General features: G+C 68.1%; 90 protein-coding genes and 1 tRNA gene. 45 read left to right on the top strand and 46 right to left on the bottom strand.

Going from position 1 to position 90,063, the window contains the following annotated elements:
• The first annotated feature begins 106 nt into the window (after window positions 1-106).
• Window positions 107-790, top strand: coding sequence for a response regulator transcription factor (locus F6Q13_RS01095; protein ID WP_293050974.1), 684 nt, complete (start codon window positions 107-109; stop codon window positions 788-790).
• Window positions 791-821: 31 nt separating this feature from the next.
• Here the strand turns inward: F6Q13_RS01095 and F6Q13_RS01090 are convergent, their stop codons facing one another.
• Genes F6Q13_RS01090 through F6Q13_RS01080 form a run of 3 tightly spaced genes read right to left on the bottom strand, consistent with a single transcriptional unit; the run spans window position 822 to window position 3,984 of the window.
• On the bottom strand, window positions 822-2,693 hold the full coding sequence (locus F6Q13_RS01090) for a GMC family oxidoreductase (RefSeq protein ID WP_293050972.1): 1,872 nt from the start codon (window positions 2,691-2,693) through the stop codon (window positions 822-824).
• The gene (locus tag F6Q13_RS01085; protein ID WP_293050970.1) at window positions 2,690-3,022 is read right to left on the bottom strand and encodes a hypothetical protein; all 333 of its coding nucleotides are present in this window, start codon (window positions 3,020-3,022) and stop codon (window positions 2,690-2,692) included. Before F6Q13_RS01085 ends, F6Q13_RS01090 begins: the two co-directional genes overlap by 4 nt.
• Window positions 3,019-3,984 carry a hypothetical protein gene (locus F6Q13_RS01080; protein ID WP_293050967.1) on the bottom strand — a complete coding sequence of 322 codons (966 nt, stop codon included), beginning with the start codon at window positions 3,982-3,984 and terminating at the stop codon, window positions 3,019-3,021. The genes F6Q13_RS01085 and F6Q13_RS01080 overlap by 4 nt, the downstream gene beginning before the upstream one ends.
• A gap of 43 nt (window positions 3,985-4,027) precedes the next feature.
• On the opposite strand from F6Q13_RS01080, the gene F6Q13_RS01075 reads away from it, so the two are divergent.
• A complete protein-coding gene (locus F6Q13_RS01075) occupies window positions 4,028-4,753 on the top strand; it encodes a GntR family transcriptional regulator (protein WP_293050965.1) in 726 nt (241 codons plus the stop codon).
• A 4-nt stretch (window positions 4,754-4,757) separates the two neighbouring features.
• Here the strand turns inward: F6Q13_RS01075 and F6Q13_RS01070 are convergent, their stop codons facing one another.
• From F6Q13_RS01070 to F6Q13_RS01025, 10 genes are all read right to left on the bottom strand, one after another.
• Window positions 4,758-6,305: an MlaD family protein gene (locus F6Q13_RS01070; protein WP_293050963.1), complete on the bottom strand. Its 1,548-nt coding sequence runs from the start codon at window positions 6,303-6,305 to the stop codon at window positions 4,758-4,760.
• Between the two features lie 3 nt (window positions 6,306-6,308).
• Entirely contained in the window at window positions 6,309-7,454 is a 1,146-nt protein-coding gene (locus F6Q13_RS01065) for a virulence factor Mce family protein (protein WP_293050961.1), read from the bottom strand.
• Complete coding sequence (locus F6Q13_RS01060; RefSeq protein WP_293050959.1) at window positions 7,451-8,998, bottom strand: virulence factor Mce family protein; 1,548 nt, start codon at window positions 8,996-8,998, stop codon at window positions 7,451-7,453. The genes F6Q13_RS01065 and F6Q13_RS01060 overlap by 4 nt, the downstream gene beginning before the upstream one ends.
• Window positions 8,995-10,542: a virulence factor Mce family protein gene (locus tag F6Q13_RS01055; protein WP_293050957.1), complete on the bottom strand. Its 1,548-nt coding sequence runs from the start codon at window positions 10,540-10,542 to the stop codon at window positions 8,995-8,997. The genes F6Q13_RS01060 and F6Q13_RS01055 overlap by 4 nt, the downstream gene beginning before the upstream one ends.
• Complete coding sequence (locus tag F6Q13_RS01050; protein ID WP_293050954.1) at window positions 10,539-11,570, bottom strand: MlaD family protein; 1,032 nt, start codon at window positions 11,568-11,570, stop codon at window positions 10,539-10,541. Before F6Q13_RS01050 ends, F6Q13_RS01055 begins: the two co-directional genes overlap by 4 nt.
• A gap of 10 nt (window positions 11,571-11,580) precedes the next feature.
• Window positions 11,581-12,792, bottom strand: a complete 1,212-nt coding sequence (locus tag F6Q13_RS01045; RefSeq protein WP_293050952.1) for an MCE family protein — start codon at window positions 12,790-12,792, stop codon at window positions 11,581-11,583.
• 6 nt (window positions 12,793-12,798) lie between these two features.
• The gene (locus F6Q13_RS01040; protein ID WP_293050950.1) at window positions 12,799-13,668 is read right to left on the bottom strand and encodes an ABC transporter permease; all 870 of its coding nucleotides are present in this window, start codon (window positions 13,666-13,668) and stop codon (window positions 12,799-12,801) included.
• A 10-nt stretch (window positions 13,669-13,678) separates the two neighbouring features.
• Window positions 13,679-14,488 carry an ABC transporter permease gene (locus F6Q13_RS01035; protein WP_293050948.1) on the bottom strand — a complete coding sequence of 270 codons (810 nt, stop codon included), beginning with the start codon at window positions 14,486-14,488 and terminating at the stop codon, window positions 13,679-13,681.
• Window positions 14,485-15,207 carry a FadR/GntR family transcriptional regulator gene (locus F6Q13_RS01030; RefSeq protein WP_293050946.1) on the bottom strand — a complete coding sequence of 241 codons (723 nt, stop codon included), beginning with the start codon at window positions 15,205-15,207 and terminating at the stop codon, window positions 14,485-14,487. The genes F6Q13_RS01035 and F6Q13_RS01030 overlap by 4 nt, the downstream gene beginning before the upstream one ends.
• A gap of 86 nt (window positions 15,208-15,293) precedes the next feature.
• A complete protein-coding gene (locus F6Q13_RS01025) occupies window positions 15,294-16,079 on the bottom strand; it encodes a hypothetical protein (protein ID WP_293050944.1) in 786 nt (261 codons plus the stop codon).
• A gap of 101 nt (window positions 16,080-16,180) precedes the next feature.
• On the opposite strand from F6Q13_RS01025, the gene F6Q13_RS01020 reads away from it, so the two are divergent.
• From F6Q13_RS01020 to F6Q13_RS00980, 9 genes are all read left to right on the top strand, one after another.
• Window positions 16,181-17,200, top strand: a complete 1,020-nt coding sequence (locus F6Q13_RS01020; RefSeq protein WP_293050941.1) for a Ppx/GppA phosphatase family protein — start codon at window positions 16,181-16,183, stop codon at window positions 17,198-17,200.
• A complete protein-coding gene (locus F6Q13_RS01015) occupies window positions 17,197-18,198 on the top strand; it encodes a hypothetical protein (protein WP_293050939.1) in 1,002 nt (333 codons plus the stop codon). Before F6Q13_RS01020 ends, F6Q13_RS01015 begins: the two co-directional genes overlap by 4 nt.
• A gap of 7 nt (window positions 18,199-18,205) precedes the next feature.
• The gene (locus tag F6Q13_RS01010) at window positions 18,206-19,048 is read left to right on the top strand and encodes a sugar phosphate isomerase/epimerase (protein ID WP_293050937.1); all 843 of its coding nucleotides are present in this window, start codon (window positions 18,206-18,208) and stop codon (window positions 19,046-19,048) included.
• A gap of 35 nt (window positions 19,049-19,083) precedes the next feature.
• A complete protein-coding gene (locus F6Q13_RS01005; protein WP_293050934.1) occupies window positions 19,084-19,926 on the top strand; it encodes a thioesterase family protein in 843 nt (280 codons plus the stop codon).
• Between the two features lie 70 nt (window positions 19,927-19,996).
• The gene (gene proC, locus F6Q13_RS01000; protein ID WP_293050931.1) at window positions 19,997-20,860 is read left to right on the top strand and encodes a pyrroline-5-carboxylate reductase; all 864 of its coding nucleotides are present in this window, start codon (window positions 19,997-19,999) and stop codon (window positions 20,858-20,860) included.
• Window positions 20,861-20,999: 139 nt separating this feature from the next.
• Window positions 21,000-21,260: a cell division/environmental response transcriptional regulator gene (locus F6Q13_RS00995; RefSeq protein WP_293050928.1), complete on the top strand. Its 261-nt coding sequence runs from the start codon at window positions 21,000-21,002 to the stop codon at window positions 21,258-21,260.
• 208 nt (window positions 21,261-21,468) lie between these two features.
• Entirely contained in the window at window positions 21,469-21,570 is a 102-nt protein-coding gene (locus F6Q13_RS00990; RefSeq protein ID WP_003402602.1) for an AURKAIP1/COX24 domain-containing protein, read from the top strand.
• Window positions 21,571-21,638: 68 nt separating this feature from the next.
• Window positions 21,639-22,751, top strand: a complete 1,113-nt coding sequence (locus F6Q13_RS00985) for an SDR family oxidoreductase (protein WP_293050925.1) — start codon at window positions 21,639-21,641, stop codon at window positions 22,749-22,751.
• A gap of 20 nt (window positions 22,752-22,771) precedes the next feature.
• On the top strand, window positions 22,772-23,839 hold the full coding sequence (locus tag F6Q13_RS00980) for a lysophospholipid acyltransferase family protein (RefSeq protein ID WP_293050922.1): 1,068 nt from the start codon (window positions 22,772-22,774) through the stop codon (window positions 23,837-23,839).
• 35 nt (window positions 23,840-23,874) lie between these two features.
• On the opposite strand, the gene F6Q13_RS00975 is transcribed toward F6Q13_RS00980, so the two are convergent.
• The 5 genes from F6Q13_RS00975 to F6Q13_RS00955 all read right to left on the bottom strand — a co-directional run bounded on the left by F6Q13_RS00975 (window position 23,875) and on the right by F6Q13_RS00955 (window position 28,366).
• A complete protein-coding gene (locus F6Q13_RS00975; RefSeq protein ID WP_293050919.1) occupies window positions 23,875-24,747 on the bottom strand; it encodes a cyclopropane mycolic acid synthase family methyltransferase in 873 nt (290 codons plus the stop codon).
• A 31-nt stretch (window positions 24,748-24,778) separates the two neighbouring features.
• The gene (locus F6Q13_RS00970; RefSeq protein WP_293050916.1) at window positions 24,779-25,294 is read right to left on the bottom strand and encodes a MaoC family dehydratase N-terminal domain-containing protein; all 516 of its coding nucleotides are present in this window, start codon (window positions 25,292-25,294) and stop codon (window positions 24,779-24,781) included.
• A gap of 153 nt (window positions 25,295-25,447) precedes the next feature.
• Complete coding sequence (locus tag F6Q13_RS00965; RefSeq protein WP_293050913.1) at window positions 25,448-26,344, bottom strand: HAD family phosphatase; 897 nt, start codon at window positions 26,342-26,344, stop codon at window positions 25,448-25,450.
• 149 nt (window positions 26,345-26,493) lie between these two features.
• Entirely contained in the window at window positions 26,494-27,456 is a 963-nt protein-coding gene (locus tag F6Q13_RS00960) for a LysR family transcriptional regulator (RefSeq protein ID WP_293051018.1), read from the bottom strand.
• Window positions 27,457-27,511: 55 nt separating this feature from the next.
• Window positions 27,512-28,366, bottom strand: a complete 855-nt coding sequence (locus F6Q13_RS00955) for a hypothetical protein (RefSeq protein WP_293050910.1) — start codon at window positions 28,364-28,366, stop codon at window positions 27,512-27,514.
• Between the two features lie 172 nt (window positions 28,367-28,538).
• Between F6Q13_RS00955 and F6Q13_RS00950 the strand changes: the two genes are divergently transcribed.
• The 9 genes from F6Q13_RS00950 (at window position 28,539) to F6Q13_RS00910 (ending at window position 37,351) form a co-directional block, all read left to right on the top strand.
• Window positions 28,539-28,793 (top strand): glutaredoxin family protein, encoded by a 255-nt coding sequence (locus tag F6Q13_RS00950; RefSeq protein ID WP_293050907.1) that lies wholly within the window; start codon window positions 28,539-28,541, stop codon window positions 28,791-28,793.
• A 107-nt stretch (window positions 28,794-28,900) separates the two neighbouring features.
• Window positions 28,901-30,274, top strand: coding sequence for a glutamyl-tRNA reductase (locus tag F6Q13_RS00945; protein WP_293050905.1), 1,374 nt, complete (start codon window positions 28,901-28,903; stop codon window positions 30,272-30,274).
• 13 nt (window positions 30,275-30,287) lie between these two features.
• Window positions 30,288-31,214, top strand: a complete 927-nt coding sequence (gene hemC / locus F6Q13_RS00940; protein ID WP_293051017.1) for a hydroxymethylbilane synthase — start codon at window positions 30,288-30,290, stop codon at window positions 31,212-31,214.
• 27 nt (window positions 31,215-31,241) lie between these two features.
• Entirely contained in the window at window positions 31,242-32,924 is a 1,683-nt protein-coding gene (locus F6Q13_RS00935; RefSeq protein ID WP_293050903.1) for a bifunctional uroporphyrinogen-III C-methyltransferase/uroporphyrinogen-III synthase, read from the top strand.
• On the top strand, window positions 32,925-33,905 hold the full coding sequence (gene hemB, locus F6Q13_RS00930) for a porphobilinogen synthase (RefSeq protein WP_293050901.1): 981 nt from the start codon (window positions 32,925-32,927) through the stop codon (window positions 33,903-33,905). It begins immediately after the preceding gene.
• Window positions 33,902-34,357 carry a hypothetical protein gene (locus tag F6Q13_RS00925; RefSeq protein WP_367140766.1) on the top strand — a complete coding sequence of 152 codons (456 nt, stop codon included), beginning with the start codon at window positions 33,902-33,904 and terminating at the stop codon, window positions 34,355-34,357. The genes hemB and F6Q13_RS00925 overlap by 4 nt, the downstream gene beginning before the upstream one ends.
• Before the next feature lie 93 nt (window positions 34,358-34,450).
• On the top strand, window positions 34,451-34,981 hold the full coding sequence (locus F6Q13_RS00920) for a DUF3093 domain-containing protein (RefSeq protein WP_293050899.1): 531 nt from the start codon (window positions 34,451-34,453) through the stop codon (window positions 34,979-34,981).
• Complete coding sequence (locus F6Q13_RS00915) at window positions 34,978-35,238, top strand: hypothetical protein (RefSeq protein ID WP_293050897.1); 261 nt, start codon at window positions 34,978-34,980, stop codon at window positions 35,236-35,238. Before F6Q13_RS00920 ends, F6Q13_RS00915 begins: the two co-directional genes overlap by 4 nt.
• 16 nt (window positions 35,239-35,254) lie before the next feature.
• Window positions 35,255-37,351 carry a cation-translocating P-type ATPase gene (locus F6Q13_RS00910; RefSeq protein WP_293050895.1) on the top strand — a complete coding sequence of 699 codons (2,097 nt, stop codon included), beginning with the start codon at window positions 35,255-35,257 and terminating at the stop codon, window positions 37,349-37,351.
• Between the two features lie 19 nt (window positions 37,352-37,370).
• Here the strand turns inward: F6Q13_RS00910 and F6Q13_RS00905 are convergent, their stop codons facing one another.
• On the bottom strand, window positions 37,371-38,216 hold the full coding sequence (locus F6Q13_RS00905) for an alpha/beta hydrolase-fold protein (protein ID WP_293050892.1): 846 nt from the start codon (window positions 38,214-38,216) through the stop codon (window positions 37,371-37,373).
• A 111-nt stretch (window positions 38,217-38,327) separates the two neighbouring features.
• The gene (locus tag F6Q13_RS00900; protein WP_293050889.1) at window positions 38,328-38,723 is read right to left on the bottom strand and encodes a nitroreductase family deazaflavin-dependent oxidoreductase; all 396 of its coding nucleotides are present in this window, start codon (window positions 38,721-38,723) and stop codon (window positions 38,328-38,330) included.
• Window positions 38,724-38,817: 94 nt separating this feature from the next.
• Between F6Q13_RS00900 and hemL the strand changes: the two genes are divergently transcribed.
• The 7 genes from hemL to F6Q13_RS00865 all read left to right on the top strand — a co-directional run bounded on the left by hemL (window position 38,818) and on the right by F6Q13_RS00865 (window position 46,011).
• The gene (hemL, locus tag F6Q13_RS00895) at window positions 38,818-40,140 is read left to right on the top strand and encodes a glutamate-1-semialdehyde 2,1-aminomutase (RefSeq protein ID WP_293050886.1); all 1,323 of its coding nucleotides are present in this window, start codon (window positions 38,818-38,820) and stop codon (window positions 40,138-40,140) included.
• The gene (locus tag F6Q13_RS00890) at window positions 40,140-40,748 is read left to right on the top strand and encodes a histidine phosphatase family protein (protein ID WP_293050884.1); all 609 of its coding nucleotides are present in this window, start codon (window positions 40,140-40,142) and stop codon (window positions 40,746-40,748) included. Before hemL ends, F6Q13_RS00890 begins: the two co-directional genes overlap by 1 nt.
• A gap of 2 nt (window positions 40,749-40,750) precedes the next feature.
• Window positions 40,751-41,368, top strand: coding sequence for a TlpA disulfide reductase family protein (locus F6Q13_RS00885; RefSeq protein WP_293050882.1), 618 nt, complete (start codon window positions 40,751-40,753; stop codon window positions 41,366-41,368).
• Window positions 41,365-42,138 (top strand): cytochrome c biogenesis CcdA family protein, encoded by a 774-nt coding sequence (locus F6Q13_RS00880; protein ID WP_293050880.1) that lies wholly within the window; start codon window positions 41,365-41,367, stop codon window positions 42,136-42,138. Before F6Q13_RS00885 ends, F6Q13_RS00880 begins: the two co-directional genes overlap by 4 nt.
• Window positions 42,139-42,185: 47 nt before the next feature.
• Window positions 42,186-43,739: a cytochrome c biogenesis protein ResB gene (locus tag F6Q13_RS00875; protein WP_293051013.1), complete on the top strand. Its 1,554-nt coding sequence runs from the start codon at window positions 42,186-42,188 to the stop codon at window positions 43,737-43,739.
• Window positions 43,736-44,710, top strand: a complete 975-nt coding sequence (ccsB, locus tag F6Q13_RS00870; protein WP_293050878.1) for a c-type cytochrome biogenesis protein CcsB — start codon at window positions 43,736-43,738, stop codon at window positions 44,708-44,710. The genes F6Q13_RS00875 and ccsB overlap by 4 nt, the downstream gene beginning before the upstream one ends.
• Window positions 44,711-44,793: 83 nt before the next feature.
• Window positions 44,794-46,011, top strand: a complete 1,218-nt coding sequence (locus tag F6Q13_RS00865; RefSeq protein WP_293050876.1) for a MinD/ParA family protein — start codon at window positions 44,794-44,796, stop codon at window positions 46,009-46,011.
• Window positions 46,012-46,017: 6 nt separating this feature from the next.
• On the opposite strand, the gene F6Q13_RS00860 is transcribed toward F6Q13_RS00865, so the two are convergent.
• Window positions 46,018-46,179: a hypothetical protein gene (locus F6Q13_RS00860; protein WP_293050874.1), complete on the bottom strand. Its 162-nt coding sequence runs from the start codon at window positions 46,177-46,179 to the stop codon at window positions 46,018-46,020.
• Window positions 46,180-46,225: 46 nt separating this feature from the next.
• Here F6Q13_RS00860 and F6Q13_RS00855 point away from each other — a divergent pair, with 46 nt between their 5' ends.
• Window positions 46,226-46,540 (top strand): DUF4229 domain-containing protein, encoded by a 315-nt coding sequence (locus F6Q13_RS00855; RefSeq protein WP_293050872.1) that lies wholly within the window; start codon window positions 46,226-46,228, stop codon window positions 46,538-46,540.
• A gap of 55 nt (window positions 46,541-46,595) precedes the next feature.
• On the opposite strand, the gene F6Q13_RS00850 is transcribed toward F6Q13_RS00855, so the two are convergent.
• On the bottom strand, window positions 46,596-47,474 hold the full coding sequence (locus F6Q13_RS00850; RefSeq protein ID WP_293050870.1) for a 1,4-dihydroxy-2-naphthoate polyprenyltransferase: 879 nt from the start codon (window positions 47,472-47,474) through the stop codon (window positions 46,596-46,598).
• 116 nt (window positions 47,475-47,590) lie between these two features.
• On the opposite strand from F6Q13_RS00850, the gene F6Q13_RS00845 reads away from it, so the two are divergent.
• Window positions 47,591-48,367: an S-methyl-5'-thioadenosine phosphorylase gene (locus F6Q13_RS00845; protein ID WP_293050868.1), complete on the top strand. Its 777-nt coding sequence runs from the start codon at window positions 47,591-47,593 to the stop codon at window positions 48,365-48,367.
• A 99-nt stretch (window positions 48,368-48,466) separates the two neighbouring features.
• On the opposite strand, the gene F6Q13_RS00840 is transcribed toward F6Q13_RS00845, so the two are convergent.
• The 7 genes from F6Q13_RS00840 to F6Q13_RS00810 all read right to left on the bottom strand — a co-directional run bounded on the left by F6Q13_RS00840 (window position 48,467) and on the right by F6Q13_RS00810 (window position 54,411).
• A complete protein-coding gene (locus F6Q13_RS00840) occupies window positions 48,467-50,164 on the bottom strand; it encodes a thiamine pyrophosphate-requiring protein (protein ID WP_293050866.1) in 1,698 nt (565 codons plus the stop codon).
• Between the two features lie 96 nt (window positions 50,165-50,260).
• Window positions 50,261-51,313, bottom strand: coding sequence for an o-succinylbenzoate--CoA ligase (menE, locus tag F6Q13_RS00835; RefSeq protein WP_293051011.1), 1,053 nt, complete (start codon window positions 51,311-51,313; stop codon window positions 50,261-50,263).
• A gap of 95 nt (window positions 51,314-51,408) precedes the next feature.
• On the bottom strand, window positions 51,409-51,702 hold the full coding sequence (locus F6Q13_RS00830) for a DUF3349 domain-containing protein (RefSeq protein WP_293050864.1): 294 nt from the start codon (window positions 51,700-51,702) through the stop codon (window positions 51,409-51,411).
• A gap of 21 nt (window positions 51,703-51,723) precedes the next feature.
• The gene (locus tag F6Q13_RS00825; RefSeq protein ID WP_293050862.1) at window positions 51,724-52,002 is read right to left on the bottom strand and encodes a hypothetical protein; all 279 of its coding nucleotides are present in this window, start codon (window positions 52,000-52,002) and stop codon (window positions 51,724-51,726) included.
• A 98-nt stretch (window positions 52,003-52,100) separates the two neighbouring features.
• A complete protein-coding gene (locus F6Q13_RS00820; RefSeq protein ID WP_293050860.1) occupies window positions 52,101-52,502 on the bottom strand; it encodes a VOC family protein in 402 nt (133 codons plus the stop codon).
• 25 nt (window positions 52,503-52,527) lie between these two features.
• The gene (locus F6Q13_RS00815) at window positions 52,528-53,397 is read right to left on the bottom strand and encodes an SDR family oxidoreductase (protein WP_293050858.1); all 870 of its coding nucleotides are present in this window, start codon (window positions 53,395-53,397) and stop codon (window positions 52,528-52,530) included.
• A 111-nt stretch (window positions 53,398-53,508) separates the two neighbouring features.
• Window positions 53,509-54,411 (bottom strand): 1,4-dihydroxy-2-naphthoyl-CoA synthase, encoded by a 903-nt coding sequence (locus F6Q13_RS00810; RefSeq protein ID WP_293051009.1) that lies wholly within the window; start codon window positions 54,409-54,411, stop codon window positions 53,509-53,511.
• A gap of 115 nt (window positions 54,412-54,526) precedes the next feature.
• On the opposite strand from F6Q13_RS00810, the gene F6Q13_RS00805 reads away from it, so the two are divergent.
• Entirely contained in the window at window positions 54,527-55,240 is a 714-nt protein-coding gene (locus F6Q13_RS00805; RefSeq protein WP_293050856.1) for a VIT family protein, read from the top strand.
• Here F6Q13_RS00805 and fadD8 read toward each other — a convergent pair.
• Complete coding sequence (gene fadD8 / locus F6Q13_RS00800; protein ID WP_293050854.1) at window positions 55,237-56,838, bottom strand: fatty-acid--CoA ligase FadD8; 1,602 nt, start codon at window positions 56,836-56,838, stop codon at window positions 55,237-55,239. The two genes, F6Q13_RS00805 and fadD8, sit on opposite strands and share 4 nt — an antisense overlap.
• A gap of 78 nt (window positions 56,839-56,916) precedes the next feature.
• On the opposite strand from fadD8, the gene F6Q13_RS00795 reads away from it, so the two are divergent.
• From F6Q13_RS00795 to F6Q13_RS00755, 9 genes are all read left to right on the top strand, one after another.
• Complete coding sequence (locus tag F6Q13_RS00795) at window positions 56,917-58,518, top strand: amidohydrolase (protein ID WP_293050852.1); 1,602 nt, start codon at window positions 56,917-56,919, stop codon at window positions 58,516-58,518.
• Between the two features lie 11 nt (window positions 58,519-58,529).
• Window positions 58,530-59,513, top strand: coding sequence for an o-succinylbenzoate synthase (locus F6Q13_RS00790; RefSeq protein ID WP_293051007.1), 984 nt, complete (start codon window positions 58,530-58,532; stop codon window positions 59,511-59,513).
• Window positions 59,514-59,538: 25 nt separating this feature from the next.
• Window positions 59,539-60,624 (top strand): class I SAM-dependent methyltransferase, encoded by a 1,086-nt coding sequence (locus tag F6Q13_RS00785; protein WP_293050850.1) that lies wholly within the window; start codon window positions 59,539-59,541, stop codon window positions 60,622-60,624.
• 130 nt (window positions 60,625-60,754) lie between these two features.
• Entirely contained in the window at window positions 60,755-62,290 is a 1,536-nt protein-coding gene (locus F6Q13_RS00780) for a PE-PPE domain-containing protein (protein WP_293050848.1), read from the top strand.
• Window positions 62,291-62,372: 82 nt separating this feature from the next.
• Window positions 62,373-63,161, top strand: a complete 789-nt coding sequence (locus tag F6Q13_RS00775) for an alpha/beta hydrolase (protein WP_293050846.1) — start codon at window positions 62,373-62,375, stop codon at window positions 63,159-63,161.
• Between the two features lie 13 nt (window positions 63,162-63,174).
• Window positions 63,175-64,818, top strand: a complete 1,644-nt coding sequence (gene menD / locus F6Q13_RS00770) for a 2-succinyl-5-enolpyruvyl-6-hydroxy-3-cyclohexene-1-carboxylic-acid synthase (protein ID WP_293050844.1) — start codon at window positions 63,175-63,177, stop codon at window positions 64,816-64,818.
• Window positions 64,815-65,336 (top strand): DUF3592 domain-containing protein, encoded by a 522-nt coding sequence (locus tag F6Q13_RS00765; RefSeq protein ID WP_293050842.1) that lies wholly within the window; start codon window positions 64,815-64,817, stop codon window positions 65,334-65,336. The genes menD and F6Q13_RS00765 overlap by 4 nt, the downstream gene beginning before the upstream one ends.
• Window positions 65,337-65,412: 76 nt before the next feature.
• On the top strand, window positions 65,413-66,540 hold the full coding sequence (locus F6Q13_RS00760) for a glycosyltransferase family 1 protein (protein WP_293050840.1): 1,128 nt from the start codon (window positions 65,413-65,415) through the stop codon (window positions 66,538-66,540).
• A gap of 19 nt (window positions 66,541-66,559) precedes the next feature.
• A complete protein-coding gene (locus tag F6Q13_RS00755; RefSeq protein ID WP_293050838.1) occupies window positions 66,560-67,252 on the top strand; it encodes a demethylmenaquinone methyltransferase in 693 nt (230 codons plus the stop codon).
• Here F6Q13_RS00755 and menJ read toward each other — a convergent pair.
• Entirely contained in the window at window positions 67,245-68,471 is a 1,227-nt protein-coding gene (menJ, locus tag F6Q13_RS00750) for a menaquinone reductase (RefSeq protein ID WP_293050836.1), read from the bottom strand. The two genes, F6Q13_RS00755 and menJ, sit on opposite strands and share 8 nt — an antisense overlap.
• A 15-nt stretch (window positions 68,472-68,486) precedes the next feature.
• Here menJ and grcC1 point away from each other — a divergent pair, with 15 nt between their 5' ends.
• Together grcC1 and htpX are read left to right on the top strand one after the other, a co-directional pair.
• Window positions 68,487-69,491, top strand: a complete 1,005-nt coding sequence (gene grcC1 / locus F6Q13_RS00745; protein WP_293050834.1) for a nonaprenyl/(2E,6E)-farnesyl/geranylgeranyl diphosphat synthase — start codon at window positions 68,487-68,489, stop codon at window positions 69,489-69,491.
• 72 nt (window positions 69,492-69,563) lie between these two features.
• Window positions 69,564-70,424, top strand: a complete 861-nt coding sequence (gene htpX / locus F6Q13_RS00740) for a zinc metalloprotease HtpX (protein ID WP_293050832.1) — start codon at window positions 69,564-69,566, stop codon at window positions 70,422-70,424.
• 8 nt (window positions 70,425-70,432) lie between these two features.
• Here the strand turns inward: htpX and F6Q13_RS00735 are convergent, their stop codons facing one another.
• The 3 genes from F6Q13_RS00735 to F6Q13_RS00725 form a co-directional block, all read right to left on the bottom strand.
• Entirely contained in the window at window positions 70,433-71,455 is a 1,023-nt protein-coding gene (locus tag F6Q13_RS00735) for an NAD(P)H-dependent glycerol-3-phosphate dehydrogenase (RefSeq protein ID WP_293050829.1), read from the bottom strand.
• A gap of 60 nt (window positions 71,456-71,515) precedes the next feature.
• Entirely contained in the window at window positions 71,516-73,006 is a 1,491-nt protein-coding gene (locus F6Q13_RS00730) for an NAD(P)/FAD-dependent oxidoreductase (protein WP_293050826.1), read from the bottom strand.
• 74 nt (window positions 73,007-73,080) lie between these two features.
• Window positions 73,081-73,572 carry a YajQ family cyclic di-GMP-binding protein gene (locus tag F6Q13_RS00725; protein ID WP_293050824.1) on the bottom strand — a complete coding sequence of 164 codons (492 nt, stop codon included), beginning with the start codon at window positions 73,570-73,572 and terminating at the stop codon, window positions 73,081-73,083.
• Between the two features lie 78 nt (window positions 73,573-73,650).
• On the opposite strand from F6Q13_RS00725, the gene F6Q13_RS00720 reads away from it, so the two are divergent.
• Window positions 73,651-73,733 (top strand) — tRNA-Tyr (locus F6Q13_RS00720).
• 95 nt (window positions 73,734-73,828) lie between these two features.
• On the opposite strand, the gene F6Q13_RS00715 is transcribed toward F6Q13_RS00720, so the two are convergent.
• Complete coding sequence (locus tag F6Q13_RS00715) at window positions 73,829-74,554, bottom strand: peroxiredoxin (RefSeq protein WP_293050822.1); 726 nt, start codon at window positions 74,552-74,554, stop codon at window positions 73,829-73,831.
• A gap of 49 nt (window positions 74,555-74,603) precedes the next feature.
• The gene (gene ctaD, locus F6Q13_RS00710; protein WP_293050820.1) at window positions 74,604-76,334 is read right to left on the bottom strand and encodes a cytochrome c oxidase subunit I; all 1,731 of its coding nucleotides are present in this window, start codon (window positions 76,332-76,334) and stop codon (window positions 74,604-74,606) included.
• 170 nt (window positions 76,335-76,504) lie between these two features.
• Between ctaD and F6Q13_RS00705 the strand changes: the two genes are divergently transcribed.
• Both F6Q13_RS00705 and F6Q13_RS00700 read left to right on the top strand, forming a co-directional pair.
• The gene (locus F6Q13_RS00705; RefSeq protein ID WP_293051005.1) at window positions 76,505-77,557 is read left to right on the top strand and encodes an iron-siderophore ABC transporter substrate-binding protein; all 1,053 of its coding nucleotides are present in this window, start codon (window positions 76,505-76,507) and stop codon (window positions 77,555-77,557) included.
• Between the two features lie 101 nt (window positions 77,558-77,658).
• Window positions 77,659-78,702: an NAD(P)-dependent alcohol dehydrogenase gene (locus tag F6Q13_RS00700; RefSeq protein ID WP_293050818.1), complete on the top strand. Its 1,044-nt coding sequence runs from the start codon at window positions 77,659-77,661 to the stop codon at window positions 78,700-78,702.
• 23 nt (window positions 78,703-78,725) lie between these two features.
• Here the strand turns inward: F6Q13_RS00700 and nrdF are convergent, their stop codons facing one another.
• From nrdF to F6Q13_RS00655, 9 genes are all read right to left on the bottom strand, one after another.
• The gene (gene nrdF, locus F6Q13_RS00695) at window positions 78,726-79,700 is read right to left on the bottom strand and encodes a class 1b ribonucleoside-diphosphate reductase subunit beta (protein ID WP_293050816.1); all 975 of its coding nucleotides are present in this window, start codon (window positions 79,698-79,700) and stop codon (window positions 78,726-78,728) included.
• Window positions 79,701-79,789: 89 nt separating this feature from the next.
• Complete coding sequence (locus F6Q13_RS00690) at window positions 79,790-81,340, bottom strand: NAD(P)/FAD-dependent oxidoreductase (protein ID WP_293050814.1); 1,551 nt, start codon at window positions 81,338-81,340, stop codon at window positions 79,790-79,792.
• A gap of 56 nt (window positions 81,341-81,396) precedes the next feature.
• Entirely contained in the window at window positions 81,397-82,125 is a 729-nt protein-coding gene (locus F6Q13_RS00685) for a TetR/AcrR family transcriptional regulator (RefSeq protein WP_293050812.1), read from the bottom strand.
• Window positions 82,126-82,176: 51 nt separating this feature from the next.
• Window positions 82,177-84,258, bottom strand: coding sequence for a class 1b ribonucleoside-diphosphate reductase subunit alpha (gene nrdE / locus F6Q13_RS00680; protein ID WP_293051003.1), 2,082 nt, complete (start codon window positions 84,256-84,258; stop codon window positions 82,177-82,179).
• Between the two features lie 65 nt (window positions 84,259-84,323).
• Complete coding sequence (gene nrdI, locus F6Q13_RS00675; RefSeq protein WP_293050810.1) at window positions 84,324-84,782, bottom strand: class Ib ribonucleoside-diphosphate reductase assembly flavoprotein NrdI; 459 nt, start codon at window positions 84,780-84,782, stop codon at window positions 84,324-84,326.
• Window positions 84,783-84,791: 9 nt separating this feature from the next.
• Window positions 84,792-85,031: a redoxin NrdH gene (locus tag F6Q13_RS00670; RefSeq protein WP_293051001.1), complete on the bottom strand. Its 240-nt coding sequence runs from the start codon at window positions 85,029-85,031 to the stop codon at window positions 84,792-84,794.
• A 411-nt stretch (window positions 85,032-85,442) separates the two neighbouring features.
• Window positions 85,443-85,997 (bottom strand): NAD(P)H-dependent oxidoreductase, encoded by a 555-nt coding sequence (locus F6Q13_RS00665; RefSeq protein ID WP_293050808.1) that lies wholly within the window; start codon window positions 85,995-85,997, stop codon window positions 85,443-85,445.
• 176 nt (window positions 85,998-86,173) lie between these two features.
• On the bottom strand, window positions 86,174-87,040 hold the full coding sequence (locus F6Q13_RS00660; RefSeq protein ID WP_293050999.1) for an SDR family oxidoreductase: 867 nt from the start codon (window positions 87,038-87,040) through the stop codon (window positions 86,174-86,176).
• A gap of 23 nt (window positions 87,041-87,063) precedes the next feature.
• Window positions 87,064-87,720, bottom strand: coding sequence for a TetR/AcrR family transcriptional regulator (locus F6Q13_RS00655; RefSeq protein ID WP_293050806.1), 657 nt, complete (start codon window positions 87,718-87,720; stop codon window positions 87,064-87,066).
• A gap of 115 nt (window positions 87,721-87,835) precedes the next feature.
• Between F6Q13_RS00655 and F6Q13_RS00650 the strand changes: the two genes are divergently transcribed.
• Entirely contained in the window at window positions 87,836-89,314 is a 1,479-nt protein-coding gene (locus tag F6Q13_RS00650) for a cytochrome P450 (RefSeq protein WP_293050804.1), read from the top strand.
• On the opposite strand, the gene F6Q13_RS00645 is transcribed toward F6Q13_RS00650, so the two are convergent.
• Complete coding sequence (locus F6Q13_RS00645) at window positions 89,311-89,835, bottom strand: homocitrate synthase (RefSeq protein ID WP_293050801.1); 525 nt, start codon at window positions 89,833-89,835, stop codon at window positions 89,311-89,313. The two genes, F6Q13_RS00650 and F6Q13_RS00645, sit on opposite strands and share 4 nt — an antisense overlap.
• Between the last annotated feature and the right edge of the window lie 228 nt (window positions 89,836-90,063).

The following is a 90,063-nucleotide window of genomic DNA, read 5'->3' as shown; positions in this document are numbered from 1 at the left end:
GCGACCCGCGCTGGTGACGATGCAGAGCGAAGCGATGAGGAGGAACAGCGCCGATGACCCGCGCTGGTGACGATGCAGAGCGAAGCGATGAGGAGGAACAGCGCCGATGACCACCGTGCTGATCGTGGAGGATGAGGAGTCCCTGGCCGATCCGCTGGCGTTCCTGCTGCGCAAGGAGGGTTTCGAAGCCACCGTGGTAACCGACGGCCCCTCGGCGCTGGCGGAGTTCGACCGGGCCGGGGCTGACATCGTGCTGCTCGACCTCATGCTGCCGGGTATGTCGGGCACCGACGTGTGCAAGCGCCTGCGTGCCCGCTCGAGCGTGCCCGTGATCATGGTCACCGCCCGTGACAGCGAAATCGATAAGGTCGTCGGCTTGGAGCTGGGCGCCGACGACTACGTCACCAAGCCCTACTCCTCGCGTGAGCTGATCGCCCGAATTCGGGCGGTGCTGCGCCGGGGCGGGGACGACGAGTTCGAAGTCACCGACGGGATCCTGGAATCCGGACCGGTCCGCATGGACGTCGAACGCCATGTCGTCTCGGTGAACGGCCGGCCGATCACGTTGCCGCTCAAGGAATTCGACTTGCTGGAGTATTTGATGCGCAACACCGGCCGAGTGCTGACCCGCGCGCAACTGATCGACCGGGTGTGGGGTGCGGACTACGTCGGTGACACCAAGACCCTTGACGTGCACGTCAAGCGGCTTCGTTCCAAGATCGAGGCCGATCCGGCCAACCCGCTGCACTTGGTGACGGTGCGCGGTCTGGGCTACAAGCTGGAAAGCTGACTGCTCGCGCCTGCCCGGCGGTAACGCGCTGCTATCCCTGCCGGTCTGCCACGATTTCGTCGGCGACAGCGAGTGCCAGCGCCATGATCGATACCTGGGGGTTGACCTCGGGACAGCTGGGCAGCAGTGACGCGTCGGCGACCCAGACCCCGTCGACCCCGCGCAGCCGGCCGTGCGGATCCACCGGGCAGCGCTGCGCGTCGAAGCCGGCGGCCGCCGTGCCGGTCGGGTGAAAAGCCGCCAGGTGCAGGCTTTTCGGGCTGGTCCGAGACAGTACATCGTGCAGCTCGGGCAGTGATCTCACGGTCGGGGCGGCGGGCAGACCGGTGAGCACCTCGACGGCGCCGGCCGCGAACAGCAGCTTGCCCATGGCCTCCAGCGCGATGATCAGCTTGGCGGCGTCGCCGCGGGCGATGTTGTAACGCAGCACGGTCTGACCAGCGACCGAAAAAACCCGGCCGACACCACGGTCGGCTACCATCGCGCCGAACGTCGCGACACGGGCGGCCCGGTCGAGCCAGCCGAGCAGCTCGGAGCCGTAGCCCGGAAACACCATCGAGCCCATCCCAGGCGGGGTCGACGTCGCTTCGATCAGCACGCCGTGCGAGGCGTGCAGTTGGTCGACCGCCGCGCTTTGCAGCACGCCACGCCAGGCCGTCACATCATGATCGAAGCGCCCGGCCAGCGCGGCAGCCGGGTGCAGCGCCAGGTTACGGCCCAGCCTCGGGTGACTGCCCAGACCGCTGCGCCGCAGCAGTCCCGGTGTCTCCGGGGCACCGGCCGCCACCACCACGGTGTCGGCCAGCACGTCGATCGCGGTGCCGTCCGGTCGGCGTGCCCGTACTCCGTGTGCCCGCCCGTTTGCATGCAGCAGGCGCTCGGCGCGGGCGTGCGACACGATCCGCGCGCCGTGCGCGCACGCCTGCGGCAGCGCGTTGAGGTGCACCCCGAACTTGGCGTTGCGCGGACATCCGATCGCACACTGACAGCAGGCGTCGCAGCCCGGCGCGTTGCGCGGGATCGGCGCCGCCTGCCAGCCCAGCGCCGCGGCGCCGTCGAGCAGCAGCCGCCCGTTTCGGCCCATGATCTCCAGCGGCACCGGCGCCACCTGCAAGGTCTGTTCGACGTCGTCGAGATACCCGGCCAGCCGGTCGGGTTCGGCCAGCGTCAGGCCGAACTCCCGGTGCCAACGCTGTTGCACCGATAGCGGCGGCCGGTAGCAGGTGCCGGAGTTGACGACCGTGCTGCCGCCGACGGCCCGGCCGATCGGCAGCACCACCGCCGGGCGTCCCAGCGCCATGGTGGCCCCGGCGCCGCGGTACAGCCCGGCGTAGCGGTCGATCGGGTGCGTGCTGCGGAACTCCTCGACGGTCCAGCGCCGACCCTCCTCGAGGATGACGGTGGACCAACCGGCGCGGGCCAGGGTGCGGGCCGCCATCGCACCGCCGGCGCCCGAGCCGACGACCACCGCGTCGGCGTGGATGACCGAGGGGCTATCCAGCGCCGAGGTGACATCCAGGGCGGCGTCCGGGCGGGCGACGTCGTGTTCGGCGGCCCGGTCGAGCAGCTCGGCGGCGTAGGTATCGGCGCCATTGGCCAGCAGCACGATCGCCTTGAGTCCCTCGATCGCTGCGGCGGCGTCCGGGCCGAGCGCAGCGATCCGGCGCAGCACCTGCTCGCGGGCGTCCGGGCTGAGCCGCGTCAGCGATCGGCCCGTGGTGAGATAGCTTGCGGCGGTGGTCGATAGCAGCCCAGCACGGAGTGCCATCCGGGTTGTCGCCGGCAGCCGAGCGACGTAGCGCTCGACTCGCCCGACGAGTTCGGCCGACGACGGGCCGCCGCGCTCGGCCGGCAGTAGCGCCGAACCGAACGACGCGGTCGCCTGCTGCGCCAGCAGGGTCATCGTCCCAGGCGCCCGAGTCGGCGGCCGAGCTTGAGGAAGAACGGGTACGTCGCAAAGACGGCGCCGGCCAGCGCGTGCATGGGCCAGCGCAGCTGATCGGTCCGCACACCGAAAACGCCGCTGTTCCACATGAAGTCGCGTCCGTTTTGGGACCGAAACGGGCGCCACAGCAGTCCCAGCCCCGGCACGTTGTGGTACAGCCCGAACGAGGTGCCGAAAAACACCCCCAGGGTGGCGGCCTCGGCGACGTCGCGCTGCTCGGGAGGCAAGCCGCGTTCGATCAGCACCCCGGAGACGACCAGCATCGGTGGGTCCAGCAGGAAACTCATGACACAATCCTCTCGTTGACGCCAGGCGCCTCGCCGCCACGCAGGCCGACTTCGGCGTGGCCGGTGCCCAGCACCGACCACCGGCGGTCGCCGACCTCGACGTGGATGTCGGCCTGTTCGGTGTTGGTGCAGACCGCGGTGGCACCGTCCGGATCGGTGTAGCCCATGCTGACGCAGCGCTGCGCGGGCATGTCGACCCGGATCAGCGCAGCGCGACCGCCGACGCGCCCCTCCAGCTGCCAGTGCTGCAGCCCGAGTCTGGTCCGCATCCGCAGTGACGGTAAACCCCCTGCCGGCCAATCTTTTCCGTCGATACGGAACCGGACGAACGCGATCGGCGGCAGTGCGCGCATCCCGGGTGTGTGCGACACCGCGGTCACCACCTCGACCACGTCGCTGTCACCGAGGTCGGCATGCAGCCAGCCCCAGCGCCTGGCGTTGCCGCGACCGTAGATGTGGGCGACCCCGCCGCGCCACCCCTCGATCCGATGCTGGGCGCCGCCGATGCCGAACGAGCCGCTGAATTGCGCGGTCGGCGCGAGCACCACCTGCGCGCCGGGCAGCAGCCCGCGCTCCCACGCCGGGCGCCCGAAGGTCCACAACGGGGGAGCGGTGTCCGTCCAGCGCAGGTCCCACGCCGCCGATCCGGCATGTCCGGCCAGTTCTTCGAAGCGGACGTGCGTGTCGTCGACGCGGAACCAGTCGGCGCCGGCGGCCGGTTCGACCGGTCGCGGACCGAAGCGCTGCGTGCACGGCGGGCCGTCGGCGGGAAACCAGGTCACCCAACCGTGCCCGTAAGCCGGGTGCTCCGACTGCGGCCCGCGCGTGGGGGCCACCGTTTCGCAATGTATCCACAGCCCGGCCCGTGTGACCGGGTCCGAGAGGGTGGCATACCAGACTTCCAGTCGGCCGGGCTCGCCGCGCCAGCGCGGGGTGGCAGCCGAACGCAACGCGTCGTCCACGGGCCCACCTCCCAATCTCTGGGCCACTATATTGGTTGAACCAATGAACCAGTCAAGCCCGCTTGCCCTGCCGCAGCGCCACCGTCTCGACGAGCAGATCGCCGCGTCGATCGCCGAGGCGATCCTCGACGGTGCCTTTCCGCCCGGCACAACGCTGCCGCCGGAGCGGGAACTGGCCGAGCAACTCGGTGTCAATCGCACGTCGCTGCGCCAAGGGTTGGCCAGGGTGGCGCAGATGGGTCTCATCGAAGCCCGTCACGGCAGCGGCAACGTGGTCCGCGACCCCGGCGGTCTCACCCACCCCGCGGTGGTCGAGGCATTGGTGCGCAAACTTGGGTCGAGCTTTTTGGTCGAGTTGCTCGAAGTCCGTGCGGCGTTCGGCACGATCGTCGGCCGGCTGGCCGCCGAACGTGCCACCGACGACGATGTCGCCGCGTTGCGCGCCGCGTGGGACGCCGTGCGAACGACCCCGACAGCGGCGGCGCGCCAAGAAGCGGACCTGGCCTTTTTCCGGGTGCTCATCCACGCCACCGGAAACCGGGCGCTGGGGTTGCTCTACCGCTGGGTCGAGCATGCCTTCGGTGGCCGTGAACACGAGCTCACCGGCGCCTACGACGACGCCGACACCGTGGTGGCCGAGCTGCGTGCGATCACCGAGGCGGTAGCTGCGCGCGAGGCGACGACCGCCGCCGCGAAGGTCGAGGGCTACCTGCGGGCCAGCGCGCTGCGCATGGTCGAGTCCTATCAGCAGGCCGCCCGCCGCGACTGAGCGATCAGCCCGGCGCCAGCATCTGTTTCCAGCCGTCGTCGCCGACCTCGGCGGAATTATTCACCGAATACCTCGATCCGTCGGGTCCGGTGACGACTCCGTTCTGCACGTCATAGATCGCGCTGGCGGTCGCCGCCGGAATGTAGATGCACGGATTGGGCTGCTGTCCGTTGCAGCGCACGGTGCCCGACCCGGGTCGCTGCAGCGGATCGCTGACCGGAGGCGGCGTCCCCGGCAGCTGGTCGGCGGGCAACGGGTTGAGATTGTTGTTGAGCGACGGCGCCGGGATCACTTCGCCGGGATTCACCGGTTGGTCACACCGGGCGCCCGGGGCGGGACAGTTGCGGATCTGATTGGGGTCGCCGTACCACGGGTTGGTGCCCAACGGGACATAAGGCGCCTTGCTGTGGCACTCCCGCGGGGTCGCCGCCCGCTTGCCCGGCACGTCCACGCACAGGGCGTTGCGGGCCCCGCGCACCACATTCGCCGGAGTGTCCTGGGGAATCTTGCAGTAGGTGCCGCTGGGCAGCGGCGCCACGCTGGTGTCTGCCGGAGCACGCCACTGCGACGCCGGGAGAAAGCCGGTCAAGCACGGCGGTGGTTGGTTGATGTCGAACGCGACGTCCACCGATGCATGGTCGGGATAGGCCGACAGCGACGCCTGGGCGATCGCACCGGACTGCGGCAAGAACACCAGCGCCTGTTCGACACCATTGTGGTAGCGCTTGAGCATCTCGAGGACGACCTCGAGGTTGGCCAGCGTCTGCGGTAACGAGTCGCGCACGTCGGCAAACGTCGCAGTGACCTGATCCGCGGTCGGCGGAGCGTTGGCCAGGATGGCCCGCACCGACTGATCCCGCTGCGCCGTCTGGGCGGCCAGGATGTTGAGGTTGGCGGCCCAGGTCGCGATCGCATCACCGGAATTCACCTGGCTGTCGATGATGGGCGCCGAATGCGCGATGATGTCGTCGACATCGCCGAGGCTGCCCGTGAAATCATGCGCGATCGCGCCGGTGGCGTCGACCAGGCGCTGCAGCGACGGTCCCAGCCCGCCCACCGCCTGCGACGTCTCGCCCAGCAGCGCCGCGATCTTTCCCTTGGGCAGCACGGCCAGTCCCCGGTTGGCGGCATCCAACGCGGGCCCGATCAGGCCGGGAATCGTGCTTTTGGTGATTGTCTGGCCGTTGTGCAGATACGGGCCGCGGTTACTGGTCGACACCAGATCCAGGTACTGTTCGCCGACCGCCGACACCGAGTGCACGTTGGCTGATGCGTCGGCCGGGATCCGGTAGCGGTTGTCGATGCTCATCGTCGCCCGTGCACCCCGCTTGGTGGGTTCGACGGCGGTGACTTTCCCGATCGTGATGCCGCGGTAAGTCACGTTGGCGGTTCGGTACAAGCCGCCCGACCCGGGCAGATCGGCGTAGAGCCGGTAGCGGTCGACGCCGAGCAGACTGGGCACCCGCAAGTAGTACCAGCCCAACACCGCCACTGCGGCAACCGCCAGCCCTGCCAATATCACCAGCTGGGTTTTGACCAGGCGCGTCAGCATCGGCTACTCACCCCTTTCCACCAGCGGGCCGCCGGGCACGTTATTGGGGTTCGGGGTGAACCGGACGTCGGGGATCATGTCTTCGGGATTTCGTCCCCACGACTGTTCCAGGGCCCGCAACATCCCGGAGAATCCCGTCCCGCTCAACAGCGCGTTGTCCAGCGTGCTCAGCGTCAGATCACCCGCCCCGGACACGTTGACGTAATCTCCGCGGACCACCTTGGACACATTGTCGATGTTGAACGGCGCGGTCAGGCCCAACTTCAGCGCACCGACCACGTACGGCGCGGCCCGGCCGAGCTGCTTGAGCCCCCGCTGCAGCGACTTCAAGTCCTGGTGCAGGTTGGGCCGGGTGTCCGACAGCGTCCGGTCGGCGACGTCGCTGAACCGCCCCAGCGATTCGACGGCGTCGGCAAACAGCTCACGGGTATCAGCGAAATGCTGGACCAGCGGCGGAGTTTCGGTGAGCACGCGATTCAGCGTGGCGTCGCGGTCGGCGACGATCGTCAGCAGTTGGTTGGTCGAGTCGATGGCTCGGGTGAGATCGTCACGCTGGCGGTTCAGTTCGGCGGTGAAGGTTCCCAGCCTGGTGAGGAATTCGCGGATCTGGTCAACGCGGCCGTCCAGAGCCTTGACCACCTCGGTCTCGATCACGTCGAGGTTCGGAATGCCGCCGCCGTTGAGGATGACCGCGATGCTGGCTAATGTCCGCTCCACGGTGGGGTAGGCCGAGGCGTGTTTGAGCGGGATGGTGTCGCCACTGCGCAGCAGCTGCGGCGATGGGTGCGGTGGCACGGCCAACTCGACGTGCTGAGTGCCCAGCAGGCTGGTTTGGCCGATCCTGGCGGTCGCGTTGGCCGGCAGCCGCACGGTCGGGTCCAAATCCAACGTCAGCGTCGCCACCCAATTCCGCAGCCTGATGTCGCGCACAACCCCGACCCACACATCGGCGACCCGCACCCGGCTGTTGGTGTTCAACGCCAAGGTATCGGGCATCTGCACATAGATCGTCAGGTGGTGGGGACCGGTGCCCTGGCCGAACGGCAGCGGCACATTGGCGATCCCGCGCCAGGCGCACGAACTGAGCACCGCAGCCGTCAAGAGCAGCAACAGTCCGCGGCGGGCGATGCCGACCAGGGCGCGCCTCATCGGCTCGACCCGTTCTGCGCGGGCGCCGGTCCGGGAACCACTCCCGGGGCCGGCGCCTGGGGCGGCGCGGGCTGCGGATACCACGGCGGCGGCAACGGACTGGACTCGTCGTAAGCATCCGGTGAGCCCGGCATAGTGGTCCCCGGCGGCGGCGGTGCGATGTCGGGCCCGCCCATCAGCTCGGCCAGCGACTCAGGCGTGAGCATCTTCGCGGTGAGCGGCTGCACCTGGGTTCCCTGCATCCCGGGAGCGACGACCCAGCCCGGTTCGGAATTGCGATGGGAAAAAGGCGTGTCCGGCGAGAAGATCCCCGGGACAGTGGTGTCCTTGTATCCGGAGGGCGGGCGCAGCCGCTCCTCGGAGTACGCCACCTCTTTGGGCAGCGCGGACGCAGTGCTGAACAAGTTCATGCCGAACGGCAGGTAGTTGAACTTGACCGCGTCCAGGATCGGCGCCAGATATTGCGCGCACAGCTCCGCCGACTCCTGGTAGCCCAGCCGGCTGGCGGCCTGGATGGCGCTGCAGATCGCCTGCAGCGGGTTGGCGAAGTTCGGAAAGACCCCCATGCCCACCAGGGCCCCGTGCACCGGGTGGTAGAGGTTGTTGAAATTGCCGGCATAGGTGGGCAGTAGGTGCAACGCGGTCTCCAGGCCGTCCCGCGGTTCGGGTTGCAGCAGCGCCGTGGTCGCCTCGGAAAGGTTGCCGACGTCGTGGGTCAGCACTGATCCGTTGTCGGCGACGAATTGTCGGGCGGTGCCCAGAACCTCGTCGACCCGCGTGATCGTATCGGCCAGTTGACGATCGGATGTGGCGAACCAACCCGTGACTTGGGCGAGATTGCGGTTGAGCGCCGCGAACTGCTGATCGTTCTGGTACAGCGCGGTGACAAACAGCGCCAGGCTTCGGACTACCGCGAAGAAGTCGCTCCGGCCTTCGTTCAGCGCGGTCAGCGCGTCAGACAGACTGCTCAGCGTTTGGTTGACTTCCTTGCCCTTGGCCGCCAAGTTGTCCGCCGCTGATTCGATGAGGTCGCCGAACGGTCCCCTCGGTTGCTGTACGGTGGGACCCAGTTGCCGCAGGATCGCGTTGAGCGATTCGCGCAGTTGATCCCACTCGACCGGCACCTGGGTGCGTTCGATCGGGATCACCGCGCCGTTGTGCATCACCGGCCCGCCGGTGTAGGGCGGTGACAGCTGGATGGTGCGGGATGCCACCAGGCTGGGGTTGAGGATCGACGCGGTCGCATTCGCCGGCACCTTGTACTTGTTGTTGTAGTGCAGCGTGATTCGCATCTCGTCACCGGCCGGCTCGATTTTGTCGACGGCACCGACCCGCACACCCATGATCTGGACCCGGTCACCGGGGTAGAGGGCAAGGGTTTCGGGGAAGTATGCGATGACCGTGGTGTTCGTCAGTTTCCGGTAGAGTTGCACGCCGGCGCCGATCGTGACGACGGCGACAATCACCGCCAGTGAGCCGAGGATCACCGTTTTACGCGACAGCTTCGGCAGCCGGAGACTGCGGATGTCGAAGATGGTGCTCACTGATTGCTCCCTCCGGTGCCGCCGGGTGTGATGAACGGGGCGGGCAGCTGCGGCCCGGGTCCCGGTGGCGCCGGGGGCGCCGGTGGCAGCGGCGGTGCAGGTGTCGCCGGCGGCGGCGTCGGTCCGGCCGGTCCGAGCGGCTCACTGCGCGCCCCGGGCGGTCCGGGCGCGATCGGCACCGGTGTGCCCGGAACGTCGGGTGGTATCTCGCCGGGTCGGCCGGCGATCGGAATGCCCGGTGTCGGGGGTAGCCCGTCGGGGTTCGGCGGTGACGTCACGACGTCCACCGGCGCCGGAAAACCGCCCGGGATCGGGCCGAAGGGGCCTTGCTCGAGACTTGCGCACGGCAGCGGATTGCCCGGCCGCGGCAAGGTTTCCGGCGTCGGGGTATACGAGCAGGGTGATCCGGGTGCAACGGCCGGACCCGGATGGTCGGGGGTGCCCTCCAACACCGGTGGCGCCGCCGGCGGTGCGCCGTTGGCGAATCGGGTGCCGTTGGGGTCGGGGAACCGGAACGCCGGCAGCCCGGCGCTGCGCCAGAATTCCTCGACGTCGATGCCGCGCTTCTTGAACGCGGCGTCAACCCACGGCTGCAGAATCTGAGCGGGCAGCAGGTTGACCACCATCGCCTTGAAATACGGGCCGGAACTGACGGCCTCGCTCAGCGAAGCGGTGTATCTGCTGAGCATGACCAACGCATCGGCCAGCTCGTTTTTGCGGTGGACCAATTCGTCGCTGACCGTGCGCAGCTGGCCCAGCACCCGGTTGAGGTTCGGATTGTCCTTGATCAGAGCCGACACCTGGGCCGACACCGCTGAAACATTGCTCAGCAGAACGGTCATCGCCTGGCTGCGTTGCTTGACGGCCCTCAGCAGTGTTTCGGTGTTGACCAGCAGCGTGTTGATCTGCGTGCTGCGGTCGCCGAACACATGGGCGACTTTGGTGGCATTCGACAACAGCTGCTTGATTTGCTGGTCGCGGCGGCCGATGGAATCGGCGAATCCCCTGACCCCCTCGAGCGCGGCACCCAGGTGCGGCGAGGTCTGATCGAGCGTCTCCGACAACACCTTCAGCGAGCGCTTGACCGTGTCGATATCCCATCCGGTTGCCGCGTTGGTGACGTCGACGAACGCGTCGTAAATCTGGTACGGGGTGCTGGTCTGCCCGAACGGGAGTACTCCGTTGGCCCGCAGCGGTTCCGAGCCGCGAGCGTCGATCGCGATGTTTTTGCGACCGAGAATGGTGTCGGTGCGGATCGCGGCGCGGCTCTTTGTCCCGATTGTCCGACCGGGCGCTGAAAATCCCACCAGGACCTTGTCGCCCTGGATCGCCAGCGAGCGCACCAGGCCGACGTCCACCCCGGCGATTTGGACCTTGTCGCCCTCGCTCAACCCACCCGTGTCGGCGAATTGCGCGTAGTAGGTCGGACTGGCTGACAGCATCGGCAAACTGGTGAAACTTTGCCCCACGCCGACGACGAGCATCGTGACCACGATGCCCATCACCCCGACCCGGCCGCGGTTGAATTCCGTCAGCACTCTCATTGCGGCATGCACCGTCCCGTCGGCTGAGTGAGAAGCTTGACCGTTCGGACCGGTCCACCCGGCTGCAAACCGTTGACCTTCAGCGACAGATCGCAAAGGTAGAAGTTGAAGAAATCGCCGTAGGTGCCGGCGGCGCGGCCGATACGGCGGTAGGCGTCGGGCAACTTCGCCAACTCGTCGTCGAGAGTGGACAGATCGTGGATGAGTGGCTGCTGGACGCCTTCCAGGTAGCCGACGGTGCTGTGCAGCAATGGCCTGTCCTCGCCGAGCAAATCGGCCAGAGTTCCTGCCGCACTGCTGATATAGGCCGTGGCCGCGGCCAGCGGATCTGCCCGGTTTTTCAACCCGGTGATCAGCTTCTCGAAATTGTCGACGGTTTGGTCGAACTGCTTCTGGTGTTTGACGGTAGTGGCCAGCACGGTGTTGAGATTGGTGATCACCTCGCCGATCGCCCGGTCGTGATCGGACAAAGTTGTTGTCAGAGAGGCAGTCTGGTCGAGGATGTCATTGATGGTGCCGCCCTGACCCTGGAATACCGTGATGATCGCGGAAGCGATGCTGTTGACCTTGTCGGGGTCGAGTGTCTTGAAGAGCGGCCGGAATCCGCCGATCAGGGCATCGAGATCCAGAGCCGGCCGGGTGTGCTCGAGCGGGATGGTTGCCCCCGGAGCGAGCTGCTGGTCACTGGCACCCCGCTCGAGCTCCAGATAGCGTTCCCCGACGAGGTTGAGATAGCGGATCGAGGCCGTGGTGTCGCGATCCAGGCGCAGCGAGCGGTCCACACTGAACTCGACCCATACCCGGGTGTCGCGGTCGATCAGCGTCACCTTGGAGACCTTGCCGATCTCCACCCCCGACGCACGGACAAACTGCCCCGCACGTAATCCACTGGCGTTGGTGAACAGCGCGGAATAACCAATGGTCCGGTTGAACCGCACGTGTCCGAAGACCACGATGATCATCACGGTAAACATCAGCAGCACCAACCAATAGACGCCGAGCTTGACTGCGGTACCGGTGATTTTCATGGACGCCTCGTCATGGGTTGATCGTGTACTCCCCGTATTGACGACCCCAGACGTACTCGGTGAACATCGGCTGGCCGAGCTCGAAGTGGTTGTACGGCGCGATGCTGGCCCCGGTGTCCATGACCAGATACGGCGCCGGCCACAGGTCGTGGGTGATCGTCTGCCAGCAGCCGGGTGCGCCGCCGGGCCCGCCGCGAGCGTTCACCCTGGGAAGATTGTCCGGGTAGACATACGGGTTGGGCGCGGCTGTGAGCGTTCCCGCACCTGCCAGCGAATAGCCATTTCCACCAACTGCGTTCGCGACTTTCGGAGCGAGATCGTGAAAGTTGCGGATCATGCAGAACACTTCCGGGCTGTAGGTGTCGAGCAGCTGGGCGGTGGGCAGCAGGTCGGCGGCACCGCGCGACAGGTAGGGTCCGCCGCGCCGCAAGATGTCCTCACCGAGGTTGCCGGCACCCACTGCTGCGAGCAACGCGGCATCGAGGTCGTCCTGTTGCCGGTTGAGGGTGCCCACGGTAGTCAACGCGTTCTGCAGAAACTGCCACAAGTCCGGTGACGCGTTGACATAGACATCGGCCAGATCCGCCACCCGCCGCACATCGTGATGGATCTCGGGCATCCGCTGGTTGAGCCGCGCCACGATGGTATTGCCTTGTGACAGCGACTCGCCGAACCGGCTGCCCAGCCCGTCCAACGCCTGCGCCAACGCCGACAGTGTCGCGTTGAGGTCGATCGGATCGACTTTTTCAGCCAGCGAGGTGATCGTCTCGAACAACGTGTTGAACTCGGTGGTCACTGATCGCACATCGATAACATCGCGTGATGAAATCGACTGCGGTGAAGGATTTTTTGGTGAAGTAAGGGCAACGTACTTATTGCCGAACACAGTAGCTGCCTCGACATCGGCACTGACATTTGCCGGAATCAGCTTGATGTACTTCGGATCCACGTCCAGCAGCAGTTTGGCAGCGGGCTTCCCGTCGTGCTCGATCTCAGAGATTCTGGCAACCCGGCCGATGGCGACCCCGTTGTAGGTGACCTTCGCGCCGGTCTCCATCACCAACCCCGCCCGCGAAGCGATCATCGTCAGCGGGGTTTTCGGGGTGAAGTCACCGCGGAACTGCATGTAGACCAGCATCAGGACCACTGCGCATGCCAACAGTAGGGCCAGTCCTTCCAGGTACAGCAGAAAGGGTGAGCTTCTCCGCCTTGCCATCGTCATGTCGAATCACACCGTGAGGTTGAAGTTGGGGTCGACGCCGTAGAGTGCCAGCTCGGCCAGCAAGACCACGACGACCACCGAGACCAGCGAGAACCGCATCGAACGGCCGACCGCCTTGCCGACGCCCACCGGCCCGCCGCTGGCGGTGTAGCCGTAGTAGCAGTGGGTGAGCATCACGACCACCGCGATGACGACGACCTGCACGACCGACCAGCCGACGTCCTCGGGGCGCAGGAATGTCCGGAAGTAGTGCTCGTAGGTGCCGTTGGACTGCCCGTAGAACACCGTCGTGACGACCTGTCCGGACGTGAACGCCATGTCCAGTGCCAGTGCGTACAACGGCACGATCACTGCCAGCCCGCCCAGGACCCGGGTCGATACCAAAAACGCGATGGACTTGATGCCCATCACTTCCAGGGCGTCGATCTCCTCGCTGATCCGCATGGCGCCCAGCTGGGCGGTGGCCCCCGCCCCGACCGTGGCCGCCAGCGCGACGCCGGCCACGATGGGTGCAGCGACCCGGGTGTTGGCCAGCGCGGCGAAGAAGCCGGTGAATGCTTCCACACCGATGTTGCCCAGCGAGGCGAATCCTTGGATGGCGATGAGCGATCCACCCGACAGCGTGACGAAGCCGATGATGGCGACGGTGCCACCGACGACGGCCATCGCACCGGTGCCCATTCCGATTTCGGCGATCAGCCGCAGTGTTTCCCGGCGGTAGCGGCGCAGCGCCCACCAGATCTGGCCGATGCTGATCCGGGTGAACCGCGCGAAAGTGCCGATCTCTGCCAGCGTTCGGGCCGCGGCGCCGCCGTAGCGGCTGAGGGTGGCTGCTGTTCGCGGGTAGCGAGCGCGCAGGACGGCGGCGGTGGACACGGTGGCCACCTCAGCGCCCCGTCCCGAACCGCACGCCGATCGTGGTCAGCACGACGTTGACCGCGAACAGCGCGAGCACGCACAACACCAGCGTCTCGTTGACCGCAGTGCCGACGCCCTTGGCCCCGCCCTTGGTGGTGAGCCCCCGGTAACAGCCGACCAACCCGGCGATCAGCCCGAAAATAGCCGATTTGATCACCGAGATGACCACCTCGGGAAGGCCGGTGATCAAAGTCAGCGTCCCGACGTAGGCCCCGGCCGAGATGTGCTGGATGAAAACGCCGAACACGAATCCGCCGACCAGGCCGATGGTGATCACCGCGCCGTTGAGCAATGTTCCGACGCAGGTCGAGGCGACCACCCGGGGAACCACCAGCCGGTGGATCGGATCGATCCCGAGCACCTCCATCGCATCGATTTCCTCACGAATGGTGCGGGCGCCCAGGTCGGCGCAGATGGCCGTCGACCCGGCGCCGGCCACCACGAGCACCGTGGTCATCGGGCCGAGCTGGGTCACCACGCCCAGCGCGGCACCCGCCCCGGAGATGTCGGCGGCACCGAACTCGGCCAGCAGGAGGTTGAGCGTAAACACGATCAGCACGGTCAGCGGAATCGAGACCGCCAGCGTCGGCAGCAACGAGACGCTCGTGATGAACCAGCCCTGCAGGATGGTTTCGCGCCACTGAAAGCGCGGCTTGATTAAGGCTTTTCCGGCCAGCACGCACATCCGGTAGAACCCACCGACGGCCTCGGCGCCGGGCCGCAACTGGTCGCGAATATAGTCGGTGAGCGCGCCATCAGTCGCCGTCGATGTCGTCATTGCTGCTCCCCTTGGGTCCGCAGTGCCGTTTCCATCGTGGTGTTCGCGAGTTCGAGCAAGTCGTGGGCAAGCTTTTTCGCTTCGCCGGGATCACCGGCACACAACGCTTCGGCTAATTTCCGGTAGGCCTCCGGGTGAGCAGCCTCGGCGGTCATCGCAGTGGCCAATACCGGTAACGCCGGCTCGTAGGCGTCGCGAAAAGCATTGAACATCAATCGGAAAACGATCGAATCAGCACCGTCGACCACGTGCTCCCAGAATTCGAGCGCTTGGCGGTGCCATTGGAGGGGATCGGTCTCGGTCTCCAGCGCGCGCACCGAATCGGCCAGTAACGCCGCCAATTCGGGTTTATGCCGTTCGGCTGCCAGCTCAGCGACCTTCGGGCCGGTGCGCAGCCGGGCCTCCAAAATGCTGTGGACGACCGAAACGTCGAGCTTGCCGTCGCGAAAGAGCAGCCGCGGCAACAGGTCCAGGCCGGCGTGTCGGCGAAAGTCACGCACGGTGGTGGCGTCGCCCTGGCGCACCTCGATCAGGCCGACGGCGGACAGGCGCTTGAGCGCTTCGCGCACCGCGGGACGAGACACCCCCAGCAACTCCGCCAGCCGGCGCTCGCTGGGCAGCACCTCACCGGGCTGCATCTCGCCGCTGAGCACCTCGGTGACGATCTGCTCGAAGACTGCTTCGGTCACCGATCGGCGGTGCACCGGCTGCAGTGCCATGTCCAGCAGTATGATGGGTAAGAGGTCAGAGGTCAAGTGGTCAGACCAATCTTCCCGCGAATAGCGGTGAGATCGCGTTGAGCAGGCTATCCGGCGGCGCGCGTCGCGGGGTGCACCGCGACCAGCCCCAACTTGCTGCGCCGCTTACACGTCGCCGCCAACTCCGCGTAGGCCTTCTCGCCGAGCAGCTCGGTCAGCTCGGTGGCCAGGCTTTCCCACACCTGCTTGGCGCCGACGTGCGCCGCCGGATCGCCGGTGCAGTACCAGTGCAGACCGGCACCGCCGGCACCCCAGCCACGGCGGTCGTATTCGGTGACCGTGGTCTTGAGGATCTCGCTGCCGTCCGGGCGGGTCACCCATTCCTGGCTGCGCCGGATCGGTAGCTGCCAGCACACGTCGGGTTTCATCGTGAGTGGGTGCACGCCGAGGCGGCGCGCCGCGACATGCAGGGCGCAGCCGGGCCCGGCTTTGAATCCGGGCCGGTTCAAGAAGATGCACGCGCCCTTGTGTTTGCGGGTGCGCCACTGCGGTGCACCGTCGTGCTCGTCGAGCTCCAGGTAGCCCTTGCGGCCGCGGCCTTTCTCGCGGAACTGCCAGTCGTCCTCGGTCAGTTTGCGCACGGCGCGGTCGAGTCGGGCGCGGTCTTCGTCGTCGCACAAAAACGCCCCGTGCGAACAACATCCGTCGTGGGGCCGTCCGGCCACCGTCCCCTGGCAGGCCGGGGTGCCGAAAACGCACGTCCAGCGCGATAACAGCCAGGTCAAGTCGGCTGCGATCAGATGCTCGGGATTGTCCGGGTCGTAAAACTCCACCCATTCGCGCGCGAAGTCTAATTCGACCTCGCCAGGGTGGTCGGACCGTGAACGTGTCACGAGCCTACGGTAGACCAAAGCCCGGCCCACCCGGGGCTGAGCGGAAACATCGGCCGCTGCGCGTTACGCGGTCTGCGCCGGCACCAGTTAGGTTGTGTTTCGTGCGATTGGGCGTGCTGGACGTGGGCAGTAACACGGTGCATCTGCTGGTTGTCGACGCCCACCGCGGCGGGCATCCGACACCGATGAGTTCGACGAAGGCGGCACTGCGGCTGGCCGAAGCCACCGACGGCTCGGGCAAGATCACCCGCCGCGGTGCCGACGAGCTGGTCGCCACGATCGCCGAATTCAGCAAGATCGCGGTCAGTTCCGGTTGCGTCGAACTGATGGCGTTTGCCACCTCGGCGATCCGCGACGCCAAGAACGTCGAAGACGTGCTGGCCCGGGTGCGCGCCGAGACCGGAGTCGAGCTGCAGGTGCTGCGCGGCGTCGACGAGTCGCGGCTGACCTTCTTGGCGGTGCGCCGCTGGTACGGGTGGAGCGCCGGGCGGATTGTCAACATCGACATCGGCGGTGGCTCGCTGGAGCTGTCCAACGGCGTCGACGAGGAACCCGAGGTGGCATTGTCGCTGCCGTTGGGCGCCGGCCGGCTGACCCGGGAATGGCTCAAAGAGGATCCGCCCGGCCGACGTCGGGTCGAAATGTTGCGTGATTGGCTCGACGCCGAATTGGCCGGCGCCGCGGTGACAGTCCTGGACGCGGGCTCCCCCGACCTCGCCGTGGCAACGTCGAAGACCTTCCGCTCGCTGGCGAGGCTCACTGGCGCTGCGCCGTCGGCTGCAGGGCCGCGGGTAAAGCGGACACTTACCTCCAGCGGTCTTCGACAGGTCATAGCATTCATCTCTAGGATGACGACCGCTGACCGAGCTGAGCTGGAAGGAGTAAGTGCCGAACGGGCGCCCCAAATCGTTGCGGGAGCTTTGGTGGCGGAGGCGAGTATGCGAGCGCTGTCGATCGAAACCGTGGACATCTGCCCGTGGGCGCTGCGGGAGGGCCTGATCTTGCGCAAGCTCGACAGCGAAGCCGACGGGACCGCACTCGTCGAGACGCCGGTGCGTGACGCTCGCGGCCGGCTGGGCGACCCGACGTCGGTTGGCCGATCGAGAGGCGGCCTGTCATGACCGGACCGCAGGACAGCTCGAGCACCCGCCCGATCTCGGTGTCCGAACTGCTGGCCAGAAACGGCAGTATCGGTGCCCCGCCGCCCGTTACGGGTCGCCGTCGCCGTCGGCGCGGTAACAGCGACGCGGTAACGGTTGCCGAGCTGACCGGGGAGATTCCGGTTGTTCGCGCCGACGCCGAGCCTTCGGAGACGCCGCACCGCCGACCGGGTACCCACGCTCGCCGTGCCAACCGCACCGCGACGAACGACCTGACTGTCGCGGCCACCGACGACGCGGTCCGCGAGGCGTCACACTGGTCCGGACCGGAGCCGCGCTGGCCCGAATCTCCGCCGCAGCGGCCCGCTGCGTCAGGGCCCGAGCGCAGCGCCTTTCCGTTGCCGTTGCGCAGGTCTGCTCGGGTTGACACCGACCGTTCCGACCGTTTGGAGACGCAACCCGGCGCCGAGGGGATGAGCCCGGACCCGCTGGAGAGCTACACCGCGATGCCGGTCGATGTGATGGACACCGAGGTGCGAGAAGCCGTTCCGGCAACCGAGGACTCTGCGTACGTGCGCTCGTACCTGGGTCCGTCGGCGGGCCTGTTCTTCGGCGGGAACACCGCCGCCGAGGTCGTCGACGCCAGTGCCGACGAAAACGTGGCGCCCGGCCACGTCGGCGACGACGCCGCTGACGCGGCAGCGGACCAGCCGGATCTCGCCGCGGATGTCGACAGCCACCCGCGGCCGGGCCGCGCCGAAACCATCCTGCGCGGCGGATTGGTGGTCGTGCAGTCGAGCCTGGCGGCGGGCTTCGGCGCGGCACTGTTCATCGCGTTCGATCAGCTGTGGAGGTGGAACAACATCGTGGCGTTGGTGCTGTCAGTGCTGGTCATTCTCGGGCTGGTGGTGGCGGTGCGGGTGGTCCGCAGGACCGAGGACATTGTCAGCACGCTGATCGCGGTCGCGGTGGGAGCATTCGTCACGCTCGGGCCGCTGGCTATGTTGCAATCCGGCTAGCCCCTCGGTGCGCCCAGCCATCAAGGTCGGTCTGTCCACGGCCTCGGTCTACCCGATGAAGACCGAGGCCGCCTTCGAGTATGCCGCCGAGCTCGGCTACGACGGCGTCGAGCTGATGGTGTGGGGCGAATCGGTCAGTCAGGACATCGCCGCGGTCGAAAGGCTCTCTCGCCGGTATCGGGTGCCGGTGCTGTCGTTGCATGCTCCGTGTCTGCTGATCTCGCAACGGGTCTGGGGAGCCAACCCGATTCTCAAGCTGGCACGCAGCGTACGGGCCGCTGAACGGCTTGGCGCTCAAACCGTCGTCGTGCATCCGCCGTTTCGCTGGCAGCGCCGTTACGCCGACGGATTCAGCGAGCAGGTCGCCGAGCTGGAGAAATCCAGCGAGGTGCAGGTGGCGGTGGAGAACATGTTCCCGTTCCGGGCGGACCGGTTGTTCGGGGCCGGTCAGGCAGAAGAGCGGATGCGCAGACGCGGTGGCGGACCCGGTCCGGGGTTTTCGGCGTTTGCGCCCTCGTATGATCCGCTGGACGGCAACCATGCGCACTACACGCTGGACCTGTCGCACACCGCGACCGCAGGAACCGACGCGGTCGAGATGGCGCGGCGGATGGGTTCTGGTCTGGCGCATCTGCATCTGTGCGACGGCAGCGGGTTGCCCGCAGACGAGCATCTCGTGCCGGGGCGCGGCACCCAGCCGGTGGTCGAGGTATGCCAGATGCTGGCCGCCGGTGACTTCGCCGGCCATGTCGTTCTGGAGGTGTCCACCTCGAGCGTGCGGTCGACTCACGAGCGCGAAGCCATGCTCGCCGAATCGTTGCAGTTCGCCCGGACGCACCTGTTGCGGTGAGGCCGCAGGAAAACCACGACACCACAAGGATATCGATGAGCCCGCTGTTCACCTCCGCGATGCAACTGCGTGAGGCCGAATCCGATAGTGCCCAACGTGTCTTCGACGCCGAGTTAGACAAGCACTGGACCATCGGGCCCAAGGTGCACGGCGGGGCGATGCTGGCGTTATGCGCCAACGCCGCTCGTACCGCTTATGATCACGCGGCGCCCGGCGACGACGCCACGCGGAGCGCGGTTCAGCCGGTCTCGGTATCGGGCAGCTTCCTGTGGGCGCCCGACCCCGGTCCGATGCGGCTGATCACCGCGATCCGCAAGCGGGGGCGGCGCATCGGCGTCGTCGACGTCGAGCTCAGCCAGGGGGATCGCACTGCTGTGCACGCGGTGGTCACGCTCGGCGAGCCGGAGCATGCGGTCCCGCCGCTGTTGTCGGCCAACCCCGTTGTCGACCTGATGGCACCCGAACCGCCTGACGACGTCGCGCCGGTCGGTCCGGGCCATCCGATGGCCGGGCTGGTGAATTTGGCCGAGGGCTGCGATGTGCGGCCGGTGGTTTCGACGCTGGCGCCCACCGACGGGCGGCCGCCGCTGATCCAGCTGTGGGTGAGGCCGCGCGGCGTGGCACCCGACGTGCTGTTCGCGCTGATGTGCGGGGACGTCTCGGCCCCGGTGAGTTTCGCCGTCGGCCGCACCGGCTGGGCGCCCACTGTGCAGCTCACCGCCTACGTGCGGGGGCTGCCGGCCGACGGTTGGCTGCGCGTCGTATCCACCTGCACCGAAATCGGGCAGGACTGGTTTGACGAGGACCACGTCGTGGTCGACTGCGATGACCGCATTGTGGTGCAGACCCGCCAGCTCGCGATGGTGCCCGCCCGGTAACGGGGGACCCGCTGCGCGCGGCTGCGCCGCGCTTGCGATCGCCCGGGGCTGGTCTGCCATGCTTGCCAGCATGGCCAGAATCGCGATTGTCGGCGGCGGGAACATGGGGGAGGCGTTGCTGTCGGGTCTGCTGCGCGCGGGACGGCAGGTGAAAGACCTGGTGGTGGCCGAACGACTGCCCGACCGCGCCAAATACCTGGCTGATACCTACTCGGTGCTGGTGACGTCGCTGGCCGACGCGGTGGAGAACGCCACATTCGTCATCATCGCCGTCAAACCCTCCGACGTGGTGCCGGTCGTCGACGAGATCGCCCATCTTGTGGCCCGGGCCGAGGAAAACAGCCCCGAGCAGGTGTTCATCACCGTGGCGGCCGGCGTTACCACCGCGTACCTGGAATCCAGGCTGCCGGCTGGGTGTTCGGTGGTTCGGGTCATGCCCAACGCCCCGGCCTTGGTCGGTGCGGGAGTCAGCGCGCTGGCCTCGGGTCGCTTCGCGACTCCCGAAGAGCTCAAAGAGGTCGCCGCCCTGTTCGACTCCGTCGGCGGCGTGCTGACGGTTCCGGAGGCGCAGCTGGACGCGGTGACCGCGGTCTCCGGTTCGGGTCCGGCATATTTCTTCCTGATGGTCGAGGCGCTGGTGGATGCTGCCGTCGCGGTCGGGCTGAGCCGCCCGGTCGCCAGCGAACTCGTCGTGCAGACCATGGCGGGATCGGCGGCAATGCTGCTGGAGCGGATGGAACAAGAGCGGGAACCCGGTGGCGCGCCCGCCGACACGTCGATTGCGGCCCGGCTGCGGGCGACCGTCACCTCGCCGGGCGGCACGACCGCGGCTGGGCTGCGTGAACTTGAGCGCGGCGGTTTTCGCGCGGCGGTCGACAATGCGGTACAGGCCGCAAAAACTCGATCTGAACAGCTACGAATCACATCAGAGTGATTAATTAGGTTTTTAAGGATTTTCCCACACCCGTCGCAATAACCCCACTGGTCCCGCTATTCTCCTTTGTGTATGCGCATGTGGGTGCCAGCGGAGGGGAAGCCGCTGGGACTGCATGTGCCTGACTGATTGGGTTGCGATGACGTCTACGAACGGGCCATCTGCACGGGATTCGGCTGGCAAATCGACAAGAGACAGCAGTTCCGCCGACGGCCAGCAGCCGAGGACGCAATTTCTCACGGTGGCTGAAGTGGCGGCGCTGATGCGGGTAAGCAAGATGACGGTCTACCGGTTGGTCCACAACGGTGAGCTGCCCGCGGTTCGCGTCGGGCGATCCTTCCGGGTGCATGCCAAGGCCGTGCACGACATGCTGGAGAGCTCGTACTTCGACGCGGGTTAACGACTCCACGGCCCCGGCAGCATACGGGACAGCGGTGGGAGTGAGCCTGCGGTGTGCGCTGTGCCCGGCGGGCGGTGCCCGTCGGGACGCTTCACGCTGCTCGCACGCCGGACGGTTTTCCGTTCGTTAGCCCCGCCCGGTACAGTATGCGGGTCGTTTCATCGGCCGCCACGGCCGCACTCGGAAGGGCCACACGGATAGCGGAGTTATGGGTTCAGTAATCAAAAAGCGGCGTAAGAGGATGTCGAAAAAAAAGCACCGCAAGCTGCTTCGCCGTACCCGGGTGCAGCGCAGAAAACTCGGGAAGTAGCGCGCGACCTGCGGCGACGGCCATTCGCCGGTGATGCCGCTGCTGCCGGCGGTGGTTAGGCTGTCGAGGTGGATCCGTCGAAGAGTCAGCCGGGTGTCGGCTCGGACAAGGTTGGCGATACCGTTCATTACCCCAAGGTCGTGTTGGTCACCGGTGCGTGCCGGTTTCTGGGCGGGTATCTGACCGCCCGGCTTGCGCAGAACCCGTTTGTCAACCGCGTCATCGCGGTGGACGCCATCGCTCCGAGCAAGGACATGCTGCGCCGCATGGGTCGAGCCGAGTTCGTTCGTGCCGACATTCGCAACCCCTTTATCGCCAAGGTGATTCGAAATGGCGATGTCGACACAGTGGTACACGCGTCAGCCGCGTCCTACGCGCCGCGTTCGGGCGGTGGCGCGACGTTGAAAGAAATCAACGTGATGGGTGCGATGCAACTATTCGCGGCTTGCCAAAAAGCGCCGTCGGTGCGCCGGGTCGTGCTGAAGTCCACCTCCGAGGTCTACGGGTCGAGCTCTCGCGATCCGGTGATGTTCACCGAAGACAGCATCAGCCGCCGGCCATTCCGTGAAGGGTTCCCGAAGGACAGCCTCGACATCGAGGGCTACGTGCGTGGCCTGGGGCGGCGCCGACCCGACATCGCGGTGACCATTCTGCGGCTGGCCAACATGATCGGCCCGGCGATGGACACCACGCTGTCGCGCTATCTGGCCGGGCCGCTGGTCCCCGTGGTCGTCGGTCGCGACGCCCGGCTGCAGTTGCTGCACGAACAGGACGCACTGGGTGCTCTGGAGCGCGCCGCGATGGCCGGCAAGCCAGGCACCTTCAACATCGGCGGCGACGGCATCATCATGTTGTCGCAGGCGATCCGGCGAGCGGGCCGGATCCCACTGCCGGTGCCGGGGTTCGGGCTGTGGGCGCTCGATTCGCTGCGGCGGGCCAATCGCTACACCGAACTCAACCGCGAGCAACTGGACTACCTCAGTTACGGGCGCGTGATGGACACCACCAGGATGCGCGCAGAGCTCGGCTACCACCCCAAGTGGACGACGGCCGAAGCGTTTGACGATTACGTCCGCGGCCGAGGTTTGACTCCCATTATCGATCCGCAGTGGGTACGCTCCATTGAAGGTCGAGCCGTGGCAGCAGCGCAGCGCTTAGGCAGCCGAACCGGAATCAGCTAAGGCGTGGAGAGGCTAAACATATGGCGGGCGACTCCAGAGCAAAAGTCATTCCGCTGCATGCAAGTTCGAATCGTGCGGCCGCCCAGCGGCGAGCCAGTCAACGCTCTCAGACAGCGCGTCGGCATCCGTCGCTGCTGTCCGATCCCGGCGCGCAGGCTTCCTCCGAGCAGATCGCTGCGGTCGTCCGGGAGATCGATCGGCGCCATCGCAACGCCGATGGCAAAACCCTGGCCGAAGCCCCCGACACCGACCTTGCACAGCGGGTCGCCGCAGCTGCCGAGTTTCTGCGCCGGCGACTGACCGGCGACTACACCGTCGACGAGTTCGGGTTCGATCCGCATTTCAACGACGCGATCGTGCGTCCTTTGCTGAGGTTCTTTTTCAAGTCCTGGTTCCGGGTCGAGGTCAGCGGTGTCGAGCACCTGCCGGCCACCGGCGCCGCTTTGGTTGTCGCCAACCATGCCGGGGTCCTTCCTTTCGACGGGCTGATGGCATCGGTGGCGGTGCACGACCAGCATCCGGCCCACCGGGATCTGCGCTTGTTGGCCGCCGACATGGTGTTCGACCTGCCGGTGATCGGAGTGACCGCGCGCAAGGCCGGCCACACGATAGCCTGCACCACCGACGCACACCGGCTCCTGACCGCCGGCGAGCTGACCGCGGTATTCCCGGAGGGCTACAAGGGGCTGGGCAAGCGATTCAAGGACCGCTACAAGCTCCAGCGGTTCGGCCGCGGCGGCTTCGTGTCGGTGGCGTTGCGCACCAAAGCACCGATCGTGCCGTGTTCGATTGTCGGATCCGAAGAGATCTATCCGATGCTGGCCGACGTTAAACTGCTGGCCCGGCTGTGGGGCCTGCCCTACTTCCCGATCACACCGCTGTTTCCGGCGGCGGGCCTGGCCGGTCTGGTGCCGCTCCCGTCAAAATGGCACATCGCCTTCGGCGAGCCGATCGCCACCGCTGACTACGACACCGCCGACGCCGACGACCCGATGGTCACCTTCGAGCTGACCGATCACGTGCGCGAGACCATCCAGCAGACCCTGTACCGTCTGCTGGCCGGGCGGCGCAACATGTTCCTTGGCTGATTGCCGCCGATGGTTGCCGCACCCTTCCGGGCCATTCAGGCTGCCGGCTTGATCAAGGTGAACTGGCAAACGTCGGTGTAGCCTTGACGGAACAGGTCGGCGCACCCGGTCAGGTATTTCATGTAGCGGTCATAGACCTCTTCGGACTGGATGGCGATCGCCTCGTCTTTGTGCTGCTGCAGCGCCGCCGCCCAGGTATCCAGCGTCCTGGCGTAGTGCAACCGTAGCGGCTGGATGCGAGTGATCGCGAAACCGGCCTTGGTGGCATGGTCTTCGACCTGCACGACCTTGGGCAGGTTACCGCCGGGGAAGATCTCGTCCATGATGAATTTGACGAAGTGCAGCAGGCGCATCGTCAGCGGGAGGCCACGCTGTGCGATTTCGTCGTCACTTGGCCGCACGATGGTGTGCAGCAGCATCACCCCGTCGGGCGGCAGCGCCCGATAGGCCATGGTGAAAAAGTCGGCGTACCGGTCGAAGCCGAAGTGTTCGAACGCGCCGATCGACACGATCCGGTCGACCGGCTCGTCGAACTCCTCCCAGCCCTTCAAAAGGATCCTGGTGCTGCGGGGCGTGTGCATCGTCTCGAACATCCGCTGCACGTGGGCGGCCTGGTTCTTGCTCAAGGTCAGCCCGATCACGTTGACGTCGTAGCGCTCGACGGCGCGGCGCATCGTGGCGCCCCAGCCGCAGCCGACGTCGAGCAGCGTCATGCCCGGCTGCAGGCCCAGCTTGCCCAGCGCCAGGTCGATCTTGGCGATCTGGGCTTCTTCCAGCGTCATGTCGTCGCGCTCGAAGTACGCGCAGCTGTAGGTCTGCGTCGGGTCGAGGAACAGTCGGAAGAAATCGTCGGAGAGATCGTAGTGCGCCTGCACGTTGTCGAAACGCGGCGTCAGTTTCGCGGCCATCGACTCACCCCCTGCTTGATATGTGCCGACTTTAGGCTCCGGCTCGGATGGCTGCGATTGCCGCCACCGTCGCGCTGGCAGTCGCGGCGTCCTGGCGGGAGGACTCACCGAGCATGGTGACGACACTGGTGATCACCGGACGGCCTTCGGAGTCGGTGACCTCGCTGCGGATCTCGCTCACGACCGTGCCGTGAGATTCGATGACCCCGTCGAGGTACGTGTCGAAGTACAGTCGGTCACCGGCCACGACTGGCCGATGGAATGTGAATTTCTGGTCGCGGTGGAACACCCGGGCGATGTTGATCGGGATGTCGAACTTGGTAAAGACCTCCAGCTGGACCCGTCGTCCGGCGATTGCCAGGAAGGTCAGTGGCGCGACCAGCGCCGGATAACCGCCCTCGGCGGCGGCTTCCTCGCTGAAATGCATGGGGTGGTCATCCTTGACCGCCATCGCGAACTCCCGGATTTTTTCCCGGCCCACCTCGAAGTGGTCCGGGAACCGATAGTGGGTCCCGATGAGTTCTTGGGTTCCTTCGGGAACTGGCATGGCCTGCTGCTTTCCACGTGTAAGGCTGATTGGCGCAGCTTATCAGCGCGATCGACGGCGAGCCTACGTTCGACCTGCCGGCGCCCCTCGCGCGTTATGCGCGCTCGTGGCGACGCGACACGGGTTCGATGCGGTCGGTGCGCCCCTCGCGCGTTATGCGCGCTCGTGGCGACGCGACACGGCCGCAGCCAGCGCTCCTCCGGCGGCACCCAGCGCCAGCGCCGACGGCACCCCGATCCGGGCCGCCTTGCGTGCGGTCCGGTAGTCGCGGATCTCCCAGCCCCGCTCGCGGGCCAGGCTGCGCAGCTGGGAGTCGGGATTGATAGCTACCGCCGTGCCTACCAGCGAGAGCAGGGGGACATCGTTGTAGCTATCCGAATAGGCGGTGCAGCGCTTGAGATTGAGGCCTTCCCGGATGGCCAGCGAGCGCACCGCGTGTGCTTTGCCGGCACCGTGCAGAATCTCGCCGACGAGCCTGCCGGTGAAGACACCGTCGATCGACTCGGCGACCGTGCCCAGTGCCCCGGTCAACCCGAGCCGGCGGGCGATGGTGACCGCGAGTTCATACGGGGTCGCGGTGACCAGCCACACCTGTTGGCCGGCGTCGAGGTGCATCTGAGCCAGCTCCCGGGTGCCGGCCCAGATCTTGTCGGCGATGACCTCGTCGTAGATCTCCTCGCCCAAGGCTTGCAGCTCAGCGGTGGATCGGCCTTCGATGAACGCTAGCGCTTTGCGCCGGCCGGCGGCGACGTCGTTGCTGTTCTCTCGGCCGCGCAGCCGAAACTTTGCTTGCGCGTAGATGAATCCGAGCACGTCACGATAGGTGAAGTAGTTGCGGCTGGCCAGGCCCCTGCCGAAATGCAACAGCGACGAGCCTTGCACCAAGGTGTTATCCACGTCGAAAAACGCCGCCGCGGTCAGATCGACCGGCGGCTGCTTGGGACCAGCGCGTAGACCGTCCAGCGCCCGTTCGGCACTGGCGCCGCCGGCCAGTGCCTCGAGGTCGGGGCGACCGGGATCCGCCCTGCCCGCGTCGGGGGACGCCGTCACGGAATCAACCCTATCCGCCGCTAAAGCGGCAGTGCGCGCGGTGATGGCGGAGGTAGGCCGCGCCCTGCGAACAGCGTCGGCATCGCGCTGATTGCGTGCCGCACCACGCGTCCGCCGCCTGGTGCGGCCCGACGACTCGGTGAGACGGCTCACACGCGGTTGATGTGTCGGATATGGCCAAGCAAGTCTCGGATTGCTCCCGCCGGCGGAGTGTGTCCGCCGGCCCAGATGGCGACAAGCTGCCGGTGCAGATTCAGGTCAGGGATACTGACGGTGCGTAGGCGGTCGCTTGCCAGGTCGTCGGCAACTGCGAGTCGACTCACGACCGCCGGCCCCGCGCCGGCGAGGACCGCGCAGCGCACCGCGGCCGTCGAAGGCAATTCCAAGGCCGGCGGTGCCTGCTGCACGTCATCGCCGAGGGCGCGGCGCAGCGCATTAGTGAGGGACTCGCGAGTGCCGGATCCTGGTTCGCGGGTGACCAGGGGTGTCTGGGCCAGTTCGGCGGCGCTGACCACGCGCGACGTTCGAGTCCACTTGTGATCCGGAGGTACGACGACCACCAGCTCGTCGTGCGCTACCGCACGACTGCCCAATCCCTCAGGGGGACGGGGGCTTTCGATGAACCCAAGGTCAGCCTCGCCCGTGCGGACGGTCGTGATGGCGCCTTCGCTGTTGGTCGCGGTCACAATCACTTTGGGTGCTTTCCGACCGAGTCGGCCGGCGGCGGCGGCTAACGAGATCAGCCACCGGGGCAAAAGCTGTTCCGCGATCGTTTGACTGGCCGCCACCTTGATGCGATCGCGGCTTTCGGTGCGCAGTGAGTCCAGGCCGGCATCGATGTGATGGGCAATCTCGAGTAGCCGCGCCGCCCACTCGGCAACGGCGACACCGGCGGGTGTGAGCTGGGTGCCGCGTCGGGTGCGGACAGCCAGCCGCACCCCGGTCAGAGCCTCCATCGCTGCCAAGCGTGACGACACAGCCTGCTGGGTCAGGCCGAATTCGTTGGCAGCCGCACCGATGCTGCCGGTGCGGGCTACCGCCAGCAGCGTCTCAAACGAGATGAGGTCAGGCATGCGGGGGCTAAGCACCGTTTGTCCGTGACTTGTCGGCATTGGCCCGATACCGCTGATCTGGGCAGCAATGTGGTCTTTGTCACTGGCGCCGTAACTAACGTCCGTCATGTCGGCGAGAGGTCCTCCTGTTAAGGATCTTGGCCGCCAAGGTTTGCGGTGTAGTGCTGTTGTGCGTCGCGTCCGAGTAAGGCTTGCCGTCCGGCGCTGTCCGCACGGGGATGAACGTGTGCGCTGTCTCAGGTTGACGCGGGCCCGGGCTGCCGGTGCTCAGGGTGCTGCTCGAGCTGCCATGAAGCGGTAGTACGGAGCGCAGGACGTCGATGGACCAGGCAAGGGGTTTTCCGCAGGTAAGGCAGCGCAACTCCCGCCCCTGTGAAACCAACCGATCGATATGTATGTCGATCGTGATTTGCAAGAAAGCCAGACAGTTGCGGCAGACAATCTCGACGAGATTGCCCAGTGCGTTGGTTCCGTCGTCCAAACAATGATCGATCGCGTGGTACTCCACAATATAGTCTGCGGGACGGTCGCAGCCTGCGTTGTTCTGGCAATCGATCGATGTCCAATCCAACGCAGCCAGCTCGGACGGGCGTGTGATAGTCGCGGCAGCGGTCGGTGACTGGCGATCGGCGGAAGTGTCGGTATTACCTCTGGACCTGGCCGCCGGCAGCACGCGGGGGACGTGCGCCGCAGTCGGGGCTGAATCCCGGGTGGTGTCGCGGTCCATCGTAGGCAATGGCATCGGCGTGGTGGCACGATGCACGGCGGCCTTCCCCGCGACTGGGTGTAATTTGCAGATCAGCACGATTTTGACCGCCACAAGATAGCCGAGAGCGCAGATCACAAGGACGGTCGACCAGCCGATGGAATCGAGCCAGTCGGCGCAGTATTTCAATAGTTGAAGCGGAATTGCGAACACTTCTGCCTCCAGATTTGATATCTGACGCATGAATTGATTATTCGTGGCGCACTAATAGTGCGCTAGACGAGAGTTATTGGTGACGACACAAAGCACCGTTGTTCTGTCGGATCCCGCTGACGTTTCCGCGGGCCGGCCTGCATCCACCATCCCCGCGTGGTGGGCGCGGTGCGCCCGCCGCGGCCGGTGCGACACTGACACCGTGAACCGCCGCCACGTACGGTTGCTGACCCGCGATGGCTGCGCGATCTGCACGCGGGTGTACGACCGGCTCGTCGAGCTGGCCGCCGAACTGGACTTCGAGCTGTCGGTCACCGATGTCGACGCGGCGGCGGCCACCGGCGATCCGGGCCTGCGCGCCGAATTCGGCGACCGGCTGCCGGTGGTGCTGCTCGACGGCCGTGAGCACAGCTATTGGGAGGTCGACGAGGCCCGGTTGCGGGCAGATCTGGCGTAACAGCCGGTGACACCCAAGCGAATTTGGTGGCGCACCGGGTTACGGACTACCGTGGGTAGCAGTTTGTTCACCGGTGACGTCAAGGGAGCAGACCAGGTGATCCAACCGTGAGTGTTCTGCTCTTCGGTGTGTCTCATCGCAGCGCACCGGTCTCGGTCCTCGAACAGCTATCCGCCGATGAAGGCGGCCAGATCAAAATTCTCGACGGCGTGTTGCAGTCTCCGCTGGTCACCGAGGCCATGATGTTGTCGACCTGCAACCGGGTCGAGTGCTACGCCGTCGTCGAGGCGTTCCACGGCGGCCTGTCGGTGATCGGACAGGTGCTTTCCGAGCATTCAGGGTTGTCGCTGGGGGATCTGACCAAGTACGCCTACGTGCGCTACAGCGAGGCCGCCGTCGAGCATTTGTTCGCCGTCGCCAGCGGCTTGGACTCGGCGGTGCTCGGCGAGCAGCAGGTGCTCGGGCAGGTCCGTCGCGCCTACGCCGCCGCCGAGGCCAACCGCGCCGTCGGGCGGGTGCTGCACGAGCTGGCCCAGCGCGCGCTGGCGGTCGGTAAGCGCGTGCACACCGAGACCGCGATCGACGCCGCCGGTGCGTCGGTGGTGTCGGTGGCCCTCGGCATGGCCCAAGCCCGGTTGGGTGGGCTGGCGGGCAAGACCGCCGCGGTGATCGGAGCCGGGGCGATGGGGGCGCTGTCAGCGTCCCACCTGGCCCGCGCCAACGTCCGGCACGTTCACGTCGTCAACCGGTCGCTGACCCGGGCGCAGCGGCTGGCCCGCAAGGTCCGCGACTCCGGGGTCTCGGCCGACGCGTTGGCCCTCGACCGGTTGTCGGCCGCGCTCAGTGGTGTCGACGTGGTGATCAGCTGCACCGGCGCGGTGCGCCCGGTGGTATCGCTGGCCGACGTGCATCACGCGCTGGCGGCCGCCCGCCGTGACGAAGCGGCCCAACCGCTGGTGTTGTGTGATCTGGGCATGCCGCGCGATGTCGATCCTGCCGTGGCCGGGCTGCCGGGCGTGTGGCTCGTCGACATGGATCGCATCCAGCGGGAGCCCTCGGCGCGAGCCGCGGGCGCCGACGCCGACGCCGCCCGTCACATCGTCGCCGCCGAGGTTGCCCGCTACCTTGCCGAACAACGTATGGCCGAGGTGACGCCAACGGTCACCGCGCTGCGGCGGCGGGCTGCCGACGTCGTCGAGGCCGAGTTGCTGCGCCTGGAGAACCGGCTGCCGGGACTGGATCCCGTCCAGCGCGACGAAGTTGCCCGCACGGTGCGGCGCGTGGTGGACAAGCTGCTGCACGCACCGACAGTGCGCATCAAGCAATTAGCCAGCGCGCCCGGCGGCGACAGCTACGCCGAAGCACTGCGCGAACTGTTCGAACTCGACCAGAACGCCGTCGACGCCGTCGCCACCGCCGGGGAATTGCCGGCGATCGGCGGTTATGACGGGTCCCTGCGCACCCGACCGACCGCCGAGTAGCCGCTTGGCCGACGTGATCCGGATAGGCACCCGGCGCAGCCTCTTGGCCCGCACCCAGGCCGGCGGCATCCGCGATGCGCTGATCGCCCGCGGTCATCCCGCGGTACTGGTGCCGATCAGCACCGAGGGCGACCGGTCGACGGCGCCGATCGCCACCCTCGGCGTGGGTGTCTTCACCGCGGCGTTGCGGCAGGCCATCGACGACGGCCGCGTCGACGTGGCGGTGCACTCGCACAAAGACCTGCCCACCGCCGAAGACCCGCGGTTAGTGGTCGCGGCGGTACCACCCCGCGAGGACCCCCGCGATGCGGTGGTCGCCCGCGACGGGCTGGCGCTGGGACAGTTGCCGACCGGCTCGGTGGTGGGCACCTCGTCCCCGCGGCGGGCCGCACAGCTTAGAGCATTGGGTCTCGGTTTGGAAATCCGCCCCCTAAGAGGCAACCTAGATACCAGGTTGAACAGGGTGAGCAGGGGTGAACTCGACGCGATCGTGGTGGCCCGAGCGGGTCTGGCCCGGCTGGGTCGACTCGACGACGTCACCGAGACGCTGGAGCCGGTCGTGCTATTGCCGGCGCCGGCTCAAGGCGCGCTCGCGGTGGAGTGCCGCGCTGGGGACAGCGCCCTCGCGGCACTATTGGCCGAGCTCGACGACGCCGACACCCGCGCCGCGGTCACCGCTGAACGTGCCCTGCTCGCCGAACTGGGGGCGGGTTGCTCCGCGCCGGTGGGCGCGATCGCCGAAGTGGTCGAGTCCCTCGACGAGGACGGCCGGGTCTTCGAGGAGTTGTCGCTGCGCGGCTGCGTGGCGGCGCTGGACGGATCCGATGTGGTCCGTGCGTCCGGCATCGGCAGTCCGAGTCGGGCACGGGAGCTGGGACTCTCGGTGGCCGCGGAGCTGTTCGCAGCGGGTGCGCGGGAACTCATGTCGATCGGGCGGTGAGACTACCGTGCGAGGAGGAATAACAGGATGACTCGTCAAGTAGCCGGGCGTGGGCGCAAGCCCAGGCCTGGCCGCATCGTGTTTGTCGGCTCTGGTCCGGGAGACCCCAGCCTGCTGACGACGCGGGCCGCAGCGGCGCTGGCGAATGCCGCCCTGGTGTTCACCGACCCCGATGTGCCCGAGCCGGTGCTGGCGCTGATCGGCAAGGATCTGCCCCCGGTGTCCGGGCCGGCCGAACCGGCCGCGGTAGCCCCCGCGATAGCCACCGAGGGCGTCACCGACAATCCGGGCGCTGCTGTGGTGGTGTCGCCGGGACCCGACATTCGCCCCGCGCTGGGCGATCCGGCCGAGGTGGCCAAAACGCTGACCAGCGAAGCCCGTTCGGGCACCGATGTGGTGCGGTTGGTGGCCGGCGACCCGCTGTCGGTTGACGCGGTCATCACCGAGGTCAACGCCGTCGCGCGCAGCCACCTCAATTTCGAGATCGTGCCCGGCTTGGCGCCGAGCTCGGTGGTACCGACGTACGCCGGGCTGCCGCTGGGCTCCTCGCACACCGTTGCCGATGTGCGCGCAGACCTCAAAGACGACGACTGGGCGGCGCTGGCGGCCGGTCCGGGTCCGCTGATCCTGCTGGCCACCGCACCGCGGGTGGCCGACACGGCGCGCACGCTGGTCGAGTACGGATTGGCCGACACGACCCCGTGCGTGGTCACCGCCAACGGAACGACGTGCGCGCAACGCTCGGTTTTGTCGACGTTGGGCGGGCTGGCCGATTCGGACGTGCCGGGCGGCAACGACCCGGCCGGACCGTTGACCGGTCCGGTGGTGATGACCATCGGCAAGACGGTAGCCCATCGGGCCAGGCTGAATTGGTGGGAGAGCCGCCCCCTGTACGGCTGGACCGTCCTGGTTCCGCGCACCAAGGACCAGGCCGGCGACATGAGTCAACGGCTGGCCGGCTACGGTGCGCTGCCGATCGAGGTGCCGACCATTGCCGTCGAGCCGCCGCGCAGCCCCGCGCAGATGGAGCGTGCCGTCAAAGGACTCGTCGACGGCCGCTACCAGTGGGTGGTGTTCACCTCGACCAACGCGGTGCGCGCGGTGTGGGAGAAGTTCAACGAGTTCGGTCTGGATGCCCGCGCGTTCTCGGGGGTGAAGATCGCCTGCGTCGGCGAAGCGACCGCTGATCGGGTGCGCGCGTTTGGCGTCAGCCCGGAGCTGGTGCCGTCGGGCGAGCAGTCCTCGCTGGGCCTGTTGGACGAATTCCCGTTCTATGACCGTATTTTCGATCCGGTAAACCGGGTGCTGCTGCCCCGCGCCGACATCGCCACCGAGACGTTGGCCGAGGGCCTGCGGGAACGCGGCTGGGAGATCGAAGACGTCACCGCTTACCGCACGGTACGGGCCGCGCCGCCGCCGGCGGAAACCCGCGAAATGATCAAGACCGGCGGGTTCGACGCCGTGTGCTTCACCTCGAGCTCCACGGTGCGCAATCTGGTCGGTATCGCCGGCAAGCCGCACGCGCGCACCATCGTGGCCTGCATCGGCCCCAAGACCGCCGAGACCGCGGCAGAGTTCGGCTTGCGCGTCGACGTTCAGCCCGACACGGCGGCGGTGGGCCCCCTCGTCGACGCACTGGCCGAGCACGCCGCACGACTTCGCGCCGAGGGTGCGCTGCCACCGCCGCGTAAGAAGAGCCGCAGGCGCTAGATGGCCTACCCTCGGCAGCGCCCGCGTCGGATTCGCTCGAGCTCGGCCATGCGCCGCTTGGTGGCGCAGACATCCTTGGAGCCAAGGCATCTGGTGTTACCTATGTTCGTCGCCGACGGCATCGACGAACCGCGGCCCATCGCGTCGATGCCCGGCGTGGTGCAACACACCCGCGACTCGCTGCGGCGCGCCGCCGCCGACGCGGTGAGCGCCGGAGTCGGCGGACTGATGCTGTTCGGAGTGCCCCGCGACGAAGACAAGGATGCCGCCGGTTCGGCCGGCACCGATCGCGACGGTATCCTCAACGTCGCGCTGCGTGATCTGGCCAAGGACCTCGGTGACGCGACTGTGCTGATGGCCGACACCTGTCTCGACGAGTTCACCGACCACGGGCACTGCGGCGTACTCGACGGCCGAGGTCGGGTCGACAACGACGCTACCCTGAAGCGCTATGTGGATTTAGCTGTGGCACAAGCAGATTCGGGCGCTCACGTGGTCGCGCCGAGTGGGATGATGGACGGCCAGGTCGGCGCGATCCGGGACGGCCTGGATGCGGCCGGGCACCTCGACGTGGTGATCCTGGCCTACGCCGCGAAGTTCGCATCGGCGTTTTACGGTCCATTCCGGGCGGCGGTGAACTCCAGCCTGTCCGGCGACCGTCGCACCTATCAGCAGGAGCCCGGCAATGCCCGCGAGGCCGTGCGCGAAATCGAGTTGGACCTCGACGAGGGTGCCGACATCGTGATGGTCAAACCTGCCCTGGGTTACCTCGACGTGGTGGCCGCTGCGGCCGATCTGTCGCCGGTGCCGGTGGCTGCCTACCAGGTGTCGGGGGAATACGCGATGATTTCCGCCGCGGCGGCTCACGGCTGGATCGACGAGCGTGCGGGCGCGCTGGAGTCGTTGACCAGCATCCGTCGCGCGGGCGCCGACATCGTGCTGACCTACTGGGCCGCCGAGGCGGCGGGCTGGCTGTCGTGAGTCGGCCGCCGAGCTGGCCGAGCACGCCGCCGGGTCCGTCCGCGCCGCCACAGCCGCCGACCCGGCCGGTGGACGTCGACACCGGGTTTTGGCTGTGGATGGCGGCGCTGCCATTGATGGTCATCGGCTACGTCGCCGACCTGGTCGGCTCCGGTGCCGGACGCGGCTCGGTTCTCGTCTACGCGGCCTCGGGGCTCTTCGCCGCGGTGGTGTGCGCGATCGTGGTGACCTTCCTGATCCTGATGCGGGCCGGTTACCGATGGGCTCGAACCGTCTTGACCGGCGGGGGCCTGGCCACGATCAGCTACGTGATGCTGCGGTTGTTCAGCGTGGACTGGCCGCCGCTGGCAGCGATCACCTGTGCTGTCACCGGCATCGTCGGGTCGGTGCTCATCGCCGGGGCGATCTTTTTGCTGCACCGCCGCGATGCCCACGCCTACTTCACGCGTTGAGCTTTCCCCGTTGAGACCGTGGTGTGCTGCTACATTTCGGTTAGGTTGACCCGGGGCGGTGGTGTGGCGGGCAACTCGAAGGATGCGATGTCAGTGACCGCACGGACGAATACCGGTCCGGCCCGGCTGTTTTACGAGGCCGGCGCCAGCTGGTATTGGGTGCTGACCGGCCCGCTGTCGGCCCTGGCGATGCTGATGATCGAGAAATCCAGCGGCAACGGCTGGCAATGGCCGGTCCCACTGGTGTTTTTGGTGCTGGTATCCGGGTTTGTCGGGCTGCAGGTGAAAGCGGCCCGGATCCACACCTCGGTCGAACTGACCCCCGAAACCCTGCGCCAGGGCACCGAAACGATCAAGGTGTCCGAGATCGTGGGGATCTACCCCGAGGCCGACAGTCCGGTGGTGACCGCGAAGGACCTGCAGCGCTGGCAATCCGCCCGCGCGCTCGGCGAACTGGTCGGGGTGCCGCGCGGCCGGGTGGGCATCGGGCTGCGGCTCACCCACGGGCGCACTGCTCAAGCCTGGGCGCGCCGGCACCGCCACCTGCGCGCCGCGCTGACCCCGCTGGTCGAGCAGCGAATCGGGCCGGCCACCCCCGGCGTCGACGACGGGTCGGACCGGTGACGGCGCGCAGCCGCGCCGTCGTCGAGCTCGGGGTGGCCGGTCTTGCCGTGCTCGGTTGCGGGTTGGCCTGGTCGGGGGTGCGCTCCACGGTGGCGGTCGCACCCGTCACCGACGGTCAGCCGGCCACCACATCGGTGGCCTATGACCCCCAGCTGTTGCTGTTGACGCTGATGCTGGCGACGGCCGCCGGCGTGCTGGCCGTGGTCGGGGGTGCCCGGCTGCGCCGGGCTGTGACCGAGAACACAGATATCCCATAGGGATACCGTAGGTGTTATGACCTCCACCGACTTAGACCTGAGCGGATTGAGCTGCGCCTCGTGCGCGGCGCGAGTGGAGCGTGGTCTTAACCAGCTCGCCGGGGTCCGGGCCACGGTGAACTTCGCCGTCGAACGCGCCCATGTCGAGCACGACCCCACGGTGTCAGCGGCCGATCTGATCCGCGCCGTGGAAATGGCTGGGTATCGGGCCGCGGTGCACCGCGACGGCGCGCGCCCGGACGAGACCGCGCAGCAGCCGGGAGATCAGCTGCTGCCTCGGTTGCTCGGCTCGGCCGTGCTGGCGCTGCCGATCGTCGCACTGTCGATGATGGCGTCGTGGCGGTTCGCCGGGTGGCAATGGCTGGTGTTCGCGCTGGCCACCCCGATCGTGGCGTGGGGCGGCTACCCTTTTCACCGGGCGGCGCTGGACCGCGCACGCCACGGCGCGTCGACCATGGACACCCTGGTGTCGCTGGGCACGCTGGCCGCCTACCTGTGGTCGGCAGTGGCCGTGCTGCGCGGCTCCGGACCGGTGTATTTCGAGGTCGCGGCCGTCGTCACGGTCTTTCTGCTGGCCGGTCGCTACGCCGAGTCGCGGGCCAAACGTTCGGCCGGTGCGGCGCTGCGGGCGTTGCTGACCCTGGGCGCCAAGGACGCCGTCGTGCTGCGGGACGGCGGTGAAGTGGCGATCCCGGTCTCCGACTTGCATGTCGACGACGTCGTCGTGGTCCGCCCCGGCGAGCGCGTGGCCACCGATGGCGTGGTGGTCGACGGTGTCTCGGCGCTGGACGTCTCGGCGCTGACCGGCGAACCGATGCCGGTCGACGTCGGCCCTGGTGCCGAGGTACTCGGCGGGTCGCTGAACACCTACGGCCGGGTCCTGGTGCGGGCCGTGCGGGTGGGGGCCGACACCCAACTGGCCAGGATGGCCAAGGCGGTCACCGACGCCCAGAACGGCAAGGCGTCCATCCAGCGGCTGGCCGACCGGATCTCGGCGGTGTTCGTGCCCGCGGTGCTGGTGCTGGCCGCGGCGACCCTGGCGGGCTGGTTGCTGGCCGGGCAGCCGAGCGGTCCGGCGTTCACCGCGGCGGTCGCCGTCCTGATCATCGCCTGCCCGTGCGCGCTCGGGTTGGCCACCCCGACCGCGATCTTGGTCGGCATCGGACGCGGTGCGCAGCTGGGCATCCTGATCAAAGACCCACAAGCGCTGGAGAACGTGCCGACCATCGACACGGTCGTGCTGGACAAGACCGGAACGGTGACTACCGGAGTCATGACCGTCGAAGCCGTCGAACCCGCCGCGGGTGAGCACCCCGACGTTGTGCTGGCCCGGGCTGCGGCGGTCGAAGCGGCCTCCGAGCACCCGGCCGCAGCGGCCATCGTGGCGGCGGCCCGAGGCCGCGGTCTGCGCCTGGAGCCGGTCAGCGGCTTCGTCAACGATGCCGGCGTCGGGGTCTGCGGTGCCGTCGATGGCGTCACGGTCACCGTGCGCAAGGCCGCGGTGTCCGACGGGCGCACCAGCGTCGAGGTGGTTTGGGGCGATCGGCCGCGCGGCAGCATCCGGCTGGCCGACAGCGTCAAACCCACCAGTGCGCAGGCGATCTCAGAGTTGCGCAGTATGGGTATCCGGCCGGTCCTGCTGACCGGGGACAGCGCCGAGGTAGCGCAGCGGGTTGCCGCCGAGGTCGGTATCGACCCCGCCGACGTGATCGCCGGCGTGCTGCCGACCGGCAAGGCCGACGCGGTCAAGCGGTTGCAGGCCCACGGTGCCCGGGTGGCGATGGTCGGCGACGGCTTCAACGATTCGCCTGCCCTGGCCGCTGCCGACATTGGCATGGCGATGGGCACCGGCACCGACGCCGCGATCGAGGCCGGCGACCTGACGCTGGTGCGTGGTGATCTGCGCACCGTGCCGACGGCGCTGCGGCTGTCGGCTCGCACCATGCGCACGATTCGGACGAATCTGTTCTGGGCGTTCGCCTACAACCTGGCCGCCATCCCGCTGGCCATGGCGGGCCTGCTCAACCCGATGATCGCCGGTGCCGCGATGGCCTGTTCCTCGCTGCTGGTCGTCGGCAACAGCTTGCGATTGCGCCGATTCGGCCGCGGGTGAACGGCGGGGCCGACCGCGCTCACGACCCCAGCCAGGCCAGCTCGGCGGGCAGCTGCGCGCGCCAATACGACACGGTGTGGCCTCCCGGCGCGAACCCGCCGGAGACCGGTGTGCGCAGTTGTGCCACGAATTGGCGGGTGGCCGAATAAAAGCGGTCACCGGTGCCGCAATCCACCCGCAGCGGAATCGACGAGAGCGCGGCAAGCCCGAACACCGAGTTGCGCATCCAATCCTCGTAGCTGTCGAACGCGCCGGGCGCGGCGGCGGCGTACGAGGTGAACAGCGCGGGGCTGACCGCACAGATCCCGGCGGTCCGCTGCGGACCGAGCCGGGAGCCCAGCAACAGCGCCCCGTAGCCTCCCATCGACCAGCCCAGAAACGCCACCCGCGAGGTGTCCAATCCCATGGCGTGCAGCCTCGGCAACAGCTCGGTGAGCACCATGGCTCCGGAGTCCTGCCCGGAAGCGCGCCGATGCCAGTAGGTGTCGCCGCCGTCGACGCCGACCACGGCGAACGGGGGTCGACCTTCCCGGACCAGCTGGGCGAGAACGTCGTCGACACCGAGGTCGGTCACCGTGTTCGCGCTGCCGCCGCGGCCATGCAGTGCGATCACCGGACGCAGCGGCCCCGTCTGACCGGGTGGCCGCAGAATGACCCAGTTCGTCGTGACGCCGCCGCGGGCCGCCGAGACGAACGAGCCCGACGTCCGGGTCGGCACCGGGTTGCCGGCCTCCGGTTGGGACGGGGCGGGTATCGCCGGTGTCCGGGTGGGCTCGAGCAATCCGCTCAACGCCCACATCATCGATGCGCCGGCGGCGGCACCGGCGCCCAACCGCAGCACGGCACGACGAGACAGCTCAGCCACGCCCGAATCATGCCGGGGCGGGTCGCTTTCCACCGCGCAGCCACGCCGGGTCGGTTATCAGTCCGTGACCCTGGGGCCGGGATCGCGGTTTCGGACGTCCGGCGCGCCGGGTCAGTCGGTCTTGGTCAGCAGAACGGCCTGCTCGAACGGCAGACGGGCGAAGATCCGTCGCCACGCGCCGGTGACATGCCCGGCCGCCTCGGCTTTGCTGACCGTCCGCGGGTCGGTGACGCCGAAGGTTTTGGCGTTGCAGCGCATCCGACCACCGCCGGCCGCGTTGAGGTTCTTCAGCCAATCGCGGTCCGGGCCGTAGGTCAACATGATCGCCACCCCCGGCTTTCCCTCGATGTCGGCGGGAAACACGCTCAGCGGGGTGCGGTACTGCTTGCCGGAGCGCCGCCCGACATGCTCGAGAATCCCGAACGTGGGCAGCCACCCGGCCCACATCCGCTGAATCGGGTTGGTGACGTGCCGGTTGAACCGGGCGAGGCGTTGCGGTAGTTGCATGAGGCCATCCAACTCGGTATCCGCTGCCGGTCACAAGCCGGCCGTCCCGACACCCTGGAGTCGACGCAGCCGCCGGGGCTGGGACACTGGGGGTGTGCACGTCAACGACCAGGCCGGGGCTGTGACCGCCGCGTCGGCGAAGCTCTTCGACGCCGCTTGTGCGGTCATTCCCGGCGGGGTGAACTCCCCGGTGCGCGCGTTCAAGGCCGTCGGCGGCACGCCCCGATTCATCACCGAAGCCCGGGGCTGCTGGCTGACCGACGCCGACGGCTGCCGCTACGTCGACCTGGTCTGCTCGTGGGGCCCGATGATCCTGGGTCACGCCCACCCGGCGGTGGTCGAGGCCGTGGCGAAGGCCGCCGCCACCGGCCTGTCGTTCGGGGCGCCGACCCCGGCCGAGACCGAGCTGGCCGCCGAGATCGTCGATCGGGTGCCACCGGTGCAGCGCATCCGGTTGGTCAACTCCGGTACCGAAGCCACCATGAGCGCGGTCCGGCTGGCCCGCGGGTTCACCGGTCGCGCCAAGATCGTCAAGTTCGCCGGCTGCTATCACGGCCACGTCGACGCGCTGCTGGCTGAGGCCGGTTCCGGGGTCGCGACGCTGGGCCTGCCGTCCTCGCCGGGTGTCACCGGTGCCGTCGCCGCGGATACGATCGTGTTGCCCTACAACGACTTCGCCGCCGTCGAACAGACCTTCGCCCGGTTCGGCGCCGAGATTGCCGCGGTGATCACCGAGGCCAGCCCGGGCAACATGGGCGTCGTCCCACCTACCGGAGGATTCAACGCCGGCCTGCGGAAGCTCACCGCCGACCACGGTGCGCTGCTGATCGTCGACGAGGTGATGACGGGTTTCCGCGTCAGCCGAAGCGGTTGGTACGGAATCGATCCGGTGGACGCCGATCTCTTCACCTTCGGCAAGGTGATGAGCGGCGGGCTGCCGGCGGCCGCGTTCGGCGGGCGCGCCGATGTCATGGAGCAACTGGCGCCGCTGGGGCCGGTGTATCAGGCCGGGACGCTCTCGGGCAATCCGGTGGCGGTGGCGGCCGGGTTGGCGACGCTACGGGCCGCTACCGACGAGGTCTACACCGCGCTGGACGCCCACGCCGACCGGCTTGCCGCTCTGCTCTCCGATGCTTTGACGAAAGCGGCTGTGCCGCACCAGATTCCGCGCGCCGGAAATATGCTCAGCGTGTTCTTTACGGAGACGCCGGTGAGCGACTTCGCCGCGGCGCGGGCGACCCAGACCTGGCGTTACCCGGCGTTCTTCCACGCCCTGCTCGATGCCGGCGTCTATCCGCCGTGCAGTCCCTTCGAAACGTGGTTCGTCTCGGCGGCCCTCGACGATGTCGCGTTCGACCGGATCGCCGCCGCGCTGCCCGCTGCCGCCGCGGCCGCCGCACGAGAGCTCCAACCGTAATGGCCGAACGGACCCGGATCCATTTGGTGCGGCACGGCGAGGTGGACAACCCGCAGGGGATACTGTATGGGCGGCTGCCCGGATTTCACCTGTCCGACAAGGGCAGACGACAGGCGGAGGCGGTGGCCGACGCGCTGGCCCACAACGACGTCGTCGCGGTGATCGCCTCGCCGCTGCAGCGCGCGCAGGAGACCGCTGCGCCCATCGCCGCGCGCCACGGCCTGTCCGTGGACACCGACCCCGACCTGATCGAATCGGCCAACGTTTTCGAGGGCAAACGTCTGGGCCCCGGCGACGGCGCGTGGCGCGACCCGCGGTTCTGGTGGCACTTGCGCAACCCGTTCACCCCGTCGTGGGGCGAGCCGTACGCTCAGGTCGCCGCTCGGATGGCGACCGCGATCGACAAAGCGCGGGTGCGGGCCGCCGGTCACGAAGCCGTGTGCGTCAGCCACCAGCTGCCGGTGTGGACGGCGCGGTTGTACCTGACCGGCAAACGGCTCTGGCACGATCCGCGCCGTCGGCAATGCGCCGTCGGATCGGTGACCTCCCTGGTCTACGACGGCGATCGGTTGATCGGGGTGCACTATTGGGAACCGGCCGAGGGTTGACCATGGGGCGGTTGGCGATCGTCGCTGCGCTGCTGGCCGGCACGCTGGCCGGCTGCTCCCACGGTGACGACGCGGTCACCCAGGGCGGCACTTTCGAGTTCGTCGCCCCCGGCGGCAAAACCGAGATCTTCTACGACCCGCCCGAGCGGCGCGGCCGGCCCGGACCGATTGCGGGGCCAGACCTGAAAGATCCGGCGCGCACGGTGTCGATCGGCGACTTCGCCGGCAAGGTGGTCGTCGTCAACGTGTGGGGACAGTGGTGCGGCCCGTGCCGGGCCGAGGTTACCCAGCTGCAGCGGGTCTACGACGCCACCCGCGGTGAAGGCGTGGCGTTTCTGGGTATCGATGTCCGTGACAGCAATCGGCAGGCCGCCCAGGACTTCATCACCGATCGACAGGTCAGCTACCCGTCCATCTACGATCCGGCGATGCGCACCCTGATCGCGTTGGGCGGCAAATACCCCGCCACGGTCATCCCCTCGACGCTGGTGCTCGACCGCCGGCACCGCGTCGCTGCGGTCTTTCTGCGCGAGGTGCTCGCCGCCGACCTGCAGCCCGTCGTGCAGCGACTGGCGACCGAGCCCGACCCAGCCGAACCGGCACGGCCGGGCCCGCGGTGAACACCGGCCTGACCGCGATCGCCGCGACCGGGCCGCTGCTGGTCGCGCTGGCGGTGTGCCTGCTGGCCGGGCTGGTGTCGTTCGCGTCGCCGTGTGTCGTGCCGCTCGTGCCCGGCTACCTGTCGTACCTGGCCGCGGTGGTCGGTGTCGACGAGCCCGAGTTGGCCTGCGCCCCGCGCGCCGTGCGGTGGCGGGTGGCCGGGTCGGCGGCGTTGTTCGTCGCCGGGTTCACCGTGGTGTTCGTGCTGGGCACTGTCGCCGTGCTCGGCATGACGACCACGCTGATCAGCAACCAGCTGCTGCTGCAGCGGGTGGGCGGCATCCTGACGATCGTGATGGGGTTGGTGTTCGTGGGATTCGTCCCGGCGCTGCAACGCCAGGCCCGGTTCACTCCGCGGCAGGTGTCGACGGTTGCGGGCGCGCCGCTGCTGGGTGCGGTGTTCGCGCTGGGCTGGACGCCGTGTCTGGGACCCACGCTGACCGGGGTGATCGCCGTCGCCTCGGCCACCAACGGCGCCAGCGTGACCCGCGGCATCGTGCTGGTGATCGCCTATTGTCTGGGGTTGGGCGCGCCGTTCGTGCTGCTGGCGGTGGGCTCGGCGGCGGCCGTGACCGGGGTGGGCTGGCTGCGCCGTCACACGCGGGCGCTGCAGATCTTCGGCGGCGTGCTGCTGGTCGCCGTCGGCGCGGCGCTGCTCACCGGGGTGTGGAATGACTTCGTGGCCTGGCTGCGCGACGCGCTGGTTTCCGACGTGAGGTTGCCGATGTGACCGCGCTTCTGGCCTGGTCGCGCAACACGTGGCGGGCACTGACCTCGATGGGCACCGCACTGGTGCTGCTGTTCCTGCTGGCGCTGGGCGCCATCCCGGGCGCCCTGCTGCCGCAGCGCTCCCTGAACCCCGGAAAAGTCAGTGACTACCTGGCCGCCCATCCGCTGGTCGGGCCGTGGCTGGACCGACTGCAGGCCTTCGACGTGTTTTCCAGCTTTTGGTTCACCGCGATCTATGTGTTGCTGTTCGTGTCGCTGGTGGGCTGTCTGACACCGCGGATGATCGACCATCTCCGCAGCCTGCGTGCCGCCCCGGTGGCCGCCCCGCGCAACCTGGCCCGGCTGCCCAAGCACGCCGCCGCCACGGGCACCGGTACGCCCGGGACGCTTGCCGCGACGATCGTGCGACGGCTTCACGGCTGGCGTGTCGTCGTGCGGGAGTCCGAAGGGACCGTCGAGGTGTCCGCCGAGAAGGGCTACCTGCGCGAATTGGGCAACCTGGTGTTCCACTTCGCCCTGTTGGGACTGCTGGTCGCGGTGGCTGTGGGCAAGCTGTTCGGCTACGAGGGCAACGTGATCGTCATCGCCGACGGCGGCCCCGGCTTCTGCTCGGCATCGCCGGCCGCGTTCGATTCGTTCCGCGCCGGCAACACCGTCGACGGCACGTCGCTGCACCCGATCTGCATCCGCGTCAACGACTTCCAGGCACAGTATCTGCCGTCCGGGCAGGCCACCTCGTTCGCCGCGAACATCGACTATCAAAGCGGCCGCGACCTGGCCTCGAATGCGGTCGGCGGCTGGCGGCCGTACCGCCTGGAGGTCAACCACCCGCTGAGGACCGACGGCGTCCGGATATACCTGCAGGGCCACGGCTATGCGCCGACTTTCACGGTGATGTTCCCGGATGGGCAAAACCGCAGCTCGACCGTGCAGTGGCGACCCGACAACCCGCAGACCCTGCTGTCGTCAGGCGTGATCCGCATCGACCCGCCGGCCGGCAGCTATCCCAACCCCGATCAGCGTCGACGCCACCAGATCGCCATCGAGGGCCTGCTCGCGCCCACCGCACGACTCGACGGCACACTGCTGTCGTCGAGCTTCCCGGCGCTGCATGACCCCGCGGTCGCGGTCAACATCTACGTCGGCGACACCGGCCTGGACACCGGCCGGCCCCAGTCGCTGTATGCGCTGGATCCTCGCCTGATAGCGCAGCACCGGCTGGCCAAGGTCAACCGGGTCAACCTGCGCGCCGGCGAACAGGTGCAACTCCCGGACGGCATCGTGGTCCGCTTCGACGGCGCCCGGCCGTTCGTCAACCTGCAGCTTTCCTACGATCCCGGGCAGGTCTGGGTGCTGGCGTTCGCGGCCATGATGATGGCCGGGCTGGTGGTATCCCTGGTGGTGCGACGACGACGGGTCTGGGTCCGGCTCGCGCCTGCGGGTCCACCCGATACGGTGAATGTCGAGCTGGGCGGCCTTGCGCGTACCGACAACTCCGGCTGGGGCGACGAATTCGAGCGACTCTCCGGCCGGTTGATCGCCGGGTTGGATAACGGCGCCACCCGGCCCGTCGCCGCCACCGCAAAGAAGGACCGCACATGAACACCCCGAACGTCCACGTCGGGCTGGCCCGCACCTCTGACTGGGCCTTCACCTCGTCGGTGCTGGTGCTGGTCATGGCGCTGCTGCTGCTGGCCGTCGAACTCGCCTACAGCCGCGGCCGCCGCATCGACCGGGAGCTGGTGACCGCCGGATCCGTGCCCGCCCACCGCGCGGGGCCCGGGATTGTGCCCGACGCGCCGCGGCGCCCGCTCGACGAGCGCGTCGGCGGAGCCGGCCTGGCCCTGGTCTACGTCGGAATCGGGCTGTTGCTGGCCTGCATCGTGTTACGGGGCCTGGCCACGGCACGGGTGCCGTGGGGCAACATGTACGAATTCATCAACCTGACCTGCTGCTGCGGCCTGATCGCCGGCGCGATCGTGCTGCGCCGGCCCCAGTACCGTCCGCTGTGGGTGTTTCTGCTGCTCCCGGTGCTGATCCTGCTGACGGTCTCCGGCCGCTGGCTCTACGCCAATGCCGCTCCGGTGATGCCGGCTCTGCAGTCGTATTGGCTGCCGATCCATGTGTCGGTGGTCAGCCTGGGTTCCGGGGTGTTTTTGGTCGCCGGGGTGGCCAGCATCCTTTTCCTGGTGCGGAGGTCTCGGCTGGGCGCCCCGGGCACCCCGGGGCTGGCAGCGCGCATGGTGCAGCGGCTGCCTGATGCGCAGGCCCTGGACCGCATCGCCTACCGGACCACGGTCTTCGCGTTTCCGGTCTTCGGGTTCGGGGTGATCTTCGGCGCGATCTGGGCCGAGCAAGCCTGGGGTCGCTACTGGGGCTGGGACCCCAAGGAAACGGTGGCGTTCATCGCGTGGATCGTCTACGCCGCTTACCTGCACGCCAGGTCGACGGCGGGGTGGCGGGACCACAAAGCGGCCTGGATCAACGTGACCGGGTTTGTGGTGATGGTGTTCAATCTGTTCTTCGTCAACCTGGTGACCGTGGGCCTGCACTCCTACGCGGGTGTGGGCTAAAACCCACGTCAGGCGGCGTCGGCGCGCGTTGCGCTATGTTCGTCGGCAACGGCCCGTGCACCGCGACGAGGGGAAGTGTGACCATGTCTGAGCGCCTGAACCCGGGCACCGGGGGGTCGGCGGGCGACGACGAAGCCGGCGCCGCACCGACCAAGGCTTTCGCCGGATTCCGTACCGAGCGTCGCTTCAGCGACGCCCCGACGCGGGGCGGACTGGCGCCGGACACCCGCGCCGAGCCGCGGGCCTGGGCGGCCACCCAATCCAAAGGGCTGCCGCGGGTTGTCGACGCGCCGCCCTACGGCTACCGCGGCGCGCCCGACCCGCCGGCCGGCTACCGCCAGCCGCCCGTGCATCCCTCGCCGTACCCGGAGCTGTCCACCAGCACGTTGTTGCGCCAGGTCAAGCCGGCGCCGTCGGAGGGCTGGCGGCGCTGGCTGTATCTGGCGTCGGGCCAGCTGATCAACCTCGGCGAAAGCCCACGGGTCATGCGTTACAACGACCTGGTCGCGCAGGCCAACCGCCCGCTGCGCGGCTGCTACAAGATCGCGATGCTGTCCCTGAAAGGCGGGGTGGGCAAGACCACGATCACCGCCTGCCTGGGCGCCACCTTCGCCTCCATCCGCGGGGACCGGGTGGTGGCCGTGGACGCCAACCCGGACCGCGGCACGCTGAGCCAGAAGGTGCCGTTGGAGACCACGGCCACCGTGCGGCACCTGTTACGCGACGCCGAGGGTATCCAGCGCTACAGCGACGTGCGCAGCTACACCTCGCAGGGCCCCAGCCGACTCGAGGTGCTCGCGTCGGAGAGCGACCCGGCGATCTCGGAGGCGTTCAGCGCCGAGGACTACACACGCACACTGGAGATCCTGGAGCGTTTCTACGGCTTGGTGCTCACCGATTGCGGCACCGGGCTGTTGCACTCGGCGATGTCGGCGGTCCTGGCCAAGACGGATGCGCTGATCGTGGTCAGCTCGGGATCGATCGACGGCGCGCGCAGCGCCTCGGCGACGCTGGACTGGCTCGATGCGCACAATCACCAGGATTTGGTCGCCGGAGCGATCGCGGTCATCAACGCGGTGCGGCCCCGCTCCGGCAAGGTCGACATGCAAAAAGTGGTCGATCATTTCTCGCGGCGCTGCCGCGCGGTGCGGCTGGTGCCCTTCGATCCGCATCTGGAGGAGGGCGCCGAGATCAGCCTCGAGCGTCTCAAGCGCGACACCCGGGAAGCGCTGATCGAACTGGCAGCCGCGGTCGCCGGCGGGTTCCCCGCAGTGGAGGGACGAAGCGCCGCTTTTATCTAGCGAGGTTCAGTGCGGGTGGTTGTCGCCGCGGCCCAACCGCCACAGAAACTCCGGATCGTCGTCTGGTCCGATCACGCGCGTCTTGGGCCGGTTGGCCTGGGCGTGGGCGGCGCGCCAACCGATGTAGATCAGCGTCCCCAGAATCAGCACGAGGAGCAGGTAGAGCACTCGACACCTCCTTGGTCCGAATATACCTGCGCCGTAGGCTCGGGCTGTGTCAGACGATCGAAGCACCGCAGGGGGCGCCGTGGTAGCCGTCCTGCTCTATGCGGCGGCCCGACTGGGTTTGGTGGTCGTGGTGGCCACCGTCATCTACGGGGCGGCGTGGCTGCTCGGAGTGCACCAGTTTCCCGTCGTGGTCGCGTTGCTGTTCGCGTTGGTGATCGCGATGCCGTTGGGCATGTGGCTGTTCGCTCCGCTGCGGCGACGGGCCACCGCCGGGTTAGCGGCGGCCGGCGAGCGTCGTCGCCGGGACCGCGAACAGCTGCGGGCCCGCCTGCGCGGCGAGCCGGCGCCCGACGACCAGTGACCGGCGACAGGGTTGCCGCACGCCCGGGGCAGCGACTCGCCGCGGCGCCGTCTGCTCAGCGCACAGTCGACGCTGCCAGCGCGGCGGCCACGCACACCGACCACACCAGCATCGCCAGCCCGGTGTCGCGCAGCACCGGGATCAGCTCCGGCCCGACCCGGCCCGAGCGCACCGGCCGCAGTGCCCGCAGCGCCACCGGGGTGGCGAGGAATCCCAGCGCGCACCACCCGGTGGCCGCGGTCAGCGCCAGGGTCGAAACTGCGGCGCCCACGAGCAGCGCCTGGTAAAGCGTCCGGGTTCCGGGGTCGCCGAGCCGCACCGCCAGGGTGACCTTGCCGGCCTGCGCGTCGGTCGGGATGTCCCGCAGGTTGTTGGCCACCAGCACCGCCGCCGAGAGCGCTCCCGTCGCCGTCGCCAGCACGATCCCCACCCAGTCCACCCGCAGCGCCTGCGTGTACTGGGTGCCCAGCACCCCGATCAGCCCGAAGAACACGAACACCGCGAACTCGCCAAAACCGGCATACCCGTAGGGTTTTGACCCGCCGGTGTAGAGCCAGGCCCCGGCTATGCACGCCGCCCCGACCGCAATCAGCCACGGGGCGCTGGTCAGCGCCAGGACCAGCCCGGCGGCCGCGCCGACGCCCAGGCTCACCACGGCGGCCGCCAGCACCGAGCGGGGCGCGGCCAGCCGTGATCCCACCAGGCGCAGCGGGCCGGCCCGGTCGTCGTCGGTGCCGCGGATGCCGTCGGAGTAGTCGTTGGCGAAGTTGACCCCGATGACGAAGGCAAGCGCGACGACCAGCGCCAGCAGCGCCTTCCACCACACCGCGGCGTGCAGCCGCGCCGCCGCGCCGGTACCCGCGACGACCGGTGCCGCCGCGTTGGGCAGCGTGCGCAGCCGCGCGCCCTCGATCCACTGCGCGAAACTGGCCACGGCTCGATCGTCGCACGCGCGGTACCACAATGGACAAATGCGCGCCAGGGACAAATGCGCGCCAGGGACAAATGCGCGCCAGGGACAAATGCGCGCAGCGAGGAGGAGCGGCGTAAGTGCTGGCAGTGATCGGTGGCAGCGGCTTTTACAGCTTCTTCGGGTCCGACGCGGACAGCGTCGACGTCGACACCCCGTACGGCCGGCCCAGCGCCCCGGTCACGGTGGGCAGCGTCGGCGGGCACGAGGTCGCCTTTTTACCCCGGCATGGCATGCACCACGAGCACGCCGCCCACACCGTCCCCTACCGGGCTAACCTCTGGGCGCTGCGCCGGCTGGGGGCACGACGGGTCTTCGCCCCCTGCGCGGTCGGCAGTCTGACAACCCAACTGCGGCCGGGCGCGGTCGTCGTGCCCGACCAGCTGGTGGACCGAACCCACAGCCGGGCCGACACCTACTTCGAGACCGGCGGCGCACATCCGGCCTTCGCCGACCCGTACTGCCCGACGCTGCGGGCTGCGGTCACCGGCCGGCCCGGAGTCGTCGACGGCGGCACCATGGTGGTGATCCAGGGCCCGCGGTTTTCCACCCGCGCCGAAAGCCGCTTTTACGCAGCGGCCGGGTTCAGTTTGATCAACATGACCGGCTATCCAGAGGCTGTGCTCGCCCGGGAACTCGACATGTGTTACGCCGCTATTGCTTTGGTCACTGACCTGGATGCCGGTGTCGTGGTCGGCGGCGGGGTGAAAGCCGTCGACGTGTTCGGCGAATTCGAGAAGAACATCGAGCCGTTCAAGAAGCTGGTGCGCGAGGCGATCGGCCAGCTCGCCCCCGAACGCACCTGCACCGCCTGCCGCTCGCACGCCGGTGCCGCGCTACCGTTCGACCTGCCGTGAACGCCGCGCCGGCCGACGCAGGCCACGATGCCGTCGCCGTCGACCCGTGGGACGGATTGCGCGACTTAGCATTCGCGCCGCTGCGAGGCTGAAGCGTCGTTACGGGTGTGGCAGGACGACATCGAGGACCACGCATCGGCCCCGCTCGGTCTCCGCGAGCGCCCACCCGACGGCGTCGGCCAGCTCTTGCGGCGTTCGCACGGTGCGGCCTGAGCCTCCGCAGGCCTCGGCAAGAGCGGCGTAGTCGGTGTCCGGGGTGAGTTGTGTCTCGGGAAAATCATCGGCCCGCACCGAAACACCATGGGGATACAGCTCCATCACCGGCAGTTTGGACGCCCGGTAGGCGTGGTTGTTCAAGACGACCGCCACAAAGGGGGCTCGGTAGCGGTGGGCGGACCACAACGCGGCCGTGGGCACCCCGAAGTGGAACGCGCCGTCGCCGCACACTGCGACGACGGGTGCCTCCGGGCGGGCGAGTTTGATGCCGAGCGCGCCTCCGGGTGCCCAGCCCAGCGCGGGCGCGCCGGTGTCGAAGAAGTGTCCCGGTGTGCGCCGCACCCGCCGGGCGACCGCGGGCCGGTTGGTCACCGCTTCTTCCACGACCACGGCGTGCGCCGGTAGCGCCCCGTCCAAAGCGGCCAGCATCGCGTCGGGCAGATCGGATCCCGACGTGCGGTTGGCCTCCGACCGGAGCTTCGCGAGCTCGGCCTCAGCCGCTCGCCGGCGTGCGGTCCAGCTTTCCCGACGCTCCGGGGTGGCGAGCCGGTGCAGGGCCTGTTCCAGCAGCGGCAACGCGACCCGGGTATCGGCGGTCAGCGCGATCTCCACCGGGTAGGACCACAGCGGCATGCTCACCTTGACCGGGTCGATGTCGATGTGCAGTACCCGGGCCTCACGCGGTGGCGCGATCTGGCCGGGCACCCATGGCACTTCGCAGTCCAACAACAGCACCGCGTCGGCGGTCTGCAGTGGCCTCGGATCGATCCCGAGGCACAACGGGTGTCCGCCCGGCAGGTTCGCCCGATCACCCTGGTCGACGACCGGCGCACCCAACAACTCCGCGATCCGCGTCAGCACGGCCGCGTTGCCCGGGTCGGCGGCGGTGCGCGCCGTGACGATCACCACGCGGCGCGCGGCCACCAACACCGCTGCCAGTCGCTCCAGCGCGGCCGGGTCCGGGCCCGGCGGGACAGCCGGGGATAGGCGTCGCGGCAGCGGGCGCACCCCCGGTTCCATCAAGGCTTCCCGGGGCAGCATCACATAGGCCGGCCCGGAGGGAGCGGACTGGGCGACCTGAAAGGCCCGCCGCGCGATCGGGGCCAGCTCCCGTCCGCGCGGAACTTCCATGTGCCATTTGCCGTAGGCCCGCATCACGGCCGGCTGGTCCAACTGTTCCTGCAGCCAGTGGATGGGGTTGTCGCGGTGTCCGCGGACCTCGGGGGCCGCGGTGTAGGGGGTGCGCCCGGCGAACACCACCACCGGGGTCCGGTTGCGCTGGGCGTTGTGCAACTGGCAGCCCAGGTTCAACGTCCCGGCGTCGACGTGCACCATCAGCGCCTGCGGTCGTCCGCTGACCATGTGGTGACCGATGGCGGCCGCCAAAGCGACGCTCTCGTGCACGCACAGCACCGGCTGGGGAGCAGGAGCGCCGACGGCCCGTGCCGCTGCCAGCGCCTCCTGCACCGGCGCCGAATCGGTGCCCGGGTTGATGAAGAGATGCGACACTCCCTCGTCGGCGAGCAACTCGACCAGATTGGCCGCCGCCTCGGGTACCTCGGGTGAATTCGGGGCCGTCATCACGTCCCATCCTCGGCAGCGGCGTTCGACAACTCAACCGCGCGCTGCGGTGGCCGCCCCAGCCGGAACGATGCCGGGCGGTTGTTGGCGGGCGCGTCACGCACCGGCGCCGCCGAACCGACGGACCAGGGCCGACCGGTCCAGCTTTCCGATCCCGCGTCGCGGCAGCGTGTCGAGGATGTGCAGTTCGCGCGGCGCGGCCGTGACATCCAGCGTGGCCGCGACATGAGCCCGCAGCGCGTCCAACGTGGGTGCGGCGCGGCCGTCGGCCACGACGACAGCGGCGACCACCCGCTGACCCAACCGGTCGTCGGCGAGGCCGAAGACCGCGCAGTCAGCCACCGCGGGATGGGTGGCCAGCGCGGCCTCCACGGGTTGCGGCAGCACGGTCGACCCGCCGGTGCTGATCGCCTCGTCGGCGCGGCCCACCACCGTCAGCACACCCGCATCGTCGAGCACACCGCAGTCGTCCGTGCGAAACCAGCCCGCCTCGGCGAACGGGTCGGGGTCCGGCGGGTTGCGGTACCCCTTGGCCAGGGTCGCGCCGCCGATCCCGATCCTGCCGTCGGCGTCGATGCGCAATCGCACCCCGTCCAGCGGGACACCGTCGTAGACGCAGCCGCCCGCGGTCTCGCTCATCCCGTAGGTACGCACCAACGGGATGCCGGCGGCGGCAGCGGCGTCCAGGACCGGGCGAGATGCCGGACCACCGCCGACCAAGACGGCATCCAACGACGCCAGCGCCGCCGCGGCCGCCGGATCGGTCAACGCCTTGGCCACCTGGGTCGCGACCAGCGCGGTGTAGCGCCGGCCGGGGCCCAGTCGTGCTATCGCCGCGGGCAGTGCCGTGACGTCGAAGCCGGTCGAGACGTCCAGCTCGACCGGAGTTGTGCCGGCCAGCAGGCTGCGCACCAGCACCTGCACCCCGGCGATGTGCTGGCCCGGCAATGCCAGCAGCCAGCTGCCCGGTCCGCCCAGCCGGTGCAGGGTCGCCGACGCGCTGGCAGTCAGGGCGGCGGCCGTCAGCAGCGCACCCTTGGGCTCGCCGGTGGTTCCCGACGTCGTCACCACCAGCGCGACGTCGTCGTCGATCTCCGCGCCGACCCGCAGCGCCGACGGCGTTTGCACCCCGGCCGCCAGCGGCACCAGCGCCGAATCACGGCCGGAAAGAACACCGTCCAGCGCGGGCAGCAGCGTATGCACCGCGCGGCCCGGCGGGACGGGGAGCGCACGCAGGACGGCTATCAGCACTCCTCGCGGGCGTCGTCCAACGGCCAGCCCTTGGCGGCCAGGCGCTGCCGCACTCGTTCGACGTCTTCCGGTGACGGCAACTCTTGGGTGAGCCGGGTGATCATCACCCCGATGTCGATGTGGTCGAAATCGCCGCGGCGCATCAGTTCTTTGGCCACCGCCTTGATTTCGTCGTCGGTGAGCCGACGGGACAGTAACGCCAGCAGCGGAAAGTAGTCGGTCGGCGGGATGCCTTCCGGATAGCCGGCATGCAGCCAGGCGACGATCGAGTTGAGAAAGCGGTTCACAGCAGTCGATGCCTTCCGATATCAGGTGGGTCTGACGCCAAGGATGAACCAGCCCGTGTGATGCGCGATGAACTCACGCGCGATGAACAACGCTGCGACGACGGCGGCCAGCAGTATCAGCGCGAACATCACCCGGCCAAGCAGCATCAGCGGCGGGCGTCTGCGCGTGGCGGTGTCCCCGCCGGGGCTGCCGGTGCCCAGTCGCACTCCCAGCGCGAACAGCGCCGGCAGCGCGGCACCGACCAGCACACCGAAGACGACAATCCTGAGCGTGGCGGCGGAGTTGAACCAGGCGCTCACGATGCGGCCCTGCCGGGTGCGAACGGGAACAACGGGAGCGCCACCCGCTCATTCTGGGCTCGCCGGGCGGGAATGTCGAACCCGGATCGCACTTCCGGTCAGCTGAGATCGGCGCGGGTTCGGGTGTCGCGGCGCAGCGGATGCTCGGGGGGTATCTGGACGAAAATCAGCGTCACCCCGTCGGGGTCGATGACATGCATCTCGTGCAATCCCCACGGCTCGCGACGGGCCTCGCGGGCGATCGGCACCCCGCGGCTCTCCAGCTCGGCCTGGGTCGCCGCCAGATCGCGGACCTGCAGCCACAGCGCACCCGGGAACGGTCCGGCGGGGTGGTCGGGCGCGCCGTGGCCGGCCAGCTCGATCAGTGACTGCCCTGCGTAAAAAACGGTGCCCCCTCCGTATTCGCGTGCGATGGCCAACCCGATCTCATCGCGGTAAAAGCGCAACGACCGCTCATAGTCGGCCGGCCGAAACAGCATCCTGCTGGCCAGGATCTCCATCCTTCGTGTCTATCATGCAACGCGGTCAGACCAGCCTCGTCTTGGCCATGGCGGTGCCGACACGCGGGGCGACGGTGTCGAGCGCCTTGATGCCGAGCGCGACCCGCGGAGCGATCCGCACCGGCCGGTGCTGCGCGGCGACCACCATCCACTCCGCGGCTTCTCGGGCCGTCAGCGCGGGCTTGCCCTCGAAGGCTTTCGTCGGTGTGATCATCGGCGTGGCGACCAACGGGTAGTACAGCGTGGTCGAGTGCACACCTTTGGCGCCCCACTCGGTCTCGATGACCCTGCTGACCGCCGACAGGGCTGCCTTGGACGCGTTGTACACCGCGAACAACGGCGACGGCTCGCTGAACACCCCCCAGGTCGCGACGTTGATGATGTGGCCGTCGCCGCGCGCAAGCATCCCGGGCGCGACCCCGCGGACCAGCCGCAGCGGCGCGTAGTAGTTGAGCACCATGGTGCGCTCCACGTCGTGCCAGCGTTCCAGCGACTCGGCCAGCGGGCGGCGGATGGAGCGGCCGGCGTTGTTGATCAGGATGTCCACCCCGCCGAACTGCTCTTCGACGCGGCGGACCAGCGCGTCGACGGCGTCGAAGTCGGACAGGTCGCACGGGATCGCCGTCGCGGTGCCGCCCGCTGTGGTGATCCGGTCGACCACCGCGTCGAGCAGGTCTTTGCGCCGGGCGACGGCGACCACGGTGCCGCCGCGGCGGGCGAGTTTTTCGGCGGCGCTCTCGCCGATGCCCGAGGATGCACCGGTCAGCAGGATCCGTTTACCGGCCAGGTCCACGGGTTTACCCGCCGGCCGGTACAGGCGCAGTTGCGACGCGATCGGCGGCCGCATGCCGGCCAGGGCGATCTGCTCGGTGATGCGGCGGAACGGATTACTCACAGGTGGGCAGTCTAGGGGCTGCCGCCGAACGCGCCGTATCGCGTCGAGCGTGACGCCGGCGTCACGCCGGCCGGCGAACGGGGGCGTCAGCGTCACGCTCGATCCGCGATCTCAGAAGTAGCGCGGGAACCGGGTCCAATCGGGTGGGCGCTTCTGCAGGAACGCGTCACGGCCCTCAACGGCCTCGTCGGTCATGTACGCCAGCCGGGTGGCCTCCCCGGCGAACAGCTGCTGGCCCACCAGGCCGTCGTCGAGCAGGTTGAACGCATACTTGAGCATCCGTTGGGCCTGCGGTGATTTCGCGTTGATCTCGGCCGCCCACTGCACACCCGCCGCTTCCAGCTCGGCGTGGTCGACGACGGCGTTCACCGCGCCCATCGCGTGCATCTGCTCGGCGGTGTAGGCCCGGCCCAGGAAGAAGATCTCGCGGGCGAACTTCTGGCCGACCTGGCGGGCCAGGTACGCGCTGCCGTAGCCGCCGTCGAAGCTGCCGACGTCGGCGTCGGTCTGCTTGAACCGGGCGTGCTGGCGGCTGGCCAGGGTGAGGTCGCACACCACGTGCAGGCTGTGCCCGCCCCCGGCCGCCCAACCGTTGACCAGGCAGATGACCACCTTGGGCATGAACCGGATCAGCCGCTGCACCTCGAGGATGTGCAGCCGGCCGGCGCGGGCGGGATCGACGGTGTCGGCGGTCTCCCCGGAGGCGTACTGGTAGCCGCTGCGTCCGCGCACGCGCTGGTCGCCGCCCGAGCAAAAAGCCCAGCCGCCGTCTTTGGGCGACGGCCCGTTGCCGGTCAACAGCACCACCCCGACATCGGGTGACATCCGGGCGTGGTCCAACACGCGGTAGAGCTCGTCGACGGTGTGCGGCCGGAACGCGTTGCGCACCTCGGGCCGGTTGAACGCCACCCGCACCGTCGCGTCGCTGACGTGGCGGTGGTAGGTGATGTCGGTCAGCCCGGTGAAGCCGTCCACCGGCTGCCACAGGCTGGCGTCAAAGGGCTTGTTGGGCAAGGCTCTGCCGGCCATACCCGGGACATTACCCGCCGCGTTGCGCAATCCGGGTGCGCACTTTGGCAAGCCTACGTTGGCTGGCGGCCGCGGGGCCGGTTGTCTAGTGTGTGGCACCGTGTCCAGCCAGAGGCATGAAGCTGAGCCGCACGGATATTCGGTTTCCGCCAGGCTCAATTGGCTGCGGGCCGGGGTGCTGGGGGCCAACGACGGGATCGTGTCGGTGGCGGGCATCGTGGTGGGTGTCGCCGCGGCGACCGTGGCACGCGGCCCGATCGTGACCGCGGGAATCGCCGGGCTGACCGCCGGAGCGGTGTCGATGGCGTTGGGCGAATACGTATCGGTGAGCGCCCAGCGCGACACCGAGCAGGCGCTGCTGCGCGAGGAGCGCCGGGAGCTGCATGAGGACCCGGCTGCCGAACTGGACGAACTCGCCGCGCTGTACGAGGCCAAAGGGCTCTCGGCAGCGACCGCGCGCACCGTCGCCGAGGAACTCACCGATCACGATCCGTTAGCCGCGCACGCCGAGGTAGAGCTCGGATTCGACGTCTCGGAGCTGACCAACCCGTGGCAGGCGGCGGTGTCCTCGGCTTTGTCGTTCAGTGTCGGCGCGCTGCTGCCGCTGATCGCGATCGCGCTTTCCCCGATCTCACTGCGGATCCCCGTCACCGTCGCGGGGGTGCTGCTGGCCCTGGTGATCACCGGAATGGTGTCGGCCGGCTTGGGCGGGGCGCCGAAAAGCCGCGCGGTGCTTCGCAATTTCCTCGGCGGAGGATTGGCCCTGGCGATCACCTACCTGATCGGCCACCTGGTCGGCGCGGTAGTCACCTAGCCGACGGCGCGGTCGGCGCCTTCCCAGAAGGGTGCCCGCACCGCCTTCTTGTCCGGCTTGCCCAGCCCGGTCACCGGCAGCGAGTCGACGACGACGACCCGCTTGGGTGACTGCACCGAGCCCTTGCGGTCTTTGACCGCGGCCTGGATCTCGGCGGTCATCGTGGCGATCGCGGCCTCGTCGCGCGGCGCGTCGGGGCGCAGCACCACCACCGCGGTGACGGCTTCGCCCCACTTCTCGTCCGGCGCCCCGACCACGCACACCTGCGCCACGGCCGGATGCTCGGCGACGACGTCCTCGACCTCGCGGGGGAACACGTTGAAGCCGCCGGTGACGATCATGTCTTTGACCCGGTCGACGATGTAGTAGAAGCCGTCTTCGTCCTCGCGGGCCAGGTCGCCGGTGTGCAGCCAGCCGTCTTTGAAGGTCTGCGCCGTCGCGTCCGGCAGATTCCAGTAACCGCCGGCCAAAAGCGGCCCGCTGACGCAGATTTCGCCGACCTCACCCTGTTTGACCGGTTGCCCGTCGAGGTCGAGCAGCGCGGTCCTGCAAAACAGCGTCGGGCGTCCGCACGAGGTGAGCCGCTTCTCGTCGTGGTCGCCCTTGCCCAGGTAGGTGATGGCCATCGGCGCCTCGGACTGCCCGTAGTTCTGGGCGAAGATCTTCCCGAACCGGCGGATCGCCTCGGCCAGGCGCACCGGATTGATTGCCGAGGCGCCGTAGTACACGGTCTCCAGCGACGACAGGTCACGGGTGTGCGAATCGGGGTGGTCCAACAGGGCGTACAGCATCGAGGGCACCACGAAGGTGGCGGTAATCCGTTTTTCCTCAATGGTTTTCAACATCTCGCCGGGGTCGAACCTGGGCAGCACGTGCATTTCGCCGCCCTTGACCAGCGTCGGCAGGAAGTAGGCGGCTCCGGCGTGCGAGAGCGGAGTGACCATCAAAAACTTCGGCCGTTGCGGCCACTCCCATTCCGCGAGCTGGATCATCGTCATGGTGGCGATCGACGCCGCGGTACCCATCACGCCTTTGGGTTTGCCGGTCGTCCCGCCGGTGTAGGTCAGGCCGATGATCTGGTCGGGTGGAAGGTCGGCGGCCACCAGCGGTTGCGGGGGGTATTTCTCCGCCTCGGCCGACACGTCGGTGGCGACCTGCGCCAGGGGCTCGGGCACCGGCCCGATCGTGAGGATCTGCTTGAGTCCGTCCACCCGGTCCAGCAGCGCCAGCGCGCGTTCCACGAACATCGGGGTGGGGTCGATGATCAGCGAGCTGATGCCCGCGTCGGAGAGCACGTAGGCGTGGTCGTCGAGCGACCCCAGCGGATGCAGCGCGGTGCGCCGGTAGCCCCGGGTCTGCCCGGCGCCGATGATCATCAGCACCTCGGGCCGGTTGAGCGACAGCAGACCGACCGACGCTCCGGTGCCGGCTCCGAGCGCCTCGAACGCCTGGATGTACTGGCTGATCCGCTCGGCCAGCTGCCCGCCGGTCAGCGTGGTGTCGCCGAGGTGCAGCACCGGTTTGTCGCGGTGGCGTTTGAGGGCGCCGACCAGCAGGTGCCCGTTGTGGGAGGGATTGCGCAGGAGCTCGTCACTCATGGGGCTAAGACTAGAACGTGTTGCAGTTCGAGTCAGCCCGACCCGTGGCGGTCCTGCGGATCACTACCATCCGTGCTCATGGCTGCCGCAGATCTCGTCATCACCGGGACGGTGCTGACCGTCGATGCCACCCGGCCCACGGCCGAGGCGCTCGCGGTAGCCGACGGCCGCATTGTCGCCGTGGGCACCCGCTCCGAGATCGCGGGCCACGTCGGCGACCGGACCGCGACCGTCGATCTTGGCGACGGCTGCGTCATGCCGGGATTCGTTGAGGCGCATGGTCACCCGTTGATGGAGGCGCTGGCGTTGTCGGACCGGATCGTGGACATCCGTCCGGTGACCGTGCCCCACGCTGACGACGTCGTCGCAGCCGTACGCCGCGAGGTCGCCCGGCGGGGACCGGACGGCGCCTACCTGAACGGCTGGGATCCGCTGCTGCAGCAGGGGCTCCCGCAGCCGACGCTGGACTGGCTGAACGACATCGCCCCGGACGACCCGCTGGTGATCGTGCACAACTCCGGTCACCGGGCCTACTTCAATTCGGTCGCAGCCGAGCGCGCCGGGCTGGGCCGCCACACCGCCGACCCCCAGGGTGCCCGGTACGGACGCGGCGCCCACGGCGAACTCGACGGCACCGCCGAGGAGATCGCCGCGGTGTTCCCGCTGCTGGGGGCGGCCCTCGACCCGGGCAGGTATCCGACGCTGCTGGACGCGGAATGCGCCCGGCTCAACCGCGCCGGGCTGACCACCTGCTCGGAGATGGCGTTCGACCCGGCCTTTCGGCCGCTTCTCGACCGCTCCCGCGACGGCCTGACGGTGCGGCTGCGGACCTACGAGGTGTCCAACCCGCAGCTGTGCACCTCCGCGACGCCGGGGGAGGGCGACGACCTGGTGCGCCAGCTCGGCATCAAGATCTGGGTGGACGGCTCGCCGTGGGTCGGCAACATCGCGCTGTCGTTCCCCTATCTGGACACCGCCGCGACCCGCACGATCGGCGCCGCGGGATCCTGCGGGCACGCCAATTACACCCGCGAGCAGCTGGCCGAGATCGTCGGCGCCTATTTCCCGCTGGGCTGGCAGCTGGCCTGCCACGTACACGGCGACGCCGGGGTGGACACTATCCTCGACGTGTACGAGGAAGCGCTGCGCCGCCACCCGCGCGCCGATCACCGGTTGCGGCTCGAACACGTCGGCGCCATCCGGCCCGACCAGCTGCGCCGCGCCGCCGGTCTCGGCGTCACCTGCAGCATCTTCGTCGACCAGATCCACTACTGGGGCGACCTGCTCGTCGACGGGCTGTTCGGCGAGGAACGCGGATCCCGCTGGATGCCGGCGGGCTCCGCGGTCGCCGCCGGCATGCGCATCTCGCTGCACAACGATCCGCCGGTCACCCCCGAAGAGCCGCTGCGCAACATCAGTGTGGCGGTCACCCGCACCGCGCCCAGCGGCCGGGTGCTGGGGCCCGAGGAGCGGTTGACGGTGGATCAGGCGATCCGGGCGCAGACTCTGGACGCCGCCTGGCAGCTGTTCGCCGACGACGTGATCGGCTCGCTGGAGATCGGGAAATACGCCGACCTAGTGGTGCTCTCGGCCGATCCGCGCACCGTGCCGCCCGAGCAGATCGCCGACCTGCAGGTCCGCGCGACGTTTCTGGCGGGCCGCCGAGTCGACCGCCCGTGACTGCCCCTTCGTTGCCCGGCCTCGACGACGTGCTGGACCGGCTGCACGTGGTGCGGCTGCCGATGCGGGTGCGCTTCCGCGGCATCACCAGCCGTGAGCTGGCGCTGATCGACGGCCCCGCCGGGTGGGGCGAGTTCGGCGCGTTCGTCGAGTACGGCCCGGCCGAAGCCGCGGCGTGGCTGGCCTCGGCCCTCGAAGCCGCCTACCGGCCGCTGCCGCCGGCCCGCCGGGACCGCATCCCGGTCAACGCCACCGTTCCCGCCGTCGCGCCCGCTCAGGTGCCCGAGGTGCTGGCCCGTTTTCCGGGTGCGCGCACCGCCAAGGTCAAGGTCGCCGAGCCGGGGCAGACCCTGGCCGACGACGTCGCCCGCGTCGAGGCGGTCCGCGCGCAGATCCCGACCGTGCGGGTCGACGCCAACGGCGGCTGGACCGTCACCCAGGCCGAGCAGGCCGTCGCCGCGCTGAGCGCGGCCGGGCCGCTGGAATACATCGAGCAACCCTGCGCCACCGTCGACGAGCTCGCCGAGCTGCGCCGCCGCATCGACACCCCGGTCGCCGCCGACGAAAGCATCCGCAAGGCCGACGACCCGCTGCGCGTCGCGCGTGCCGGGGCCGCCGACGTCGCCGTGCTCAAAGTCGCGCCGCTCGGCGGCGTCGCCGCGCTGCTGCAGGTCGCCGCCCGGATCGGGATCCCGGTCGTGGTCTCCAGCGCGCTGGATTCGGCGGTGGGCATCGCCGCCGGGTTGCGCGCGGCCGCCGCGCTACCGGATCTGCGGCACGCCTGCGGACTGGCGACCGGCGGGCTGTTCGCCGACGACGTCGCGCCACCGGCCGTCCCCGTCGACGGCGACCTGCCGGTCGCTGTGGTGACGCCGGATCCGGCGCGGTTGCAGGCGCTGGCCGCGCCGCCGGAGCGCCGGCGCTGGTGGATCGACCGGGTCAGCGCCTGCCACCGGGTGCTGGGGCAGAAGCCGACAGGCCCGCGGCCCCGCTGAGCCGATCTGGCGTAGCGTCACCGACATGACGACACAGACCGTACCCACCGACGAAAGCACCGAGGAATTCGTCGCGCGGATGGGCGGCGCGATCGACGGGGCCTGCCTGGCGCTGTTGGCCAGCATCGGCCACCAGACCGGCCTGTTCGACGTCCTCGCCGGCTTGCCGCCGGCGACCAGCGCCCAGATCGCCGAGGCGGCCGGGCTGCACGAGCGCTACGTGCGCGAATGGCTGGGCGGCGCGGCCGCGGGCGGTATCGTCGAGTACCGGCCCGCCGAGCAGACGTACTTTCTGCCGCGCCACCGCGCCGCCGTGCTGACCCGGTCCGCGGGCACCAAGAACCTGGCCCGAATGGCGACGATGATCCCGATGATGGGCGAGGTGGAGCAGAAGATCATCGGCTGCTTCCGCAACGGCGGCGGCCTGCCTTACAGCGAATACCCCCGGTTTCACGCGATGATGGCCGAAGAAAGCGGTGCGGTCTTCGACGCGGCGCTGGTCGACGTGATCCTGCCGTTGGTCGAGGGGCTGCCGGAACGGTTGCGTGCCGGCGCCGAGGTGGCCGACTTCGCCTGCGGCAGCGGGCACGCCGTCAACGTCATGGCGCAGGCATTCCCGGCGAGCCGGTTCACCGGTGTGGACATCTCCGAGGAAGCGGTGGCGGCCGCGGTCGCAGAGGCCCGGCGGCTCGGCCTGACGAACGCGCATTTCGAGCGCCACGATCTGGCCACGCTCGACATCGTCGACGCCTACGACGTGGTCACGGTGTTCGACGCGATCCACGACCAGGCCCAGCCCGCGCGGGTGCTGGCCAACATCTACCGCGCGCTGCGGCCCGGCGGTGTCTTCTTGATGGCCGACGTCAAGGCGTCCAGTTGTCTCGAGGACAACATCGGCGTCCCGTTCGCTCCGTTCCTCTACACGATCTCCACGATGCACTGCATGACGGTCTCGCTGGCCTACGACGGCGCGGGGCTGGGTACGGCGTGGGGCCGGCAGTTGGCCACCGCGATGCTGGCCGACGCCGGATTCACCGACCTGCGGGTCGCCGAGATCGAGGAGGATCCGCGTGACCTGTACTACATCGCCCGCAAGGAGCCGCGCCCGTGATCGCCCGGGCTCGCCGGAGAGGCGGCCCGCTGAAATCCCGAAAGCCATTACCTCCGGTACCGGATACGACGTAGACTACCTCCCGGCGCTGAGTCGGGTCCGCGGTCCACGGATCTGAGCGGAGGTCCCGGTGAGAAATCCGAAGCTGTGCACGCTGGGCGTCGCCGTGCTGGCCGCGACCGTGGCGCTGGGCCATCGCGGAGAACCGTTCCCTGGCGGCGTCGCGCTGGCCGACGCCGTCGAGGACATCATGGGCGGCACGACGTTGCCCGACCCCACCTACCCGACCCTCAGCTACATCGACGGCGTCCAAACCCTCTACCTCGGCGGTGAAACTTCCGACTACGTCGGTGTCGTCACGCCCGAGGAGTTCTGCCCGGTGGTGTGCTTCCCCGGCCCTCCGCAGTTCCCGCCGTCGTGGAGCAGCATGACCTTCGGCCAGTCGCTGGACACCGGAGTCGCGAACCTGCTGACCGGCTACCAGCCGATCGTAAACTCCGTCGGCCAAAGCTTCGACGGCCTGCTCGCGCAACTGAACGCCGGTCAGCCCGTCACCGTGTTCGGCTACTCGCAGAGCGCCACCCTGACCACCATCGCGCTGGACCGGCTCGTCGACAACCCGACGGGCACCGGCCTGACCTCACCCTCCGAGCTGGCCGAGCTGCACTACACGCTGATCGGCGACCCCAACAACCCGATCGGCGGAATGCTGGACCGCTTCCAGTTCCCCGACGGCATCGAGGCGTTCAGCCTGACCCCCACCGGGCAGCACATCCCGTTCCTGAACATCCCGATGAGCATCGCCCCCACCCCGACCGACGACCTCGGCGCGAGCGCCGTCTACACCGGTGAATACGACGGTTGGGCGGATTTCCCGCAGGATCCGACCAACATCCTCGGCGACATCAACGCGGTGATCGGGATCGGCACCGTGCACCCCACCTACCCGTATCTTGATCTGGCAACCGTCAAAGCCGCCGTCGACATCGGCACGATCGGCAACACGACCTTCTACGACATCCCCGAGAACCTGCCGATTCTGCAGTTCATGTACCTCGGCGACACCACCGCCGGGCAATTCTTCGGCGATTTCTTCTCGCCGTGGGCGAGGTTGCTCATCGACTGGGGCTACGGAAACGCCGGCGACCCCTACGTCGACGGTTACCACCCGATCTCCCCGGAGGTCGGCGGCAGCCCCTACGAGGCGTCCATCGGCTGGGCGGGCGGCCCGTGGGCGGAGACCCCGCTCGGCACGGTGTATGCGGGGTCCGGGTGGACCGGCGGCGTCGACGGCGCCGGGATCGCCGGGTTGGTCGAGAAGATGGACCCGCTGCAGATGCTCGCCGGGGTGGACAACGCGCTTGTTCAGAGCCTCGTCGCGCCCTGGGCGGACGTGGCCGCCGGCGACAGCGCCACGCTGCCGGCCGGCGTCGAGACCGCCGTCACCGACATCAGCCAAACGTTGTACTTCGTCACCGGCTACGACCTGATCAACGGCCTGGACACCGTTCTGCTCAGCGGGTGGAGCGACCTGGCGAACCTCATTGGCGGTCTGAACCAGTACCTCGGCCCGGACGCCCTGCTCGACGGGCCGCTGATCCCCGGGCAGCCGATCATCGATGTGGTCGGGTTGGGCTTCGACGTGTTCAACTTCTTCGGGGCCTGAGCGGCGCCGCAGCCGCGTCCGGGTGAGTCCGGGCCGGACTTCACCTCGGGGGCCGACGGCGGGTCGCGTAGGTTCTCATTGCGTGATCGACCTTGCATACGAGGACCAGGGAACCGGGGAGCCGGTGGTGTTCATCGCGGGCCGGGGTGGCGCCGGACGCGGCTGGCATGTGCAGCAGGTGCCCGCCTTTCTGGCCGCCGGATACCGGACCATCACGTTCGACAACCGAGGGATCGGCGCCACCGCGGACGCCGACGGTTTCACCACCGAAACCATGGTTGCCGACACGGCGGCGCTGATCGAAACCCTGGGGGCGGCGCCGGCGCGGATCGTCGCCATGTCGATGGGTGCCTACATCGCCCAGGAGCTCATGCTGGCCAGGCCCGATCTGGTCAGCTCCGCGGTGCTGATGGCCACCCGGGGGCGCCTGGACCGCGCCCGCACGTTCTTCTACACCGCCGAGACCGCGCTGGCCGCGGCCGGCGTCGAGCTGCCGGTCGAATACGAAGCGAAGGTGCGCCTGCTGGAAAACTTCTCCCCCAAGACGCTGAACGACGACCAGATCGTGGACGACTGGATCGCCATGTTCACCACGTGGCCGATCAAGCCCACCCCGGGCTTGCGCTGCCAGCTCGAAGTCGGGCCGGCCACCAGCCGGCTGGCCGCGTACCGCAACATCCGCCAACCGGTGCTGGTGATCGGCTTCGCCGACGACGTGTTGACCCCGCCGCACCTGTGCCGCGAGGTTGCCGAAGCGTTGCCCAACGGTCGCTACCTGCAGATCGCCGATGCCGGTCATCTGGGGTTTCTGGAGCGCGGGGCGGCCGTCAACGCCGCGGCGCTGCAGTTTTTCGCCGACACCTGGGGATAGATAGCCTGGACGGGTGAATCCCTCCACGGCACAGGCCCGGGTCGTGGTCGACGAGTTGATCCGGGGCGGGGTCCGCGACGTGGTGTTGTGCCCGGGGTCGCGCAACGCGCCGCTGGCGTTCGCGCTGGCCGACGCCGACCGCGATGGCCGGCTGCGGCTGCACGTGCGTATCGACGAGCGCACCGCCGGCTATCTGGCGATCGGGCTGGCGATCGGCGCCGGCGCACCGGTGTGCGTCGCGATGACGTCGGGCACCGCGGTGGCCAACCTGGGGCCGGCGGTGGTGGAGGCCAACTACGCCCGGGTGCCGCTGATCGTGCTGTCGGCCAACCGGCCCTACGAGCTGCTGGGTACCGGCGCCAACCAGACCATGGAGCAGCTGGGCTACTTCGGCTCCCAGGTCCGCGCCGCGATCAGCCTGGGGCTGGCCGAGGACGCCCCCGAGCGCATGGACGCCCTCAACGCAACCTGGCGGTCGGCCACCTGCCGGGTGCTGGCGGCCGCTACCGGCGCCCGCACCGCCAACGCCGGGCCGGTTCAGTTCGACATCCCGCTGCGCGAACCGCTGGTGCCCGACCCCGACAGCTCCGGCGCCACCACGCCGCCGGGGCGCCCCGGCGGCCTGCCCTGGACGTTCGCTCCGCCGGTGAGCTTCGACCAGCCGCTGGAGATCGACCTGAGCGCCGACACCGTCGTCATCGCCGGCCACGGCGCCGGCGTCCACCCCAACCTGGCGGCGCTGCCGACGGTCGCCGAGCCCACCGCGCCGCCGGCGGCCAACCCGCTGCACCCGCTGGCGCTGCCGCTGCTGCGCCCGCAGCAGGTGATCATGCTGGGCCGGCCCACCCTGCACCGTCCGGTGTCGGCGCTGCTGGCCGACCCCACGGTCCCGGTCTACGCGCTGACCACCGGGCCGCGCTGGCCCGACGTGTCGGGCAACTCGCAGGCCACCGGCACTCGCGCGGTGCCCACCGGCGAGCCCCGCGCAGCCTGGCTGCGCCGCTGCGCCGAGCTGCACCGGCACGCGCTCGAGGCGGTGCGCGGCCAGCTGGCCGCGCATCCGCTGACCACGGGTTTGCACGTGGCCGCCGCGGTCGCCGACGCGCTGCGCCCCGGCGACCAGCTGGTGCTGGGAGCCTCTAACCCGGTGCGTGACGCGGCGCTGGTCGGGCTCAACCCGCAGGGCATCGCGGTGCGTTCCAACCGCGGCGTCGCCGGCATCGACGGCACGGTGTCCACCGCGATCGGCGCCGCCTTGGCCTTCGAAAGGTCCCGGGAGCGCGCGGCCGGCGGCCGCACCGTCGCACTGATCGGCGATCTGACCTTCGTGCACGACAGCTCCGGGCTGCTGATCGGCCCCACCGAGCCGGTGCCGCGGCACCTGAGCATCGTGGTGTCCAACGACAACGGCGGCGGCATCTTCGAACTGCTCGAACAGGGCGATCCGCGGTTTTCCGACGTGTCCGCACGCATCTTCGGCACCCCGCACGACGTCGACGTCGGCGCGTTGTGCCGCGCCTATCACGTGGAGAATCGCCAGATCGAGGTCGATGAACTCCGCGACGCTCTCGACGAGCCGGGGATGCAGGTGCTCGAGGTCAAGGCCGACCGCTCGTCGCTGCGCCAACTGCACGCCGCCATCAAGGCCGCGCTGTGAGGTGGCCCAAAGCCGCCGTGCGCATCCTGGTGCACGGCCGCCTGGATCCGGCTCCGGATACCCGCGCCCGCCGCATCCTGCGCTGGACGCGGATCGGCGTGCTGGTCGTGGCCGGGTTGGTCACGGTGCAGTCGGTGTTTTTGCTGGCGGGCGCCTGGCGCAACGACCTGTCGATCCAACGCAACATGGGCGTGGCCCAGGCCGAGGTGCTCAGCGCCGGACCGCGGCGCTCCACGATCGAGTTCGTCACCCCGGACCGGGTCACCTACCGTCCCGAACTCGGTGTGCTCTATCCCTCTGAATTGGCCACCGGGATGCGGATCTACGTCGAATACGACAAGCTCAACCCCAACCTGGTGCGGGTGCAGCACCGCACTGCCGCGCTGGCGATCATCCCGGCCGGGTCGATCGCGGTGATCGGCTGGCTGGTCGCCGTCGCCGTGCTGGTCGTGCTGGCCCTGGTGGAGCGACACCTGGACCGCCACCCTGCAGGCACGGCGCGGCAACCGGCGTCGTGACGGTCAGCGCGGCGAATTTGCCCCTCGTATGCCTGTCGGCAACCTCGGCGACAGGCGCTGCGGGCACCCTGAGAGGGTGCGGGTAGCCATCGTCGCGGAGTCCTTCCTCCCCAACGTCAACGGCGTCAGCCATTCGGTGATTCGCGTCCTCGAGCACCTGCGGCGAACGGGTCACGAAGCACTCGTCGTCGCCCCCGACAACCCGCCGGGCCGGCCCCGCGCCGAGCGGATCCACGACGGTATCCGGGTGCACCGGGTGCCGTCGCGGATGTTCCCCAAGGTGACGTCGCTGCCGCTGGGTGTGCCGATGCCCCGGATGCTGCGGGTGCTGCGCGGGTTCGACCCCGACGTGGTGCATCTGGCCTCACCGGCGCTGCTGGGCTACGGCGGAGTATGGGCCGCACGGCGCCTCGGGGTGCCGGCGGTTGCGGTATTTCAAACCGACGTCGCGGGTTTCGCCGCCGCCTACGGCATTCCGGCGGCTTCACGTGCGGTGTGGGTGTGGACCCGCCACCTGCACGGCCTGGTCGACCGCACCCTGGCGCCCTCCACCTGGGCAATAGAAATGCTTGCGGCACATCGTGTTCCGCGGGTCTACCGGTGGTCCCGCGGCGTCGACGTGACCGGTTTCGCGCCGTCGGCCCGCGACGAGGCGTTGCGCCGGCAGTGGTCGCCGCACGGCAAGCCGATCGTGGGCTTCGTCGGCCGGCTGGCGCCGGAGAAGCATGTGGAGCGGCTGGCCGTGCTGGCCCGCAACGACGCGATCCAGCTGGTCGTCGTCGGCGACGGGGTCGACCGGGCCAAACTGCAATCGAGTTTGCCGACAGCGATTTTCACCGGGGCGCGCTACGGCGACGAGCTCGCCAGGGCCTACGCGAGCATGGACGTGTTTGTGCATCCCGGCGAGCACGAGACGTTTTGCCAAACCGTGCAGGAAGCGCTCGCGTCGGGAGTGCCGGTGATCGCCCCCGACGCGGGCGGCCCGCGTGACCTGGTCAGCCCCATGCACACCGGGCTGCTGTTGCCGGTCGAGGAGTTCGAGTCCCGGCTGCCGGCCGCGGTCGACCATCTCATCGACCAGCGGGCGCGCTATTCGGCGGCGGCCCGCCGCAGCGTCGTGCATCGATCCTGGCCGGTGATCTGCGACGAGCTGCTGGGCCACTACGAGGCGGTGCTGGGGAGCCGGCGCCGGGCAGTCGCGTAGTCTGTGTAGCGTCGGTACGGTGATCCGTGCGCGCCTGGACAAGGATCCGCGTGCGGTGGCGTCGATGTTCGACGGTGTCGCCCGCCGCTACGACCTGACCAACACCGTGTTGTCGCTGGGCCGGGACCGCTCCTGGCGCCGCGCCACCCGGTCCGCGCTGGGCCCGGCGCCCGGTGAGAAGGTGCTGGACCTGGCCGCCGGCACCGCGGTGTCGACGGCGGAGCTGGCGAAGTCGGGGGCATGGTGTGTGGCGGCGGACTTTTCGCTGGGGATGCTGACCGCGGGTCGTGGCCGGGACGTGCCCAAAGTCGCCGCCGACGCCACCCGGTTGCCGTTCGCGGACGCCGTGTTCGACGCGGTGACGATCAGCTTCGGGCTGCGCAATATCGCCGAGCGCACGGCGGCGTTGCGGGAGATGGCCCGTGTCACCCGCAGTGGCGGCCGGTTGGTGGTCTGCGAATTCGCCACACCCGCCAATGCGCTGTTGGCCACCGTGTACAAGGAGTATCTGATGCAGGCGCTGCCGCGGCTGGCCGCCGTGGTGTCGAGCAACCCCGAGGCCTATATCTACCTGGCCGAGTCGATCCGCGCCTGGCCGGGCCAGGCGGAGCTGGCGCGCGAGATCGCGGGCGCCGGGTGGTCGGCGGTGCGCTGGCGCAACCTGACCGGCGGCATCGTCGCGGTGCACACGGCGCGCAAGCCGGTCAGCTGAACGGCTTGCGCCGGTCGGCCAGCCGGGAGACCAGCCCGCTGCCACGCCAGGCCCGCGCCACCCAGTCCGCGTCCTCGTCGGTGACCAGATTGCCCATCACCCGCACGGCGATGCTCATTAGCCGCGTCGAACGCATCGCCGCCGGCCCGACCGCCGGCAAAAACCGCGGGAACGTCAGCAGCAACGCCAGCCGGCGCGCCACCGAGAACCCGCGCCCGTAGTGCGATTGCAGCACCGCGGGCCACGTCTGCGACAGGTCGCCGGAGCCCAGCACCTCGGCCGCGAGCCGTCCGGTTTCCAGCGCGTAGTCGATGCCTTCGCCGTTGAGCGGATTGACACAGGCCGCGGCGTCGCCGATCAGCATCCAGTTCGGCCCGGCCACCCCCGACACCGCGCCGCCCATCGGCAGCAGCGCCGACGACACCGCCCGCGGCCGGCCGACGAACCCCCATTCGTCGCGGCGCAGATCAGCGTAATAGCCCATCAGCGGCCGCAGCGCCAGGTCGGCGGGCCGCCTGGTGGTGGACAACGCGCCCACGCCGATGTTCACCTCGCCGTTGCCCAGCGGGAAGATCCATCCGTAGCCGGGCAGCACCGCGCCGTCGGGGGACCGCAGTTCCAGATGCGAGGTCAGCCACGGCTCGCCGCTGCGCGGCGTGGCCAGGTACCCGCGGGCGGCGATCCCGTACACGGTCTGCCGATGCCAGCGCCGGCCCAGAGTTCGGCCCAGCGGCGAGCGGGCCCCGTCGGCGACGATCAGCTCCCGGCAGGAGACCTCGGTGCCGTCGGCCAGCACCACCGATGCCAGCCGACGAGCCGAATCATGCAGCACACCAACGACTTTCAGGCCGAGCAGCATCCGCGCGCCGGCATCCTCGGCGACTTTGCGGATCCGATCGTCGAGTTCGACACGGGCCACCGCGCTGCCGGTCGACGGGAACGACGGGCCCGGCCAGTCGACCTGCACCTCACCGCCGAATCCGCTCATCCGTAGCCCCCGATGCCGAATCCGGGTGTCCAGCCAGCGGCTCAGGCCGAGCAGTTCGAGTTCGGCGACCGCGCGCGGGGTCAGCCCGTCGCCGCAGGCCTTGTCCCGGGGAAAGCCCGCCGCGTCGATAACCAGCACGTCGCGGCCCGCGCGGGCGGCCCAGGCCGCCGCCGCCGACCCCGCCGGTCCGGCCCCCACGACCACCACGTCGGCGCTGCTGTGCATGCCCACCAGTATGTTGGTCGGGTGAGGACTCCGGCGACCGTGGTGGCGGGCGTGGACCTGGGGGACGCCGCGTTCGCCGCGGACGTGCGCGACGGCGTCGGACGCATCGAGCGGCTGATCGAGACGGAGTTGCGCGCGGCCGACGAGCTGATGACCGAGGCGGTGCTGCACCTGTTCGAGGCCGGCGGCAAGCGGTTCCGCCCGTTGTTCACCGTGCTCTCGGCGCAGCTGGGTCCGCATCCGGACGCCGGTGAGGTGACGATCGCCGGTGCGGTCATCGAGCTGGTGCACCTGGCGACGCTGTATCACGACGACGTGATGGACGAGGCCCAGGTCCGCCGCGGCGCGCCCAGCGCCAACCTGCGCTGGGGCAACAACGTCGCGATCCTGGCCGGTGACTACCTGTTCGCGACGGCGTCGCGGTTGGTGGCGCGGCTGGGACCGGATGCGGTCCGGATCATCGCCGACACGTTCGCCCAGCTGGTGACCGGCCAGATGCGCGAGACCCGCAGGGCCGCCCCCGGCGTCGACCCGATCGAGCACTACCTGAAGGTGGTGCACGAGAAGACCGCCTGCCTGATCGGTGCGGCGGGACGGTTCGGGGCGATGTTCTCCGGCGCCGACGACGACCAGGTCGAGCGGCTGTCCCGGCTGGGCGGCATCGTCGGTACCGCGTTTCAGATCTCCGACGACATCATCGACATCGACAGCGACCCCGACGAGTCCGGCAAGCTGCCCGGCACCGACCTGCGCGAGGGGGTGCACACCCTGCCGGTGCTGTATGCGCTGCGCGAACCCGGGGCCGACGCCGCGCGGCTGCGCGAGCTGCTGGCTGGTCCCGTCGACGACGCGGCGTTGCCCGACGCGCTGCGGCTGCTGCGGGCGTCGCCGGGGATGGCCAAGGCCAAGGACACGGTGGCGCGCTACGCCGCGGCGGCGCACAGTGAGCTCGCGCAGCTGCCCGATCTGCCCGCTCGGCGGGCGCTGGAAACGCTCGTCGACTACACGATCAACCGGCACGGCTGAGGGCGCGATGCGGAACCCCCGCGCCGGCACGGGCGTTGTCTCAGCAGGACCCCGGGGTTCATAGGAGGATTGATGACCTGGCATCCGCACGCCAACACGTTCAAGACATTCGCCTTGTTGGTGGGCATGTCGACGCTGATCGTCTTCGTCGGCGCGCTGTTCGGCAGGACGACGTTGCTGCTGGCGGTGTTGTTCGCCGTCGGGATGAACGCCTACACCTATTTCAACAGCGACAAGCTGGCGTTGCGGGCCATGCATGCCCAGCCGGTGTCCGAGCTGCAGGCCCCGGCCATGTATCGGATCGTGCGCGAGCTGGCCACCGCCGCACACCAACCGATGCCACGGCTGTATATCAGCGACACCGCCGCGCCCAACGCGTTCGCGACCGGGCGCAACCCCCGCAACGCCGCGGTCTGCTGCACCACCGGGATTCTGCGGATCCTCGACGAGCGTGAGTTGCGTGCGGTGCTGGGCCACGAGCTGTCCCATGTCTACAACCGCGACATCCTGATTTCCTGCGTGGCCGGCGCGCTTGCCTCGGTGATCACCGCGTTGGCCAACATGGCGGTGTTCGCGGGGATGTTCGGCGGCAACCGGCAAGGCGGAAATCCGTTCGCGCTGATGCTTGTTTCACTGCTCGGCCCGATCGCGGCGACGGTGGTGCGGCTGGCGGTGTCGCGGTCGCGGGAGTATCAGGCCGACGAGTCCGGCGCGGCGTTGACCGGTGACCCGCTGGCGTTGGCCTCGGCGCTGCGCAAGATCACCGACGGGGTGCAGGCGGCGCCGCTGCCGCCGGAGCCTCAGCTGGCCAGCCAGGCGCACCTGATGATCGCCAACCCGTTCCGTGCGGGGGAGCGCATCGGGTCGCTGTTCTCGACGCACCCGCCGGTCGCCGACCGGATCCGCCGGCTGGAAGCGATGGCGCGCGGCTGAGCCGCCGGTCAGAAACCGGCCCCGTAGACCTCGTGTCCCGGGGTTTCAGCGATCAGACCGCGGTAGGCCTGCTCGACGGTCGAGCCGTGGTTGATCACCGCGTCGACCTCGCGGGCGATCGGCATGTTCAGCCCGTACTTGTCGGCGAACTCCATGATCACGCTGGCCGCCTTGACACCCTCGGCGACCTGGTTCATCGAGGCGATGATCTCGTCGATCGGCTTGCCGGCGCCCAGCTGCTCGCCGACGTGGCGGTTGCGGCTGCGCTGGCTGGTGCAGGTGACGATCAGGTCACCCATGCCGGCGAGCCCGGCGAAGGTGTCGCGCTGCCCGCCGGCGGCCTCGCCGAGTTTGGACATTTCGCGCACCGAGCGGGCCATCACCATCGCGCGGGTGTTCTCCCCGATGCCCAGCGAGTAGCCCATTCCCACCGCGATCGCATAGACGTTCTTCAAGGCGCCGGCCAGCTCCACGCCGACCACGTCGTCGGTGGTGTAGACGCGGAACCGCTTGGTGCGGAACAGCTGCGCCAGCCGGGCGGCGAGATGCTGGTCGGGCATCGCCAGCACCGCCGCGGCCGCGTAGCCCTCGGCCACCTCGCGGGCGATGTTGGGGCCGGCCAGGATGCCGGCCGGGTGGCCGGGCAGCACTTCGTCGACGATCTGTGACATCCGCATGTTGGTGCCCTGCTCGAGGCCCTTGACCAGCGACACCACCGGGACCCACGGGCGCAGCTCGGCGGCCAGTTCGGTCAGCACCCCGCGGAACCCGTGCGACGGCACTCCCATCACGACGACGTCGGCACGGTTGGCGGCTTCGGAGAAGTCGGTGGTGGCGCGCAGGCTTTCGCTGAGACCGACGTCGTTGCCCAGATAGCGGGAGTTGCGGTGGTTGGTGTTGATGTCGTCGGCGGTGTCGCGCGAACGCACCCACTGCAGCGTCGGGCCGCGCCGTGCGCAGATCGACGCAACGGTGGTGCCCCAGGATCCGCCGCCGAGCACGACGACGTTCGGTTCGCGCGTAGCCGCCATGACGATCAGCGTATTGCCGGGCGCCGCTGTTCGCGGGCAGTTGGCCAACTCGGGGCCGGGCTAACCGGCCAGGGCCGCCCGGTTCTCGGCCCGCCCGAACACCATCGCCTCCTCGATGCGGTCGAACCGGTAGTCGATCGCGTCGGCGAAGTAGTTCTGCCGCACGTTCCAGGGCCGCTTGGTGCCCGACTTGGGCAGGGCATGCAGGGCGCGCAACACGTAGCCGGCTTGGATGTCCCAGGCCAGTTTCTCCGGCATCGGCTCGCCGCCCAGATGCGGGTAGGCGTGGGTGTACCCGTGCGACGTCATGTAGGCGATCAGTTTCGCCGTCGCGCGGGCGGTGATGTCGGCGCGCAGCGTCCAGGACGCGTTGGTGTAGCCGACACACCAGAACAGGTTGGGCACGTCCTCGAGCATGTGGGCCTTGTAGACGAAGCGGTCCTGGGGCTTGATCTCGGTGCCGTCCAGGCTGATGCGGACTCCGCCGAGCGCCTGCAGCTGCAATCCGGTGGCGGTGACGATGATGTCGGCGTCGAGGTGCCCGCCGGACTTCAGCGCGATGCCGTCGGCGTCGACGTGGTCGATGTGGTCGGTGACCACCTCGGCCCGGCCTTCGCGGATCGCGACGTAGAGGTCGGCGTCGGGGATCAGGCACAGTCGCTGGTCCCACGGGTTGTAGCGCGGCTTGAAGTGGGTGTCGACCGGATACCCCTTGGGTAGGTGATGGATCGCGACGCGGCGGATCCACCACTTCATGAAACCCGGCGTCTTGCGCGCCAGAAACCAGATCGCCCCTTCGAACACTGCGTTGCGCAGCCGGATCACCGGGTGAGCCACCCTGCGCGGCAGCACCGCGCGCAGCAGATCGGCCGAGGGACTGTACCGCGACGCGGCGAACATGTACGTCGGCGAGCGCTGCAGCATGGTGACCTTCGCGGCCCGCTCGGCCAGCGACGGGATCAGTGACACCGCGGTGGCGCCGCTGCCGATCACCACCACCTTCCTGCCGGTGTAGTCGAGGTCCTCCGGCCAGTGCTGCGGGTGCACGACCGTGCCCGCGAACTGCTCGATGCCGGGGAACTCCGGGGTGTAGCCCTGGTCGTAGTTGTAGTAGCCGGAGCCGAAGAACACGAACCGGCTGCGGTAGGTCGTGCCGGCTCCGGCTTCGTCGTCGACGGTGACGGTCCAGGTGTCGGTCGAGGAGTCCCAGTCCGCCGCGCGAACATGGCTGTTGAACCGGATGTGCTGGTCGATGCCGTACTTGTGGGCTGTCTCGGTCAGGTACTCACGGATGTGGACCCCGTCGGCCACCCCTTCCTTGCGGGTCCACGGCTCGTAGGGGAAGCACAGCGTGAAGATGCTGCTGTCGGAGCGCACTCCGGGGTAGCGGAACAGGTCCCAGGTGCCGCCGATCTGCTCGCGGCGCTCCAGGATCACGTAGCTGATGCCGGGGTTGCGTTCGCTGATGCGGTAGGCCGCGCCCAGCCCGGAGATCCCGGCCCCGATGATGACGACGTCGAAGTATCCCGCGTCCGCTGGGGTCATCAGCACACCTCGCTTCGTGCCCGCAATAACCGATATGTACCTCACCCAGAGTAGGCACCCACCGGTTGATTGGGCCAGGCTTAGCGGTAGTTGACGAACTGCAGTGCGACGTCGAGGTCGGCTTTTTTGAGCATCGCGATGACGGCCTGAAGGTCGTCGCGTTTTTTGCCCGAGACACGCACCTCGTCGCCTTGGATCTGGGCCTTGACGTTCTTGGGGCCCTCGTCGCGGATCAGCTTGGTGATCTTCTTGGCGTTCTCGCTGGAGATGCCCTGCTTGATGGTGCCGGTCACCTTGTAGGTCTTGCCGGAGGGCTGCGGCTCACCGGCGTCGAAGGCCTTCAGCGAGATGTCGCGGCGGATCAACTTCTCCTTGAAGACGTCGACGGCGGCCTTGACCCGCTCCTCGGTGGAGCTGGTCAGCTCGATGGCATCGGTACCCTTCCAGGCAATCCTGGTGTCGGTGCCGCGGAAATCGAATCTGGTGGCCAGCTCCTTGGCGGCCTGATTGAGGGCGTTGTCGACTTCCTGCCGGTCGACCTTGCTGACGATGTCGAACGACGATTCCGCCATGGATCCGTCCCTTCCCTCGGTTTTGCCCCGTGTGCCCCGCCCACTGGCTCGTTGTACCCTGCTAGACGTAACACACGAGGCAGGTTGCCCGAGCGGCCAATGGGAGCGGACTGTAAATCCGTCGGCGTATGCCTACCCAGGTTCGAATCCTGGACCTGCCACTGCATCGCCGGTGCGCCACCGACGGCTGGCGAGAGCCCGGTGCCCCGCGCCGTGGACGGCGCCGCCGACGGGCAGCACCGCAGCGGGGTGAGCGCTATTTGGCCCGGATGGCGGCTTCAACCTCGTCGGCGGGTATTTCCTTGGTGCAAAAGTACCAGTCTTGGCACGTCATGCCCTCGGCGTGGGTTTCTTGTCGCTCTTTCATGCCGGTCATGTTGTCGGGAATGGGCAAGATGACGGGATCGCCGGGTTGCCAATCTGCCGGAGTGGCGACACCGAAATGATCGGTGGTCTGCAACGCCTTGATGACGCGCAGCAATTCCGCGGAGTTGCGTCCGAGAATCAACGGATAATAGATGATCGCGCGGATGATGCCTTTCGGGTCGATGAAAAAGACCGCTCGCACCGCTTTGGTGGAGTCCTCGCCGGGCATGATCATCCCATATTTTCGCGCGACCTGCTGAGAGGCATCGTCGATCACCGGAAAGGTGACATCGACATTCTTGTGATCACGGAAGGCGATCTTGTCTTTGATCTGCTGGAGCCAGGCGAGATGACTGGCGATCCCGTCGACCGAGAGGCCCAATAGCTCGGTGTTGTAAGCCGCCAATTGTTGCTGCATCGAGGCGAACGTCACGAATTCCGAGGTGCAGACCGGCGTGAAATCTCCCGGGTGTGAGAAAAAGATCACCCACTTGCCTTTGTAATCTGCGGGGAAATGGATCGTGCCCTGGGTGGTGACCGCGGTGAATTCTGGAGCCGGATCACCGATACGCGGCATAGCCGTGACGGTGGCCGGTGCTTCGGCGGTGGTGGTCATGGCAAACTATCCTTTCCGGTCGTGGGAAACCCCAGCAGGTAGGACAATTTTAGTGTTTCGCGCTGAGTTCGGGGGCTCGTTCGTCAGCGTTGGAGCGCCCGATATGGGCTTCGGCGCGCAACCGGGGGATCATGTGGGGGTAGTGCAGCTCGAAGGCCGGGCGCTCGGAGCGGATGCGGGGCAGCTCGTAGAAGTTGTGCCGCGGCGGCGGGCAGCTGGTCGCCCACTCCAGCGAGTTGCCGTAGCCCCACGGGTCGTCGACGGTCACCGGCTCCCCGTAGCGCCAGCTCTTGAACACGTTCCACACGAACGGCAGCATCGAGGCCCCCAGGATGAAGGCGCCGGTCGTGGAGACGACGTTGAGCGGTTGGAACCCGTCGCTGGGCAGGTAGTCGGCGTAGCGGCGCGGCATGCCCATGTCGCCGAGCCAGTGCTGCACCAAAAACGTGACGTTGAACCCGATGAAGGTCAACCAGAAATGCAGCTTGCCCAGCCGCTCGTCGAGCAGCCGGCCGGTCATCTTCGGAAACCAGAAATAGGTCCCGGCGAAGGTGGAGAACACGATCGTGCCGAACAGCACGTAGTGGAAGTGCGCGACCACGAAGTAGCTGTCGGTGACGTGGAAGTCCAGCGGCGGGCTGGCCAGCAGCACCCCGGTCAGACCGCCCAGCAAGAAGGTGACCAAAAAGCCCACCGCGAACAGCATCGGGGTCTCAAACGTCAGCTGGCCCTTCCACATGGTGCCGGCCCAGTTGAAGAACTTGATCCCGGTGGGCACCGCGATCAGATACGTCATGAACGAAAAGAACGGCAGCAGCACCGCCCCGGTGGCGAACATGTGGTGCGCCCACACCGCCACCGACAGCACCGCGATCGCCATCGTGGCATAGACCAGGGTGGTGTAGCCGAAGACCGGTTTACGGGAAAACACCGGCAAGATCTCGGTGACGACCCCGAAGAACGGCAACGCCACGATGTAGACCTCGGGGTGCCCGAAGAACCAGAACAGGTGCTGCCACAGGATCGGTCCCCCGTTGGCCGGGTCGTAGACGTGGGCGCCCAGATGCCGGTCGGCGGCCAGCCCGAACAGCGCCGCGGTCAACAGCGGGAACGCCACCAGCACGATGATCGAGGTCACCAGGATGTTCCAGGTGAAGATCGGCATCCGAAACATCGTCATGCCGGGGGCGCGCATGCAGACCACGGTGGTGATCATGTTGACCGCGCCCAAGATGGTGCCCAGACCGGCCACGATCAGGCCCACGACCCACAAGTCGCCGCCGGCGCCGGGCGAATGGATGGCGGTGGACAGCGGGGTGTAGGCGGTCCAGCCGAAGTCCGCCGCCCCGCCCGGGGTGATGAACCCGGCCATCGCGATCAGCGAGCCGAACAAAAACAGCCAGTAGGAGAACGCGTTGAGCCGGGGGAACGCCACGTCGGGCGCGCCGATCTGCAGCGGCAGCACCAGGTTGGCGAACCCGAACACGATCGGGGTGGCATAAAACAGCAACATGATGGTGCCGTGCATGGTGAACAGCTGGTTGTACTGCTCGTTGGACAAAAACTGCAGACCCGGTGCGGCCAGTTCGGCGCGCATCAGCAAGGCCAGCAGCCCGCCGATGAAAAAGAAGACGAAGCAGGTGACCACGTACATGATGCCGATCATCTTGTGATCGGTCGTTGTTATGAGTTTGTAGACCAGGTTGCCCTTCGGCCCCGTCCGGGCCGGGAACGGACGACTGGCCTCGAGTTCTCTGCGCGGGGGGGCTTCGGCGGTCAAGAGCTCCTCCAAACCTGGGGCAACCGATAACGTGCTGTCATCGTAGCCCGAGTCCTACAAACTGTCGTAATCGGCCGCTGCCGGAGGGTCGCGTTCCACCGAATGTTACCGTCGCAAGAGTGCTGACGAGCGGTAAACGGCCCGGCGCGCTGGGCGCAGCCGCAGCAGCGGTGATTTCGGTCACGGTGTGCGCCGGATGCACATCGCCGACGGGGACGGCACCATCGACGGCGCGTTCGGTGGTCACCAGCACCACCCAGATCGCCGGCGCCGGAGTGCTGGGCAACCAGCGCAAACCCGACGAATCCTGCGCGGCGCAGCCCGCCGCGCCGGATCCGGGCCCCCCGATGCGCCAGGTCCACAATGCAGCCGGGGTGGATCCCGACGTGACCGAGGTGCACGCCGACCCGCAGCGCATCGTCGTGCTGACCGGGGACGCGCTCGACACCCTGTGCGCGCTGGGCCTGCAGTCCCGCATCGTGGCAGCGGCACTGCCGGACGGCGCCTCGGGTCAGCCCTCCTACCTCGGCGCGGCCATCCATCGACTGCCCGGTGCGGGCACCCGCAGCGCCCCCGACCTGGCCGCCGTCGCGGCGGCGAAGCCGGATCTGATCCTGGGCTCGGTGGCGGCGACCCCGACGCTGTATCCGCAGCTTTCAGCGATCGCCCCGTGCGTATTCACCGGGGCGCCGGGAGCGGCCTGGGAGGACGCCGTGCGCGGCGTCGGCGCGGCCACCGGGCGCATCGGCGCCGCCAACACGGTACTCGACGACTTCGCCGCCAAGGCCCACGAGAGCGGCGCCGCGCACGACGCCGGCCACTACCAGGCGTCGATCGTGCAGTTCACCGCGAACACCGTGCGTGTCTACGGCGCCGACAACTTCCCGGCCAGCGTGGTGCAGATCGTCGGCGTGGGCCGACCGCCGTCGCAACGCTTCACCGACAAGCCGTATCTCGAGATCGGTGACACCGACGTCGATCTGGCCCGCTCCGCCGATTTCTCCGCCGCCGACGCCGACATCGTCTACGTCTCGTTCGCCTCGCCGGCCGCCAAAGACCGTGCGCCCACCGTCCTCGACAGCGCGTCGTGGCGCAAACTCTCGGCCTACCGCGACAACCGGGTGTTCATCGTCAACAACGAGATCTGGCAGACCGGGCAGGGCGTGATCGCGGCCCGGGGCATCGTCGAGGACCTGCGCTGGATCAATGCCCCGATCAACTGAGCGCCGCACTCGGGCGCCGACCACTTTACTTGGCTAGGCTTTCACTAGGCTATTGAACGTCCGCACTAGAGCCGTAAGTTCCAGCTCTGAAGAGGTATTCGATGAGCACCGTTGTCTCCGCGTACGCCGCCACGTCGGCGACCGAACCGCTGACCAGGACCACCATCACCCGTCGCGACCCCGGCCCGCACGACGTGGCCATCGAGATCAAGTTCGCCGGGATCTGCCACTCCGACATTCACACCGTCAAAGCCGAGTGGGGCACGCCGAATTATCCGGTGGTGCCGGGTCACGAGATCGCCGGCGTGGTGACCGCGGTGGGTGCCGAGGTCACCAAGTACCAGGTGGGTGATCACGTCGGGGTGGGCTGTTTCGTGGATTCCTGCCGCGAGTGCAGCAGCTGCCTGGCCGGGCTGGAGCAGTACTGCAAGCGCGGGATGACCACGACCTACAACGGCATCGGCCGCGACGGCCGGCCGACCTACGGCGGCTACAGCAGCGCGATCGTCGTCGACGAGAACTACGTACTGCGCATCCCCGATGCACTGCCGCTGGACGTCGCGGCACCGCTGCTGTGCGCGGGCATCACGCTGTATTCGCCGCTTCGGCACTGGAATGCCGGGCCCGGCACCCGGGTCGCGGTGATCGGCCTGGGCGGGCTGGGCCACATGGGCGTCAAGCTGGGCGCGGCGATGGGCGCCGACGTCACGGTGCTGTCGCAGTCGCTGAAGAAGATGGAGGACGGCCTGCGGCTGGGCGCCAGTCGCTACTACGCGACCGCCGATCCGGACACGTTCAAGAAGCTGCGCAACGGTTTCGACCTGATTCTGAACACCGTTTCGGCCAACATCGACCTCGGCGAGTACCTGAAATTGCTCGACGTGGACGGCACGCTGGTCGAACTCGGCATCCCCGAGCACCCGATGCCGGTGCCGGCGTTCGCGTTGGCGCTGATGCGGCGCAGCCTGTCCGGCTCCAACATCGGCGGGATCGCCGAGACGCAGGAGATGCTGAATTTCTGCGCCGAGCATGGCGTGCGGCCCGAAATCGAAGTCATCGAGCCCGATTACATCAACGAGGCCTACGAGCGGGTGCTGGCCAGCGACGTGCGCTACCGGTTCGTCATCGACACCGCGACGCTCTAGGGGCGCTCTGGGGCGCCGAGGCTTTAAAAGTCCCAGTCCTCGTCTTCGGTGACGACGGCCTTGCCGATCACATAGCTCGAGCCCGACCCGGAGAAGAAGTCGTGGTTTTCGTCGGCGTTGGGTGAGAGCGCCGACAGGATCGCCGGGTTGACGTCAGTCTCGTCGCGCGGGAACAACGCCTCGTAGCCGAGGTTCATCAGCGCCTTGTTGGCGTTGTAGCGCAGGAACTTCTTGACGTCCTCGGTCAGTCCGACTCCGTCGTAGAGGTCCTGGGTGTATTCCACCTCGTTGTCGTAGAGCTCGAAGAGCAACTCGTAGGTATAGTCCTTGAGCTCTTGGCGTTTGGCGTCGTCGACCAGCGCCAGGCCGCGCTGGTACTTGTAGCCGATGTAGTAGCCGTGCACGGCTTCGTCGCGGATGATCAACCGGATCATGTCGGCGGTGTTGGTCAGCTTGGCCCGGCTCGACCAGTACATCGGCAGGTAGAACCCGGAGTAGAACAGGAAGCTTTCCAGCAGCGTGGAGGCGACCTTGCGCTTGAGCGGCTCGTCACCACGGTAGTAGCCCATGACGATCTCGGCCTTGCGCTGCAGGTTGGGGTTTTCCTCCGACCAGCGAAACGCGTCGTCGATCTCGGCGGTCGAGCACAGCGTGGAGAAGATGTTGCTGTAGCTGCGCGCGTGCACCGATTCCATGAACGCGATGTTGGTGTAGACGGCTTCCTCGTGCGGGGTCAGCGCGTCGGGGATCAGGCTGACCGCCCCGACGGTGCCCTGAATGGTGTCCAGCAGCGTCAGCCCGGTGAACACCCGCATGGTCAGTTGCTTTTCGTGATCGGTCAGCGTGCCCCACGACGGCAGGTCGTTGGAGACCGGCACCTTTTCCGGCAGCCAGAAGTTGCCGGTCAGCCGGTCCCAGACCTCGGCGTCCTTCTCGTCGTGCAGACGGTTCCAGTTGATCGCCGACACCCGGTCGATCAGCTTCATGTTTTCGCTCACCAGAACCCCTTTTCACCAGGACGGATGGGCAACCGCGCCCACATGTGAACACTACCCCTGGGGTCCGACAACCAGCCGCAACACAACAACTAGTGTCGCGACCCAGTGTCACGTCGTGTCGTTGACGCGCCGGTGCCCACCCCGAAGAACTGATACTCGGAGAGATCGAGTTTTCGGGTCGCCGCCCAGTACTGCCAGGTGTAACCGCCCCAGAGCACCCGGTTGTTGCCGTGCTCGTCGAGGTACCAGCTCCGACACCCGCCGGAGTTCCACACCGAGCCGGCGAGTTCGCGCTGCAAACGCTCGTTGAAGCGGTCCTGCGCGGCCCGGGTCGGTGCCAGCGCCTGCGCGCCGAGCCGGTCGCAGGCGGCGATCGCACGGGACACATAGCGGATCTGCGCCTCGATCATGAACACCACCGAGTTGTGGCCCAGCCCGGTGTTGGGTCCCAGCAGAAAGAACAAGTTGGGCATGTCGGCGACCGTGATCCCGCGATGCGCGACCACCCCTTCCCGGTTCCACCGGTCCACCAGGTCCTCCCCGTGCAGCCCTTTGATCTGCACGTAGGTGTAGGAGTCGGTGACGTGAAAGCCGGTGGCGAACACGATCACATCGACCCGCCGGTGCCGGCCGTCGGCGGTGACGATGCCGTCCGGCGTGATGGCGCTGATGCGGTCGGTGACGAGCTCGGTCTTGGGGTTGGCCACGGCGGGATAGTAGGTCGACGAGTTCAGGATTCGCTTGCAGCCGATCCGGTACTGCGGCGTCAGCTTGCGGCGCAGCTCGCGGTCTTTGACCGCGCGGCGGATGTTCCACTTGGCGAAGGACTCGATCACCTTGAGCGTGTCGGGCCGCCTGGTCATTCCGTAGGCCAACGCCTCCTGCCCCCAGTAGATGGCGGTCCGCAGCGCCAGCCGCAGGCCGGGGATGGTGCCCAGCGCGCGCCGCAACGCCGGTGGCAGCTCCTCGTTGGTGCGCGGCACCACCCACGGCGGGGTGCGCTGGTAGAGCTGCAGTCCGGCGACCCGGTCGATGATCTCGGGAACGATCTGGATGGCGCTGGCGCCGGTGCCGATCACCGCGACCCGCTTGCCGGTCAGATCCACGCCGTGATCCCACTGGGCGGAATGGAAAGCGGGGCCCCGGAACTCGTCGCGTCCGGGGATGTCGGGAACCGACGGGATGTGCAGTGCACCAGCTCCGGAGATGACGAACTGGGCGACATATTCGCGCCCGTCGGCGGTGAACACGTGCCAGCGATAGTCGGCGTCGTCCCAGTGCGCACGGTCGACGAGCGAGTCGAACACGATGTAGCGGCGCAGTCCGTATTTGTCGGTGACTCCCTTGAGGTAATCCCAGATCTCGTCCTGATAGGAGAACAGGTGCTTCCAGTCCGGCTTGGGCTCGAAGGAGAACGAATACAGGTGCGACGGGATATCGCACGCGCACCCCGGATAGCTGTTGTCACGCCACGTTCCGCCGACATCGTCGGCCTTCTCCAGGATCAGGAAGTCCACGCCCTGGCGCTGCAGCGCGATGGCCATCCCCAACCCGGAGAACCCGGTGCCGATGATCAACGCGCGGGTGTGCACGGGGGTCGGGTGTGTCGACTCCTGCGTCGTCGGCTCCGCGATGGTCATGCTGCCATGCTACCTGGGAACGCCGGTACCGGGTATCTCGGGGCGCTCGCCGGTGCTCAGCTGGCCGCGGAGTCCCGAGGCACCGCGCTGCGGATGGGCAAATCGGGATCGAGGCTGATCCCGAGCACCTCGGCGGTGCCGCTGATCACGCCCAGCATGATGGTCGTCAGCTGGGCGACGAACTGGTCGTGCGACATGCGTCGCGGACTCTGCGGGTCCGGGCCCAGCCACCACTCGGTGGCCGACGCGGCCGACCCGAAGGCGGCATGGCCGGCCAATTCGACCGCGGCATGGTCGAGTTGCATCTCTCGAAGTTCGTTGTCGAACATGTCGGCCACCGCCAGGGTGATGCCACGGCCCTCGTTGAGGATCTGAGGGCTGACCGGGGAGCGGCCCTGAATGAAGACCCGCAGCACGTTGGGATGCTTGTCGACCAGGTTGACGTACTCCTCGACGGCGCGCCGGATCACCTCACGAGCGGAGTCGGTTTTCAGGTCGATCGAGGGCAAGATCGCCGCGTACAGCATGTCGCGCAGCCGCTCCCCGATCGCCTGAAACAGATCGGACTTGTCCTGGAAATGCCGGTAGATCTTCGGCTTGGCGGTGCCGGCCTCTTCGGCGATTTCCCGTACGCTCAGCTCCGGCCCGAGCCGGTCGATGGCGCGAAATGCCGCGTCGACGATCTCACCGCGCACCTTCTTGCGGTGTTCACGCCAGCGCTCGCTGCGTGCGTCGACCTTCACCGCGGGACGCGGGGCGGGATGAGGTCGAGGGATTCGCACCACGAGAAGCACCTTACCGCGTTGCTCTGCCGGCCAGGGCGAAGCGTTCGCCGATCAGAGCATGCAGGACACGCAGCCCTCGACCTCGGTGCCCTCCAGCGCCATCTGCCGCAGCCGGATGTAGTACAGCGTCTTGATGCCTTTTCGCCAGGCGTAGATCTGGGCCTTGTTCACGTCGCGGGTGGTGGCGGTGTCCTTGAAGAACAACGTCAGCGACAGCCCCTGGTCCACATGCTGGGTGGCCGCCGCGTAGGTGTCGATGATCTTCTCGTAGCCGATCTCGTAGGCGTCCTGGTAGTACTCCAGGTTGTCGTTGGTCATGTAGGGCGCGGGGTAGTAGACGCGGCCGATCTTGCCTTCTTTGCGGATCTCGATCTTGGACACGATCGGGTGGATCGAGCTCGTCGAGTGGTTGATGTAGGAGATCGACCCGGTCGGCGGCACCGCCTGCAGGTTTTGGTTGTAGATGCCGTGGGCTTGCACCGACTCTTTGAGTCGCCGCCAGTCGTCCTGGTCGGGAATGCGGATTCCCGCGTCGGCGAACAACTGCCGCACCTTGGCGGTCTTGGGCTCCCAGAGCTGATCGGTGTAGCGGTCGAAGAACTCCCCCGAGGCGTACTTGGACCGCTCGAAACCTTTGAAATACTTGCCTCGTTCGATGGCAATGCGGTTCGATGCCCGCAGCGTGTGGTAAAGCACTGTGTAGAAATAGATGTTGGTGAAGTCGATGCCTTCTTCAGAACCGTAGAAGATGCGTTCCCGAGCCAGATAGCCGTGCAGGTTCATCTGCCCCAGCCCGATCGCGTGCGAGTCGTTGTTGCCCTGCTCGATCGAGGGCACCGAGGCGATGTGCGTCTGATCGCTCACCGCGGTCAGCGCACGGACCGCCACCTCGATGGTCTGCGCGAAGTCGGGTGAGTCCATCGTTTTGGCGATGTTGAGCGAACCCAGGTTACACGAAATGTCCTTGCCCACTTTGGCGTACGATAAATCTTCGTTGAACGACGACGGCGTGGACACCTGCAGGATCTCCGAACACAGGTTGGAGTGGGTGATCTTGCCCTCGATCGGGTTGGCCCGGTTCACCGTGTCCTCGAACATGAGGTAGGGGTAACCGGATTCGAACTGCAACTCGGCGAGCGTCTGAAAGAACTCCCGCGCCTTGATCTTGGTCTTGCGAATCCTTGCGTCGTCGAGCATCTCGTAGTACTTCTCGGTGACCGAGATGTCGGCGAACGGCACCCCGTAGACGCGTTCGACGTCGTACGGTGAGAACAGGTACATGTCCTCGTTGCGCTTGGCGAGCTCGAAGGTGATGTCGGGGATCACCACGCCCAGGCTCAGCGTCTTGATCCGGATCTTCTCGTCGGCGTTTTCCCGCTTGGTGTCCAAGAAGCGGTAGATGTCGGGGTGGTGGGCATGCAAATACACCGCGCCGGCGCCCTGGCGCGCGCCGAGCTGATTGGCGTAGGAGAACGAGTCCTCCAGCAGCTTCATGATCGGGATGACGCCCGAGGACTGGTTTTCGATGTTCTTGATCGGTGCACCGTGTTCCCGAATGTTGCTCAGCAGCAACGCCACTCCCCCGCCGCGCTTGGACAGCTGCAGCGCGGAGTTGATAGAACGCCCGATCGACTCCATGTTGTCCTCGATGCGCAAAAGAAAGCAACTCACCGGCTCGCCGCGCTGCTTCTTGCCCGAGTTCAAAAACGTCGGGGTGGCCGGCTGGAACCGGCCGTCGATGATCTCGTCGACGAGCTTCTCGGCCAGCGCCGTGTCGCCGGCGGCCAAGGTCAGTGCCACCATGCACACCCGGTCCTCGAAGCGCTCCAGGTACCGCTTCCCGTCGAAGGTCTTCAACGTGTAGGACGTGTAGTACTTGAACGCTCCGAGAAAAGTCGGGAACCGGAACTTCTTGGCGTAGGCACGGTCGAGCAGGGATTTGACGAAGTTGCGCGAATACTGGTCGAGAACCTCACGCTCGTAGTAGTTCTCGCGGATGAGGTAGTCCAGCTTCTCGTCCTGGTTGTGGAAGAAGACCGTGTTCTGGTTGACGTGCTGCAAGAAGTACTGACGCGCGGCTTCCCGGTCTTTGTCGAACTGAATCTTGCCGTCGGCGTCGTAGAGATTCAGCATCGCGTTGAGCGCGTGATAGTCGGTCTCACCCGGCCCGGAAACCGGGCGAGCATGCCCGGTGGGTGTCACACGCTCTGAAGTTGCAGCGGTTGGCGGCACGTCTCCTCCTCCCAGAAGTCGGCCAGACCCGCGCGGACGGCGCGGACGTCCTCGTCGGTTCCCATCAGCTCGAAGCGGTAGAGGTACGGAACTCCGCATTTGCGCGAGACCACCTCGCCGGCATAGCCGAATTCCGCACCGAAGTTGGTGTTACCGGCCGCGATCACCCCGCGCAGCAGCGCCCGGTTGCGTTCGTTGTTCAAGAACGTGACGACCTGTCTGGGAACGTAGCCGCTGGCTGCACTGTCGGCGATGCTCGGATTGTGTCGGCCACCGCCGTAGGTGGGCAACACCAGGACATAAGGCCGGTCCACCTCGATGCGGCCGTGCAACGGTATGCGCGTGGCCGGCAGACCCAGCTTCTGCACGAAACGGTGGGTGTTCTCCGACACGCTGGAGAAATACACCAGGTTGCCCGACGTCACGATTGCCTCCTAGGCGGTGCGCACCGCGCCGGTCAGCGCCTTGATCCGGTCGGGCCGGAAGCCCGACCAGTGCTGGTTCCCGGCCACCACGACCGGGGCCTGCAGATAACCCAGCGCCATGACGTAGTCCCGCGCCTCGGGGTCCGAGGTGATGTCGACCGTCTCGTAGCTGATGCCCTGCTTGTCCAGTGCCTTGTACGTGGCGGTGCACTGCACACAGGCCGGCTTGGTGTACACGGTGATGCTCATCGACGGTACCGCCTCCTCTTCGAGACCTCGGACATCGGGAATCTGGCTGGCAACTACTCGGGCACTGCGGGTGCACTGCTGGATCAGCAGACCGACACACCCCGACAATCCCGTCCTCAGCACCTGCCCCGACGCCATGACCGCGGGTGTCCTGGAGGTCGTGAATCTTCGGGTGTGTCGACCAGCCAAACACTACACCTAGTGGCAGACATTGAGAAGAGGTACAAGATGTTCGGAAAAACATTGATGAAATTCCCTGGTCGTAAGCTTGTGCGTGGACCCGGCCCGGCGTGTCGCAGATCACGATTGGGTTTCCGCCGGCCACCGGTCGGGTTTACCACCGGGCACCGACAAGCACGCCCGGGCCGACATCGCGAACCCGGGGCACAGCAAAGCCCAGGCGGCGTCGGGTCAGCTCACCTCGGCGGCCAATTTGCCCACCGCGTCGCGCAGGTTGGACACCAGCTCGGCGCTCTCCCGCGGATGCTTGCCATCCAGCGAGGCCAGCGGCACCGACAGCTTGATCGCATCGATTACCCGCGGACCGGCGAGCCCGAATGACTTGCGGGTCTCGTCATGTGCCCAGACGCCGCCGTACCGGCCGGCCGAGCCACCGATGACGGCCAGCGGCTTGTCCTTCAGCGCGCCGTTGCCGAATGGCCGGGAAAGCCAGTCGATCGCGTTCTTGAGCACGCCGGGGATGCTGCCGTTGTATTCCGGTGTGACGACCAATGCCGCGTCGGCGTCGGCGGCGGCGTGCCGCAGTGCGGCGACCGGGGCCGGGACGTCGAACGGGTCGTCGGCGCAATCTAGGTCTTCGTTGTAGAACGGCAACTCGCCCAGCCCGTCGAAGATGGTCACGACGATGCCGTCCGGGGCGCATTCGGCGGCCAACTCGGCGATCTGGCGGTTGACCGACGCCGCACGCAGGCTTCCCACCAGTACCACGATCGTGGTCTCCGGCACGTCCGACTCCCCTCGGGTTGGTTGCAGTCGCGGCCCGGCGACCCGCCGAGGGCGCGGTCACCACCGACGATATCGCGGCCACGGCCGGCATCGGCAAGGGCGCCGCCGGACCCGGACCGACGATTTCACTGTGCGCCGAGGGTGACGACACGCCGGCGTGTCAGCGCCCCACGCTGCTAGCGCGGCGCCGGCCGCAGCACCCGGGTGAAAATCACGTTGACCTGGCGCATCGCCAGGCTATACGGCCACCAGGCCAGCCGCTTGAGGGCATACAGCGCGCGGATGTCGCCCGAGGTATAGATCAGGTATCTGTTCTTGGCGACTCCGGTCAGGATTTTCTCGGCCGCCCGCTCGGGCGAGACGGCATGCCCGCTAAACCGGTCCACCCAGCGTTTCACTGTTGGGTCCTCGCGATCGACGCCGGCGATCTCGACGGTGTTGACCAGCGGGGTGTTCACCGCGCCGGGCACCACCACCGACACACCGATGCGGTGGCGCGCCAAATCGAAACGCAGCACCTCTGACATCCCGCGCAAGCCGTACTTGCTGGCGCTGTAAGCGGCGTGCCAGGGCAGGGCGATCAGCCCAGCCGCCGACGACACGTTGACCAGATGCCCGCCCCGGCCGGCGGCGATCATCGGCGGAAGGAACGTTTCGACGACGTGGATCGGGCCCATCAGGTTCACGGCGACCAGGTTGCTCCATTGTTCGTGGCTGAGCCGATCGACGGTGCCCCAGGCCGAGATCCCGGCGATGTTCATCACGACGTCCATGCTCGGGTGATCGGCGTGGATGTCGGTGGCAAACGCGGCGACCGCCCGGTAGTCGGCGATGTCGAGTGCCCGGTGCTCGGCGACCTGCCCGCCCAGTGTGCGGATGTCGGCGACAGTTGCGGTGAGCCCGTCGGCGTTGCGGTCGGTCAGGTACAGCTCGGCGCCCTCAGCGGCGAGTCGCAACGCTGTCGCACGGCCGATACCGCTGGCGGCACCGGTGAGAAAGCAGCGCTTGCCTGCGAAATACCCACCACGACTCTTCGGCGTGATGACGCTGACGATACGGCGCAGGCTCACGATCGCCCGCCCCACAGCGCATGCAGCCATAGCTGCTCCAGCACCCGTATCCCGCGCTGCACATCCTGATCCGGGCCCAGATAGGCGCTGTCACCGGAGAGCATCTGCGCGGTGGTGACCGACAGTGTGCGGACCAGAGCGGGGATGTCCTCGCTGATGGGACACGCGGTGCCGGCCCGCAACTCGTCCTCGACGATCCCGATGATTTGTTGGATCACCCGATCAACCTGCTGGTCGACGAGTTTACGGATCTCGGCGTCGGTGTTGCGGGCGGCGTAGCACGCCGAGATCACGGGGTCGTTGTGGGCGTACACGAGCGCGGCACTGCCGACCATCCGCTTGGCGAATGCCGCCGGCGATTCGTCCGGGCCGCGCGGCGCGAAGTACTGGGTCAGCTCGTCGAGTTCGCGACCGGCCTCGGCCAGGATATGTGCCAGCACCGCGTATTTGGAGTCGAAATAAAAGTAGAAACCGGATCGCGCGACGCCGGCCCGGTCGCTGATCGTGCTGACCGACAGATCGGCAAACGGTTTCTCCACCAACAGCTCCCGCACTGACTGAAGGATGGCCTGCCGCTGCCTGTCGCCGCGTCGTTTCGGGGCCGATGCGGACGGAGTTTGGCCGGCGGTGCGCGTGGAATCCCCGGTGGTCACCCTTTGACCTTGCAACAAAACAGACGAAAACCAAACTTGACAGCCGTCAAGCACTCTCGAAGGATGGTGCGTAATGACGGCTGCCACCAGATCTGCCAGAAGGTAAGGAGCGTCAATGGCGACCATCAGCACCCGGGATTATCTGTTCGATCAGGCCAAACGCCGCCTGACGCCGTCCTTCAACAACTTCCCCGGCATGGCCGCGGTCGAACGGAAGCTACTGAAGACGCAGTGGTCCCCGCGCAAACTTGCGGACCCGCCGCCGGGCAGCGGGCTCAAGCCGGTCATGGGCGACCGGGGCCTGCCGATACTCGGCCACATGATCGAGATGATGCGCGGCGGACCCGACTACCTGCTGTTTCTCTACCACACCAAAGGTCCGGTCATCTTCGGCGATTCGCCGATTTTACCGGGGGTCGCGGCGCTGGGACCCGACGCGGCGCAGGTCATCTACTCCAACCGCAACAAGGACTACTCCCAGCAGGGTTGGGTGCCGGTCATCGGACCGTTTTTTCATCGCGGTCTGATGCTGCTCGACGGTGAGGAGCACCTCTTCCACCGGCGGATCATGCAGGAAGCCTTCGTCCGTTCCCGCCTGGCGGGCTATGTCGAGCAGATGGACCGGGTAGTGTCGCAGGTGATCGCCAACGACTGGGTGCCCAACGACGCACGCTTCCTGCTCTATCCGGCGATGAAGGCCCTCACCCTCGACATCGCTTCGATGGTGTTCATGGGCCACGAGCCCGGCACCGATCGCGAACTCGTCACCAAGGTGAACGAGGCCTTCACGATCACCACCCGCGCCGGCAACGCGATCATCCGCACCAGCGTGCCGCCGTTTACCTGGTGGCGCGGTCTCAAAGCGCGTCGCCTGTTGGAGAACTACTTCGCCAAACGGGTCGCCGAGCGTCGCGGCAAGGAGGGCAACGACCTGCTGACGGTGTTGTGCCACACCGAAGACGAGGACGGCAACAGCTTCTCCGACGAAGACATTGTCAACCACATGATCTTCTTGATGATGGCCGCGCACGACACCTCGACGTCGACGTCGACGACGATGGCCTACCAGCTGGCCGCCCATCCGCAGTGGCAGGAGCGCTGCCGCGACGAATCGGATCGCCTTGGCGACGGCCCGCTCGACATCGAGTCGCTGGAGAAGCTGGAGTCGCTCGACCTGGTGATGAACGAGTCCATCCGGTTGGTGACGCCGGTGCAGTGGGCCATGCGCCGCACGGTGCGCGACACCGACCTGCTGGGTTATTACGTGCCGGAGGGCACCAACGTCATCGCGTATCCGGGCATGAACCATCGGCTGCCCGAGCTGTGGACCGATCCGCTGAAGTTCGACCCGGAACGGTTCACCGAGCCGCGCAACGAGCACAAGCGGCATCGTTACGCGTTCACGCCGTTCGGCGGCGGCGCGCACAAGTGCATCGGGATGACGTTTGGTCAGCTGGAGATCAAGACGATCCTGCACCGGTTGCTGCGCCGCTACCGGCTCGAGCTGCCCCGACCCGGCTATCAGGCGCGCTGGGACTACGGCGGCATGCCGATCCCGAAGGACGGCATGCCGATCGTGCTGCGCCCGCTCTAGGATTGCGTGGTCAGCAGCCGGTTGGCGCAGGCGATCACTGCGCGCAGCGCGGACTGTGTCGGGTCCCGGGACCACCCCATCGCCCATTCGACTCGGGTGCCGTCGCTGCCCTGGATGAAGGTGGCGAAGTCCCCGTCGGCGCGCAGCTGATGAAACCGCAGCATCTCGACCGCGATGCCGCGCTCGTAGAGCATCGCGGTCAGCGCGGCGACCGGACCCGTCGCCGTGGCGGTCATGGTCTCGATCCGATCGCCGAAACCGAGCGTGGCCCGAAACGTTGCCGGTTGCGTTCCCAGCCGGGTGGCGGGCCGCCCGTCGGTGCACTCCCAGTGGCGCAGGCACACCGGCCCGGTGCCGGGAGCGTAGGTGGCGATGAGGGTGCTCCACGACAGGTTTCCGGCGTCTTCGCGGAGACCGGCCGGCAGCGCAAGACCCGCGAACCGGTCCGGCGGCGCTTCGGGCGCACTACCGGCGCCGCTGTCAATCGTGAGGTTGGCGGCAGTTGTCACTGGACGTGTCATTGATCGTGTCATGGGTCGGTCGTTTCTGGTCTGCAGGAGTGACCGACAGGTAGTAGCGTCCGACCCGCAGCGGGGGGTCGGTCCGGATCAGACCCCGCTGCGGGTACTGGCTACTACTGCACGACGATGCACGGTGCCAAAGCCTAGTCGCCGACGGCCGACCAGGGCAAGTTGACGACGTGCCTCACGTACTTTGAGCGCGTGGCCGGTGGTGGTGCCTCAGCTAGT

Source organism: Mycobacterium sp. (assembly GCF_008709575.1).
Lineage (GTDB): Bacteria > Actinomycetota > Actinomycetes > Mycobacteriales > Mycobacteriaceae > Mycobacterium.
Note: the sequence above shows the minus strand (reverse complement) of the source record. Positions and strands in the feature narration are given on the sequence as shown.

Bases quoted from the DNA above. Each gene is read 5' to 3' on its own strand.
- F6Q13_RS01095 (WP_293050974.1), top strand. From the start codon at position 107: ATGACCACCGTGCTGATCGTGGAGGATGAGGAGTCCCTGGCCGATCCG.
- F6Q13_RS01090 (WP_293050972.1), bottom strand. From the start codon at position 2,693: ATGACCCTGCTGGCGCAGCAGGCGACCGCGTCGTTCGGTTCGGCGCTA.
- F6Q13_RS01085 (WP_293050970.1), bottom strand. From the start codon at position 3,022: ATGAGTTTCCTGCTGGACCCACCGATGCTGGTCGTCTCCGGGGTGCTG.
- F6Q13_RS01075 (WP_293050965.1), top strand. From the start codon at position 4,028: ATGAACCAGTCAAGCCCGCTTGCCCTGCCGCAGCGCCACCGTCTCGAC.
- F6Q13_RS01070 (WP_293050963.1), bottom strand. From the start codon at position 6,305: ATGCTGACGCGCCTGGTCAAAACCCAGCTGGTGATATTGGCAGGGCTG.
- F6Q13_RS01065 (WP_293050961.1), bottom strand. From the start codon at position 7,454: ATGAGGCGCGCCCTGGTCGGCATCGCCCGCCGCGGACTGTTGCTGCTC.
- F6Q13_RS01055 (WP_293050957.1), bottom strand. From the start codon at position 10,542: ATGAGAGTGCTGACGGAATTCAACCGCGGCCGGGTCGGGGTGATGGGC.
- F6Q13_RS01050 (WP_293050954.1), bottom strand. From the start codon at position 11,570: ATGAAAATCACCGGTACCGCAGTCAAGCTCGGCGTCTATTGGTTGGTG.
- F6Q13_RS01045 (WP_293050952.1), bottom strand. From the start codon at position 12,792: ATGACGATGGCAAGGCGGAGAAGCTCACCCTTTCTGCTGTACCTGGAA.
- F6Q13_RS01035 (WP_293050948.1), bottom strand. From the start codon at position 14,488: ATGACGACATCGACGGCGACTGATGGCGCGCTCACCGACTATATTCGC.
- F6Q13_RS01030 (WP_293050946.1), bottom strand. From the start codon at position 15,207: ATGGCACTGCAGCCGGTGCACCGCCGATCGGTGACCGAAGCAGTCTTC.
- F6Q13_RS01015 (WP_293050939.1), top strand. From the start codon at position 17,197: ATGACCGGACCGCAGGACAGCTCGAGCACCCGCCCGATCTCGGTGTCC.
- F6Q13_RS01005 (WP_293050934.1), top strand. From the start codon at position 19,084: ATGAGCCCGCTGTTCACCTCCGCGATGCAACTGCGTGAGGCCGAATCC.
- proC (WP_293050931.1), top strand. From the start codon at position 19,997: ATGGCCAGAATCGCGATTGTCGGCGGCGGGAACATGGGGGAGGCGTTG.
- F6Q13_RS00995 (WP_293050928.1), top strand. From the start codon at position 21,000: ATGACGTCTACGAACGGGCCATCTGCACGGGATTCGGCTGGCAAATCG.
- F6Q13_RS00990 (WP_003402602.1), top strand. From the start codon at position 21,469: ATGGGTTCAGTAATCAAAAAGCGGCGTAAGAGGATGTCGAAAAAAAAG.
- F6Q13_RS00980 (WP_293050922.1), top strand. From the start codon at position 22,772: ATGGCGGGCGACTCCAGAGCAAAAGTCATTCCGCTGCATGCAAGTTCG.
- F6Q13_RS00975 (WP_293050919.1), bottom strand. From the start codon at position 24,747: ATGGCCGCGAAACTGACGCCGCGTTTCGACAACGTGCAGGCGCACTAC.
- F6Q13_RS00970 (WP_293050916.1), bottom strand. From the start codon at position 25,294: ATGCCAGTTCCCGAAGGAACCCAAGAACTCATCGGGACCCACTATCGG.
- F6Q13_RS00960 (WP_293051018.1), bottom strand. From the start codon at position 27,456: ATGCCGACAAGTCACGGACAAACGGTGCTTAGCCCCCGCATGCCTGAC.
- F6Q13_RS00955 (WP_293050910.1), bottom strand. From the start codon at position 28,366: ATGCGTCAGATATCAAATCTGGAGGCAGAAGTGTTCGCAATTCCGCTT.
- F6Q13_RS00935 (WP_293050903.1), top strand. From the start codon at position 31,242: ATGACTCGTCAAGTAGCCGGGCGTGGGCGCAAGCCCAGGCCTGGCCGC.
- hemB (WP_293050901.1), top strand. From the start codon at position 32,925: ATGGCCTACCCTCGGCAGCGCCCGCGTCGGATTCGCTCGAGCTCGGCC.
- F6Q13_RS00910 (WP_293050895.1), top strand. From the start codon at position 35,255: ATGACCTCCACCGACTTAGACCTGAGCGGATTGAGCTGCGCCTCGTGC.
- F6Q13_RS00900 (WP_293050889.1), bottom strand. From the start codon at position 38,723: ATGCAACTACCGCAACGCCTCGCCCGGTTCAACCGGCACGTCACCAAC.
- F6Q13_RS00890 (WP_293050884.1), top strand. From the start codon at position 40,140: ATGGCCGAACGGACCCGGATCCATTTGGTGCGGCACGGCGAGGTGGAC.
- F6Q13_RS00885 (WP_293050882.1), top strand. From the start codon at position 40,751: ATGGGGCGGTTGGCGATCGTCGCTGCGCTGCTGGCCGGCACGCTGGCC.
- F6Q13_RS00875 (WP_293051013.1), top strand. From the start codon at position 42,186: ATGGGCACCGCACTGGTGCTGCTGTTCCTGCTGGCGCTGGGCGCCATC.
- ccsB (WP_293050878.1), top strand. From the start codon at position 43,736: ATGAACACCCCGAACGTCCACGTCGGGCTGGCCCGCACCTCTGACTGG.
- F6Q13_RS00865 (WP_293050876.1), top strand. From the start codon at position 44,794: ATGTCTGAGCGCCTGAACCCGGGCACCGGGGGGTCGGCGGGCGACGAC.
- F6Q13_RS00840 (WP_293050866.1), bottom strand. From the start codon at position 50,164: ATGACGGCCCCGAATTCACCCGAGGTACCCGAGGCGGCGGCCAATCTG.
- F6Q13_RS00820 (WP_293050860.1), bottom strand. From the start codon at position 52,502: ATGGAGATCCTGGCCAGCAGGATGCTGTTTCGGCCGGCCGACTATGAG.
- fadD8 (WP_293050854.1), bottom strand. From the start codon at position 56,838: ATGAGTGACGAGCTCCTGCGCAATCCCTCCCACAACGGGCACCTGCTG.
- F6Q13_RS00795 (WP_293050852.1), top strand. From the start codon at position 56,917: ATGGCTGCCGCAGATCTCGTCATCACCGGGACGGTGCTGACCGTCGAT.
- F6Q13_RS00785 (WP_293050850.1), top strand. From the start codon at position 59,539: ATGACGACACAGACCGTACCCACCGACGAAAGCACCGAGGAATTCGTC.
- htpX (WP_293050832.1), top strand. From the start codon at position 69,564: ATGACCTGGCATCCGCACGCCAACACGTTCAAGACATTCGCCTTGTTG.
- F6Q13_RS00735 (WP_293050829.1), bottom strand. From the start codon at position 71,455: ATGGCGGCTACGCGCGAACCGAACGTCGTCGTGCTCGGCGGCGGATCC.
- F6Q13_RS00725 (WP_293050824.1), bottom strand. From the start codon at position 73,572: ATGGCGGAATCGTCGTTCGACATCGTCAGCAAGGTCGACCGGCAGGAA.
- F6Q13_RS00715 (WP_293050822.1), bottom strand. From the start codon at position 74,554: ATGACCACCACCGCCGAAGCACCGGCCACCGTCACGGCTATGCCGCGT.
- F6Q13_RS00700 (WP_293050818.1), top strand. From the start codon at position 77,659: ATGAGCACCGTTGTCTCCGCGTACGCCGCCACGTCGGCGACCGAACCG.
- F6Q13_RS00690 (WP_293050814.1), bottom strand. From the start codon at position 81,340: ATGACCATCGCGGAGCCGACGACGCAGGAGTCGACACACCCGACCCCC.
- nrdE (WP_293051003.1), bottom strand. From the start codon at position 84,258: ATGCTGAATCTCTACGACGCCGACGGCAAGATTCAGTTCGACAAAGAC.
- F6Q13_RS00670 (WP_293051001.1), bottom strand. From the start codon at position 85,031: ATGAGCATCACCGTGTACACCAAGCCGGCCTGTGTGCAGTGCACCGCC.
- F6Q13_RS00650 (WP_293050804.1), top strand. From the start codon at position 87,836: ATGGCGACCATCAGCACCCGGGATTATCTGTTCGATCAGGCCAAACGC.
- F6Q13_RS00645 (WP_293050801.1), bottom strand. From the start codon at position 89,835: ATGACACGTCCAGTGACAACTGCCGCCAACCTCACGATTGACAGCGGC.